Origin of the sequence: Pseudomonas sp. NPDC087803 (assembly GCF_044742995.1) — a bacterium.
GTDB lineage: Bacteria > Pseudomonadota > Gammaproteobacteria > Pseudomonadales > Pseudomonadaceae > Aquipseudomonas.
On the sequence record NZ_JBIUVO010000016.1, the window covers coordinates 1 to 81585 of the forward strand.

Below are 81585 nucleotides of genomic sequence, written 5' to 3' on the forward strand. Positions count from 1 at the left end.
GCCGGTGTTTTTCACCACTTCCAATGTCGGTGCCCACGGGCGGGCCTTGGCCACCGACATTGGAAGTGGTGAAAAACACCGGCTCGATAAGATCGAAATCCTGCTCTTCCAGCATCCGCTGCATGAGCACGGAACCGACCATGCCGCGCCAACCGATCAGACCTACACGTTTCATCGCAACTACACCTTCTTGAAAAGTGGGCCGCTGCTTTGTATTGAATTTCGCAGCGGGCCCGAGAGATTACAGATTCCGCAGCGCGGCGACTACTGCGTCACCCATTTCCTGCGTTCCGACTTTAGTGCAACCGGCCGAATAGATGTCGCCGGTGCGCAAGCCTTGATCGAGAACCACGCTGACCGCTTTCTCGATGGCATCGGCCGCAGCGTGCAGATTGAAGCTGTAACGCAGCATCATCGACACCGACAAAATCGTTGCCAGCGGGTTGGCAATGCCCTTGCCGGCGATGTCCGGCGCCGAACCGTGGCAAGGCTCGTACATGCCCTTGTTGTTCGAATCCAGCGAGGCCGACGGCAGCATGCCGATCGAACCGGTGAGCATCGAGGCTTCGTCGGAAAGGATGTCGCCGAACATGTTGTCGGTGACAATCACGTCGAACTGCTTTGGCGCGCGCACCAGTTGCATGGCGGCGTTGTCGACGTACATGTGGCTCAGTTCGACTTCAGGGTAATCCTTGGCGACCTGCTCGACCACTTCACGCCACAGTTGGCTGGACGCCAGCACGTTGGCCTTGTCCACCGAGCACAGCTTCTTGCCACGGACCATGGCCATGTCGAAACCGACGCGGGCGATGCGGCGGATTTCGCTTTCGCTGTACGGCAGGGTGTCGTAGGACTGACGCTCGCCGTTTTCCAGGGTGCGGGTGCCGCGTGGCGCGCCGAAGTAGATGCCGCCGGTCAGCTCACGCACGATCAGGATGTCCAGACCGGCAACGATTTCCGGCTTCAGGCTCGAAGCGTCGGCCAGTTGCGGGTAGAGGATCGCCGGACGCAAGTTGCCGAACAGGCCCAGTTGCGCACGGATTTTCAGCAGACCACGCTCAGGGCGGATGTCACGCTCGATGGTGTCCCATTTCGGGCCGCCCACTGCGCCCAGCAGGACTGCGTCGGCAGCACGGGCACGGTCGAGGGTTTCGTCGGCCAGTGGCACGCCGTGCTTGTCGATGGCGGCGCCACCGATCACGTCATGGCTCAGCTCGAAGCCCAGGCTGTACTTGTCGTTGGCCAGTTCCAGCACTTTGACCGCTTCGGCCATGATTTCCGGACCAATACCGTCACCTGGGAGAATCAGAATCTGCTTGCTCATGCTTTCCTCGTGTCTTCAATCGGTGCGCCACTCGGGGCGCGCCCGGCAATTTTTTATCGCTCAGCCATCAATACGATTACATCTGTACTGAACGAGCCATCGGCATCAATCTCAAAATATTCGCGCACTTCGTTGCCCATCGACTGCTGCAACTGGCGGATCGCCGCGCGCATCACTTCAGGTGTGCGCATGCGCTCGACCCAACTGCTGTACTCCAGACGCAGGCGCTGACGGCTGGTGCTGCGGGTATGCAGCCCGGCCTCGCTGACCTGCCGCAGCCACTCGCCGGCCGAATAATCGCGCACATGGCTGGTGTCGCGCAGCACTTCAACGCTTTGCAGGTAAGTGTCGAACAACGGGCTGCCCGGTGACAACACGTCGATGAACGCTGCCACACCGCCCGGTTTCAGCACCCGGCGCACTTCGCGCAGGGCCACACCGAGATCGCTCCAATGGTGCGCCGAATAACGGCTGAAGACGCAATCGAATTCGCCATCGGCAAACGGCAGCCGCTCGGCGGCACCGTTGACCGTGGAGATGTTGGCAAAACCGCGATCCACAGCGGCGGCAGCGACCACGTCGAGCATTTGCTGCGACAGGTCGTAAGCCACCACTTCTTTCACCAGTGGCGCCACATGAAAGCTCACATGACCGGCGCCGCAACCCAGGTCCAGCACCCGGGCCGCGCCCTGTCCTGCCAGTTCAGCCTGTAGCAGCGCGAATTCAGTGCCTTGCGCATGAACGGCGCTGCTCAGGTAGGCGGCGGCCTGTTCACCGAATTGCTTTTGTACAACCTGGGTGTGCTGGGCGGTGCTGGTCATAGTCATTTCCTGGCATTTGTGTTGTTTGAGCGGCCGCCTTCGCGAGCAAGCCCGCTCCCACATTTGAAATGCATTCCCCTGTGGGAGCGGGCTTGCTCGCGAAGAGGTCAGCCCTGACTACATCAATCTCGAATCAATCATGCGTCGCGAAACAACCACGGCTGGCTCACACGATGTTTCGCTTCGAACGCCGCAATCGCATCGCCGTCCTGCAAGGTCAGACCAATATCGTCCAGACCATTGAGCAGGCAGTGCTTGCGGAACGCGTCGATTTCGAAGCGGTACACCTTGCCGTTCGGGCTGGTCACGGTCTGCTCGTGCAGATCAATCTGCAATTGATAGCCTGGCTCGGCCTCGACCTGCTTGAACAATTCATCGACTTCAGCGTCGCTCAAGATGATCGGCAGCAAGCCGTTCTTGAAGCTGTTGTTGAAGAAGATGTCGGCGTAGCTCGGCGCGATGATGCTGCGGAAACCGTATTCTTCCAGCGCCCATGGCGCGTGCTCACGGCTGGAGCCGCAACCGAAGTTTTCGCGGGCGAGCAACACGCTGGCGCCTTGATAACGCTCGGCGTTGAGCACGAAGTCTTTGTTCAACGGGCGCTTGGAGTTGTCCTGATACGGCTGGCCGACATCCAGGTAACGCCACTCGTCGAACAGGTTCGGGCCGAAACCGGTGCGCTTGATCGACTTCAAGAATTGCTTGGGAATGATCTGGTCGGTGTCGACGTTGGCACGATCCAGAGGCGCGACAAGACCAGTGTGCTGGGTAAAAGCTTTCATGCTGCGCTCCTTTAAATCAATTCACGAACGTCGATGAAACGACCGTTCACCGCCGCCGCAGCGGCCATGGCCGGGCTCACGAGGTGGGTACGACCACCGGCGCCCTGACGGCCTTCGAAGTTACGGTTGGAAGTCGAGGCGCAATGCTCACCGGACTCCAAGCGGTCGGGGTTCATCGCCAGGCACATCGAGCAACCCGGCTCACGCCATTCGAAACCGGCTTCGAGGAAAATCTTGTCCAGACCCTCGGCTTCCGCCTGCGCTTTCACCAGACCCGAGCCCGGCACGACGATGGCCTGCTTTATGGTCGATGCCACTTTGCGGCCCTTGGCGATCACGGCGGCAGCGCGCAAGTCTTCGATGCGCGAGTTGGTGCAGGAACCAATGAATACGCGATCCAACTGAATGTCGGTGATCGCCTGATTGGCAGTCAAACCCATGTATTTCAAAGCGCGGACAATCGAATCGCGCTTGACCAGATCCATCTCTTTCGCCGGATCCGGCACGTTCTGATCAACGGCCAGGACCATTTCCGGGGAGGTGCCCCAGCTGACTTGCGGCTTGATCTGCGCAGCGTCGAGTTCAACCACGGTGTCGAACTTGGCATCGGCGTCGGAGACCAGATCTTTCCAGGCTTCAACCGCCTGATCCCACTGCGCACCTTTCGGCGCGAACGGACGGCCCTTGACGTACTCGACGGTCTTTTCATCCGCCGCTACCAGACCCACACGGGCGCCGGCTTCGATGGACATGTTGCAGATGGTCATGCGGCCTTCGACGGACAGATCGCGAATCGCGCTGCCGGCGAATTCGATGGCGTGGCCGTTACCGCCGGCGGTGCCGATCTTGCCGATTACCGCGAGGACGATGTCCTTGGCAGTCACGCCGAATGGCAACTGACCTTCGACGCGCACCAGCATGTTCTTCATTTTCTTCGCGACCAGGCACTGGGTGGCGAGCACGTGCTCGACCTCGGAAGTGCCGATCCCGTGCGCCAAGGCACCGAACGCGCCGTGGGTCGAGGTGTGCGAGTCACCGCAGACCACGGTCATGCCCGGCAAGGTTGCGCCCTGCTCCGGGCTGATCACGTGGACGATGCCCTGACGGATGTCGTTCATCTTGAACTCGACGATGCCGTACTCATCACAGTTGTCATCGAGGGTCTGAACCTGCAAACGCGAGACTTGGTCGGCAATGGCTTCGATGCCGCCCTTGCGCTCCGGCGTGGTCGGTACGTTGTGGTCCGGGGTCGCGATGTTGGCATCGATGCGCCACGGCTTGCGCCCGGCCAGACGCAGGCCTTCGAAGGCTTGCGGCGAGGTCACTTCGTGGATGATGTGACGATCGATATAGATCAGCGCCGAGCCATCGTCGCGCTGCTTGACCAAATGCGAATCCCAGAGCTTGTCGTAGAGCGTTTTGCTGGCCATCAGACGGTTCCTCATCAGCTTGTTTCTATGCCCTGGGTTTATCAATAACCCTTTGGCTTGTGAGGCCGATCCTATGGGGTTACATTAAATAACTCAAATTCATATTTTTTATGCTTTGGATAACCAACTGGAATACGAACCATGGATCTGGCCAACCTCAACGCTTTCATCGCCATCGCCGAGACCGGCAGCTTCTCCGGCGCCGGGGAACGCCTGCATCTGACGCAACCGGCGATCAGCAAACGCATCGCCGGACTCGAGCAACAATTGAAGGTGCGGCTGTTCGATCGACTGGGTCGTGAAGTCGGCCTGACCGAGGCTGGCCGCGCCCTGCTGCCCCGGGCATACCAGATTCTCAACGTGCTGGACGATACCCGCCGCGCCCTGACCAACCTGACTGGCGAAGTCAGCGGCCGGCTGACCCTGGCCACCAGTCACCACATCGGCCTGCACCGTTTGCCGCCGCTCTTAAGGGAATTCACCCGCCGCTACCCACAGGTGGCGCTGGATATTCAGTTCCTCGATTCGGAAGTGGCCTACGAAGAAATTCTCCACGGCCGTGCGGAACTGGCAGTCATCACCCTGGCGCCGGAGCCGCACACGCTGGTCAAAGCCACACCAGTGTGGGACGACCCGCTGGATTTCGTGGTGGCGCCGGAACACTCGCTGATCAGCAATGGCGCAGTGAGCCTGGCGGACATTGCCGGTCATCCGGCGGTTTTTCCCGGAGGCAACACCTTTACTCATCATATTGTCCAACGTTTGTTCGAAGCCCAAGGGCTGACGCCGAACATCGCCATGAGCACCAACTACCTGGAAACCATCAAGATGATGGTCTCCATTGGTCTGGCCTGGAGTGTTCTGCCACGCACCATGCTTGATGAACAGGTCGCGCGCATACCTTTGCCGGGCATACAGCTCAGTCGCCAGCTAGGCTATATCGTGCACACCGAACGGACGCTGTCGAATGCGGCAAGGGCTTTCATGGCCTTGCTGGATGCGCAAATCGATCTGCCAGGGACTCCAGGCTAACTTGTGCTACTCCTATAGAGCCGCTGTCCCTGTGCCTAACGCCACCATCAGCTCAAGGCCCGTTAACAATGCCGAAATCTGTTGACCGAATTCCGCCGATGCCGCGTATTCAGGCCATTGATCCGCGACGTTCCGAGCAGAGCTGGGAGAGTGCGCCGCAATTGCTCGCCGCGCTCAACGGCGCCCGGCTCGGCGCCTGGTATTGGGACATCGAGCGCGGGCAGATCAGTTGGTCACGGGGCACCCAGGCGCTGTTTGGCTTTGATCCACGGCAACCGCTGCCGCAGGATCTGGAATACCTCGACCTGCTGCCGCCCGAAGACCGGGCGAAAACCGTCAGAGCATTCCACGCGGTGATTGCCGGCGCGCCGCTGGAACAGGCGATGCATCACCGCATCCGCTGGCCCGACGGCAGCCTGCACTGGCTGGAAATCAGCGGCAGTCTGCTGCCGGACAAACACGGCCGTCCCCGAATGATCGGGGTGATTCGCGAAATCACCCACCAGCGTCAACGCGAACAGGCCCTGAGCAGTTCGGAGAAACGTTTCGCCACACTGTTTCACCTGTGTCCGAACATGGTGCTGCTGACGCGCCAGGAAGACGGCCTGATCACCGAAGCCAACCAGTATTTCGAAAGCCTGTTCGGCTGGCCGGTTCAGGACGCGATCGGTCGCACCACACTGGAACTGGGCCTATGGGTGCACCCGGAACAACGCGCAGAGCTGGTGAAAAAGACCAAGGCCAAGGGCGAATTGATCAGCATGGAAGTGCAGTTCCGCGCCAGCAACGGGCAGATTCATGACGGCATTCTCAGCGCGCAGAAGGTCGAACTCGAAGGTCAGCCGTATCTGCTCAGCACGTTTCTCGACACCACCGAACGCAAAGCCGCCGAACACGCCTTGAAAGACAGCCAGGAACGCCTCGATCTGGCGCTGGACTCGGCGCAACTCGGCACCTGGGATTGGCACATCCCCAGCGGCATGCTCTACGGCTCGGCGCGGGCCGCGCAATTGCACGGGCTGGAGCCGATTCCGTTTCACGAATCGTTCGAAGAATTTTTTGAAGGTGTGCCCGGCGAAGAGCGCGACAGCATGCGCGACGCCTACCGCAGCCTGCGTGAAGGCCCGGCCGGCAACTATCAACTGACTTATCGCGTGCAACTGCCGGATGGCAGCTCACGCTATCTGGAAAGCCGCGCCCGCCTCTATCGCGACGAAAACGGCGCGCCGCTGCGCATGGCCGGGACCTTGCTGGACATCACCGATCAGGTCGAACGCGAACAGCGCCTGGTGGCTTCGGAAGAGAAATTCGCCACACTGTTCCAGGTCAGCCCGGACCCGATCTGCGTCACCCGCCAGGACAGCGGCGAGTTCATCGAAATCAACAACAGCTTCACCCAGACCTTCGGCTGGAGCGCCGCCGACGTCATCGGGCGCACTGCCGAAGACATCGGCCTGTGGGACGCCTCGGCGAAAAGCCTGCAACGCATCGAGCGGGTGATCCGCGAACAGGGCCTGAGCAATGTCGCGATCATCGTCCAGCACAAGGACGGCCAGTCGCTGACCTGTGTGATTTCCAGCCGACAGATCAGCGTCGGCAATCAGCCGTGCATCGTCACCACTTTGCGCGACATCACCCAACAGCAGCGCTCCGAGGCTGCGCTCAAGGCCAGCGAAGAGAAATTCGCCAAAGCATTTCACTCCAGCCCCGATGCGATCACCATCACCGAACGGGATACCGGGCGTTATCTGGAGGTCAACGACGGTTTCTGCCGCCTCACCGGTTATCGTGCCGAAGAAGTGGTGGGCAAGACCGTGTACCAGATCGGCATCTGGGCCGAAGAAAAACAACGCTCGGCGTTGCTCGCCGAACTGCAGATCAAGGGCCGCGTACATCATCAGGAAATGCTCGGGCGCAACAAGCGTGGTGAGTTGCTGACGGTGGAGGTGTCGATCGAACCGATCACCCTCAACGAAACCGCGTGCCTGCTGCTGACGGCGCGAGATGTCAGTCTGCTGAAAAACGCCGAAGCGCAGATCCGCCACCTGGCCTATCACGACCCGCTGACCAACCTGCCTAACCGCGCCTTGCTGATGGATCGCCTGAGCCAGCAGATCGCCCTGCTCAAGCGTCACAATCTGCGCGGCGCGCTGCTGTTCCTCGACCTTGACCACTTCAAGCACATCAACGACTCGCTGGGCCACCCGGTCGGCGACACCGTGCTGAAAATCATCACCGCACGGCTCGAAGCCAGTGTGCGCATGGAAGATACGGTCGCGCGTCTCGGCGGCGATGAATTCGTGGTGCTGCTCAGTGGCCTCGAAGGCACGCGCAACGAGGTCAGCGCCCAAGTGCGGGAACTGGCCGACACCATTCGCGAATTGCTCTCGGAGCCGATGTTCCTCGACGGCCAGCGCCTGCAAGTGACGCCGAGCATCGGTGTGGCGCTGATTCCCGATCACGGCTCGACCCCGACCGACCTGCTCAAGCGCGCCGATATTGCCCTGTACCGGGCCAAGGACTCCGGGCGCAACACCACGCAGATGTACCACAACACCATGCAAAAAGCGGCCAGCGAACGGCTGCGCATGGAGACCGACCTGCGTCTGGCGCTGTCCCGTGGCGAATTCAACGTGCATTACCAGCCGCAGGTCGACGCGCGGGACAACCGCATCATCGGCGCCGAAGCCCTGGTGCGCTGGAATCACCCGGAACTCGGCGCACAATCGCCCACCGAATTCATCAAGGTGCTGGAAGACAGCGGCCTGATTCTGGAAGTCGGCACCTGGATCCTCGACGAGGCCTGCGAAGCGTTCAAACAGTTGATCGCGTTGAAGCTGGTCGACCCGCTCAACTTCAGCCTGTGCGTGAACATCAGCCCACGACAATTCCGCCAGAACGACTTCGTCGAACGCATCGAACACAGCATGATCAGCCACGGCCTGCCCTGCTCGCTGCTGAAACTGGAGATCACCGAAGGCATCGTCATCCAGAACCTGGATGACACCATCATCAAGATGCGTCGCCTGAAAAAACTCGGCGTGAGCTTCGCCATGGACGATTTCGGCACTGGCTATTCATCACTGACCTACCTCAAACGCCTGCCGGTGGACACCCTGAAAATCGACCAGTCGTTCATCCGCGACGCGACCACCGACCCCAACGACGCCGAAATCATCCGCGCCATCGTCGCCATGGCCCGCAGCCTGGAACTGGAGGTGATTGCCGAAGGCGTCGAGACGCCGGAACAACTGGCGTTCCTGCAAGGGCTCGGCTGCCATTTGTATCAGGGTTACCTGCACAGTCGGCCGGTGGCACTGGATGAGTTGAAAAAGATGCTCGAATGACGGGCACAAAAAAAGGGCGCCAGTGGCGCCCTTTTTTCTTGCTCGGTCTTATTGCAGAACCGGCTTTTGCGCCCCGTTGATCGGAATGCGCTTGGCTTTCGCCTCTTCCGGGATCACCCGCAACAGGTCGATGCTCAGCAGACCGTTGCTCAGATCGGCGGCCTTGATCTCAATGTGATCGGCCAGGCGGAAGGACAGCTTGAAAGCACGCTGGGCAATGCCTTGATGCAGGAAGGTCACGCCTTCGTTGGCATCACGCTTGCCGCCACTGATGGTCAGCACACCCTTCTCGACTTGCAGCTCCAGGTCTTCTTCCTGGAAACCGGCTGCCGCTACGACGATGCGGTATTGATCGTCACCGTGTTTTTCCACGTTGTAGGGTGGGTAGGTGCTGCCTGGCTCGTTGCGCAGCGCGGTTTCGAACAGATCGTTGAAACGGTCGAAACCAACCGAGGAACGGAACAGTGGTGCCAGGGAAAATGCAGTACTCATGGTTCAAATCTCCTGAAAACAATCAGCAAGGTTTTTTGACTCCGCGACCCGAATTCGGCATCGCGTAACCCTTAGATAGGGACCGCCAAAATGATTTCAAGAGATTATTTGCAGATTTTTTTCAGGCGGCTTCGGCGACTGGCAAACCCAGCAAACGCGAGACTTGATCCGGTTCGGTCTCGCGACGCAGCACGGTAAAGAGCTCGGTAGCCTCGGGATAATTGCGCGTCAGCATCGCCAGCCATTGCTTCAAGCGACCCGGCGATTGGCGTGCGGTCATCTGCGCCTTGGCTTGCAGCCAGAAGTCCTGAATCAGCGGCAGCAGCTCGGCCCAGCTCATTTCGACCACTTCTTCACCGGCGCGCGCGGCAGCGATCTGCCGAGCCAGATCCGGGCGCGAGACCAGACCGCGACCGAGCATGATGTCTTCGACGCCGCTGATTTCGCGGCAGCGGCGCCAGTCTTCGACGCTCCAGATATCGCCGTTGGCGAACACCGGCACCTTGACCACGTCCTGCACGCGCGGAATCCACTCCCAATGCGCCGGCGGCTTGTAGCCATCGACCTTGGTCCGGGCATGCACCACGATGTGCTCGGCGCCGCCCTCGGCCAGCGCGGTGGCGCAAACCAGCGAGCCGTCCGGGCTGTCGAAGCCCAGGCGCATCTTCGCGGTGACCGGAATATGTGCCGGCACGGCGCGACGCACGTGCTCGACGATGGAGTTGAGCAGTTCCGGCTCCTTGAGCAGCACCGCCCCGCCCCGAGACTTGTTGACGGTCTTGGCCGGGCAGCCAAAGTTCAGGTCGATCACTTGCGAGCCGAGCTCGCAGGCCAGCGCCGCGTTTTCCGCCAGACACACCGGATCGGAACCCAACAATTGCACGCGCAGAGGCACGCCGGAACGGGTGCGGGCGCCATTGAGCAGCTCCGGGCCGAACTTGTGGAAGTAGGCCGGGGTGAGCAACTGATCGTTGATCCGAATGAACTCGGTCACGCACCAGTCGATGCCGCCAACGCGGGTCAGCACGTCGCGCAGGATGTCGTCGACCAACCCCTCCATGGGCGCCAGGGCAATTTGCATGGGGAAAACACTACTCAGGAAGAAAAAACGTGCGGCAGTTTACTGGATTACGAGAAAAACCGCAGATCCCTTGTGGGAGCGGGCTTGCTCGCGAAGGCGTCGTGTCAGTCAGCATTCATTTAACTGATCCGCCGCCTTCGCGAGCAAGCCCGCTCCCACAGGTTAGATTTGGGCTGTTTCTGGACTTTGGATGGCTGGGCCATAACCCTCGATGAATTCCGCCGGCATGCGCTTGGGCTTGCCGGTGGACAGTTCGATGCAGACGAAAGTGGTCTGGGCACGCAGCAAAGTGGCGTTGTCGCTCGGGCGGATCAGCTGGAAGTGTCGGGTCATTTTCAGGCGCTGATCCCAATCGACGATCCAGGTCGCCAGTTGCAACTCGTCGCCTTCGTAAGCGGCTGCCAGATAATCGATTTCATGGCGGACCACGGCCATCGCCCGATCCAGGCGCCGGTACTCGACCAGGTCCAGACCCAGCCGCTGCGAGTGACGCCAGGCGCAGCGTTCGAGCCAGGTCACGTACACCGCGTTGTTCGCGTGGCCCAGCCCGTCGATGTCCTCGGCGCCTACTTGCAGATCAATGGTGAACGGCGTTGCCCGATCCCAGCCCATGCCCCACTCCCGGTCAGATTATTCAACCGGGGCAGTGTAACGGATGTCAGGCCGATTGCCGCGCTTGAAGGCTGCGCCCCGCCAACAGTGATAATACGCCATCAACCACTCGAGGGTCGGCCAGCACGCGCTGGTGACCGCCGCTTTCCAGGCGCAGCAGACGACTGTCGAACCATGATTCGTGGATCAGTTGCGATTCCTTGACCGAGACGAAGGTGTCGTCCTCGGCATGCACGATCAGGCCCGGCATATCCAGTTGATAGTGCGCGACATCAAGGGTCGCGGCGCGCATGCCGACGTCCTGCTCGACCTGACGGATGAACGCCGAGCGCGCCCGCGGTGGCATCCCGACGTAGCGGGCGAAACCGCGCAGCACGCCGAGAATTCGTGCGGGAGCTGCGATGCTGACCAGGGTTTCGGTGCGCAGACCCAGTTGCACCGCGAGCATGGCACTGGCGCCGCCCATGGAGTGGCCGATGACGGCTTGAAGAGGTGGCAGTTCAGCGGCCGCTTCGAGCATGGCGCGGGCGAACAGTACGACGTTGGCTTCACGCCCCGGTGAGCGACCATGAGCCGGACCATCGAGGGCAACGACGGTGTAACCGGCCTCGACCAGTGCGGTGATCAACGCCGCAAACTGCGTGGGTCGCCCTTCCCAGCCGTGCATCAACAACACCGCCGGCCCCTGGCCCCAGCGCAGCGCCGACAAACCGAAGCGCAGGGTGATGCGTTCGGCGCTCGCCAGCAGCGGCAACTCCCAATCGCGCAGTGGCAACATGCGCGGCGTCATGAACGCCCGACGCATTTTGCTCGCTACTCGCTGCGGTGCAATCCAGCCCAAGGTGCCATTAACGCCACGAACCCACTTCAACGTGTTCATCGCTCTTTCCTCAGGCGTGCTGCCTTCAGGTCAACGCACCGCCGACTTGGCGGCGCGCAGCAATCGATCGGATAAATCGCCCGGGCCCAGCGCGCGTGCCAGCGCCAGACCACCCACCATCAACGCCACATCGGCCAGCGCTTTGTCGGTGTCTTCGGGGCTGGACGCCAACTGCGCAATCATCAGCTCCAGGTGTTCGTTCAGCGCAAGGCGGAAGGATTCCGGCAAACGTCCAAGCTCGCCGATCGAGGCTGGAATCGGACATGCGGCATCGCTGGAATCCCGATGCTTGCGCGACAGGTAAAACGCCGCGACCAGGGCGCGACGCTCTTCACCGGTCAGCTCGGAGTCCATGTCGGCGATCAGGTCGCGGCGACGACCGAGCAGTTGCTTGAACGCCTCGAGCATCATGGCGTCCTTGCTTTCGAAGTGCGCGTAGAAACCACCGACGGTCAGGCCGGCAGCGCCCATCACTTCGCCCACGCTGGGATCCGCCGGGCCACGCTGAATCAGTGCGGCGCTGGCAGCCTTGAGGATGCGTTCGCGGGTTTGAGCTTTTTTATCGTTCATCGTTGCCTCCGAATATTACGACTAGAATATTATTCGCATAATAATATTCTGCAAGTCGAGGATATGACCGCTGGTCTGAAGCACAGTGTAAGGAAAAAGGAGAGTTGGCCAAACGCCAGACAAACAAAAGGGCCATTCAATAATTGAATGACCCTTATAAATCCCGCAGAGCGGGTAATCGTGGCGTCCCCTAGGGGACTCGAACCCCTGTTACCGCCGTGAAAGGGCGGTGTCCTAGGCCACTAGACGAAGGGGACACAAACCCTTCTATACAGCTGATCAGTGCTGAGATCTGATCTGATTCAAGGCCGGTGTGGCCAGACCTTGAACTGTAAAATTGGTGGAGCTAAGCGGGATCGAACCGCTGACCTCCTGCATGCCATGCAGGCGCTCTCCCAGCTGAGCTATAGCCCCTCATCGTTGATGTCATCGCTGAGGACGGGGCGAATCTTAAGGGCGTATCGAAAGCCTGTCAAACTTATTTTTGAAAAATTTCAAAATTTTTTGTCGGCATTACAATCACTTACCGCCCTCCCCCCGAAAATCCGGGAGGTTTACGCACACCGCGACCTGTAGGAGCTGGCGCAGCCTGCGATCTTTTGCTCTTGCTTCTTAAGACCAACGGCAAAAGATCGCAGGCTGCGCCAGCTCCTACAGGGAATCACAAGTGCTTAGGCGATAGCGCCCAGCAGCTTTTCCCACTCTTTGTTTTCTTTCTTCGACACGCCGCCCAGCAGGTCGATCGCCTGACGCAGACGGAATCGGGTCAGGTCCGGGCCGAGAATTTCCATCGCATCGAGCACCGATACCGAACTGGCCTGCCCGGTGATCGCGGCAAACATCAGCGGCATCGCGTCACGCAGCTTCAGCTCGAGGGATTCGACCACTGCCTGAATCGTTGCGGTGATGTTGTCCTTCTCCCACTGACGCAGGCTTTCCAGCTTCCACAGGATCAACTGCATCATCTGACGCACCTGATCACCCGAGAGCTTTTTCGATTCGAACAGCTTGGCATCCGGGTTCACGCCACCGGCAAAGAAGAAGCCGCCCAGCGGTGCAACCTGACTGAAGGTTTCCACGCGACCCTGTACCAGCGGTGCGATCTTCATCATGTATTCGGAGTTGAACGCCCACTGCTGCACGCGTGCGGCGAACTCTTCCACCGGCAGGTCACGCAGCCACTGGCCGTTGAGCCACGACAGTTTCTCGATGTCGAAGATCGGCCCGCCGAGGGACACACGCTTGAGGTCGAAGTTGTCGACCATTTCCTGCAGCGAGAACTTCTCGCGCTCGTCCGGCATCGACCAGCCCATGCGACCGAGGTAGTTGAGCATCGCTTCCGGCATGAAGCCCATGCGCTCGTAGAACGTCACCGAAGTCGGGTTCTTGCGCTTGGACAGCTTGCTCTTGTCCGGGTTACGCAGCAGCGGCATGTAGCACAGCTCCGGTTGTTCCCAGCCGAAGTATTCGTACAGCAGAATCAGTTTCGGTGCCGACGGCAGCCATTCTTCACCGCGCAGCACGTGGGTGATGCCCATCAGGTGGTCGTCGACCACGTTGGCGAGGAAGTAGGTCGGCAGGCCGTCGGTCTTCATCAGCACTTGCATGTCCATGCGATCCCACGGGATCTCGACATCGCCACGCAGCATGTCCGGCACCACGCAGACGCCTTCGGTCGGCACTTTCATGCGGATCACGTGCGGTTCGCCGGCGGCCAGACGGGCCGCGACTTCTTCCTTCGACAGCAGCAGCGCGCGGCCGTCGTAACGCGGGGTTTCGCCGCGCGCCATTTGCTCGGCGCGCATCTGGTCCAGCTCTTCGGCGGTGCAGAAGCATGGGAACGCATGGCCCATGTCGACCAGTTGCTGGCAATACTTCTGATAGATATCGCCACGCTCGCTCTGCCGGTACGGGCCGTGCGGGCCGCCAACGTCCGGGCCTTCGCTCCAGTCGATACCCAGCCAGCGCAGGGCGTCGAAGATCTGCTGTTCGGACTCGCGGGTCGAACGCAACTGGTCGGTGTCTTCGATGCGCAGGATGAACTCACCGCCATGCTGCTTGGCAAAGCAGTAGTTGAACAATGCGATGTAAGCGGTACCTACGTGGGGGTCCCCGGTAGGCGATGGCGCGATGCGAGTGCGGACGGTGGTCATGGCATGTCTCGAAAAGAATGAAAAGCAAAACAATCAAGCCGCGAATGGTAACAGGCGACACCCGCCCCGCTCCAGCGGGCAGGGCATTTAAGCCAAGTTTGCGTCTGTAACGCCCATAGACCGTGGTGATGGGCCGAATATCAGCCGTTGGCATTTACCGTTTATCGGCGGTATGCCAGATTCAGCCGCAGAAAACCTTCCTTACAATTACTCGACTACAGTTTGCCTCATGCCTGCCCAACTCAAGCGTCGCCTGTTTATTTTCCTGCTGCTGGTTCTGTTGATTGCCGGGGGCTTCTTCGCCCATTGGTTTTTCAAGGGACGCTTTTATGAAAGCACCGACAACGCCTATGTCCAGGGCGAGATCACCCGCGTCTCCAGCCAGTTGAGCGCACGCATCGACGAAGTGCTGGTACAGGACAACCAGCACGTGGAAAAAGGTCAGTTGCTGGTACGCCTCGAACCCAATGATTTCCGTCTGGCCGTGGATCGCGCCAATGCCGCCCTCGCCACCCGCGAAGCCGAGCGTTTGCAGGCGCAGAGCAAACTGACCCAGCAATCGAGCCTGATCGCCGCTAGCGACGCGCAAGTGGCGACCACCCAGGCCACGCTTGGTCGCTCGCAGATGGACTTGTCGCGTGCTGAAACCTTGCGCAAACCGGGTTACGTTTCCGAAGAGCGGGTGACCACCCTCTCCGCTGATGCCCATATCGCCCGCTCGCAAGTGGCCAAGGCCCAGGCCGACGCGCAGAGCCAGCGCCAGCAAGTCAACGCGCTGAGCGCCGAGATCAAACGCCTTGACGCGCAGATCGCCAACGCCCGCGCCGACCTGGCGCAAGCCGAACTCAACCTGAGCCGCAGCGAAATCCACGCACCCATCAGCGGCATGGTCGGCCAGCGTGCCGCGCGCAATGGTCAGGTGGTGCAGGCCGGCGCCTATCTGCTGTCGATCGTCCCGGACGAAGACATCTGGGTGCAGGCCAATTTCAAGGAAACCCAGATCGGCCACATGCAGCCCGGACAGAAAGCCGAGCTGACCTTCGACGCTTACAGTGACACGCCGATCGAAGCGCGAGTCGACAGCCTGTTCGCCGCCTCCGGTGCGCAGTTCAGCCTGCTGCCGCCGGACAACGCCACCGGCAACTTCACCAAAGTCGTGCAAAGGATTCCGGTAAAACTCACCTTCAAGGCCGACAACCCGCTGCACGGCAAAATCCGCCCGGGCATGTCGGTCACCGCCACCGTGAATATCAAAGACGCCCCAGACAATGGCCGGTGATTCGCTGATCCGCCCGGTCGGCGAACCGACCCGGCGGGACTGGATTGCGGTAATGAGCGTGATGCTCGGCGCCTTTATGGCGGTGCTCGACATCCAGATCACCAACTCTTCGCTCAAGGACATTCAGGGCGCGTTGTCGGCGACGCTGGAAGAAGGCTCGTGGATTTCCACCTCCTACCTGGTCGCGGAAATCATCATGATCCCGCTGACCGCGTGGCTGGTGCAGTTGCTCTCGGCGCGGCGCCTGGCGGTGTGGGTGTCGCTGGGTTTTCTGGTGTCTTCGCTGCTGTGTTCGATGGCCTGGAGCCTCGAAAGCATGATCGTCTTCCGCGCCATGCAGGGCTTCACCGGCGGCGCACTGATCCCGCTCGCGTTCACCCTGACCCTGATCAAACTCCCCGAACACCACCGCGCCAAAGGCATGGCGATGTTCGCCATGACCGCGACCTTCGCCCCCTCCATCGGCCCGACCCTTGGCGGCTGGCTCACGGAAAACTGGGGCTGGGAATACATCTTCTACATCAACATTCCGCCGGGGCTGATCATGATCGCCGGGCTGATGTACGGGCTGGAAAAGAAGGAAGCGCACTGGGAACTGCTGAAAAGCACCGACTACACCGGGATTCTCACCCTCGGTATCGGCCTCGGTTGCCTGCAGGTGTTTCTCGAAGAAGGCCACCGCAAGGACTGGCTGGAATCGAACCTGATCGTGGCGCTGGGCAGCATTGCCCTCCTCAGCCTAATCACCTTCGTCATCGTGCAGATCTCCAAACCCAATCCGCTGATCAACCTCGGCATCCTGCGCAATCGCAACTTCGGCCTGTCGAGCATTTCCAGCCTTGGCATGGGCGTCGGGCTGTATGGCTCGATTTATCTGCTGCCGCTGTACCTGGCGCAGATCCAGAACTACAACGCCCTGCAGATCGGCGAAGTGATCATGTGGATGGGCGTGCCGCAGCTGTTCCTGATTCCGCTGGTGCCGAAGCTGATGAAGTTCGTTTCGCCGAAGTGGCTGTGCACGCTGGGCTTCGGATTGTTCGGGCTGGCGAGTTTTTCGTCGGGGGTGCTCAACCCGGACTTCGCCGGGCCGCAGTTCAATCAGATCCAGATCATCCGCGCCCTCGGCCAGCCGCTGATCATGGTGACCATTTCGCTGATTGCCACCGCGTACATCCTGCCGCAGGACGCGGGGTCGGCATCGAGCCTGTTCAACATCCTGCGCAACCTAGGTGGCGCGATCGGCATTGCCCTGCTCGCCACGCTACTGGATGCACGAACCAAGACCTACTTCGATTATTTGCGTGAAGCGGTGGTGCCGACCAATCCGCAAGTGGCCGAGCGCATGGCCTCGATGACCGACCGTTTTGGCAGCGACACGGCGGCGCTGGGCAAGATGAGCGAGATCGTGCATCAGCAGGCGTTGATCATGGCCTATAACGACGCGTTTCACTTTGTCGGGATTGCGCTGGGGATCAGCATGCTGGCGATCTTGTTGACCAAAAAATTGCCGGCGGGGTTGAAGGCTGGGGAAGCTCACTGATTTTTGTGGTGTCTGGACCGGCCTCTTCGCGAGCAAGCCCGCTCCCACAGGAGATTTGTGTAAGACACAGATCCAATGTGGGAGCGGGCTTGCTCGCGAAGAGGCCCGGTCAGACGATGAAGATCAAACCGCCAACAGCCGCTCGCGCAGTTTGGCAATCTCATCGCGCATCTGCGCCGCCGCTTCAAACTCCAGATCCCGCGCCAGCTGATACATCTTCTCTTCCAGCGCGCGAATGCGTTTGGTGATTTCGCTTGGCGAGCGCAGTTCGGCTTCGTACTTGGCGCTTTCTTCGGCAGCCTTGGCCATGCCCTTGCGCTTCTTGCTGCGCGAGCCGGGCACGGTGGCGCCTTCCATGATGTCGGCGACGTCTTTGAACACGCCTTTCGGGGTGATGCCGTTTTCCAGGTTGAAGGCGATCTGTTTGTCGCGACGACGCTCGGTCTCACCAATCGCGCGCTCCATCGAGCCGGTGATGCGGTCGGCGTAGAGAATCGCGCGGCCATTGAGGTTCCGCGCCGCCCGGCCAATGGTCTGGATCAGCGAGCGCTCGGAACGCAGGAAGCCTTCCTTGTCCGCGTCGAGAATCGCCACCAGCGACACTTCCGGCATGTCCAGACCTTCACGCAAGAGGTTGATCCCCACTAGCACATCGAAGGTGCCCAAACGCAGGTCGCGAATGATCTCGACCCGCTCGACGGTGTCGATGTCCGAGTGCAGGTAACGCACGCGCACGCCGTGGTCGGCGAGGTAATCGGTGAGGTCTTCGGCCATGCGTTTGGTCAGTGTGGTGACCAGCACCCGCTCTTCGACCGCCACACGCTTGGTGATTTCCGAGAGCAAATCGTCGACCTGTGTCAGCGCCGGACGTACTTCAACCTGCGGGTCGACCAGACCGGTCGGACGCACCACTTGCTCGACCACGCGCCCGGCATGCTCGGCCTCGTAGTTGCCCGGGGTCGCCGAGACGAAAATCGTCTGCGGGCTGACCCCTTCCCACTCGTCAAAACGCATTGGTCGGTTGTCCAGCGCCGACGGCAGGCGGAAGCCGTATTCGACCAGGGTTTCTTTACGCGAACGGTCGCCCTTATACATCGCGCCGACTTGCGGCACGCTGACGTGGGATTCGTCGATCACCAGCAAGGCGTCGGCCGGCAGATAGTCATACAGCGTCGGCGGTGCGGCACCGGCCGGACGTCCAGAGAGGTAGCGCGAGTAGTTTTCGATGCCGTTGCAATAACCCAGCTCGAGGATCATTTCCAGGTCGAATCGGGTGCGCTGTTCGAGGCGCTGGGCCTCGACCAGTTTGTTGTTGCTGCGCAGGTATTCGAGGCGCTCCTGCAATTCGACTTTGATGTGTTCGATGGCGTCGAGCAGGGTTTCGCGCGGCGTCACGTAGTGACTCTTCGGGTAGAAAGTGAAGCGCGGCATCTTGCGGATGACTTCGCCGGTCAGCGGGTCGAACGCGGAAATGCTCTCGACCTCGTCATCGAACAGCTCGATACGGATCGCTTCGAGATCGGATTCCGCCGGATAGATGTCGATCACATCGCCGCGCACGCGGAAGGTCGCCCGGGCAAAATCCATGTCGTTGCGGGTGTATTGCAGGTCGGCCAGACGCCGCAGCAAGGCGCGCTGATCGAGTTTGTCGCCGCGATCAACGTGCAGCACCATCTTCAGATAGGTTTCCGGGCTGCCCAGACCGTAGATACACGACACCGTGGTGACGATGATCGCGTCCTTGCGCTCGAGCAACGCCTTGGTCGCGGACAGGCGCATCTGTTCGATGTGGTCGTTGATCGACGCGTCCTTCTCGATGAAGGTGTCGGACGACGGCACATAGGCTTCGGGTTGGTAGTAGTCGTAGTAGGAAACGAAATACTCGACCGCGTTGTTCGGGAAGAACGCCTTGAACTCACCGTACAGTTGCGCGGCAAGAGTCTTGTTCGGCGCCAGCACCAGGGTCGGGCGCTGTACCTGCGAGATGACATTGGCGATGCTGAAGGTCTTGCCCGAGCCGGTCACACCGAGCAGCGTCTGGTGCGCCAGCCCGGCTTCGATGCCCTCCACCAATTGACGGATGGCTTGCGGCTGATCGCCGGCGGGCTCGAAGCGGGTGACTAGCTGGAATTCGGACATACACACCTCTGGGATCGCGGCTCGCGCAGAAAACAGCCGAGCCGCGGGATGACCGCAAACGACCGTTGTCGCCCAAGGAAAAACGAAGATTGTGCTCAATGTGGAGCCGATTGCCTCGCCTTTCAAGGCAAACGTCCTACATCCGGTAAAGTCTCTGACAGAGTCAATCGACTAACGGTCAAGAAATAATCGGAAAAACTTGCCGGAAAAGCTGAATCGCCTGTCGCCATTGCTCAGTGATGGCCTCTATACTAGCTCCCCGTTTGTGCACCGCTCTAGTGCATTCGGCTGGAGCGCGACACGTCCCTCCATTCTCCATTCAGAGCCGCCGTAATAATGAGCCTGTTCTCCGCTGTCGAAATGGCACCCCGCGATCCAATCCTGGGCCTCAACGAAGCATTCAACGCCGATACCCGGACCACCAAGGTCAACCTGGGTGTAGGTGTTTACTGCAACGAAGAGGGGCGAATTCCCCTGCTGCGCGCGGTGATCGAAGCCGAAACCATTCGCGCTGCTCAGCACGCCTCCCGTGGCTACCTGCCGATCGACGGCATCGCGGCCTACGACCAGGCCGTGCAAAAGCTGCTGTTCGGTAACGACTCGCCGCTGATCGCTGCCGGTCGCATCGTCACCACTCAGGCAGTCGGCGGTACCGGCGCACTGAAAATCGGTGCCGACTTCCTCAAGCAACTGCTGCCGAACGCCGTTGTGGCGATCAGCGACCCGAGCTGGGAAAACCATCGCGCGCTGTTCGAAACCGCTGGTTTCCCGGTGCAGAACTACCGTTACTACGACGCTGCCACCCACGACGTGAACCGTGCCGGCATGCTCGACGACCTCAACGCCCTGCCGAACGGCTCGATCGTTGTGCTGCACGCCTGCTGCCACAACCCGACCGGCGTCGACCTGACCCCGGCCGACTGGAAGAACGTGCTGGACGTGGTCAAGGCCAAAGGTCACGTGCCGTTCCTCGACATGGCGTACCAGGGTTTCGGCGACGGCATCGACGAAGACGCCGCGGCTGTGCGTCTGTTCGCTGAATCGGGCCTGACCTTCTTCGTATCGAGTTCGTTCTCCAAGTCGTTCTCGCTGTACGGCGAGCGCGTTGGCGCCCTGTCGATCGTCAGCGAATCGAAAGAAGAAAGCGCGCGCGTGCTGTCGCAGGTCAAGCGTGTGATCCGCACCAACTACTCCAACCCGCCGACCCACGGTGCAAGCATCGTCGCCGCTGTGTTGAACAGCCCGGAACTGCGCGCGCAGTGGGAAGCGGAACTGGCGGAAATGCGTCTGCGCATTCGCGGCATGCGCGAGCAGATGGTTGCCCTGCTGGCCGAGAAAGCCCCGCAGCGTGACTTCAGCTTCGTCGGCCGTCAGCGCGGCATGTTCTCCTACTCCGGCCTGACCACCGAACAGGTGCACCGCCTGCGTAACGAGTTCGGCATCTACGCCCTGGACACCGGCCGCATCTGCGTCGCGGCACTGAACCAGAGCAACATCAAAGCGGTAACGGATGCGATCGTTCAGGTCATCTGATTTCGCTTTGTCATGAAAAACGGGAAGCCTTGGGGCTTCCCGTTTTTTATTTGTCCGAAGGAATGCAACATTCCCTCTAAACTGCACACAAATCTGAACTGTGGGAGCGAGCCTGCTCGCGAATGCGGTGGGTCAGTCGCCATTGTGGGTGGCTGACAGCATTCGCGAGCAGGCTCGCTCCCACAGGTTTTGTATACATCCAGGCATTCTGTGAGAACCCAAATGAAAAACGACAACCTGCACGCCGACCGAGACGATCTGGATGACTTCATCCCCCGCGCCCCGGCCAAACGCGACAAAAGCCTGGTGCTGCAAGTGGCCGCCGGGGTATTCCTCGGCGGCCTGGCCCTGTGGCTGGTGCAACTGGCGCTGACCGCGGCTTACGCCAGATTCATGCTGGGCACGTTCACTTTCGGCGGTTAAGCCAGTTCCGTCGCACGCTGACTGGCCGCATCGTCATAGGCGACGTAGAGCGATTCGGCAATCTGGCTTTTGATCGCCTTGGTGCTTTCCAGGCCCAGTACAAACCCTTCGGCCTTGCCGCCGGCGCGGTTCAGTTCTTCAGGGGTGCTGGCCTGGGTGATCGCGTCAAAGAGTTTTTCGGCGTGCGGGCCGACGCCTTTGGGCAGGCTGATCTGCGTGACGCTCATACGAACACCTCGCGTGAAAGAGAAACAACAACGGTTTGAGTCATGGCGCGTACCTTTTCGGCGAATGGCCGGTAGCGCGTGTGACCACTTCCGGGCAGCCATGGTAGACCTGTGAGGCGGTTCTGGTAACCGCCAATCGCTGACAAAACACCGTCCGTCCCGCTCAAACCGGAAATTTTAACTCTGATGCTTGACTTCTCTTTTTGAATCAGTAACATACGCACCAATTCCGCAATAGCTCAGTTGGTAGAGCAAATGACTGTTAATCATTGGGTCCCTGGTTCGAGTCCAGGTTGTGGAGCCAAATAGCAAAGCCCCTGAATCGAAAGATTCAGGGGCTTTTTTTGTGGGCGCTCGAAAAGTCAAAAGATCGCAGCCTGCGGCAGCTCCTACAGTTTGGAATGCGTTCCCCTGTAGGAGCTGCCGCAGGCTGCGATCTTTTGATCTTCAAATAAAAAAGGCCGATCTGTCTCACAACAGATCGGCCTTTTTCATCCAGTCAGCGATCAGACGTGTTCGCCACTCTTCGCCTGCACCTTCGGCGCACCATGCCCATGATCGTGATCATCAGGCTCGATCACCGGCACTTCCTTGCCATCGCAATCATGCAGCTTGCCGTCGCTGAAGTAATCGCCTTCACGCAGCGCCGCCAGGTCGCGATAACGCAGGGTGCGCTCTTCTGCAGCGGCGAACACCGACTGCTGATCCGAGTTGCCGGCAGTGAAGTGGTTGAAAGTCAAGTTCAGCACAATCGCCATGATCGCCGACGAGCTGATGCCCGAGTGGAAAATGGTCGCGAACCAGCTCGGGAAATGATCGTAGAAGTTCGGTGCGGCAATCGGGATCATGCCGAAGCCGATCGAGGTCGCCACAATAATCAGGTTGACGTTGTTGCGGTAATCGACCTTCGACAGCGTGCGAATCCCGCTCGCCGCTACCGTCCCGAACAGCACGATACCGGCGCCGCCCAGCACCGAAGTCGGCACCGCCGCGATCACCCGGCCCATGAACGGCAGCAGGCCGAGAATCACCAGAAAGATCCCCCCGGTGGCCACCACATAACGGCTCTTGATCCCGGTCACCGCCACCAGCCCGACGTTCTGCGCGAACGCGCTCTGGGTGAAAGAACCGAAGATCGGCGCAAACATGCTCGACAGCATGTCCGCGCGCAGGCCGTTGCCCAGGCGTTTGGAGTCGACTTTGGTGCCGATGATCTCACCGACCGCCAGAATGTCCGCCGAAGTTTCCACCAGCGTCACCATGACCACGATGCACATCGACAGGATCGCGGCGAAGTGGAACGTCGGCATGCCGAAGTGGAACGGCGTCGGGAAGCCGAACATCGGCCCTTGAGCAACACCGGAGAAATCCGCCATGCCGAGGAACACCGCCAGAATCGTGCCGATCACCATGGCCAACAGGATCGACAGACGCGAGATGGTCGAACTGCCAACCTTGCTCAGCAACAACACCAGCACCAGCGTCACGGCCGCCAGCCCGATGTTCTGCATGCTGCCGAAGTCCGGCGCATGGCTGTTGCCACCCATGGCCCAGCGTGCGGCCACCGGCATCAGCGTCAGGCCGATGGTGGTGATCACGATGCCGGTGACCAGCGGTGGGAAAAACTTGGTGATTCGCGAGAACACCGGGGTGATCAGCAAGCCGATCAACGACGCGGCAATCACCGCGCCCAGCACCGACTGGAAGCCGCCCTCTCCGCCACTGCTGACGATCGCGACCATGGTCGCCACACCGGAGAACGACACGCCCTGCACCAGCGGCAACTGACAGCCAAAAAACGGTAGACCCAGGGTTTGCAGCAGTGTTGCCAGCCCCCCCGCAAACAATGAAGCAGCAATCAACAAACCAATGTCCGCCGGCGACAGCCCGGCCGCCTGGCCGATGATCAGCGGCACCGCAACGATACCGCCGTACATGGTCAGAACATGTTGCAGGCCGTAAGCCATATTCGCGCCGACCCCGAGATTTTCGTCCTCGGGCCGTTGGTGTGAAACATGGGGCGTTTTCATGTGGGGGGTTCCCTGGTTTTTGTTATGCGCACACTGTATTCAATACTCGGGACAAATGTCCATAGAGTTGTATACAACTTATCAGTCACATAATGGATAGGTAGCCACCCAAGCTTCTATCTCGCCCTCTCCATCTCCCACAAATCCGGCAACACATCCCCTCCTGCCCCCGGTTTTTATCGCACTAGGCTGAAGTGTTCATGGCGACCAGCGGTGCACCGGCGCTCTTTTTTATACATATAAAGTATGCATAATGAAGTCATTCGAAATTCAGTACGACAAAAGCAAGAACGCAGCCAACAAACTCAAGCACAGAGGCGTCAGCCTTGCCGAGACCGAGCCGGTCTTTCATGACAAGCGCGCGCTGACGATCGAGGACAACGACCATGACGAACAGCGCTGGATCACCCTCGGACTCGACGGCAAGGGGCGTTTGCTGGTGGTTGCGTACAGTTATCGCGAAGCCAACGTCGTACGAATCATTTCTGCACGTGTCGCCACACCGAGCGAGCGTTGCGCTTATTTTCAGGAGGCTTGAACGATGAAAGATGAATACGACTTCTCGCAGGGCAAGCGTGGCGTATTGGCGCCCAGCAAGGGCAAGACCCGCATCACCATCATGCTCGACGACGCCGTGATCGAAGCCGCCCGCAGCGTGGCGGAAAACGAAGGGTTTGGTTATCAGACCGTGATCAACAACACCCTGCGCCATGCCCTGCTGGAGGCTGACGGCAAAGCGCAGCAGGCCGAGCCGGCGCACTCCGGGCAATTCAAGAGAGGCATCACTGCCGCCGACCTCAAGAGCCTGGAAAAAAAGCTGTCGGCGGCGGTCGGGGAAATCCGCCGGGTGCTCGAGCCGGAGGCCAAGCCCTGAGATCAGGCACTGTGATCAGGCGCGTACGAGCAGCCGCGCCAGCGCCTCGCGCACGTGGGGCTGGTCAGGCACGCGCAAGCCGAACTCCTGCTCCAGCACCTCGATCAACTCATCGACATCCGCCACCTCGCGCCGCTCGCTGTCAGCGCCCATGTGATGAATCGCGAAGCTGCCGTTATTCAGTGTCCGCCGCCATCCCGCGCCAGTACGCGCGACCATCAGCCGTTGGGCAAACGGTGACTCGGGATGGGTCGAGACGTACCAGTTGCCGAGGGTGTAGTCGATGTCTTCCTGGCGTTGCAGGTCAAACAGGTACATCGCGCGCCACTCCCCCGCGACATTGGCGCGCAGCATGTAGCCATCGGGCTGTTTCTCGATGCGATAGGACTCGTGCGGTGTCGACTGTTCAGCCTCGGTATCGAGCAGCAGCGGTGCGGTCGGCACCATGCCGCCGAAACCGACATCGGTGATGTAGCGCTCGCCGTCGATGATCACCAGGCTCAAGCGGTGAGTGCGCGCCGTCCACGTGCCTTCGGGTTGCGCCAGCACCACGCGCCCGGAGATGCCACGGGCTTCAAAGCCCAACTCCTGCAGCAGTGCCAGAAACAGATTGTTCAATTCGTAGCAGTAACCACCACGGCCACCGTGCAGGACTTTTTGCTCGACCGATGCCAGATCGATCAGCACCGGGACGCCCGTGATCGTCGCCAGATTCTCGAAGGGGAAGATGCCGGTATGGCGCAACTGCAATTGCCGCAGGGTGTCCAGCGTGGGTGCCGGCGGGACGTCGAACCCCAGGCGTTGCAGGTATAACGTCGGATTCGCCAGACGTGGCTCGCTCATTGCTCAGTCCTTTTGCATGTGGCCGCGGATCGCTGCGCCGATGGCCGACATGTATACGGGATTGCCCCCGGACTCCGACAATTGATTTCGCCAATCAACGGCTACCGCCGCTTGCGCGAACCGATGCGAATCCAGGTCGGCGCATGGTCACTGGCGTGCGGCTCGTTGCGCACCCAGGCGTCTACCCCGGCCTCGTGCAGATAGGGGCTGAGTGCCGGGTTGAGCAACAAATGATCAATGCGCAGGCCGGAGTTGGTTTGCCAATGCTGGCGGAAGTAATCCCAGAACGTGTAGAGGCGATCGTCGGGATACAGATGGCGTAGCGAATCGGTCCAGCCCTGATCAAGCAGCCGTTGATAACACTCGCGGCTTTCGGGTTGCAGCAGCGCGTCCTTGAGCCAGGAGCGGGTGTTGTAGATGTCCATGTCGGTGGGCACCACGTTGTAGTCGCCGGCCAGCACCACAGGATGATCGCTGCTTTGTAGATCCTTGGCGTAGCGGATCAAACGCTCGAACCAGGCCAGTTTGTAGTCGAATTTCGGCCCCGGCTGCGGGTTGCCGTTGGGCAGGTACAGGCAGCCGACCAATATCCCGTGCACCGCCGCTTCCAGATAACGACTGTGCTTGTCCTCGGGATCGCCCGGCAGGCCACGGCGGCTCTCCAGTGGTTGCGCATCGCGGGCGAGGATTGCTACCCCGTTCCATGACGCCTGACCGTGCCAGATCGCGCCGTAACCGGCGGCTTCCAGTTCAGCGACGGGGAACGCGCTGTCGACTGACTTGAGTTCCTGCAGGCACGCGATGTCCGGTTGCTCGCGTTTGAGCCATTCCAGCAGGTTCGGCAAGCGTGCGCGCAGGCCGTTGACGTTGAACGTGGCGATCCGCAGGTTTTTCATCGTCCAGACTCCGGCGAACAAGGGGTTAAAATTGTGACTCTGTAGCGGCGACGGTGGTTGCATCGGATCAGTCCGCTGCGGCGTAATAGGCGCGCGCCACTGCCCCCGACCTGCCGAGACCCGAATTGATGCTCACCACGTTGCAAGGCCCGCGCATCCTCCTGCGCCCGCTTCAGTACACCGACGCCGACGCCCTGCTCCAGGCTGCCGCCGACGGCGAACTGTGGAACCTCACCGTCACCGTGGTGCCTTCGGCGAGTACCATCGACAGCTACCTGAAAAAAGCCTTGGACGGTCGCGATGCCGGCACGGTCATGCCGTTTGTGATCGTGTTGAAGGATAGCGGCGAAGTGATCGGCTCGACCCGTTTCTGGAAGATCGACCCGCTCAATCGCAAACTGGAAATCGGCAGCAGCTGGATTTCGGCGCGCTGGCAGAAATCCTTCGTTAACACCGAAGCCAAATACCTGATGCTGCGCCACGCCTTCGAGGTGCTTGACTGCGTGCGAGTGCAATTCACCACCGACGAGAACAACCAGAAGTCGCGCAACGCGATTCTGCGCCTCGGTGCGCAACAGGAAGGCATTGTGCGCCACGAGCGGATCATGCCGGACGGGCGCAAGCGCAACTCGGTACGTTTCAGCATCATTGATGACGAGTGGCCACAGGTGCGCCAGGGGCTGGAACAGAAGCTGGCTGAGGATCGAGGCTGAGGCTCGACAACCGCTCGTCAGCCAATCGGCACCAACGACTGCTGCCGTCAGACCAACGTCAGGTAATCGCCACTTTCTGGAGACGTACCATGACAACGCGCAAACTGACTTCCCTGTTGCTCGCCGGCCTGCTGGCCAGCGCCTCCGTCGGCGCTTTTGCGGCCAATGACGGCGCCGATGCTTCAGGCACCAAATCCGGCGCCACCAGCGGCACCAACATGCCACCCAACAGCACCCCCGGCGCCCCGAAGAATGGTGACACTACCGATGGCGCCAGCCCGGGCACCGGCACCAATGGCGGCACCATGGGTTCGGGATCGGGAGCCGGTGGCGGCACCGGTTCGGCGGGTGGAGGAACCGGCGGTGCCGGCGGTGGCACCGGCAGCTGAACCAACCGGCGTGACCGTTGGTAATGAGACATCAGCCGGTGGTGAGGGGGCCCGCTCTCGCACCACCGTTGATGTTTCGCGGACTCAGCGATCCGAACGCATGAGTTCGGCGAAACCCGCGTCCAGCGAAAGCACCGCCGCGCGGTTGCGCCCGGCATTTTTTGCCTGATACAACGCCGCGTCGGCACGCTGGATAAACACTTCCAGGCTGTCATTGCCGCTGGGGATAAACGAATAGCAACCCAGACTTACAGTCAGATAACCGGTCGGCGAGCCGCTGTGGATGATGCGTTTATCCATCACGCTGCGGCGGATCTGCCCGGCAATCGCCAGCACGCCGTTGATGTCGGTGTCCGGCAGCAACACCGCGAACTCTTCGCCACCGTAACGCACCGCCAGGTCAGCTTTGCGCTGGCTGCAATTTTTCAACACCTGCGCCACCTGAGTCAGGCAATGATCCCCCGCCACATGACCGTAGGCATCGTTGTAGCGTTTGAAGAAATCGATATCGAGCATGATCAGGCCGACCGGACTCGCCTGGCGTGCGCCCCGGGCAAACTCGATATCCAATGAACGCTCGAACAGCCGCCGGTTCGCCAGCCCCGTCAGGCTGTCGTGGGTAGCGATCTGCTCCAGTGCGCGCTGCGCCTTGCGCAGGTTTTTCTCGATACGTTCGCCGTCACGCACCTGATGAATGAACACCCAACCGAACAGTCCGACGCCAAGAATTACCAGTGCGACAATCACGCTGGACTGAAACGCCCGCTCATACCAGCCCTTGAGAATCGTGTCGCGCGATGACGCTGCCGCGACCACCAGTGGATACGAGCCCAGCTGACGGTAGCCGTACAAGCGCACCACGCCGTCGACCACCGATTTGATCATCGCGGTACCGGCCGGAGCCTCGGGCAGCAACTTCTGATAAATCCTGCCTTGCGCCAGCGACGAACCGATCAGGCTTTCATCGAAAGGCCGCCGCGCCAGCAACGTGCCGTCCTTGAGTCCGAGAAACATGATGCCGTTGTCATCGAGGCTGAAGCTTTTGAAGAACCGGTCGAAGTACGCCATCTTGATCCCGGCCATCAGCACGCCCTGGAAATTGCCGGCGCGGTCGTTGATGCGTTTCGAAATCGGGATGATCCATTCGCCATTCTCGCGGCTGCGAATCGCCGGGCCGATGTGCGCCACGGTAGAAACATTCTGCTGGTGAAACTTGAAGTACTCGCGGTCGGCCACACCGTTGCCACGGGGCAGATCGGTGAACGAGGTGATCACCCACTGGCCGTCGCGGTCGAACAGGAACATGCCGTGCAACTGTTCAAGTTGTTGCACTCGACGCGCGAAGGTTTTTTGCAGACGTGGTCGCTGCGCGGCGCCATAACCATCGTCCTCGATCCAATCCACCAGACTGGTGAGCACCAGATCGGCGGCCAGAAACGTGTCTTCGGCCTGCTGCGCCATGGCTCGGGTCAGGTTGGAAGAAGCGATCTGCGCGCTCGCGAGATCCTGGCGTCGGGTCTGCTCAAGTTGCAGATACAGCAATCCGGACAGGCACAGGCACACCGCAACGATGAACAGCGCTGCCGCCTTGCGCAGCGGCAGGCGTTTAAGCGTGCCGGGAGTCTGGTGCGGATCGTGAATGGGAATTGGCAAAAACGTGTCCTGGGCAGGTACGACAGGGGCCGCAGCCCGAAACCCTTACTTTTCGTGAGCGTAGTCCACCGGGGTGCGCACGGCAAACCCGCAGCGCCATCGCACTCCCGCCCAGTTGTATCGGCGCGCAAGGGATTTGGATGACCTCCGCACGTCGATTTATTTTCAGGTGTGATTTTGCGCGTGATCGCCCTCGCGTAGCTGCGCCGGGCAATCGCGTGGGGCACCGATTACGCCTATCGGGGTTTGTTGATTTCGCGCAGCAGATCCGCGACTGGCAGGTTCATGGTGTTTGAGTAGTAGGGTTTGTAGCCGTACGCGGTGACGACGACTTTGCAGGGGATTTGTTGTTTACCCAACAGAAGGTCATTCAACTCCTGTACGGAGAGATCCTCTTGCGAAGTACCGTTGTTTTGGGTCTGTCGCAAAAAAGCACTCGTCATATAGTTGAATTTACCGCCTGCCTGACTGGCCTCGTCCACCTCAATCAGTCCGTAAGCCGAGTACCTGAATCGGTTAGTGATGGAAAAATTCTGATCATCGCCCAACGGACACTCAAACATCGTCGACGCTGCACCCTCCCCCATACCTCTTCCGAACAAATCCAGAAGATTTACGTCCGAGCCATAATGAATTTTGTAAAGCAGACCAATACTCTCCCTTTCGATTGACAGAAAGTTGAGATTCGCTGGAGGTACTGTGTGATCTTTGGCGCATGACGAGCACAGTATGGCTAGCAGCAGAACAGACAATCTTTTCATCAGCGATTGCCCTCACGAATTGATTCGAACATAAAGTCACTTGCCGATTTTCCTTCAGCGACAGGGCGGGTAAACATCGCTGGCGCATTAGCATGGTTCGTGTCCATGGTTACATTAATGTCAGGCCCACACAGCACTTGCCATTTTTCACCAAAATCCGCCACCGAGTCGGATTGGTCTGGCTTGGAGGGCATAGCCTTTATGTTTATCCAGAAATCAGCTACCGGTGTCGGTTTGTCTCCGTAGATATCGGACCCCAGCCACACCAAAGTACCTTCACCTACTGGGTCGAGTGTGACGAGCATGTTGATCCTGTAGCCCCACTCCGACATCACACTGGTCAAATGCGCGCCGTTCCATCCGCCAAGGCTGTGCCCGACTATGTAGATTGGGCAAGATTTGTAGGGAATTATGTTGAGAACATTTTTCTGGATGTCCTTCTTTCCCCGAACCTCGTTGTATCCAAGCCATTGAGATTTGTACTTGCCCAGTTTGGTCAGGTCCAGATTACGATTGTCGAAACCGGTCATGGCCTGGTTCACGTTCCCAAATGGTCCGGAAAAGTAATAACTTTCTTTATCTCCAGCCCCGCCAATAAAAAACACAATCGCCTTGGTACTCTCCACCGGCACAGGCTTGTCACTGACATCCTTCTTATCCGTCAGCGCATGTTCCTTGTGCAGCTTGTAATTGTTGCCTTTCGCGCACGTTACTGTTTCAGCGGCCATGCCTCACTCCTCCAAAAACAACTTGATGGTTTCAGGCAGGTGCGAGCTGACTTCGTGGGTGAACCCGTTAGCGTCAGACACCCCGTGTTCCAGACGCCCGTCTGCACGCTGGATCACGTAGGGATGATTGATCATGGGCTCACCGGTCACGTCATTGACCAGTTTCAACTTGTCAGTGAAATGCACCGGCATTGGCAGCAGACCACTGAAAGGCGCCGCTGTTACTGAGTCACCGATGATGACCGTGCCTGACCCACCAATGACCACATTGCCGTGCCCCCCGGTGCTGTCCAGGGTCGCGGCATTCAAGCCGTTGATAAACACCGTCGAGGAAACCCCGCCAGTAATGGGGCTACCGCACGCTGATTTATCGGTCATTCGCGCCGCCGCCAATCCGTCGAAATTCACATTCGGCGAGCCACTGGCAATCGGATTGGTGCCATGTCCCGGGAGTGGGCAGGCGGTTGGATCGGTGACGCGGGCGGCGGGTTTTCCGCTCATGAACAGCTCCTTGCAGTATTGCGGGTCATCCTTTGGGGGGCGCAAGCATGCGTGAATTTTCCGGGTGCTTCAAACCTTCAGACGAAAAAAAAGGCGCCCGCTCGGGCGCCCTTTCCTGTTCGTCAAACCGCTCACATCAACGCGATGGCGGCACCCGAATATCCCCCGCCCGGCACTGCGTCTTCACGCCCTTGCCGCACGCGCCGAACTGCAGATCCTTGCCCATGCACACCCGCACTTCCGAGAGTTCCGGGCCGCTGCAGATCACCGCGATGCCATCCGCCGGGATCCCCGGGTTGGCCTTGCGGAACAGGTCGGCGATTTCCTGGGCCTGGAAGTAGTACGAGGAGCTGAACGGTTGCAGCTCTTGCGGGATTTTCACCGCGCCGACGGCTTTGTCCGCTTCATCCAGATAACCCATCGCGCCCAGACCGCTGCAGGTACCGTGCTTGGACCACTCGTGATCGAGCAGTTTCTTGGTCGGGAACAACGTCAAACCTTTGCTCGTTTCCGCCGCCGACAACGTGGTCAGTGGTGGGCAGGACTCCGGCCAGCCGCCATTGGCGTATTGCGGCCACAAGCCGTGCAATACGAAGCCGTAGCCCTTGCCGGAACATTGCACGTCATCCTTGTGCGTCAGGCAAAAGGTCGGCGACCAGGACAACGTCAGCAGGTAGTAATCGAACACCCCCGCCACCGCTTCCGCTTGCACCTTGCTGGCATTCGACTGACGCGCCGAACTCAAGCCGATGCTGCCGGCCGTCAGGGCAATCACTGCCAAAATTGTAAACAGCTTTTTCATGTACCCACTCCTTGGGACGCCTGCGTCCGTGGTTTTCGATGCTGACCAGACTTGGCCAGCGCTGATTTCGCCATGCTTGTGTTGCAGGCGCATGACGCAAGGCAAGGCCGTACGCCGTTGAACGGTCTACGATTAACAGGCAGACATCAAACCAAGGGATCCGAAATGAGTAAAGCAGACGAACTCGCCGCCAAACTCAAGCAAACCCGGCACACCCATGCGGATGCCGCGCTGGAGATCGATTGCTGGCCGGCGCAGGTCTACGATCTGTACCACCGCATCGAGGGCTGGCTGCAGCCAGTCACCGAAGTCGGCTTGAAAATCCGCCGCAATCCGACCCACGTGTGCGAAAGCTCACCCGATGGCGAAAGCCACGATTACGCGATCGACCAACTGGTGATCGAAGCCAACCAGCAAACCCTGACATTTGATCCCATCGCCCGGTTTACCGAGGACGGCGCCGGCCGCGTGCAGATCACCCTGCCGGAGAGGAACACCTATCTGTTGCGCACCGTCGATGAGCATCACGAAAGCCATTGGTGGTTGCAAACCGTGGAAACCGGTCAGGAACTGGATGCGATTGCGCTGACCGAGAACAATCTGTTGCAGGTGGTGCAGGAAGGTCTCGGCCTCTGACCGCGAACTGACCATAGGGATCAGCGCCGAGAACGTGGTTAACTTCTCGCTCCGATCCCTTTGAAGCCCGACAGACATGCCCATCAATAAAAAACTGCTCTTGCTCGGTTCATTGCTGGCGCTGAATTTCAGCGCTCAGGCCACAGAGCTGACGTCGCACCTCGACAGCATCCAGCAACAAGGCCAACTGCGCGTCTGCACCACTGGCGACTACAAGCCCTACACCTTCAAACGCCCCGACGGCGACTTCGAGGGTATCGACATCGCCATGGCGCGCTCACTGGCCGACGGCCTCGGGGTGAAAGTCGAGTGGGTGCAAACCACCTGGAAAACCCTGATGCCGGATATGCAGGCCGGCAAGTGCGACATCGGCATGGGCGGCATTTCGGTGACGCTGGAACGACAGAAAAAAGCCTACTTCAGCAACACCCTCGACAGCGACGGCAAGATCCCGCTGGTGCGTTGTGCCGATCAGTCCAAATACCAGACCATCGAACAGATCAACCAGCCCGACGTACGCCTGGTCGAACCAGCGGGCGGCACCAACGAAGCCTTCGTCCACGCCTTTCTGCCCAAGGCGCAACTGGCGCTGCACGACAACGTGACGATCTTCGGGCAACTGCTCGATAACAAGGCCGACGTGATGATCACCGACGCCTCGGAAGCGCTGTACCAGCAAAAACTCAAACCGGGTTTGTGTGCGGTGAATCCGCACCAGTACATGCAGTACGGCGAGAAGGCGTACCTGCTGCCGCGCGACGACATCAGCTGGAAGTTGTACGTCGACCAGTGGCTGCATCTGAGCAAAGTCACTGGCAGTTATCAGAAGGTCATTGGTGAGTGGCTGGCGCTGCCGCAGTAAGCCTTTTCAGCGCTTCGCTGGCCTCGCTGTCCGGCGCGGCGGTCATGACGATGAGCGCCTGATCCGGACTTTCGGCGCAGGACACGATCTGCCAGTCGAGGCTGAGCTTGCCCACCTGCGGATGCAAAAAGGTTTTGCTGCCGCAAGTCGGGCTGGCGACCAGATGCGTCGCCCACCAGCAGCGGAAATCTTCATCGCGCAACGACAGTTCGCCGATCAGCGAAGCCAGCCTCGGATCATCGGGAAACCGTGCCGTGTCCATGCGCAAAAATGCCACGCAGTTGCGCCCGTTGTTTTCCCAATCGACGTACAGACTGCGAAACCTCGCGTCGAGAAATGACAGCCGAATCAGGTTGCGCTGCTCGATCGGTATCTCGGCGAAGTCGACGTAAAGCGCGGCAGCCAACGGATTCCACGCCAACACATCCATGTAGCGCCCGATGACCAGCGCCGGAATCCCTTGCAGACTGTCGAGCAGGCGCTGCGTCTGCAGACCGACGGTTTGCCGGCGATGCTGATCGACCGGGGTTCGCCCAAGGCGCGCCAGTCGATAGAGGTAATCCAGATCATCCTCGCGCAGACGCAACGTGCGGGCGACCGCCGCCAACGCGGACTTGGACGGCGACAGGCGTCCCTGCTCCAGACGTGTGTAGTAATCAACGCTGATGCCGGCCAGCATCGCCACTTCTTCGCGGCGCAAACCGGCGACGCGGCGCGCCCGACCGGCGTCGGCGGGTAAACCGACTTGCGTCGGCTCGAGTTCGGAACGGCGGGCGCGGAGAAATTCGCCGAGGTCGTTGGGGCTGGTTTGTGTATTCATGGGCCGATCATTGCGCGCGAGCGCGTCCGGGGGAAGGCAATCCTTATCATAGGAAAGTTTTTCCCAGGATCCGCGCTCTCTTTTTACCCCCCTCCCACGGCGGCAATCTGTGCCTCGTCAGCCGCCACCTGCGGCATCGCAGCAACCGTGGAGTGCACCTATGAAAACCAACGTCAGCTTCCTCAGCAACGGTCTCAAACTCGCCGGCCACCTCTACACCCCGGCCAACCTGCAACCCGGCGAACAACGCCCGGCCATCGTCGTCGCCCACCCGTTCGGCGGCGTCAAAGAGCAGACCGCCGGCCTCTACGCCGCCAAACTCGCGGCCAACGGCCTGATCGCCCTCGCCTACGACGCCAGTTACCAGGGTGAAAGCGCAGGTGAACCACGCTACCTCGAAGACCCGTTCGTCCGCGCAGAAGACATCAAGAGCGCGGTCGACTTCCTCGCCAACCACGCCTCGGTCAACCCGCAACGCATCGGCGCCCTCGGCATCTGCGCCTCCGGTGGCTACGTGCCCTTCGCCGCCCAGACTGACCGCCGCATCCGCGCCGTCGCCACCGTCAGCGCCGCCGACATCGGCCTGCTCTACCGCGAAGGGCTCGGCGGCCACGGCACCCCGGAACAACTGAAAGAACTGCTGGAACAAGTCAACGAACAACGCACCCGCGAAGCCCGTGGCGAACCGGTGCGCATCGACCCGATCGTCCCGGAAACCGCCGATATCAGTGAGGACACCCCGACCCTGTTCCGCGAAGGCAGCGACTACTACCGCACCGCGCGTGCGCAGCATCCCAACTCGCCGAACAAGTACGTGTTCACCAGCATCGGCCGGATTGCGGCGTATTCTTCATACGATCACATCGACCTGATCTCGCCGCATCCGCTGTTGATGATTGCCGGCTCGGAAGCCGACACCCGCTACTTCAGCGAAATGGCAATCGAGAAGGCGCTGGAGCCGAAGGAGTTGGTGTTGATTGAGGGCACGAGCCACATCGACCTGTACGACAAGGAACAATTTGTCGGGCCGGCGGTGGAGAAAATGGTGGGGTTCTTCAAGCAGTATCTGTAAAGCGATTGGCACAAAAAAAGGCGCCCGACATGGGCGCCTTTTCTATTGTTTGAACACTGAACCTGAGGAACCAAGTGAATTTGTGGAGCTAACTGCAGCTGTAGGGCCAAGTATACCTGTGGAGGCAATTACATCTGTGGCGAGGGGATTCATCCCCGATGGGTTGCGAAGCAACCCCGCTTTTTAAAGCAGCGGACTGCTACGCAGTCCATCGGGGATGAATCCCCTCGCCACAGGTTCAGGTTCACATTCTGGTTCAGTGTCAGCCTCGATTTTGATCAATCGTCGTGCAACATCCCGGAGCTGTACTGGTTCAAGCTGCTACCAATACTATTGCCACCAAACTTCAGAGTCGTTGCATTCGTGCGCCCCTCAGGCGACTGACAATCCGAAGAAAAACAACTGGTTGTGGTCAAGCCACCGGCGCCCGAACAGGCACTCAACACCGAGACAGCTGCAGCGATCAACAGCACTTTGACGACATTGGTGCGCATGGTACGGCTCCCCTTGGGATGATCTTGTACAAGCATCGTAGGCCCTCGCCGCACCCGGCAAGATGAAACTTTGCTGATCGACAGCGCGGGTTCAGGTTCGCATCAAACCGCCCGCCACGCCCCCTCAGGAATCTGCGCCATCGCCTCAAACGCCGGTTTGGCGAACCAGAAACCCTGCATCAGATAAATCCCGCAATCGGCGAGAAAATCCCGCTCCTCCGGGTGCTCGATGCCCTCGGCAATCACCTCGATTCCCAGTTCGGTACACATGCCCACCACGCCCCGCACAATCGCCTGCCGCACGCGATCACGGTGGATATCGCGAATCAGCGCCATGTCCAGTTTGATCAGATCCGGTTGAAAATCCGCCAGCAGGTTCAGCCCGGAATAACCGGCGCCAAAGTCATCAATAGCCGTCTTGAAACCGAACTCGCGGTACTCGCGCAAGATGTTCATCAAGTGCTTGTTGCTTTCGACGTGCTCGCCTTCGACCGCTTCGAAGATCAGCCGATCGAGCGGGAACGCATGCGCGCGCGCCGCCTCCAGGGTGCTGCGAATGCACATGTCCGGACGATAAACAGCGTTCGGCAGGAAATTGATCGAGAGAAACCCGGTGAGCCCCAACTGCGCGGCTGTGGAGATCGCCCGCACGCGGCACAGTTGATCGAAGCGATAGCGGTTCTGGTCATCGACCTGCTCCAGCACCGACAGCGCCCCCTCGCCCTGCACGCCCCGGACCAACGCCTCATGGGCGAAGGTCGATTGATCACGCACATCGACAATCGGCTGGAAAGCGAAGGAGAACGCCATATCGGCCTCGCCTTTTTGCCGGCATCCTTGGCACCCCCCGCTGGGCTGGGGGAAAACGGGAATATTGGTCATGACGCCCCCTGAGAGCGGGTTGCAACCATCCATGGCCCAGAAAAAAATCACTGCACGGACCGGGTGGCGCCGCTTGGCGGCCCCCGCTTATACAGGCTGACCGGTCAATTCCGGCCAAGTTCATTGCGAAATGCCATCAGGTGCGGAAATGCGCCGTCATGCGTTGCAGGTCCTGCCCCAGCGATGCCAGCTCAATGGTCGCGGCAGCACTTTCTTCGCTGGCGACGGCCGACTGATCGGCCACATCGCGCACACTGACGATGCTGCGATTGATCTCATCGGCCACTGCACTTTGCTGCTCGGCGGCGGCGGAAATCTGCAGGCTCATTTGCTGGATCGTGCCGATCGAATGGTTGATCTCGGTAATCGCCTGCTCGGCCTTCTGCGCCAGCACCACGGTGTCCAGCGTACGCTCACGGCTGGATGTCATCAGTGTCGAAGCCGCTTGCGTGCCCTGTTGCAAAGTGACAATCAGCGCTTCGATTTCCTTGGTCGAATCCTGCGTGCGCTGCGCCAGCGAGCGCACTTCATCGGCAACCACCGCGAAACCACGGCCCTGCTCCCCCGCCCGCGCCGCTTCAATCGCCGCGTTCAGCGCCAGCAAGTTGGTCTGCTCGGCGACGGCCTTGATCACATCGATGACCTTGCCGATCTGCTCACTGTCCTGGGACAGTACGTTCATCGCTCCGCCCAACTCTTCGATCGCCACCGACAATTCGCTGATCTGCACGGTTGCCTGCTTGACCACTGCACTGCCGTGACGCGCCTGCTGATCGGCCAGGGTCGCAGCGGCAGATGCGTCCGTGGTGTTGCGCGCCACCTCCTGCACCGTCGAGGCCATTTCATGCATCGCCGTGGCGACCTGATCCACCTCGACTTTCTGCTGGCGCACACCGGCGCTGGTCTGCTCGCTCATCGCCGAAAGCTTCTCCGCCGACGTCGAAATATGTGTCACACCGTTACCGATCCCCTGCACCAGCGTGTTCAGGCTTTGCGCCATGTCCTGCATCGCGTTTTGCAGATCGCCCAACTCATCCTTGCGGCTGGATTTGGCTTGCACCGTCAGATCGCCCTTGGCAATCCGCCGCGCCAGTTCAACCGTCAGCGCCAGCGGCCCGGTGATCTGCCGCGAGATCAGCACCGAAGCAAACAGACCGACCACCAGCGCCAGCACCGTCAGCACTGCAATCTGGATAAACGCACGCTGTTGATCGTCCCGCGCCAGACGCTGCTGAGTGTCCATCAGGCCGGTCATGATGCTGTCCATCGCCTGGCTCTGCTGATCCACCTGCTGACGCAGGCTCTGCTTCTGCTCGAACAGCCCGGCGACCTGCACCAGCACCTCGCGATAACGGCGCATGCCGGCCTGCGCCTCTTCAAGCTGACTCGACAGGGTTGCCGGCAAACCGCTGCGCGCCTTGCTCATGTCGGCCAGAAACGCATCAGTGGTGTCCAGCAGCACCTTCTTGTTGGCCTCGCTCGGCACGGCGATATAACGCCGCAACATCAGCCGAAACATCGTCATGCCATTGCGCAGATCCGCCACCGTGCGCATATCCGCCACCCGCGCGCTATCAGCAGACGCCAGCGCACTGGCCGTGGTGCTCTCGAACATGCTGTTGAAGGTCTCGGCGTACCTGTCCGACATCGCCCCCAGCGGTTTCAGCGCATCGCTGGTCGCCTTGTCCGCCTCGATCAAGCGCTTGACCCGCTGATCGTAGGCCAACGTGGTGTCCTGCAACTGCTTCAAGGCCTGCTGGTTTTCCGCCCGCGTCAGGGTCTGCAACGCCTTGGCGATCAGCCCCTGCAACTCCGTCAGCTGCGACTGATAAGCCTCGGCATAAGCGACATCCGCCGCCGCTTCGTACTGCTTCTCCGACAGCCGCATGTCCTGCGTCGCATCGTTGAGCGTGCCGATCAGACGCGTGGTGTCCAGGCGATCCACCAGCACATTACTGCTGCTATAGCCAATGAAGGCCACCGCCCCCACCGCCAGCAATAGAACGCCAAACCCGGCCCCCAACTTTCGGGAAACCTTGATGTTGCCCAGGAAATTCGATGCTTCTGCCATGTTCAGCCTCTAACGCCCTGACGCGATTCAGCGTCAGGCACAAAAAGTAGATCTCTGATAACCGGAGTTACCACTCATATTCGGGGTCGTCGTCCTGGGCGAAATACGGGCAGCTTCCACTGACCCGGCTGCAACAACCTGACGCGAAAAGCCGTACCAACGGCCCACGCACCAGCGGACAAATCCAGGACTGACGCTGGATTTATCGTTTCAGCAAAGGTGTTGGAACGGATGCTATAAATTTTGGGAAAAGTTGTACAACTTTATATTTTTGTATAATCGTTGAACTTTTTTGAACGCATGATGACGCATTGCCATCATTTTTTGTGGCACATCGCTATTGCTGCGGAAACAGGCTGAAAACTGCCATTTTGGACGGTTGTTTTGCGCATCGACAGAACGCCCTCCGCGACCACAAGCTCGCCGCTCGCCACGGAGGGCAGCGATCTACCCCTTGAGTTCGACGTTATCCAACGCCTGATTCACCGCCAGTTCACCCAACATCACCACCTGCGCAATGCCGAGCAGCGTCTTGCGGTGCGAGACATCCAGCAACGCGGCGAAATCGTTGAGCATGGTGGTGGCGGAACCCAGGGACTCACTGGCGTTGGCGAGCAGGGATTCGGTGTCGTAGGCCGGGTTGGCGAGGAACATCGGTCTGGATTGATCACCGCTGGCCATGATCTGGCTGGCCGGGGTGAGGTAGTGATCGAGGGCGCGCTCGGCGGCTTCGTGGAGTTTGCGGGAATCGAGGGATTCGTAGGGGGATGCGGGGTCGGATTCGGGTGGGTTGGGCGTTACTTTGAACATAGATGGAACCTCTAGCGCGAATACTAAAAGGAGCCATCACCCTCGCTACCAAACGATAGGTGGCGGCCATACGCGGGTTGGTAGACCGGTCGCACTAGAACCCGGCGCCCACGAATGAGCCCCACGCATGACCACCATGAAATCGAAGTCCCGGGAAGGACTGCACACGGTGATGCCATGAGTCTAGAAACGAAACGGGCTACCAAACCCGGACACTGTTTTCAGTGACATACGGACGATAGAACCTGCGGGCTAGACGCACAAGCCGGCGGATTCTGTCTTAGGTGTAGGGGGAGGCGCAAGGTGGTGTAGGAGTGGGACTGCAACAATGGACTTCATTTAAACAGACTTGGATTCATCGCTTCGAGAGCTCAACGAACACCAATTCCAAACCAAGAGGTGAGTTGGTTGACTAGGTTCACGCTGTTTTCCTAGCTCTATCAGTCGCAACCGTTACGGATAGAATCTACTGTCTCTGATCACTTTGTGAATAAACGTCCCTAAACCTGCACTCGATCTCAAAATACACCTACATAAAAATGACATTTCCTACCATTCTGGCTCCCCCTTCCTCGTTCGCTCTAGCTAAATTTAGACATCCGTTTCCCGCGGCAATATCAAGCACTAATCGCTGCCGCAGACTCAGTACCTTATTGGAAGCCTCCGAAGCTTATAGCGAGTATGTAATTCCCTTTATTTTCAACGACCTATCAGCATCAGTTAGCTACGTGCGAGGCTTGCGAAATGGGAAGCGCTGGAGTGAATTGACGAAAATACGGGGTTCTTAAGCAGGATCGGTTTGCCTGTGAGCAACCTAGATCGATAGAAATGGGAAAGAAGAGTGAGCACTCTCTCCCTTTGAAATGCCAAATGCCCAAACCATTCTCACTGTTGCGCTGCATAGGCTCTGATATGAACCCGAAAGGTTGGCTAATACATGCGAAGGTGAGCAAGCACCGCAAAATTAACGTGAATCTCAGCCATTTTTTGGGAGCGCTACTGCGGACAGTTACGGGACTCTCAGTGAAACGACAATAATGGCTATACAGTGGCCACATCTTGATGCGATTATTGACGTTAGGGGAGATTCGGTTTTTTACGCTTGGGACGGCTGAAGCCCTGTGATGTGCCATTTTGAGGCTTCACGCCAAAAAAATGCCATGACATGACCTGAGAAGGAACACATAATAATTTGCCTGGAGCGAGTCGTGGCTAAAGTAAAAGAGAAGAAAATCGTAAAGTTTTCGGAGTACATAAGTTACATCGAAACTCTACAGGAAACCATGAGTAGCTCTCTTTAGTACCGCGGCTCTAACAATAGTTCGCACCATCTAATACCTGGTCTTTATAGACATAAAAAAAGATCGGGCATGATAGACCTGAGCAATCTTGAAAATGAGCTAATCACCAGATTTCAGCAGCGCAGCATGCCCTTTACGAATCGGTCTTTCACAGATCCATGGGAAGTAATCTTCTACATGCAGCACTATCGGTTGCCCACAAGGCTTCTCGACTGGACAGAAAACCCCTTTATTGCGTTCTATTTTGCAATAGGCAATTCAGCTTATGGCACCGCTCCCGATGGGGAACTTATCTTCACCACCGATGCAACTGTTTGGATATTAGACCCGGTACGCTGGAATCAACACGCTCTAGCTCACCAATCGTACGACCGTGGAATTCTTTTAACTATTGATGAAGAAATGAAGGGGTATGTCCCCAGTACGTCGATTTCTAAAATGAACAACCATCCTGTGGCACTCTACGGCACACATAACAGCCCGAGAATTGTCGCCCAGCGAGGAGTATTTACAGTGTTCGGGCAGAGCCCTTGCGGAATGGACGAACTCTACAATAGTTCTCGATTCCCAAAGGACTGCCTGATCAAGGTAATAATACCAAAGGAAAATATTAAGTCGCTGAGAGCTGCGCTTTTTTCTTATGGTTTTACTGAGTCAGTTGTATATCCAGACCTAGACGGCCTTGCCCTAGAAATCAAACGCTTTTTTGAGTTTGAGGTATAACTATGTCGAATCCAGACACCACGTTTTTCATACGAACAATGGATCCCAAACCACTCACTTGGTGGCGTGCTAGGCAAAATAAGATCGACATGGAGCCGCCATACCAGCGCCGCGGGCGACTCTGGTCCCAAACTGACAAAGCATATTTAATCGACTCCATCCTGAACGGCTTCGATATTCCAAAACTATACATGGCTGACTTTACCGTTGGTGAAGGCTCATCACTTAATAAAAGCAAACTCCCTTACGCTATTATCGATGGTAAGCAGAGGCTTGAGGCAATCTTTGACTTCTTCCAAAACAAGGTTGTTCTGAACCAGGACTTTGTATATTTACCCAACCCTGAGTTAAAACTCGGAGGCTTATCCTATAAGGATCTTTACTCCAATCACTACGACATTGCCGAGATTTTTGAAGTATTCCCTCTTACCATTATGTCAGTCCACGCATCCACTGAAGATCCAATCAATGAATTATTTGTTAGGCTGAATCGAAATAAACCATTGACGGGAGCGGAGATACGCAATGCCATGTCTGGGCCTGCTCCTGCGATTATCAGAACTATACGTGATCACGAGTTTTTCATCGAAAACGTAGCATTTCCATTTACACGCGGCGCAGATCTTAACGCTGCCGCAAAAATTCTACAGTTCGAATTTGAAGGTAAGCCAGTAGACACCAAGAAAAAAGTACTCGATAGCTTTGTCTCAAGTATAAAACTTGCAGAACGTCGAGACCATCTAGAGTTAGCCGCGAGACGAGTTAATGAAAACCTTACCGTCATGTCTGAAATCTTTCTACCTAAAGACAAATTACTGTCAAGCGGGGGCCTTCTACCTGTTTATTATTGGTTTTGCAGAAATCAGATTGAGGAACACTATTACCTGATCAGAGAATTTCTTGTTCATTTTGAGAATGAAAGAAAGAGCATAAGAACCTCAGTCTCTGAAAACACGGAAAAAAACTTTTCAACTTACGTTAAATTTGACATATATAACCGCAGCACCAATGACTTGGTCAGTCATCAAGGACGATATGAAATATTACAGGACCTATTTTATGTTTGGCTAGAGAAGCGAATTCTAGAATCAGAAAGCGCTTCAAAGCCTTCGAAAAATCAAGCGCCAGGCAATATTCCTTCAGACATGCACTTCCAAATTAACTGTATGAAATCTGGAGCAAACCACGAAGGTATCGAACAAGTCACACACTACGGAAACTCTATAGCGAAATGGTGCCTTACAGTAAACTCTCTTATGACTCGAATAGATGCCGGTAAAGAAGCATATTTCGTAATCGACCCAGATACTTCACAACGCGCATATTTGGCCGTCGTAAGAGAGGAAAATAAAAAACCCTACTTGAAAGCCTATTCTAATAGTGCCTGGACGAACAGTTTGGAGAAAATCACCATCTGTGACGAAGATCTCCGCGTGCTAGGATAAGCGTAAACTTCAATTGTCATAATAGCCCTTTTCATTGAGGGCTATTCTCTTATACGACTAAAATATTGAACTAATTTATTACATCCGATCATTTTTGTTCGCGTGCGAATAGTGTTTCTCCCAGATTGGCTATTCGCCCCCTCCAAACACCATTCCTGATAGACTCCCCCCACCTCCCAGCCCCACCCAATCCAGAACCGCCAATGTCCCCTATCTCCGCCACACCCGCCCCACTCTCCCGCCGCTTCTCCGTCGCCCCGATGATGGATTGGACTGACCGCCACTGCCGTTTCTTCCTACGCCTCCTGTCGAAGAACGCCCTGCTCTACACCGAAATGGTCACCACCGGCGCGCTGCTCAACGGCGATCACGAACGCTTCCTCCGTCACAACGAAGCCGAGCATCCGCTGGCGCTGCAGTTGGGCGGCAGTGTTCCGCTGGATCTGGCCGCTTGCGCGCGCATGGCGCAGGCGCATGGTTACGACGAGGTGAATCTGAATGTGGGCTGCCCGAGTGATCGGGTGCAGAACAATATGATCGGTGCGTGCCTGATGGGGCATCCGCAGTTGGTGGCGGATTGTGTGAAGGCGATGCGCGATGCGGTGTCGATTCCGGTGACGGTGAAGCATCGGATCGGGATCAATGGGCGGGACAGTTACGCCGAGCTGTGTGATTTCGTCGGGACGGTGCGCGATGCCGGGTGCACCAGTTTTACCGTGCATGCGCGGATTGCGATTCTGGAGGGGTTGTCGCCGAAGGAGAATCGCGACATTCCGCCGTTGCGGTATGACGTGGCGGCGCAGTTGAAGGCGGATTTTCCGGAGCTGGAGATTGTGCTGAATGGCGGGATCAAGACGATGGAGGCCTGCCATGAACATTTGCAGACCTTTGACGGTGTGATGCTCGGGCGTGAGGCTTATCACAATCCGTATTTGCTGGCGGAGGTCGATCAGCAGTTGTTCGGCAGCAGCGCGCCGGTGATCAGCCGGGCCGAGGCGCTGGCGCAGTTGCGGCCATATATTGCCGAGCATTTGCAGGCGGGCGGTGCGATGCATCACATCACCCGGCATGTGCTGGGGCTGGGTACCGGGTTCCCGGGGGCGCGCAAGTTCCGCCAGTTGTTGTCGGTGGATATTCACAAGGCCAAGGATCCGTTGGCGTTGCTGGATCAGGCTGGCGAGTTGCTTGAAGGCCGTTGATTGATAGTTTGACTGTGCGGGCAACGAATGAGCGTTGCCCGGAGTTTTGCTGTGCTGACAGGATGTCTTTTGTTTATGCCCGCGTTTCGCTGTGTTTCGTTCAAGCGTTTTATCCTCCTCGCTTTAATCTCGACCATCTCTTCCAACGCCGTCGCCTCCTGCGACTTTGTGAAGGGGTGTGGTGAGGGGGACGGCGGTCCTTTTGAGTCGACTCAGCTTTCCGGCTTTCTGGTTTTCACGGCGACGGTGGCCTCGTTCGATGCGACCTCGGATGTGTCCAGACTCAAGAAACGTGTTTACTCGCCAGAGGAAATCGAAGCGGCGCGCTATTACCTCGCCAGCGACGGCATGCTGCAAGCCGCGTATTTCACATCAGCCTTGCAGCGCTACCGCCAAGAATTGCCCGATTCGGCGTTGAGCGACCTCGCGGTTGCTACATTGATCAGCAGTCAGTGATCAGGCCGCCGCTTCCGTCCAGTTCACCCAACCAAACACCCACGTCGCCAGAATCAACAAGCCAAACGCGATCCGATACCAGGCGAACGCAGCGTAGCTGTGGTTGGCGATGAATTTGAGCAGACCGCGCACGGCGATCATGGCGAAGATGAAGGCGATGACGAAACCGAGGGCGAACACTGGCAGGTCGCGGGCCTGGAACAGGTCGCGGTATTTGTAGCCGGAGTACGCCGCGGCGCCGACCATGGTCGGCATGGCGAGGAAAAACGAGAACTCTGTGGCGGCTTTCCGGGACAAGCCGAACAATAAACCGCCGATGATCGTCGAGCCGGAACGCGACGTGCCGGGGATCATTGCCAGGCATTGCACGAAACCGATTTTCAACGCGTCTGACCAGCGCATGTCGTCGACGTGATCGACGCTCACGACATGGTTGCGTTGTTCGGCCCACAACATGACGATGCCGCCCACTACCAACGCCATGGCTACAGTGATCGGGTTAAACAGGTATTGATGGATTTTGTCAGCGAACAGTACGCCTAGAACCACCGCCGGCAGGAAAGCGATCAACAAATTGAGGGTGAAACGCTGCGCGTTGCGTTGAGTGGGCAGGCCTTTGACGATGTCGACGATCTTCGGGCGAAACTCCCAGACCACGGCCAGGATCGCACCCAGCTGAATAATGATGTTGAACGCCATCGCGCGTTCACCGCCGAAGTCCAGCAGGTCGGCGACGATGATCTGGTGGCCGGTACTGGAGATCGGCAAGAACTCGGTCAGGCCTTCTACCGCGCCTAAAATCAACACCTGGATAAAGGTCCAGAAATCCATTAATCCTCCGTCAGAGCGCTCTTGATGAGCGACCGGTCAACTGCATTCAGGAATTGAGTATCTGAAGTTAAACAATCGGTATAACGCGACACCCATTGCCTGATCAGGCGACGGAGAATATGTCTTATCAAAAGACACACTCAAGCCATGTTAATAAACGTCCGCCTACGAACTACCCGAAAAATATTTAGGCCTATAGTAGAAAAAAGTTCGACTCGCCAATAAAGTGTGATCCAGCTCACACTCTCCCAGGATCGTGAACAGTGGCAATTGGACATGAATAAAGCCATGGCCATAGATTCAAAATAGTGGCACAATTCCACATTGCCACCATGTAACGACTAGTTCACAGCCCCGAGAAAATCAACTAAAAGCTTGAAATGCTTAATTATTGTTAGAAAACTCGGGAGCCACGTCTAAAAATCGCGTGAATGTTACCAATTGTCAGTCACAGATGAGAACCGGTGCTTTAACATCCCGATGTCAGCACCTAATTCGAGTCAATGCATGATGCTCTCAGGGAACTTGGCGACTAGAAGTCCGCGCCCGACAAACGACGTACCCGGTGTTCTCACTCTGGGTCGCACCCGTGGCGTGGCTGAACATTTTAGGGCGCTGATCGCAAAGCACGTACGCACTGATATGGCACTTGAGGCCAGTTCGTACACTAGTTCATATAAGCACAATGAACTTTCTGGTTCGTATCGAGCCATCTTCATCGTTATCGACACTCCGCAAGCGCTTGAAGACAATCTTGCGCTGATCGAGAACCTGCGCAGCGATAACTTGAAGCCGATCATTTGCGCGGTCATTACCGGTCGCGGCGCGTTCAACAAGATCAAGTACTTCCTGGCCGGAGCCGATTTCTGTATCAAGCTCAATACCCTTTCCGACGAGGGTGACGAGTTGCTCGGTGAGTTCTTCAACAGCGAAGAATGGACGCGCGATATCAACCTCACGCTCGATCCTACGCGCATCTGCCTGATGGGCGGCACCAGCCAGAAACTCGACATCTCGTTCGCCGAGATGAAGATCCTGGAAGCCTTTGCGCAGACCAGCAATCACATTCTCAGCCATGATGAAATCGCCAACATCATGGGGCTCAACACCAATTTCTACGACCCGAGAGCGCTGGAAAAATCCATCAGCCGCTTGCGTGGAAAAATCAAGGACATGTATGGTACGAACGCGATTCAGAGTATCCGCGGCTACGGCTATCGCCTGATGCGGGGTCTGATATCGACTGCCTGACTCTCGGGCAGCCATCCTCTTTGCATAATTACGAAGGATCGTCATATGCAACCATACCGCTCCAGTTGTACTTCACACCTAATTATAATCAAGCAATTGAATGAGCACGGCTACACCGAACCATAACAATAAACTTAACAACATAGCAGCAGAACGAGTGGAATTTAACGAGGCCATTTTGGGCCCAGACCCTGCCTGTCGGTTACTTCCAAGGAAGTTATTGCTCGCCTGCCGATTTACCTTTTCGCCCATTTTGGTGCACATTTTAGGAGAGAGACATGGAAACTAGTACAACCCTCCCAAGAAAATATTTTGTCGTCGTGACCAACAGTACAACTTCGCAGCGTGAACTTGAGAGTATTCTGTCCAGCGAGCGCTTCAATTCGTTTGGCACGTCTCAGGCCCAAATGTTTATTGAAGGTGCTACTTCGCCCTCTTCCGCTCCCATGCTGATGGAGTTCACTTACCCAAGCGGCACTCGGAAAAACGTCGCCCGCACGATTGAACACGACACCCAGCGCATATTGGCCACCCTCGAATCGGAATGGCTGGCCGCACAATCGGCAAATCCGTTTCACAAAACGCCGATGGTGGACGCGGATGCCAGCCACCAGACTTCAGCCAATGTAGACGGCACTCCGTGCAGCGAGACCTGGCATTTGGACAATGATCAGGGCGCATTGGTCAAGGAAGGCATCGAGATCAGCCTGACCGGACTGGAAACCGCGCTGGTGCGCAAAATGCTCCATCACGAAGAACGCGTGGTCAGTCGTGATGACCTGATCCTCAGTATCGGTCGCGAGCCGGAGCAATATCGTGGCCTGGAAATGTGCCTGAGTCGCCTGCAGGACAAGTTCAAGAGCGCCAGCAATGGTGAGCGTCTGTTTCGTGCCGTAAGAAACCGCGGTTATTGCCTCATCCAGGACATCGTTGCGTAAACAGCGACGCTATCCGCGAACAGAACAAACAGAAAACGGTGCGATTACAAAAACAACAAGAGCACTCTGTTTGATTCACCTCCCTTGATAATAAAAGCTCCCTGCCTCCACCCCTCCTACAGTAACAAACACAACATAATTTATTCACCCCCTGCTCTGCGACCTTTTCTAACAACCTTGTATTTGATTATTAGAAAGTTGGCACTATGCCATCTTGTTAGAACTCGTCAGACACCCTCTCCGACAATAAATTAGTCTATTGATTGACGACAGTTCGGCTTATCGACGTTGTTACCTCAGGACACTCGTCCAATAACAACAACAAGCCTACTAGCAACTCGGACTTCAACTGTCGAAACCTGAATGGACGTATTTCTGGGGATATCTCATGGAACTTTCTCTACGGATCAATCGAAATAACGGCCTCAAGGGACTTACCTTCTGGGGCCAATGGGCGCTGGCGCAGGGTTTCATTGTTGCGTTGTTGTTCATCCTCGCGGAGCGGCATACGGGAACGGTTGAGTTCTATTACCGCATGTGCGCGACATTGGCGGTACTGGCCTCGGTGCCGGCGTATACGTTCAGCGGCGTGTATCGCAAACAGGACAATTACCTGACCGGGCTCGGACGTTTGTTCATGGGCTGGTCGATGACCATGGTGGCGCTGGCCTGTATCGCGTTCGTGTGCAAGGCCGACGAGGTGTTCTCCCGCGAGGTGACGCTGAGCTGGGCGGTCTACGGCTTCCTCGGCCAGGCGTTGCTGTATGCGCCGTTGCATGCCTTTTCCAAGTACTACCAGCGTTCCCGCACTAGTGCGCAGAAGACGTTGATCGTCGGCACCGGCGAGTTGGCACTGGGTCTGGCGAAGAAGATCAGTCAGGTGGAAAACCTGCCATTGGTAGGTCTGGTCAGCAATGGCGCGACGCCGAATCTGGATGCGGATGCGCCGCGTGTGGTCGGTGATCAGGAAGATTTGCTCGAGCTGATCAAAGACCATGACATCCGCCGTTTGTACATCACTCTGCCGCTGGCCGAAGCCGCGAAAATCGAAGCGATGTACGTCGATTTGCTCGGTGCCAACGTCGATGTGGTCTGGGTGCCGGACTTGAACAGCCTGACCCTGCTCAACCACTCGGTGAAGGTCGTGGACGGTCTGCCGGCGATCTGCCTCAACGAAAGCCCGCTGACCAGCCGCCCTACTGCTGCGCTGAGCAAAAGCCTGGTGGAAAAAGGCGTGGCGCTGCTGGCGATCATTCTGTTGAGTCCGGTGCTGCTGTTCATCGCGTTGGCGGTGAAGATCAACTCGCCGGGCCCGGTGTTCTTCAAGCAGGATCGTCACGGCTGGAACGGCAAGGTGATTCAGGTCTGGAAATTCCGCTCGATGCGCGTGCACGATGATCGTGAAGTGGTCCAGGCCAGCCGTAATGACTCGCGCATCACCGCTGTCGGCCGCTTCATCCGCCGTACTTCGCTGGACGAATTGCCGCAGTTGTTCAACGTGCTGCAAGGGCAGATGGCCCTGGTCGGTCCACGTCCGCACGCGGTGGCGCACAACCACTACTACTCGGGAAAAATTCTCGCGTACATGGCTCGTCATCGAATCAAACCGGGTATTACCGGGCTGGCGCAAATCAGCGGCTGCCGTGGCGAGACCGACACCATCGACAAGATGCAGCGGCGTGTGGAGATGGACCTGCATTACATCAACAACTGGTCGTTGTGGCTGGATCTGAAGATCCTGGTGAAGACACCGTTTACGTTGTTGTCGAAAGATATTTATTGATGGACTGGTGATCGGCCAGGCGATACCGCAAGGGGACGAAAGTCCCCTTTTTTGTGGGCGGGATTTGGTGGTGGAGTCAGGTAGTTGCGATGGTGGCAGTGATGGCGCCTTCGCGGGCAAGCCCGCTCCCACAGGGTTCGGCGGCGTTCACTCAAATCGGGAACACCACAAAATCACTGTGGGAGCTTGCCTGCAAGCGATAGCGGTGGGTCAGGCAACTTGGATTTTGAATGGACTGGCGCCTTCGCGAGTAGGGTCGCTCCCACAGGGATCGGGAGGGGGATCGAGATATTCGCTTCAACCCGCTCCCACAGGGGATCTCGGTGTAGATCGAGATATTCGCTTCGCTCCGTTCCACTGTGGGAGCGTGGCTTGCCCGCGAAAGCGGTGGATCAGGAAGCACATATGCTGAATGTGCCGACGCCTTCGCGGGCAAGCCCGCTCCCACAGGGGATCTCGGTGTGGATCGAGATATCCGCGTCACCCCGATCCAATGTGGGAGCGTGGCTTGCCCGCGAAAGCGGTGGGTCAGGCGACAGAGATGTCGAATGTGCCGACGCCTTCGCGAGCAAGCCCGCTCCCACCGGTCTCAAGGGGTTCTCGGGATTACTCGGTAATCTTCGAGAAGTTGCGATAGAACATGTCGCCCTCGCGGCTATCCGTCATCGAGTGCAGCTGGAAGCTGCGGTTGAGCCTGGCGCCGCCGTCACGGGTCAGGGGGGCCCAGACCAGGTTGGCGCGGCGCATGGTCGACATGCTCATCATTTCGTCGAACGGGATCGACAGGTAGATGCCTTTGTCGAAACTACCCTCCCCGTACTCGGCACTGCCAGCGGTGGTGATCGTCGCCCAGGCGCCGAAACGCACGCCGTTGAAGAACTCGCGGGAAATGTCGAGCGTACCGCCCCAGTCGCCGGCCAGGTAGCGACCGACGCTGACCGCTGCCAACGTGTCATACGGCAGGTCGGTATAACCGGTGACGTGCCCGGTCCAGACCGAGTAGTCGCGCAAGCCGAAACCCTGGTCGAACTCGCGCTGACGCACATAGTTCAGGTCCGCCCCCACCGACCAGCGCTCGCCGGTCGGCCGGAACAGCACCTCACCGCCGACGCCGGCGAACATCGACTCCAGATACCCGCCGTAGACCATGCCATACAGGTCCTTGTCCAACTGCTCGGCATGGCTGACCTGGAACAGCGGCATGGTCACTTCCGAGGTGGTCAGGTACTGACGCAAATCGGTACGCACCCGCGGCAGACCGCTCGGCGCATCGTAGGTGAACTTGTCGAAGTTGTTCGCCAGGTTGGCACTGAGCAGACCGCTCCACCAGGTGTTGCGATTGAAGCGGTACTCGGCGTCCGCATCGGCACTGAATTGATAGAGCAAGCCATCCGGGCCGCCGACGTTTTGCTTGAAGCCCAGACCGACGCCATAACTGAAATGCTGCGGTGCTTCGCTGTAGAGGGTTTTCTCGTTGTGCGGCATCGCCGGGTTGATCTCGGTGGTGCGGTGCAGCGACTCCAGCGGCTCCTCGTTGTTGATCACTTCGCGGAAGGTCTGGCGCGGCACGCTGGTCTCTTCCAGCGGCAGGTCGTAGCGTTTGTTGACCACGGTGAACCAGTTGATGTCGTCGTTCACACTGTTGTCGAGAATCCGGCTCGCGCGGCCGACAGCCTTCGACGAATGGAAGTAGCGCTGCTGCTCGCCGTAGACGATCAGCTCGGAATCACGCTGGCTGATGCGCTCGACCTTGTACCCGGCATTCTGCTGCAGACGCTGCGAAACGTCGGCCCAGTTGACCTGTTCCATCGGCGTGGTCGGCATCTTCGCCGGCAGCGGTTCAGGCGTCGGATCGTAAGTCTTGACCGGCGCTTTGCGGCTGACGAAATTGGTGTGGAAAGTGATGCCGAACATCGCCGTGTTGCCGCGCTCCCATGCCGCGCTGACGTCCACCGAATCCGCCACTTTGAACACCGCGCCGAAGTTGATCGGCGAGTCTTGCTTGATCACGTTGTCTTTCGGCTCGTGCTTGTAGTCGTTGCCTTCGTATTCGAGTTTCAGACTGAGTCGATCCCACGGCGTCTGATAGCTCACACCGCCGAAGAACGACGGCTTGCCGCGAAAGTACGAGCCCGAGTTGACGTCACCGGTGCCCTCGAGGGCCGGTCGGGTATCGAAGCGATCACTGACGTAACCCAGCGGGTTGTCGAGGTCGCCGCGATTACCCAGATAACCCCAGGCAATGCCGGCGCTGAAATCAAAATTGTCGAAGCGCTTGTTGGCGACAAAAAACTCACTGGAGAACAGGCCCGTACCGCCGATGTCTCGGAAGCCCAACGCGAAATCCGGCGCCCAGTGGCTCTCCTCCCACAGCCGGACTTTGACGTCGACCGCCTTGTCCTTATAGCTCTGGCTGCCGCTCAGCGCCTCGGAGCCGTACGGCCGGTTGGTGATCGCGGTGTAGCGAAACGAACCTTCGAGCCAGTCCAGTGGCTGCAACGACACGCTGTAACGGCTGTAAGGCTCGGTGCGGTTGGCGTTGACGCTCAGCTCTCCGGCCGGGGCCATGCGCGCGGTCGGGGTCTGCAACAGACCGGTGCCACCGAAATCATTCTGGGTAATACGCGGCTCGGCATGCACCAGACCGCACGGCAATAACAACACAGCTGCAACACGTAACTTCAACGAACCACCTCAGCCAGCTGCGTGGCAATCAATTCGGCCAACTGCTGATTCAGTTCAGGAACAGGCGGATCCAGATCATCGTTTTTCACCGGCACCAGAATCTTGCTGCCGGCCACGGGAAACTGCCCGCTCTCGCGATTCCAGTGCGCAATGCCCACGCGCCGGACCGCGCCATTGGGCTGGATCAGCCACAAGTAATCGGCCTCGGCATCGTCCAGCGGCGTGCAGCTTTCCAGGTACTCGCGCGCCTCCAGCAGAGGCTGATAAGGCAGGTGACAGGTTTCGGCAACCGCGCCCAAGACTTGCACCTCGTCGACCCGTTTCGGGTAGATCAGCCGATCGCCATCGTCGAGACGAATGTTGCGCGCAAAACCGACTTCCACCGCGACCGGATCGAGATCCGCGACCTGGCGGCCGGTGACCGGCATCTGCCGCACCTGTTCGGTCAGGCGCAGCGCCAGCGCCGCGCGACTCGGGCGGTCAAACAACGAAGCCATGCGCTGCAACACATCGAGATCGAACAACACCCCGGCCTTGAGCCGCGCCTGCTGTTCCAGCAACGACTGGCGCAGCAACTCGCCGGCCAGCCAGTAACCTTCAGCATCCGGCACCGCCACGCTGATCACGTCGAGCAAGCGCCCGCCCGGCGGCAATTCCACCGGCCCCGGGTTGGCGACATCGCCGCTGACCGTGACCGCTGCCTGACTGACGCCACTGAGCAACAGCAAACCCGCCGATAACATCCGTAAGCGCTTCACGGCAGGTGCCTGCGATCGGGGGTCAGTTGCACGATGCGCACACGCATTTGCGCGCTCAGTTGCTGCTCGCTCTGCAGGATGAAACCGTCCAGCGGATCGACCCAGTAATGGTTGGTCGCGCGCAGGCCGATGGCCGGGACGTCGATGCGTTCGTCGACACGCAGCACGGTGTATTCCTTGTCGAGAATTTGCAGGGTTTGCGTGGATCGACGGGAGAACCGGCTGTTGACGATCAAACCGACTTCCTGGCCCTTGTACAGGTCGATCCAGCGCTGACTGGTGAAACCATCGGCGACTTGATGCAGGCCGCGTTTGAACGGCGCGTTGTCGGCCAGCCGCGTGCCGTCCAGATCGCCCTCGACGCCGAGGCCGATGGTGCGCACGGCGAGGCCGTCACGCAGCAGCAACACCTGCTTGCCGGAGGCGACCCAGAACTGCAGGTCGTCGCGCTCGCGCACCAGCGCCAGCACCCCGGAGCCGGACGGCGTGGTCAGTTTGATTTGCGGGTACTTGACCTCGGCCACCTGGGCCGCGCTCACGTCCAGTTCATCCGGGCCGATCACCGCCGACTTGAGGTTGCGCACCGAAGCGGTCATCAGCGGGTTACAGCCACACAACATCAAGGCCGCCATCAGGCAGGCGCCAACTTTCAAGGTTTTCACGGTCGGCCTTATTTGCTGTTGTTACTGAATTCGCTCCAGTTCTTCGCAGCGGAAGCCCCGGTCCCGACAATCGATGCAGACGGCACCAGTTGGCTGATGAAGCGGTTCCAGCGCGTGACGTTGGCCGGGCCGACATAGACCACGTCCTGCGGACGCACTTCAAAGTGCGAAGCGAGGGCCATGGCGGTCGGCGACTGGGCTTCCAGTTGATAAATCTTCGCCGGCTCGACATCGAGGTTTTCCACCCCGCGAATCACGTACACCGCGTTACCGTTGGAAGTGGTCTGACTCAGGCCGCCGACCGAACCGAGCACGTCGGAGAGGTTCATCGTCGCGGTCTTGAAGCTCAGCGCACGGGGCTGATTGACTTCGCCCATGACGTAGATGCGCTTGTTGTCGTTGTACGGCAGATACAGCTGATCGCCGCCCTTGAGGAAGACGTGCTGCAACTCGGAATCCTGCTGGTTCAGCGAGTCGAGATTGAGCGGATACACCCGGCCATTGCGGGTCAGCAGCAGGCCCGACAGATCGGCGTTATTGGTGTCGATGCCGGCAGTACCGAGGGCTTCGACCACGCTCAACGGATTGGTGGAAATCGGTTGTGGCCCGGCCTTGGCCACAGCGCCCGAGACCACTACTTTCTGACTGGCGAAACGCAGCACCGCGACATCCACTTGCGGCTCGGCGATGAACGCCGACAGGCGGGATTCGATGTCCGAGCGCAACTGTTGAATAGTCTTGCCGGCCGCCTGCACTTCCTTGATGAATGGGTAGTACAGCGTGCCATCGGAGCGCACCAGTCGACCGTTGGCGTCGATCTGCTGTTGTGCCCCCGATGGCGCCGTCAGCTCCGGGTGATCCCAGACCGTGATGTACAGCACATCGTTGCTGCCGATACGGTATTCCGCCGGCGTCGCCAACAGTTCCGATGGCACCGTCTCACGCTTTTGCGTGGCGCGGGTCATCGAGATCAGCTTGGGCGTAATCGGAATCAGCTCGACCCGACTGCTTTCGCTGGCGCCCTGGCGCGTGATGTCGCCGGTGCTCAGGTATTGGCCGGGGGAAAACATGCAACCTTGCAAAGCGATACTTGCCAACAGCAAAAGAGAAAAACTACGAGTCATAATGGCACTACGCTATTCAAGGGCGGATCTAAAAACAAAGTCACCCGACTTGCGTCGGGCGACCCTGTACTGCACTAACAAATGTTCCTGTTAGTTGTGCGTGCCGGTGGTGCCGGTAGTACCGGTGGTGCCAGTGGTACCGCCGTTGGCACTTCCGCCGCTGTTGGACGCTGCGACTGCACTGGCAACCATTGCCGCACTGGCAGCCGGCGCTGTAGAAGCCGCAACACTGCCAGATACATTGGTCACCGCAGTTAGCGGCGCTTCAGCGGCGGACGCCCAGTTGCTCAACATCGTCAACAGGGCAATCGCCATCACTTTTTTCATATCAACTCCTTTCTAACATTCGGCCTGTTAAAAACCGACCTGTGTTAGCGGTGGTAGCGTTCAAGTCCGCAAAAAGCGCGAACAAGATCCGTCGTTCTTTCACAGTCTTACGCAACTGATAAAAGTCGAACGGCAGGTTTATATCTACGGACTTGCAAAAGGCATTTCCAGCGTATTTTCCCGACGATATCTAACAGCTGACCGAAACTAACATTCAGTATTAGAACGACATCATTCGAGATAACCGCGCGGATGGTTCGATTGCCATCGCCAGGTATCGGTAACCATATCCTGCAAACTGCGCGTGGCTTTCCAGCCGAGTTCTTTTTGCGCTTTCGAGGCATCGGCCCAGCTCTCGGCGATGTCCCCGCTGCGCCGCGGCATGACCCGGTACGGCACCGGTCGTCCGCTGGCCTGTTCGAAGGCATGCAGCACTTGCATCACGCTGTAGCCGTCGCCGGTGCCGAGGTTCCAGGTGTGAATGCCCGGACGGTCGGCAATCGATTGCAAGGCTTTGAGATGGCCATCGGCAAGGTCGACGACGTGGATGTAATCACGCACCCCGGTGCCGTCGATCGTCGGGTAATCGTCACCGAAAATCGACAACTCCTGCAGGCTGCCGACCGCCACCTGGCTGATGTAAGGCAGCAGGTTATTGGGAATGCCGCTGGGGTCTTCGCCCATGTGTCCGCTGTGATGGGCGCCGATCGGGTTGAAGTAACGCAGCAAGGCGATGCTCCAGCGCGGCTCGGCCTGGCTCAGGTCGCGCAGCACATTCTCGACGATCAGCTTGGATTGACCGTAAGGGTTGGTCGGAATGCCGGTGGGGAAGTCCTCGCGGATCGGCATCTGCTCAGGCTCGCCATACACCGTGGCCGAGGAGCTGAACACCAGCCGGAACACCCCGGCCGCTGCCATCGCCTGACACAGCGTGATGCTGCCGCCGACGTTGTTCTCGTAGTAATCCAGCGGCTTGCGCACGCTTTCGCCGACGGCCTTGAGCCCGGCAAAATGCAGCACCGCGTCGATCGCATGCTCGCGGAAAATCCGGTCGAGCAACGCCCGGTCGCAGACATCGCCGCGAATCATCAACGCGCTTTTGCCGCAGATACCTTCTATCGCGTGCAGTGCCGCATCGCTGCTGTTGCAAAGATTATCCAGTACAACAACTTCATAACCTGCTTCAAGCAGCGCAAGTGTGGTGTGCGAGCCGATATAGCCGGCGCCACCCGTTACCAGAATCTTCATAGCGCGGTCCGTCATTGGATAAGTGACAAGTAGCCTGTCAAGTCCCTTTCATTGAATCTGTGGCGCACCACACAAATAAGGACGACAACAGCCTCAAACAAAATTAGTTCAACCACTGGCAATAAATATTTTTGCAGGTCAAACTGTATGCCCGGTACTTATTAGCACCCCAAGTACACTCATCACTATCAACAGATACCGACTAAAAATAACTAATAATGTTATTACCGACATCTCATAACATTGTCATGTTTTACCCTTCACACTAATTGCCATTAACAACCTGACTCAGGTATTAAAGCACTCGTTCAATCATCATTGAAACTTGTGCACTTTCGTAAGTGTGCGCGTCCGTTGCCTGTGTTCCATGACTGTCCAGGATACTTTTATGATTCGTAAATGTTTGTTCCCCGCTGCCGGCTACGGCACGCGTTTCTTGCCGGCGACCAAAGCCATGCCGAAAGAGATGCTGCCGATCGTCAACAAGCCGTTGATCGAATACGCCGTTGAAGAAGCACGGGACGCCGGCCTGCAACACATGGCCATCGTCACCGGTCGGGGCAAGCGTGCGCTGGAAGACCACTTCGATATCAGCTACGAACTCGAACACCAGATCCGCGGCACCGAGAAAGAGAAATTCCTCGCCGGCACCCGCGAACTGATCGACACCTGCACCTTCTCCTACACCCGTCAGGTGGAAATGAAAGGCCTCGGTCACGCGATTCTCAGCGGCCGCCCGTTGATCGGTGATGAACCCTTCGCCGTGGTGCTGGCCGATGACCTGTGCCTGAACCTGGAAGGTGACGGCGTGCTGACGCAGATGATCCAGCTGTACAAGAAATTCCGCTGCTCGATCGTCGCCATCCAGGAAGTCCCGGCCGATCAGACCCACAAGTACGGGGTGATCGCCGGCGAGCTGATTTCCGACGGCATCTACCGGGTCAATAACATGGTGGAGAAACCCGCGCCGCAGGACGCCCCGTCGAACCTGGCGATCATCGGCCGCTACATCCTAACCCCGGACATCTTCGACCTGATCGCCGACACCCAACCAGGCAAGGGCGGCGAGATCCAGATCACCGACGCGCTGATGAAACAGGCGCAGAACGGCTGCGTGCTGGCCTACAAGTTCAAGGGCCTGCGCTTCGACTGCGGCGACGCCGAGGGTTACCTGCAGGCGACCAACTTCTGCTACGACAACGTCTACCTCAAGGGCCGCTGAGACGGTCCCCGCCCACTGCTCTTTTCCGGAGGCAACCCATGAACATGGCACAGCATGCAGCAGAGATTGAACGGGAGGTGGGCAACCTCGGGGCGGTGAGCTGGCTGCCACGCCATCAGCCGCTGCCAAGCGCCAACGAGTCGTGGCTGGGCAGCATTCTGCTGGTGGAGCGCATCGGCATGTTTCCGGCGTCCGGCGACATTCGCCGAGCGCTGGCGGATCCCTATCCCCTGCTCGCCCATCTGAAGCAACGCTACGCCGAGCAGGCGCTGGAAATGGACGACCGTGATGGGTTGAAAGTGATCTTCAGCGACTGGCGCTTCCGCGTACGCCTGTGCTGCAACGAGCCGGCGATCATCATCAATGTCGAGACGCGGTGTGCCACGCAACTGATGCCGCAGAAAATGGCTGAGCTCCTGAGCCAGATAGACCAATTCCAATAAACGCTCCCCTGTAGGAGCTGCGGCACGCTGCGATCTTTTGATCCTGATCTTGAAAAAAACAAGATCAAAAGATCGCAGCGTGCCGCAGCTCCTACAGGGGTTTGGTGGGGTCGCAACTCTCTGTGTTGATGCCACTGACAATCCAGCGGTAGAAGTAATCGGCAATCACCTTCCCGCCCGTCGCCGGCTGCGGATGAATCTTGTCCAGGCCGATCATCGCCGCCGCATAGCGTTTGACGTCAGGACCGAACGCACATTGCAGATTGGCAAAACCCAGCTGCTGCTCATGCGCCCACGGCTGCAAGACCTGCGCATACGCCGACATCGGATAGGCACTGGAACGCGTGGTGTCCTGACGCATGATCAGATTGATGCTCGCCGCCGGTTGAATCTCGCGGATCATCGCCACCAGACCCTGAACATTTTGCAGATACTGCGCGGGCTTGATCCCGAAGCCCTGGTCGTTGCCGCCGAGCATGATCAGATAGACGTCGGCAGGAATCTTCGACACGGCGGCTTTCCACTGCACCTGCCATTGCCGATCCCGGTGGTAAAAGTCCGCCGAGGCCGCGCCCGAGGCCGCCAGTTTCGAGACTCGCACACCGTGCTGATCGTTGCTCAGCCACAGGCCGAACAAGGTCGGCGCGCCCTTCACCACTTCCAGTTTGAATGACCAGTCTGCGGCTGCCGAAAGACCTGCGAGCGGTACGTCCTGCACGCCCGAACCCTTGAGCGTCAATGGCTGCCAGTCTTGCGAGGGCGTCCAGCGATAACGCAGCTCACTCGGCTCGCCGTTGCCCAGGTAGAGCAATTTCGCCTGGGTGACCTGGGTGTCGATGGCGGGTGTCGGGCTGGCGTCGATTTGCAGCCAGGCGCCGGGCTTGCCGGTCACCGTACGGCTGTCGGGGCTGGCCTGGCCGAGACCGGACACTTGCCAGCCACCACCGAAGTATTTTTCGCTGCTGCGGGTGTATTTGAAATGCGTGCCACCGAGCGCCGCACCATGGTTGAAACCGACATAACCGGGACCGGCAAAACCGACCTCGCCGGCCACGCGCTGCACCAGTTTGTTCAGATAGAAATCCTGCCCGGCGCTGTAGCTGTCGCCGATCACCGAGACCGACAAGACCTTCCCGGCCTTGCCCTCGCGCCACTGCGCAAAGCGCTCGCGGGCATCGCCTGCTTCAACCACCGACGCGGCGACGGGCTGAGCGTCATCTACTGCCAACATGCATTGTTTCCTTCAGTCTGGAATGAGGGGACTGGAGTTCGACCCAGATCCATTGTAGGAGTGAGCCTGCTCGCGATGGCGTTGATTCAGACGGTGCAACTCTGATTGACATACCGCTATCGCGAGCAGGCTCACTCCTACAGGAATTCCTGTCATCTGCTGAATTTGTGTCCAGCACCGAACCCTGTGGGAGCGGGCTTGCTCGCGAAGCTTTTCAGCTACTGGCCGGCACCACCGGAGTAACGCTCGCTGCGATTTTTTTCTTCGCCGCACGCTCCCCCAGAAACAGCACCGAAGTCACATTGAAGCGACTGAAAATCATCGACAGCACCACCGGCCCCAACAAGCCGAACAGCAAGCCGCTGACGACCAGAATACTTTCGTCCTTCACCCCCAGCCGCCCCATGACGAACCGCGACGTCGCCGCGAACAGCACGTGGAACAGAAAGATCGCGTAAGAGTAACCGCCCAGCCAGGTCAGCCACTTCGAGCGCATGTCACTCGACAGCAAGGCGATGCACGACACGCAGCCCACGGTCAGACCGATCAGGCTGCGGCGGTCGACGATCAACTCACGGTCAATCGCCGCCACGTACAGCAGCGTCAGCGAGATCAGCACAAACACCAGCGGCCCGATCACCTTGAAGCGTTGCTTCAACGCCTCGACATTTTCCTGGCCGATCATCCCCGCCACAAAAAACGGCAGCAGGTAAATCGCACCATTGATACCGAACGCATCGAGCTTGAATGGTGGCAACAGAAACACCGCAGCGGCGAAGGCGAACAGCAGGTACAAGCGCGTCATCGAGCGCAGCATCCCGCGCCATTCCAGCAGGCCGACGAACATGAAAATGATGAACACCGCCTGCAAGAACCAGAAGTGGTTGACCGGCACCCAGAACGATAACAACGCATCGATCACCCCGACGTCCTTGTTCACCCCCGGCCCCACCGCCTGCAACACCGAGAACGGCACGCCGACGCAAAACAGCGGCACGATCAGCCGCCGCACCTTGCCGCTGAAGAACGCGGAAAAGTCATTGCCGCGAATTTTGTAGATCGAATAGATGTAGCCGGAAATGAAGGTGAACAGCGGCATGCGCACGTACACCATCGAGTCGGCGATCACCCGGAACGGCGATCCCAGATCAATCTTCAGCCCCCCGCCCAACGGGCCGATGACGTGATAGAGCACCAGCAGCAGGCACGCCAGGCCACGCAGGGTTTCAATCTCCAGCGATTTTTTCTTGCTCGACATACAGCACCTGCCTTAATTCAGAACTCTTGATTCAACCCGCACCGGTTTGTTCGCGCGCAACATCAAGCCGAGGCCGACAAACAGCACCGGCACCACCATGGAAAAGTGCCGGGCGAAGGAGCCGAAGTCCGGCTCGAACAAACCCTGCACCAGCAGGAACGCCAGCGGAATCGCGATCAGCTCCTTGGGTTTGGTCTCGATCGGCGCACCTTTGTAGTCGGTGGAAGTGATGACTTTGAACAGCAGCAGCGCGGTCATGATCATCAGCGCGACGAAAATCACCTGCCCCGGCCCCGAGAGCAGAATCAGCTCCACCGGAAACGACAGCCGGAAGAAAATGATCATCGAGTCCAGCGCCTGCGAGACGAAGTCACTGCCGCTGAGCCACGAGACGATCAGCGATTTCGAGCCCTCCTCCCCCGCCGTGCGCAGCTCGTTGTTGCTGGCGCGAATCGACGACACCGGAAAACCCAGCGCCAGCTGAATCGCCATGGCGACGGCCAGATAAAACAGGAACAGCATCAGGAAGAAGGTGAAGCGTGACACGTACTTCTTCATCACGCAGACGCCCACCCACGACAGTGAAAACAGAATCCAGTAAGGGCGGATCAGGACGCCGTAGATCACCGCCGAGAGAAAAAATCCGCCGCGGTATTTACGCGTCAGCGAGCTGAACAAAATGCTCAGCACCGCCACCGAAACGATGATTTCCTTGGTCAGGTTTTCCAGAAAAAACGAACGCACAATCCCCCACAGACACAGGGTGCCGAAGATCGCCAGCGGCATGCGCCGGAACACCACCACCGGAATTGCCGTGAGGAAGAAATTGCAGAACATCCCGTATGCCCAGGCGTTGGTCAGGTTGATCCCGGTGGGCCGCAGCAGGAACGCCGAACACTCGTAGGAGGAACGGTCCGGCGAGAACGGGTTCCAGAAATTGCAGTTGTCGGCCCGTGCATAGGACGACCACAAGGTCATCGCATCCGGGCCTGGATCGCGCGGGATCAGCAGCGGCATCGCCACCGACAGAAACAGCCCGGTGAACAGAATCAGGAACGACAGCGACGAATCGAGTTTGCGTCCACGAAACTCGATGCACGGCAACTTCAACCCCATGCCAGCGCCCCTTTGGCATGGGTCGCCCGGGTCAACACGGCGATTACCCCGAGCTGCACGATGATCGCGAAGACATTGCCCCACGCCGCGCCGTAAATCGAATAGTGCTTGATTAGCAGGTAGCTGACCGGTACCGACACCAGCAGGCAGATCGCCGCACTGGCGAATGACACTCGACTGTTTTTCGAGGCAATCAGACCGCCCCAGACGATGTCGCCAATGGCCCGCAGGGCGAAGGAAAAGATCAGCACACCGAGGATCGCGTTGTCCGGACGCGGCACGCTGCTGGCGACGTAATCGAGCACCACGTTGAAGAACAGATAGATCAGCACCGCCACCGCCGCCGACACCAGCAGCGAGCGCATCACCCATTTGTTGACGAACAAGTGCCTGACCGTGAACGCCTGCTGATCCGCCTGGAAACGCTTGGCCAACACCGGAATGCCGACCACCGCCACCACCGCGTAAGACAGCGCCTGCAAGGTATTCGCCGCCGACCACGCGTACACGTATTTACCGAGGCTAGCGTAAGGTTCGACGTCGGCAATCAGAAAGCGCTCGGCGTACTGACTGAGCGCGATCAACCCCGTACCGAAATAGAACGGCAACCCGGCTTTCCACACGGTCGCCGTCGTCAGCGCCGCACTGACCCGACCCTTGTGCACGTTCACCACGATCAGGTAACCGGCGATGATCACCAGCACGTTGGCGGCCACCCACAGCCACAACACACTGGCGATCCCGGACACCCAGTCGAGCATCATTCCGCCCACCGCCAGCAGCGCCCAGAGGCCGGTCTTGATGAAGAACAGCAGCGCGCCCGCCGTGGCTTTCTGTGCGGAGAACACGAACGAATTGATCTCGAACGACAGGTGTTCGGTGAGCAGCACCAGCGTCACGCAAAGGATCAACGCGGTGCTCGCCTCGACCTGCTGGAACAGCGAGTAAATCCCCACTGTCACCAGCGACAGCAGCAGCCCCACTGCCAGATACAGCAACAGGACTTTGTCGACCACCCGCCGCGAGCTGCCGCCGACGCTGATCAGCCGATTGATCTCGGAACTGAAACCAACGCTGTAGAACTTCGAGGCGATCAGCGACGCTGCGACCACCACCCCGTAAAACCCCAGCGCTTCGTAGCCCAGGTAATGGGTGATGGCCAACACCAGCAAGAACTTCGCGCCTAGCGCTCCGCCGCGCAGCAGCAGGCGAAATATCATCGAACGATCCCTTTGATGATCTCGTCCATGGCCACGGTTTTTGCCTCGATCTCGCGGCAGGTGTCGGTCAGGCGCTTGCCGAAATTCGACAGCGCATTTGGCGCGTAAACAGTGTCGATGATGGTGTCGACATCGATGTCGCCGCCATTGATCACCCAATCTTCCACGCCCATGTCCTGATAGGCGCCAAAGCCTTTGCGCTCATAGCTGATGTGGTACGCCGGGACCCCGGACAACAGCGATTCGATGGCGCCGTGCAGGCGTACCGAGATCACCAGGTCCGGCTGATATTTGGCAATCGTCGCCTTCAACGGCAGCAGGTCTTCGCTGATGCCCAACTCGCGATAGAACGCACCGTCATCGTTGCCGCGAACGGCGCTCTGCACCGCGCAGACCACTTTGCTTTTGTTCTTCAGGCGCTGCAGCAGCAACTTCAGGTTGGCGACGTAGGCGACTTTCTTGTCCTTGCTCCACTCCGGCGGCTTGCGCAGCACCACACACACGGTGGCCGGCGATGCGGCGCAGCGGGTGAACTTGGGTTGCTGAAGGATCTTGCTGGCCAACGATTGCACCGCCAGATCCGGCGCGCGATAGACATTTTCGCAGGCATCGAACATCGCCGAGGAACGGTTATCGCGCACGAACACCGCATCGGCGCTGGCGTAGTGCTCGACGATCTTGCGGCTCTCGCCATGGAACGGGCCGATGCTTTGCGGCAGGTATACCGACGGCACCTTGCTGAGGATCGCCGTTTCCAGTTGCTTGGCGTGACCGAGTTTCAGCTTGATGTGTTCGAAGGCACTTTTCGAACGCATGTAGCCGCCACCGACGCCAACGATCAGATCGGTCTTGCGCAACAGATCCGCCAACCCGGCATACGACTGATTGAGGAACACCGCCTGCTTGACCCGCCCCAGCCCCTTGGCCGCCATCACCGGCGCGTCAAAACGCGGGTGCGGCAGGTAGGCGAAAGACTGCGGATCGGACGCCACGACATTGATCGCGGTGTCTTCGCCAAAGTTGCGCTGCACCAGCGCGATGGCCAGATCGACGAGCAGGCCGTCACCGGAGTTGGACGCACTGTAGCCATGCAAAATCGTTACGTTCATAAGCTTGAGTTCTACTTAATAAGTGGGAGCGCAATACACGTCGTAGGTCTGGCGGATCATCAGGGCGGCGCTGAAACGCTCGCGCACGATGTTCCGGCCTTCGCAGCCGAGGTCGAGCAACCGCGGCTTCTGGATTCGCGCCAGCACATCGGCCAACGCCTGGTGATCACCGGTGGGAAAGACGTAGCCGGACACTTCATGGGTGACCAGTTCGGGCAGCGACGTGCAGTTGCTGGCGATCACCGGCAAACCCATGGCCATGCCTTCCAGCGGCACCATGGCGAAGCCCTCCCAGCGGCTCGGGACGATCAGCGCATCGGCCTGTTGATACAGCGCCTGCACTTCGGCCGGGGTGACCCACGGCAGGTACTCGACCGCGTCCATCTCGGGGCATTCGACCGTGTCCTCGTTGACCGCGCTGCCGACCACCGTCAGTTTCAGATCGCTGCGCTGCACTTTGGCGAAGGCCTTGAGCAACACGTCGAAGCCTTTCTGGTAGTCGAGACGACCGACGAACAGCAGATGGATCGGCGCGGGACTTTCGGCCTTCGGCGCCTCGTCGCGCTGATGGATGCCGTTGTAGATCAGCTTCATGCGCGAGCGCTGAATGCCGAACCGCGCGGCCTTGTCCATTTCGTAACGACTGACGCAGATGATCACGTCGGTGACTCTCTGCAGCACACGCTCGATCCACGCGTAGAGCTTCTGCTTGGTCGGCGAGCTTTCCATCAGGAACGAAAACGCGTGCGGGCAATAGACGATTTTCGGCTTGCGCCACGGTCGCAGAAGCACACAGACCACCCGCCCGATCACCCCGGAAAAAGTGCTGTGCAAATGCACTACATCGGGTTTTTCCTTGAGCATCACTCGGGTCAGTTGCCAGGCAAAACGCAGCAGCGAACGCACATCACGGCCGCTGCGCTCGAACGTGCGAATCTGCTGTTCATTGATACCGTGCAGCTCTTTTTTCTGATCGAGCGGCACCAGATAGACCAGTTCGTAATTCGAGTCCTGGCCTTCGGGAGACGCCGAGATGGTGCGGATCACGGTGGCGACTCCACCTTTTATCGTTTCAGCCACGTGCAGTATTTTTTTCACAACCCACCCACTTCCTTGCATGTAAGGACAATCGCTGACACTCAGGACTTGTCGGACGCGTATTCGTAGTTGTAGTAACCGTAGTTGCCGTTGCCGTAGTAACTGGCAGCGCGCTTCTCGACGCCGTTGAACACTGCGCCCTTGAGCTCGATGCCGTTCTGCGCGAAGCGGCGAATGGTCATTTCAATCTCTTTGGCCGGGTTCACCGCAAACCGCGTGACGATCAGGCTGATCCCGGCTTCGCGCCCGACAATCGCCGCGTCCGTCACCGCCAGCAGTGGCGGCGTATCGATGATCACCACGTCATAAAGCTGACTCAGTTCGGCGAGCAAGTCGCGGAAGTTGGCGTGCATCAGCAGCTCGGAGGGATTCGGCGGAACCTGGCCACGGCTGATGAAATGCAGGTTGTCGATTTCCACCCGGTTGATTGCCTGCTCGATGCTGCAGCGCTTGACCAGCAGGTCCGACAGGCCATTGGCGATCGGCACATTCAGCGTCTTGTGCAGATGGCCCTTACGCATGTCGGCGTCGATCAGCAGCACGCGCTGTCCGCTTTGCGCCATGACCGCCGCGAGGTTCGACGAGACGAAGGTCTTGCCGACCTGCGGGCTCGGGCCGGAGATCATGATCCGGTTGTTGGTCGAATCCAGCGCAGCGAAATGCAGGCAGGTGCGCAGGCTGCGGATCGACTCGATGGACAGGTCGGTCGGGTTGCGCAGCGCCAGCAGATAGGCCGGTGTCTCGGCGGTGTTTTTGGCCCGGACCTTTTTGCCGTCCTCTTCGCGCTGCAGGGTGCTGTAGGGAATCGAGGCGTACACTGGCAGCCCGAGCTGCTCGATGGCTTCCGGGCCTTCGAGACCTTTGCTCAGGGATTTGCGCAGCAGCACCAGGGCCACGCCGAGAAAGGCGCCGAGGAATGATGCGATCAGCACGATCAGGGCTTTTTTCGGTTTGACCGGGCTGGTCAGGTCGACATCCGCCGGGTCGATCAAGCGCACGTTGCCCACCGCGCCGGCGCGGACAATGTCCAGCTCCTGGGACTTGTTCAGCAACTGCGTGTAGATCTGCGAGGCCACTTCCACATCGCGGGTCAGGTTGAGCAGTTCCTGCTGCGTGGCCGGCAGGTCGCCGACCTTGCCTTCCAGTGCTTTCTGCTGCTGGGTCAACTCGCCGATCTGCGACATCAGCGCGCGATACGCCGGATGCTGCTTGGTGAACTTGCGATCCAGTTCCGCCTGCTGCATTTTCAGCTCGGAAATCCGCGTTTCCAGCGCCACCGACTGACCGAGTACCGACTGGGTTTCCAGGGAAATGTTCACGGTCTTGCCGTGGGTCTGATAGGCGTTGAGCGCATCGCTGGCCTTGGCCAGATCACGCTTGACCTGCGGCAATTGGCTTTGCAGAAACGCCAGGCTTTGCGCGGCTTCCGCCGAGGTGCGGCGCACGTTCTGATCAACATACAGCGCAGCGATCTTGTTGAGGATCCTCACCGCCTCGGGCGCGTCGGCACTGGCCAGCGCCAGACGAATGATCCCCGACTCTTTACCTTGCTCGGAAATATCCAGCGCATCCTGATAACCCTGAATGGTCACGATCCGTGGATTGCGCACCACTTCAAAGCGGGTGCCAGGATTGGCTTGCAGGCGCTCGATCTGCCCCTCTACCCCGTCCTGGGCGAAGGCTTCGCCCGCGACGCCCTCGACCAGCAGATTGTCGTTGTCATCGAGCAACTGAAAGTGCTGTTGTTCGCCAGCCACCAGGGTGAGCTTCTTGCCCAACAGCTCCTTGGGCAAATTGAGCCGGGCAAACTCCAGACGCTCGCCGCCCCAGGCGTAGCTGTTAAAGCCAAAACGCGGCGGCGCCACGCTGAACTCGGTTTCGCCGCGATAACGCCGGGCGAGAAAACCGCCGATGACCGGAAAGGTGTTGGGGGTGACGTCGATGTCCAGACGCAGGTCGTCGACGGTTTTGCCGATCACTGCGCGGGACTTGATGATGCCGATTTCGGTCACCGACGGCGATTGCCCACCGAGCATGCTGCTGAGGTCGGAGAAGCCGAGCATGTCGTTCTTTTTCGGTTCGACCTGCACCAGCGCGTTCGCCAGGTACACCGGCGTCGCCAATACCGCATAGGCAACGCCGGCGGCCATGAAGGCACCGGTGAATGCACCGATCAGCCATTTCTGGTCGATCAAACTGCCGAATATGCCGAGAAGATCAATACTGTCTTGATCGTTATCACGGTTGGCGATTACTGACGGTAACTGCATAAGTCTGTTCTTACCATTCACTGATCTGAAGAATATTCATCAATGTCCGAGGCGCTGCGCCCACGAGCTAACAGCATCTTCAATCAATGCATGGGCATGAATAAAAGCGGCCTTACCTTGACGATACGGATCCTGTATTTCTCGTTCGCTCTGCCACTTGCCAAGCAGAAACACTTTGCCGCGGGCGTGCGAGGCAATCTTCAACACCTGATTCACATGTTGCTTTTCCATGACCAGAATCAGGTCTGATTCATTGACGATATCGGCGGTCAATTGCCGGGCCTGGAAACCTTCGGCGCTGTGCCCGTGGTCTTCGAGGACCTGGCGCGCCGAGGCTTCGACGCCCTCGCCGACCCGTGCGCAGAGGCCTGCGGAAGTCACCGAGATGGTTGATGGGGTCAGCGCGTTACGCAGCAGAAGTTCTGCTGTCGGACTTCGGCAAATATTGCCAACGCACACGACAAGGATCTTTTTGAACAAGGTTTACATTCCTGTGTAATATCATTCTGCCAACATCTAGAGCGGATCTTAATGAACCCACTAGATCATTCTGCACTCAGAAATAGATTCGCCCTGTTAGTACCAGCGTATTAAGTACCACAGCGTCAAAAGCCGCCAAAACAGAATTACCGGACTAAAAATAACTGTGATTTTCAGGTCTTCTTTTCCTGACAAAAAATAACATTGGCGCACTTAGCGCCATTGTTAGTTTCGAAACAGTTATCTCGAGATACCTTTTCGCCGTTGTCATTTCTCACCAGGAGAACCGACATGAAGTCAGCTCATCTCAACCGATTGGGCGCACTGACTCTGTTGCTGCTCAGCAGCGCCAGCCACGCCCACGCCAGCGAACTGTTCCCGGCATTACCTACCAACAAGACCATCGGGGTGCAGGTCAAAGTCCAGACCTTCTCCGCTGCCGACGCCGAGCGCGTCAAAGCCACCGGCTTCAGTTTCGTGCGCTTTGGCGTATGGACTGACAGCCTGCCCAGCGCGGCCTATCAGAAGCAGATCAGCGATGCCTTCGCCGTGGCCCGCGCAGCCGGTCTGCCGGTGCTGATGACCCTGCGCGCGACCAAGCCGTTGCCGGCCAACGATCTGGCGAACGCGGGGGTCGCGTATGCCAACGCGCTGACCAGTCTGGCAGCGACCTATGGCTCACAACTGGTGGCGATCGAGCTGTGGAATGAGCCGGACCTCGGCACCTACTGGCCAACCGGCAATTTCGATACGACGTTCGTGCCATTCATGAGTGCGGCGTGCAAGACCCTGCAAGACAAACCCCAGACTGTCCCGGTGATCGGCTTTGGTTTTGCCCGGCCACCGACCGCCGGCTCGGCGTCCACTGTGGCACTTAACCGAATCGTCAGTGAATACCCCAAATGCCTCAGCGCGGTTTCCTACCATCCATACGGCATGAGCGGTACGCAGATCAGCAACGCGCAGGCGTTTATCCAGCAGAACTTCCATCTGCCGGGGGTGATCAGCGAATGGGGCATCTCGGCGCTCGCCTCCAACGGCGGGATTGAGGGTCAGGCCAGCAAAATCAGCGCATTCGTCGCCGATATCAAAACCCGCAACATCGCACTGACCTCGATTTATGAATGGAAGAACAGCGACACCGGCAGCAATGACCGCGAGAAGAATTTCGGCCTGCTGACCTCCGATGGCCAGCCGAAACCGGCGGAAACCGCAGTCAAAACCCAATTGAGCCAGCAATAACCTCCGTCGATGTGCTCAAGGGGCGTTAGCCGTCAGTTGCTTTGAACCTGCGGCCGATTTTGGCATCGTATTCTTCGATACCGCGCCCCACCGTTCAAACAGCCGTTCTCAGGTTGTTGCCCCCGGGGAACCCGTTACGCCTTGATGCCCTTGAGTGGCTGTCAGCGCTCGGGTAATGTCGTCAAACCCACAGGACAGAGCACACCCATGACTTCCAAGCTGGAACAACTCAAACAGATGACCACCGTGGTTGCCGACACTGGCGACTTCGAAGCGATTGCCCGGGTCAAGCCGGTCGACGCCACCACCAACCCTTCCCTGCTGCTCAAGGCCGCCGCCATCCCGGCTTACGCCGAGCTGCTGAACGCTTGCGTCAGCGACTGCAAGGGCGACGTAGGCTTGGCCAGCGACCGTTTTGGCGTCGCCGTGGGCCAGGAAATCCTCAAAGTGATCCCAGGCCGGATTTCCACCGAAGTGGATGCGCGCCTGTCGTTCGACCAGGACGCCGTGCTCAAGCGTGCGCATCGCCTGATCGAGCTGTACGACAAGGCCGGTATCGGCCGTGACCGCGTGCTGATCAAGATCGCTTCGACCTGGGAAGGCATCCGGGCTGCCGAGGTCCTCGAGAAGGAAGGCATCCAGACCAACCTGACCCTGCTGTTCTCCTTCGCTCAGGCCGCCGCTTGCGCTGACGCCGGGGTGTTCCTGATTTCGCCGTTCGTGGGCCGCATCTACGACTGGTACAAGAAGGCCAACGGTAACGACTACACCGGCGCCGATGATCCGGGCGTGCAGTCGGTCACCCGCATCTACAACTACTACAAGGCCAATGACTACAAGACCGTGGTCATGGGCGCCAGCTTCCGTAATCTGAGCCAGATCGAGCAACTGGCCGGTTGCGACCGCCTGACCATCAGCCCGGACCTGATCGACAAGCTCGCGGCAGACACCGGCAAACTGGAGCGCAAACTCGCCCCAGGCCACGCCGGCGAAGCACGCCTGAGCCTCAACGAAGCGCAGTTCCGCTGGTTGTCCAACGAAGACGCGATGGCCACCGAGAAACTGGCCGAGGGCATCCGTCAGTTCGCCCGCGACCAGGAGAAGCTTGAGGCGCTGCTGCAAGCCAAGCTGTGATCTGAGTCGTTGAAATGCAAAAAGGGCGAACCCGGTTGGGTTCGCCCTTTTTTGTTGGTGTTGTCCAGTGCAAATGATGACTTATGGCAGGTGGTGTCCCTGTGGCGAGGGAGCTTGCTCCCGCTGGGCTGCGAAGTGGCCCAATTGGCTATCCGAGTTCTTCAGAAATACCGTGCCGGCAGGTTTTATGACTGCTGCGCAGCCAAGCGGGAGCAAGCTCCCTCGCCACAGAGGTCACTCAATGTCTTTCGAGGGCATTCACCAAGTCATGGAAGGCTTCACGGTTGGAGTCGTTCAGGCCCATGAGGATCTTGTGCGCTTCGAGCACCTTGATCCGCACCACTTCTTCAGACTGATCCTGATCCGGCAGGTCGTCCAGGCACTCGGGGCAAGGCACCGGGTGGTTGACGATGTTGAACACCTGCTCAAAACCCATCGACTGCAACAGCCGGGTGATGTCTTCGTGGGTGGTGACGACGGTCGGCAGCAGGCCGACCTTTTGCCGCGACAGGATCGACAGCTTGGCCAGCAAACCCAGGGTGGTGCTGTCGATGCTGCGGGTTTCGGTCAAATCGATCACGATCGCGTTGAAATTCAACGCGGTGAAGATTTTCTCAATAGTCGCATCCAACGCCGAACACACGGTCAGGCGAACTACACCGACGAACTACAGGACGAAGGTGCCGTCCGGCTCGGCGAACTGGATTCTACCGGTACTCATTGAAGATTCCTGCTCAACACCAACAGGGCGATATCATCCGGCATCTCCCCTAGCGTGGCCAATCCAAAAACTTGCCGCAGACCATCCAGGCTGCCGCCCGCCGACTTCACCCGTTGGGGCAAAGCGGCTTCTTTTTCCTTGAGCGTCGGTTCTGGCAACAGATCCAGAATGCCGTCGGACATCAGCGTCAGGCTGAACGTCGGAGGCAGCTCAAGCACGTGATCTTCGTAGGTGGCCTCATTGAACAGGCCCACCGGCAAACCGCGGCCTTCGAGGTAACGAACACTGTCAGGCGTGTACAACACAGGCAACGGCAGATGGCCGCCGATGCTATAGGTCAACAAACCGGTCTCCTCGTCGATGACTCCACCGACCATTGTGACGTGTTTGCCCAGCTTACAACTGATCAGGCCCCGGTTGATATGACCAAGGACTTCCGACGGTTTGAATTCCGGCAAAGTACCGTTGCGCTTGGATTCGAACAGCAAGCGCGTGGTCATGAACTTCAGCAGCACGGTGACGAACGCTGAAGAGGCGCCATGCCCCGACACGTCGGCCAGGTAGAACGCGACCCGACGCTCGTCGACACGGAAGTAGTCGACGAAATCACCCGACAGGTACAGCGACGGGATGATCTGGTGGGCAAACTGGAACTCGTCAATGCGCCACGGGCTTTCTGGCAGCATGTTCATCTGCACCTGGCGACCGGCGTTCTGGTCTTCCTGGAGCAAGTTGAGGCTGGCTTCGAGCTCGCGGTTGGCCTTCTCCAGCTTCTCGCGATAGCGCTGGTTCTCCAGCAGCAGGCGCGCACGATCAAGCGCGCGACGCACCGAATGCTCGAGCACGGCCAGGTCTTCGAGAGGCTTGATCAGGTAATCCGCCGCACCCAGGCGCAGCGCCTCGACCGCGTCGTTCATCACGCCGGCACCCGAAACGACGATCATCGGCGTTTGCGGTGAGCGCTCAGTGACCTGACGGATGAGTTCGAGACCGCCCATCTGCGGCATGCGCAGATCGCAGATGACCAAGTCGGGCTTGTCTTGCTCGAATACCTGAAGACCCTGTTGGCCGTTGCTGGCCTGCAGGACGCTGAAACCACTGTCTTCCAAATAGGCCGCGAGGCTCGCGCGCACTACTTCGTCATCATCGATTATCAGCAGCGTGGCACTGGTTTTTGGCATGTGGGCAAACGGCGCCAGAATTAGGTTGGCGTAGCAGGCGGGGCGTTGGCCCGGCTCAGACTACTGGATTCGCTTTCTAGCCTCTCTGCTGCACCGCTTTCGAGCATTGGCCGGAAACGCGATTGCACCAGAGGTGCCCTTCTAAGGCGCAGACGGTACTCCCATCCGCGGGGCGTTTCAAGCATGCGCCGATGGTCGCTTGACGACTTTACTTGTCAAATCACCGAGAGTTATAAGAACAGCTCAAACCGTAACCCAATGGAAGGTCAAAGCCATGAGTCAAACCGGTCGGGACTACAGCGAAAAGCGCGATTTCATCCGCATGCGGGTCGATGCCGATGTGGTGTTGATTCATGAAGGGGATCAGGTCTCGGGCGTGTGCATCGACCTCTCCAGCAGTGGCATGCAGGTCGAAGCACCGCGTCAGTTCGCGGTCGGCGACCGCTTGAGCGTGCGCATCGACTCCGAGCATGCGGCGCTGAGCGGGCTGGAGGCCGAGACTGAAGTGGTCTGGGTCAAGCCCCAGGAAGGTGATAGCCAGAAACTCGGTCTGACCATTCTGAAGATGAAATAAGCGCACACAAAAAAGGCGGCCTCAAGAGGCCGCCTTCTGCTCATGGATCGACATTAAAAATCGTCGACGACCTTGCCATCCTTGACCTTGAACTCGCGGTTCTGCAGGTAAGCATTGCGGATGAAGGTGTATTTGTCGCCGCTGATCAGCTTCTCGCTCGACAGCAGGCTGGCGCGGGTATCGACGATGTTCAGACCGAATGTCGAGTTACGCACCGGAATGTCATTGATGTAGCGGTACGGACCGGTGTAGCTGTCGACGTACTTCGACGGCGCGTCACGCAGGGTGCTTGGGCCGAGCAACGGCAGCATCACGTAAGGGCCACTGCCAACGCCCCAGTAACCGAGAGTCTGACCGAAGTCTTCGTCGCTGCGATTCAGGCCCATTTTGGTGCCGACGTCGAAGAAGCCGAGGAGACCGAAGGTGGTGTTGAAAATGATACGAGCCGTGTCGACACCGGCCGCTGCAGGTTTGGCCTGCAGAATGTTGTTCGCCAGGTTGGTGACGTCACCGACGTTGCGGAACATGTTGTGGATGCCGTCCTCGAGGAACTGCGGCGTCACGAACTCATAACCCTGCGCCAGCGGCTTGAGTGCATAGGTGTCGACGAAGTCGTTGAACTGGAAGATCGGGCGGTTGACGCTTTCCCAAGGGTCTTCTTCCGTTGCTGCGTTGGCGGCGAACGGAACCAGCAAGACGCTGGCACATACACATAGCTGAGCGAGAGGATTGCTCCAGCGCATAGAAAAACTCCTTGGATTTTTACTGGCGCGGGCACTCGGGCCCAAGCGTTAAGAGCGCTAGTATAAGCGCAAAAGGCGTTTTGGGCAGTCCACCCATGAACAGTCGTGTAGGACCTTTCCCGCAAGCGCCTTCACACACCTGTCATCCAACTGTCACCGGCGTCCCCTAGCCTCAAGACTATTTCAGGGACGCTGCCATGACACACGCTGAAGCCTTGCCTGTCGCCGCACCCGGTCTGACCGCCGTGCTGTTCGGACTCAGTGGCTGTCTGGTGGACTTCGGTGCCCGTGCCCATCAGCAGGCCGGCGTGCTTCCCGAGCAGGCCGACGCCACACCCGGCGCCCTCGACAGTTTGCTCAGCCTGCAGCGCCAGCAGATTCCCTGTGCATGGATTGACGAGTTGCCCCCTGCCCTCGCGCAACCGCTGGCGGCTTCGCTGCCGGGCTGGATCAAACCGACGCAATATTCAGCAACAATCAATCCATGGCCCGCCCCAAACGCCTGCTGGCAGGCGCTGATGGGGCTGAACGTCAGTCGTCTGGATGGCTGCGTGCTGGTCAGCGGCGAACCACGCCTGCTGCAATCGGGCCTCAACGCCGGATTATGGACCATTGGCCTGGCGTCCTGCGGCTCGTTGTGCGGCCTGGCGCCGAGCGAGTGGCAAGCCTTGAGCCAGCGGGAGCGCGAACAGCGGCGCGGCAAGGCGACCATGCAGTTGTTTGGTCTCGGCGTGCACTCGGTGATCGATCATCTGGGCGAACTCGACACCTGTCTCGCCGACATCCGCCTGCGCCGTCTCAAAGGCGAGAAGCCCTGACCGGGATCATGCAGGTTGCAGCAGAGTGGATTAATCTAAAGGTCAGCCATAGACCTTTGGCGCGCGGCTGCGGTCTATGCCAGTGCCTCTCGATAAAAGGAAACGACCATGCCCGCCCGTGAACTTCAAGAACAGCTCAATACCCTGCGCGAGCAACTGGAGCAGAATCCGCCGCTGTCCGAAGCTGAGCGTGAAGATCTGCATGCGCTGATGGCGCAGATTGAATCGGAAATCAAACTGGAAACTGCCACTCAGGACGCGAGCATCGCCGACGGCGTGAACCTGGCGGTGGAACGCTTCGAAGTCGAACACCCGGCCATCGCCGGCACCCTGCGCAATATCGTCAATGCGTTGGGCAGCATGGGGATCTGATTTCCCTCCCCTGAAATGCAAAAAGCCCTGCCAGCGATGGCAGGGCTTTTTCACAGGCGCGATTTGAAACGCGACCTCTTGTAGGAGTGAGCCTGCTCGCGATAGCGGTGTATCAGTAGACATCCATGTTGAATGTCAGTCCGCAATCGCGAGCAGGCTCACTCCTACAGGGGTTATTTATTGGCGGACCAGGCGGTGGTTCGGCAGTTGTACTGCTTCGGTGCTGCGGTACGGGTTGATGTCCAGCCCGCCACGGCGCACATACCGCGCAAACACCGTCAGTTTCTCCGGCTTCAGCAAACGCTGCAGGTCGAGGAAAATCCGCTCCACGCACTGCTCGTGGAAATCCGAATGCTGACGGAAGCTGACGATGTATTCCAACAAACTGGCGTGATCCAGCGCCGCGCCACGGTATTCCACCACCACACTGCCCCAGTCCGGCTGACTGGTCACCGGGCAGTTGGATTTGAGCAGATGGCTGTGCACGCTCTCTTCGACAATCTTCGATTCATCGCAACGCAGCAGTTCCGGACGCGGGTGCTCATAGTTGCTGACACTGATGTCCAGATCGTCGATGCACACGCCCGGCAGCGCCACGACGCCTTCGGCTTCGACCTCTTTCAAGCCGCGCACCCGCACGCCCACTGGCTTGCCGGCAGCGGCCGACAGGTCCTTCACCAGCGTCGCTTCCAGGCTGGCAATGTCGGCGAACGGCGACTGGTTCAGCGAGTTCAAGTACAGCTTGAACGACTTCGATTCGATGATGTTCGGCGAATCCGCCGGAATGCTGAACTCCCCGATCGCCACCACCGGTTTGCCCGACGGCAACAACCACGACAGTTCGAAGCAGTTCCAGAAATCCACACCTTTATACGGCAGGGTCTCGGCGGTCAGGCCCAGCTCGGCCCATTTCGCGGTGCGCGGAATCGGGAACAGCAGGGACGGCGTGTAAGTGGCGATGTATTCGCTGGATTTGCCCAGCGGCGAATGTTCGGCTGCGGGATGCATGGCGGAAACCTGACTGAAGAATCAGCGGATTCTATCAGCCTTTGCGCCCGCCTTTGAGTGCTTACTGACTGACAGTCAGTTTGCCGACCATGCCCGCCTGGTAGTGACCGGGAATATTGCAGGCAAATTCCAGGCTGGTGGCGTTGCTGAAGGTCCAGGTCAGCTCGGCGGTCTTGCCCGGCTCGACCAGCACGCTGTTGGGGTCGTCGTGCTTCATACCGTGGTCCATGCTGCCGTGATCCATGCCCGCCATGTCGTGGGACATTTCTTTCATACCGGTAGGCGTGAGCATGCCGCTTTGCTGCATCTGCAACATTTCCTGTTGGTGTTGGGCATGCATCGCCGCGTCACCGAGGTTGAATTCGTGCAGCAACTGACCTTTATTCACCAGCACAAAACGAACCGTCTCACCGGCCTTGACCTGAATCGCCTTGGGGTAGAACGACATGTCGTTCAGTACAACTTCAATGCTGCGAGTAGCCTTGGCCGCTGGTGCCGGTTGGCCGAAATCATAAGTGTGCGCGGGAGCGGCGGCCCAGACAGGTGAACTCAGCGCCAGCAAACAGGCGGCTACGGCCAGAGGGTTGCGCAAAAACATAGTCATACTCCAACAAGAGAAGGTTCAGCCTGTGGGAAACTCTAGCCCGCCTGCGCTGGCAGCAACCTGACCGACAGATTACAACTTTGTCAGGTTGGCGCCTGTTGCCGACTCTCACGGTATAACGCTTTCGTTCCTACAACCCGAGCCACCCATGAAACTGCTGATCGTCGAAGACCAACCGAAAACCGGCCACTACCTGCGCCAGGGCCTGACCGAGGCCGGGTTCAACACCGAACTGGTGGCCGATGGCAACAGCGGTCAGCAACTGGCCTTGAGCGGTGATTATGCGCTGCTGATCCTCGATGTGATGCTGCCCGGGCGCAGTGGCTGGCAGATCCTGCACGCGGTGCGAGGCGCCGGCCTCGACACGCCGGTCCTGTTTCTGACCGCCAAGGATGCGGTGGAAGACCGGGTTCACGGCCTCGAACTCGGCGCCGACGATTATCTGGTCAAACCCTTCGCCTTCTCCGAATTGCTGGCGCGGGTGCGCAGCCTGCTGCGCCGTGGCAGCGCCCTGCCCCAGGAAACCAGTCTGCAACTGGCCGACCTGCGTCTGGATCTGATTCGCCGTCGGGTCGAACGCGGCGGTCAGCGCATCGACCTGACCGCCAAGGAATTCGCCTTGCTGGAAATGCTCCTGCGCCGCCAGGGTGAAGTGCTGCCGAAATCGCTGATTGCCTCGCAAGTCTGGGACATGAATTTCGACAGTGACACCAATGTGATCGAGGTGGCGATCCGTCGTCTGCGCCTGAAGATCGACGATGACTTCCCCAACAAACTGATCCATACCGTGCGCGGCATGGGTTACGTGCTTGAAGAGCGTCCGGCCTGATGCGTCGCCTGTCCCTGAGTTCGCGTCTGGCTCTGCTGTTTGCCGCCTGCACCGCCGTGGTTTCGCTGTTCGCCGGGGTGCTGTTCAGCCGCGCCAGCGAGGCGCATTTCATTGAACTCGACCAGCAATTGCTCGACGGCAAGCTGATCGGTTTGCGCCGTGCCTTGCAGGATGTGCAGGCCAGCGAAAGTGCAGCGCGGCTGGCCGATGAACTGAGCCGGCAGGCCGGTCTTTCGCTGCGCATCACCGGGGCCGATGGCCAGCGCTGGTACGACAGCTCGATCAAGGTGCCACAGGAATTGCCGCAACAGCCCGGCCTGTCGACCGTCAGTAATGACGGCATAGACTATCGCGTGCTCAATGCCCCGCTCTACCCTGACAAAACCGGCTCGCCGCAACTGACGCTGCTGCTGGACATCACCCATCACCAGCACTTTCTGCAACGCATGCAGCACCTGATCTGGCTGACCGTCGGCTTGTCGGCCCTGGCCACCGCGCTGCTCGGCGCCTGGGCTGCACGCAGCGGCTTGCGTCCATTGCGGCGCATGAGTGCAGTGGCGCGCGGGATTTCTGCACATTCGCTCAACGCCCGACTACCGGAAACGCAAATGCCGCCAGAGCTTGCGGAAATGGCCCACAGCTTCAACGCCATGCTCGGACGCCTCGACGACTCGTTTCAACGGCTATCGGCGTTCTCTGCCGACATCGCCCATGAACTGCGCACCCCGCTGTCGAACCTGCTGACCCACACCCAGGTCACCCTCACTCGCCCGCGGCCGCTCGAGGATTATCGCGAAGCCCTGCACAGCAACCTCGAAGAACTGCAATGGATGGCGCAACTGGTCAACGACATGCTCTATCTGGCCAAGGCTGACCACGGTTTGCTGATGCCCAAGCGTGAGACGCTGGAGCTGGCGGAAGAGAGCGATGTGTTGCTGGAGTTTTTCGCGCCACTGGCCGAGGACGGCGCAGTGACGCTGCACCGTGAGGGCCATGCACGCATCGAAGGCGATCGCAGCATGCTGCGCCGGGCCTTGTCGAATCTGCTGGATAACGCGCTGCGTTTTACCCCGGCGGCGGGCAATGTGCGCTTGTCGATTGTCGATCAGCCGCACGCCGTGCAGGTGTCGGTGCAGAACAGTGGCGAAGGCATTTCTGCAGACCTGTTGCCACGGCTGTTTGACCGCTTTTATCGGGCCGATCCGGCGCGGCAGGAAGGCAGCAGTGAACATGCGGGGTTGGGGTTGGCGATTACCCAATCAATCGTTCGCGCGCATGGTGGGCAGATTCATTGCGAATCGGCTGCGGGGTGGACGCGGTTTGTGATCGAGTTGCCCAAGAGGGATTGAACCCAGCAGTTCTGGCCCCTTCGCGAGCAAGCCCGCTCCCACAATTGGAATGCATTTCCCTGTGGGAGCGGGCTTGCTCGCGAAGGCGGTATTGGCGCTTACGAATATCTCAGCGCGTGAGCCGGTTCGATCTTCGCCGCCCGCAACGCCGGATACACCGTCGCCAGGAAGCTCAGAACAAACCCCGCCGAGCAGATCAACAGCACATCTCCGCCCTGCAACTCCGAAGGCAGGTTGCTGACGAAATACACGTCGGAACTGAAAATGTGCTGGCCGGTGACGCGCTCGACCCAGCCAACCATTTCACTGACGTTCAACGCCGCGATCACTCCGAGCACGCCGCCAATCAATGTGCCGACAATGCCGATCACCGTGCCCTGCACCATGAAAATCGCCATGATTTGCCGTGGCGTGGCGCCGATGGTGCGCAGGATCGCGATGTCCGCGCCCTTGTCGTTCACCACCATGATCAGCGTGGCGATGATGTTGAACGCCGCCACGGCGACGATCATCAGCAACAGCAGGCCGATCATGGTTTTTTCCATTTTCATCGCGCTGAACAGACTGCCCTGAGTGTGAGTCCAGTCATCCGCCTTGAAGTCGGCACCGAGACCAGCGGCGATGTCCGAGGATACTTTCGGCGCGGCATACAGATCCTTCACCGCCAGGCGCACGCTCTGTACCTGATTCGGCTCCCAGTGCTGCATGGTCGCGGCATCGGCCACGTGGATCAGGCCCATCGAACCGTCCAGCTCGGCACCGACCTTGAACACACCGACCACGTTCAAGCGCTGCATGCGCGGGGTGATGCCCCCCGGTGCGGTGCTGACTTCCGGAACGATCAGGGTGATCTTGTCGCCGACATTGAGACGGAAGCGGCGCGCGGTGATTTCACCGATCACCACGCCGAATTCACCCGGCTTCAGGTCATCGAGACGACCCTGCACGATGTGCTGGGCCACGATCGACACCTTGCCTTCCTGGGCCGGATCGACGCCACTGATCTGTATCGGCTGCATCAGGCCCTTGTAGGACAGCATGCCTTCCATCTCGGTGAACGGCACGGCGGCGGTCACTTCAGGATTTTTCAGCGCGGCGGCGGCCACCGGCTGCCAGTCATCAATCGGCTTGACGCCAACGATGGTCGCATGCGGCACCATGCCGAGGATGCGCGAGCTCATTTCGCGCTGGAAGCCGTTCATCACCGACAGCACCACGATCATCGCCAGCACGCCGAGGGCGAGCCCGATCATCGAAGTCATCGAGATGAACGAAACAAAGCGATTGCGGCGCTTGGCGCGGGTATAGCGCGTGCCGATAAAGATCGATAACGGTCTGAACATTCGCTGGGGCACCGTATAAAAATAAAAGACCCGATGCCTTTACAGGCACCGGGTTTCGGTCGGTCAGATGGTGGTCAGGCAGCCTTCCTGCAATTGCAGGACGCGGTCCATCTGGCGGGCCAGGTTCATGTCGTGAGTCACCACCAAGAACGCCGTGCGCATCGACGTGCTGAGTTCCAGCATCAAGTCCTGGATGCCTTCGGCGGTGTGCGAATCGAGGTTACCGGTCGGTTCGTCGAGCATCACCAGGCCTGGATTGTTCACCAGTGCACGGGCGATGGCCACACGCTGGCGTTCACCACCGGACAGCTCGGCCGGCTTGTGCTCCAGACGATGGCCCAGACCTACGCGCTCGAGCAACGCCGTTGCGCGCTGACGTGCTTCCGGGATCGCAGTCTTGCCGATCAACAGCGGCATGCAGACGTTTTCCAGCGCGGTGAATTCCGGCAGCAAGTGGTGGAACTGGTACACGAACCCGAGGGCGCGGTTACGCAGCAGGCCACGCTTCTTCTCGCTCAGGGCCGACAGTTCTTCACCGTCGAGCCAGACGCTGCCCTCGGTTGGCGTGTCGAGACCGCCCAGCAGGTTGAGCAAGGTACTTTTGCCCGAACCGGATTTGCCGACGATCGCGACACGCTCGCCCGGGTGCAACTCCAGTTGCAGACCGGCCAGCACTTGCACCGACTCCGGGCCTTCCTCGTAGGATTTGCCCAGGTTGCGGCAGCTCAAGATTGCTTTATCACTCATGCCCGACTCACTCATAACGTAGCGCCTCCGCCGGCTGGGTGCGCGCGGCACGCCAGGCGGGATACAGGGTGGCGAGGAAACTCAGGACCAACGCAGCGGCGCAGACCATGACCACGTCCTGGCTCTGCACCTGCGACGGCAGGTAATCAATGAAATACACATCGGCGTTGAGGAACTTGTGGCCGATCAGCCCTTCGAGGGCGGAAATTGCAGCGCTGACGTTGAGCGCAGCGAAGATCCCGACCACGGCGCCAATCGCCGTACCGACCACGCCGATCACGGTGCCCTGCACCATGAACGTGCGCATGATCGTCCCCGGCGTAGCGCCGAGGGTGCGCAGAATGGCGATGTCGCTCTTCTTGTCATTCACCACCATCACCAGCGTGGAAATGATGTTGAACGCAGCCACGGCGACGATCAGCAGCAACAGCAAACCGATCATGGCTTTTTCCATGCGGATCGCCTGATACAGGTTGCCGTGGGTGCGGGTCCAGTCGCGGGCGTAGTAATGGTCTTCGCCCAGTTGCTGGGCGATGGTCCAGGCCACGCGCGGCGCCTGAAACAGATCATCAAACTTCAGCCGGATGCCCTGCACCTGATCAGGCTTCCAGCGGTGCATCTTCGCCAGATCCTGCAGATTGGTAACGCCCAGATAGCCGTCCAGCTCACCGGCGCCGACATGGAAGATGCCGACCACGGTGAAGCGCTTCATGCGCGGGAACATACCGGCCGGGGTCACGCTGACCTCCGGCGCGACAAAGGTGACCTTGTCACCGAGGCCCACGCCGAGCTTGGTCGCGGCCTTGTCGCCGATGACGATGCCGAAGCTGCCCGGCGTCAGGTCGTCGAGTTTGCCCTGCTTCATGAAGTTGTCGATGATCGACACATTGCGCTCGAGCGCGGGGTCGATGGCGTTGAGCAACACCTTGGACACCTGGCCGTTGTTGGTCAGCAAACCCTGCATCTGGGTGAACGGCGCAACGGCCGTCACCTCCGGGTTGCGCTTGACCTTGGCGGCGAGGCTTTGCCAATCGTTGATCGGTTCGCCGGTTTCAAGAGTCGCGTGGGGCACCATGCCCAACACGCGGGTGCGCATCTCATGATCGAAGCCATTCATCACCGATAGCACCACGATCATCACGACCACGCCAAGGGCGAGCCCGATCATCGAAGTCAGGGAAATGAATGACACAAAATGATTGGGCTCGCCCTTAGCGTGGTCGTGATGATCGTGGTGCTA

General features: G+C 58.9%; 75 protein-coding genes, 3 tRNA genes and 5 pseudogenes. 30 read left to right on the forward strand and 53 right to left on the reverse strand.

Annotated features, from left to right (window positions below):
- The 5 genes and pseudogenes from ACIOUG_RS11685 to leuC all read right to left on the reverse strand — a co-directional run.
- Positions 1-175, reverse strand: a pseudogene (locus ACIOUG_RS11685) (hypothetical protein); the annotation flags it as partial.
- 66 nt (positions 176-241) lie between these two features.
- A complete protein-coding gene (gene leuB / locus ACIOUG_RS11690; protein ID WP_401065494.1) occupies positions 242-1324 on the reverse strand; it encodes a 3-isopropylmalate dehydrogenase in 1083 nt (360 codons plus the stop codon).
- A 53-nt stretch (positions 1325-1377) separates the two neighbouring features.
- Entirely contained in the window at positions 1378-2145 is a 768-nt protein-coding gene (locus ACIOUG_RS11695) for a class I SAM-dependent methyltransferase (RefSeq protein ID WP_401065496.1), read from the reverse strand.
- Positions 2146-2282: 137 nt separating this feature from the next.
- Positions 2283-2927: a 3-isopropylmalate dehydratase small subunit gene (gene leuD, locus ACIOUG_RS11700; RefSeq protein WP_098964653.1), complete on the reverse strand. Its 645-nt coding sequence runs from the start codon at positions 2925-2927 to the stop codon at positions 2283-2285.
- 11 nt (positions 2928-2938) lie between these two features.
- Positions 2939-4357, reverse strand: coding sequence for a 3-isopropylmalate dehydratase large subunit (leuC, locus tag ACIOUG_RS11705; protein WP_401065499.1), 1419 nt, complete (start codon positions 4355-4357; stop codon positions 2939-2941).
- Between the two features lie 141 nt (positions 4358-4498).
- Here leuC and ACIOUG_RS11710 point away from each other — a divergent pair, with 141 nt between their 5' ends.
- Positions 4499-5389: a LysR family transcriptional regulator gene (locus ACIOUG_RS11710; RefSeq protein WP_007969232.1), complete on the forward strand. Its 891-nt coding sequence runs from the start codon at positions 4499-4501 to the stop codon at positions 5387-5389.
- A gap of 68 nt (positions 5390-5457) precedes the next feature.
- Positions 5458-8736 (forward strand): PAS domain S-box protein, encoded by a 3279-nt coding sequence (locus tag ACIOUG_RS11715; protein WP_401065500.1) that lies wholly within the window; start codon positions 5458-5460, stop codon positions 8734-8736.
- Positions 8737-8784: 48 nt separating this feature from the next.
- Here the strand turns inward: ACIOUG_RS11715 and ACIOUG_RS11720 are convergent, their stop codons facing one another.
- The 8 genes from ACIOUG_RS11720 to gltX form a co-directional block, all read right to left on the reverse strand.
- On the reverse strand, positions 8785-9228 hold the full coding sequence (locus tag ACIOUG_RS11720; RefSeq protein ID WP_007969230.1) for an Hsp20 family protein: 444 nt from the start codon (positions 9226-9228) through the stop codon (positions 8785-8787).
- A gap of 121 nt (positions 9229-9349) precedes the next feature.
- Positions 9350-10309, reverse strand: a complete 960-nt coding sequence (locus tag ACIOUG_RS11725; protein ID WP_401065502.1) for a tRNA dihydrouridine synthase — start codon at positions 10307-10309, stop codon at positions 9350-9352.
- 162 nt (positions 10310-10471) lie between these two features.
- Positions 10472-10921, reverse strand: a complete 450-nt coding sequence (locus ACIOUG_RS11730) for an acyl-CoA thioesterase (RefSeq protein WP_401065505.1) — start codon at positions 10919-10921, stop codon at positions 10472-10474.
- Positions 10922-10967: 46 nt separating this feature from the next.
- Positions 10968-11801, reverse strand: a complete 834-nt coding sequence (locus tag ACIOUG_RS11735) for an alpha/beta fold hydrolase (RefSeq protein WP_401065507.1) — start codon at positions 11799-11801, stop codon at positions 10968-10970.
- Positions 11802-11831: 30 nt separating this feature from the next.
- Complete coding sequence (locus ACIOUG_RS11740) at positions 11832-12371, reverse strand: TetR/AcrR family transcriptional regulator (protein WP_401065509.1); 540 nt, start codon at positions 12369-12371, stop codon at positions 11832-11834.
- A gap of 181 nt (positions 12372-12552) precedes the next feature.
- Positions 12553-12628, reverse strand: a tRNA-Glu gene (locus ACIOUG_RS11745).
- Between the two features lie 81 nt (positions 12629-12709).
- Positions 12710-12785: transfer RNA gene (locus tag ACIOUG_RS11750), tRNA-Ala, on the reverse strand.
- A gap of 257 nt (positions 12786-13042) precedes the next feature.
- Positions 13043-14524: a glutamate--tRNA ligase gene (gene gltX / locus ACIOUG_RS11755; RefSeq protein ID WP_401065512.1), complete on the reverse strand. Its 1482-nt coding sequence runs from the start codon at positions 14522-14524 to the stop codon at positions 13043-13045.
- 229 nt (positions 14525-14753) lie between these two features.
- Here gltX and ACIOUG_RS11760 point away from each other — a divergent pair, with 229 nt between their 5' ends.
- Positions 14754-15803: an HlyD family secretion protein gene (locus ACIOUG_RS11760; protein ID WP_401065513.1), complete on the forward strand. Its 1050-nt coding sequence runs from the start codon at positions 14754-14756 to the stop codon at positions 15801-15803.
- Entirely contained in the window at positions 15793-17343 is a 1551-nt protein-coding gene (locus ACIOUG_RS11765) for an MDR family MFS transporter (RefSeq protein WP_401065516.1), read from the forward strand. Before ACIOUG_RS11760 ends, ACIOUG_RS11765 begins: the two co-directional genes overlap by 11 nt.
- Positions 17344-17466: 123 nt before the next feature.
- Here the strand turns inward: ACIOUG_RS11765 and uvrB are convergent, their stop codons facing one another.
- Positions 17467-19482: an excinuclease ABC subunit UvrB gene (gene uvrB / locus ACIOUG_RS11770; RefSeq protein ID WP_401065519.1), complete on the reverse strand. Its 2016-nt coding sequence runs from the start codon at positions 19480-19482 to the stop codon at positions 17467-17469.
- A 336-nt stretch (positions 19483-19818) separates the two neighbouring features.
- Here uvrB and ACIOUG_RS11775 point away from each other — a divergent pair, with 336 nt between their 5' ends.
- Both ACIOUG_RS11775 and ACIOUG_RS11780 read left to right on the forward strand, forming a co-directional pair.
- Positions 19819-21015: an amino acid aminotransferase gene (locus ACIOUG_RS11775; RefSeq protein WP_027611521.1), complete on the forward strand. Its 1197-nt coding sequence runs from the start codon at positions 19819-19821 to the stop codon at positions 21013-21015.
- A 222-nt stretch (positions 21016-21237) separates the two neighbouring features.
- Positions 21238-21438: a hypothetical protein gene (locus ACIOUG_RS11780; RefSeq protein ID WP_401065522.1), complete on the forward strand. Its 201-nt coding sequence runs from the start codon at positions 21238-21240 to the stop codon at positions 21436-21438.
- Here the strand turns inward: ACIOUG_RS11780 and ACIOUG_RS11785 are convergent.
- Together ACIOUG_RS11785 and ACIOUG_RS11790 are read right to left on the reverse strand one after the other, a co-directional pair.
- The gene (locus tag ACIOUG_RS11785; RefSeq protein ID WP_401065524.1) at positions 21435-21665 is read right to left on the reverse strand and encodes a hypothetical protein; all 231 of its coding nucleotides are present in this window, start codon (positions 21663-21665) and stop codon (positions 21435-21437) included. The two genes, ACIOUG_RS11780 and ACIOUG_RS11785, sit on opposite strands and share 4 nt — an antisense overlap.
- Entirely contained in the window at positions 21662-21883 is a 222-nt protein-coding gene (locus ACIOUG_RS11790) for a hypothetical protein (RefSeq protein ID WP_401065527.1), read from the reverse strand. The genes ACIOUG_RS11785 and ACIOUG_RS11790 overlap by 4 nt, the downstream gene beginning before the upstream one ends.
- 10 nt (positions 21884-21893) lie before the next feature.
- Here ACIOUG_RS11790 and ACIOUG_RS11795 point away from each other — a divergent pair.
- A tRNA-Asn gene (locus tag ACIOUG_RS11795) sits at positions 21894-21969 on the forward strand.
- A gap of 202 nt (positions 21970-22171) precedes the next feature.
- Here ACIOUG_RS11795 and ACIOUG_RS11800 read toward each other — a convergent pair.
- Positions 22172-23695: a nucleobase:cation symporter-2 family protein gene (locus ACIOUG_RS11800; protein WP_401065530.1), complete on the reverse strand. Its 1524-nt coding sequence runs from the start codon at positions 23693-23695 to the stop codon at positions 22172-22174.
- 253 nt (positions 23696-23948) lie between these two features.
- Between ACIOUG_RS11800 and ACIOUG_RS11805 the strand changes: the two genes are divergently transcribed.
- Together ACIOUG_RS11805 and ACIOUG_RS11810 are read left to right on the forward strand one after the other, a co-directional pair.
- Positions 23949-24233, forward strand: a complete 285-nt coding sequence (locus ACIOUG_RS11805) for a BrnT family toxin (RefSeq protein ID WP_401065533.1) — start codon at positions 23949-23951, stop codon at positions 24231-24233.
- Between the two features lie 3 nt (positions 24234-24236).
- Positions 24237-24569 (forward strand): BrnA antitoxin family protein, encoded by a 333-nt coding sequence (locus tag ACIOUG_RS11810; protein ID WP_401065536.1) that lies wholly within the window; start codon positions 24237-24239, stop codon positions 24567-24569.
- 15 nt (positions 24570-24584) lie between these two features.
- Here ACIOUG_RS11810 and ACIOUG_RS11815 read toward each other — a convergent pair whose 3' ends face one another.
- The gene (locus tag ACIOUG_RS11815; RefSeq protein ID WP_401065538.1) at positions 24585-25412 is read right to left on the reverse strand and encodes an arylamine N-acetyltransferase; all 828 of its coding nucleotides are present in this window, start codon (positions 25410-25412) and stop codon (positions 24585-24587) included.
- Positions 25413-25513: 101 nt separating this feature from the next.
- The gene (gene xth / locus ACIOUG_RS11820) at positions 25514-26308 is read right to left on the reverse strand and encodes an exodeoxyribonuclease III (RefSeq protein ID WP_401065540.1); all 795 of its coding nucleotides are present in this window, start codon (positions 26306-26308) and stop codon (positions 25514-25516) included.
- 128 nt (positions 26309-26436) lie between these two features.
- Between xth and ACIOUG_RS11825 the strand changes: the two genes are divergently transcribed.
- Together ACIOUG_RS11825 and ACIOUG_RS11830 are read left to right on the forward strand one after the other, a co-directional pair.
- Positions 26437-27021 (forward strand): GNAT family N-acetyltransferase, encoded by a 585-nt coding sequence (locus ACIOUG_RS11825; RefSeq protein ID WP_401065543.1) that lies wholly within the window; start codon positions 26437-26439, stop codon positions 27019-27021.
- Between the two features lie 89 nt (positions 27022-27110).
- The gene (locus tag ACIOUG_RS11830; protein ID WP_401065546.1) at positions 27111-27410 is read left to right on the forward strand and encodes a hypothetical protein; all 300 of its coding nucleotides are present in this window, start codon (positions 27111-27113) and stop codon (positions 27408-27410) included.
- 84 nt (positions 27411-27494) lie between these two features.
- Here ACIOUG_RS11830 and ACIOUG_RS11835 read toward each other — a convergent pair whose 3' ends face one another.
- From ACIOUG_RS11835 to ACIOUG_RS11855, 5 genes are all read right to left on the reverse strand, one after another.
- Entirely contained in the window at positions 27495-29063 is a 1569-nt protein-coding gene (locus tag ACIOUG_RS11835; RefSeq protein WP_401065549.1) for a diguanylate cyclase, read from the reverse strand.
- A gap of 236 nt (positions 29064-29299) precedes the next feature.
- A complete protein-coding gene (locus ACIOUG_RS11840; RefSeq protein WP_401065552.1) occupies positions 29300-29824 on the reverse strand; it encodes a hypothetical protein in 525 nt (174 codons plus the stop codon).
- Entirely contained in the window at positions 29824-30552 is a 729-nt protein-coding gene (locus ACIOUG_RS11845; RefSeq protein ID WP_401065554.1) for an alpha/beta hydrolase, read from the reverse strand. The genes ACIOUG_RS11840 and ACIOUG_RS11845 overlap by 1 nt, the downstream gene beginning before the upstream one ends.
- A 3-nt stretch (positions 30553-30555) precedes the next feature.
- Positions 30556-31053 (reverse strand): PAAR domain-containing protein, encoded by a 498-nt coding sequence (locus tag ACIOUG_RS11850; protein WP_401065557.1) that lies wholly within the window; start codon positions 31051-31053, stop codon positions 30556-30558.
- 136 nt (positions 31054-31189) lie between these two features.
- Positions 31190-31855 (reverse strand): ribonuclease T2, encoded by a 666-nt coding sequence (locus ACIOUG_RS11855; RefSeq protein ID WP_401065559.1) that lies wholly within the window; start codon positions 31853-31855, stop codon positions 31190-31192.
- Positions 31856-32020: 165 nt separating this feature from the next.
- Here ACIOUG_RS11855 and ACIOUG_RS11860 point away from each other — a divergent pair, with 165 nt between their 5' ends.
- The gene (locus ACIOUG_RS11860; RefSeq protein ID WP_003226486.1) at positions 32021-32491 is read left to right on the forward strand and encodes a hypothetical protein; all 471 of its coding nucleotides are present in this window, start codon (positions 32021-32023) and stop codon (positions 32489-32491) included.
- A gap of 76 nt (positions 32492-32567) precedes the next feature.
- Positions 32568-33353, forward strand: coding sequence for a transporter substrate-binding domain-containing protein (locus ACIOUG_RS11865; protein WP_401065561.1), 786 nt, complete (start codon positions 32568-32570; stop codon positions 33351-33353).
- Here ACIOUG_RS11865 and ACIOUG_RS11870 read toward each other — a convergent pair.
- Positions 33322-34173 (reverse strand): helix-turn-helix domain-containing protein, encoded by an 852-nt coding sequence (locus ACIOUG_RS11870; RefSeq protein WP_401065563.1) that lies wholly within the window; start codon positions 34171-34173, stop codon positions 33322-33324. The genes ACIOUG_RS11865 and ACIOUG_RS11870 overlap by 32 nt on opposite strands.
- A 160-nt stretch (positions 34174-34333) precedes the next feature.
- Between ACIOUG_RS11870 and ACIOUG_RS11875 the strand changes: the two genes are divergently transcribed.
- A complete protein-coding gene (locus ACIOUG_RS11875) occupies positions 34334-35245 on the forward strand; it encodes an alpha/beta hydrolase (RefSeq protein ID WP_401065566.1) in 912 nt (303 codons plus the stop codon).
- Positions 35246-35523: 278 nt separating this feature from the next.
- Here ACIOUG_RS11875 and ACIOUG_RS11880 read toward each other — a convergent pair whose 3' ends face one another.
- From ACIOUG_RS11880 to ACIOUG_RS11900, 5 genes and pseudogenes are all read right to left on the reverse strand, one after another.
- The gene (locus ACIOUG_RS11880; protein WP_150369173.1) at positions 35524-35739 is read right to left on the reverse strand and encodes a hypothetical protein; all 216 of its coding nucleotides are present in this window, start codon (positions 35737-35739) and stop codon (positions 35524-35526) included.
- 102 nt (positions 35740-35841) lie between these two features.
- Positions 35842-36621 (reverse strand): EAL domain-containing protein, encoded by a 780-nt coding sequence (locus ACIOUG_RS11885; RefSeq protein WP_401065569.1) that lies wholly within the window; start codon positions 36619-36621, stop codon positions 35842-35844.
- Positions 36622-36757: 136 nt separating this feature from the next.
- On the reverse strand, positions 36758-37630 hold the full coding sequence (locus ACIOUG_RS11890; protein WP_401065649.1) for a methyl-accepting chemotaxis protein: 873 nt from the start codon (positions 37628-37630) through the stop codon (positions 36758-36760).
- A pseudogene (locus tag ACIOUG_RS11895) lies at positions 37616-38692 on the reverse strand (methyl-accepting chemotaxis protein); the annotation flags it as partial. The pseudogene ACIOUG_RS11895 and the gene ACIOUG_RS11890, both read right to left, overlap by 15 nt.
- A 447-nt stretch (positions 38693-39139) precedes the next feature.
- Positions 39140-39502 (reverse strand): DUF6124 family protein, encoded by a 363-nt coding sequence (locus tag ACIOUG_RS11900; protein ID WP_401065572.1) that lies wholly within the window; start codon positions 39500-39502, stop codon positions 39140-39142.
- Between the two features lie 1313 nt (positions 39503-40815).
- On the opposite strand from ACIOUG_RS11900, the pseudogene ACIOUG_RS11905 reads away from it, so the two are divergent.
- From ACIOUG_RS11905 to ACIOUG_RS11920, 4 genes and pseudogenes are all read left to right on the forward strand, one after another.
- A pseudogene (locus tag ACIOUG_RS11905) lies at positions 40816-41526 on the forward strand (FRG domain-containing protein); the annotation flags it as partial.
- An 89-nt stretch (positions 41527-41615) separates the two neighbouring features.
- Complete coding sequence (locus ACIOUG_RS11910; RefSeq protein WP_401065575.1) at positions 41616-42971, forward strand: DUF262 domain-containing protein; 1356 nt, start codon at positions 41616-41618, stop codon at positions 42969-42971.
- Positions 42972-43174: 203 nt separating this feature from the next.
- The gene (gene dusA / locus ACIOUG_RS11915) at positions 43175-44170 is read left to right on the forward strand and encodes a tRNA dihydrouridine(20/20a) synthase DusA (RefSeq protein WP_401065578.1); all 996 of its coding nucleotides are present in this window, start codon (positions 43175-43177) and stop codon (positions 44168-44170) included.
- A 75-nt stretch (positions 44171-44245) separates the two neighbouring features.
- Complete coding sequence (locus ACIOUG_RS11920; RefSeq protein ID WP_401065581.1) at positions 44246-44626, forward strand: DUF2388 domain-containing protein; 381 nt, start codon at positions 44246-44248, stop codon at positions 44624-44626.
- Here the strand turns inward: ACIOUG_RS11920 and ACIOUG_RS11925 are convergent, their stop codons facing one another.
- Complete coding sequence (locus ACIOUG_RS11925) at positions 44627-45457, reverse strand: undecaprenyl-diphosphate phosphatase (protein WP_401065583.1); 831 nt, start codon at positions 45455-45457, stop codon at positions 44627-44629.
- Positions 45458-45964: 507 nt separating this feature from the next.
- On the opposite strand from ACIOUG_RS11925, the gene ACIOUG_RS11930 reads away from it, so the two are divergent.
- The 3 genes from ACIOUG_RS11930 (at position 45965) to ACIOUG_RS11940 (ending at position 49429) form a co-directional block, all read left to right on the forward strand.
- Entirely contained in the window at positions 45965-46708 is a 744-nt protein-coding gene (locus ACIOUG_RS11930; RefSeq protein WP_401065586.1) for a winged helix-turn-helix domain-containing protein, read from the forward strand.
- Positions 46709-46986: 278 nt separating this feature from the next.
- Positions 46987-47646, forward strand: coding sequence for a transcriptional regulator (locus ACIOUG_RS11935; RefSeq protein WP_401065588.1), 660 nt, complete (start codon positions 46987-46989; stop codon positions 47644-47646).
- Between the two features lie 388 nt (positions 47647-48034).
- The gene (locus ACIOUG_RS11940) at positions 48035-49429 is read left to right on the forward strand and encodes an undecaprenyl-phosphate glucose phosphotransferase (RefSeq protein WP_401065589.1); all 1395 of its coding nucleotides are present in this window, start codon (positions 48035-48037) and stop codon (positions 49427-49429) included.
- A gap of 606 nt (positions 49430-50035) precedes the next feature.
- Here the strand turns inward: ACIOUG_RS11940 and ACIOUG_RS11945 are convergent.
- The 6 genes from ACIOUG_RS11945 to galE form a co-directional block, all read right to left on the reverse strand.
- Positions 50036-52114: a YjbH domain-containing protein gene (locus ACIOUG_RS11945; RefSeq protein ID WP_401065591.1), complete on the reverse strand. Its 2079-nt coding sequence runs from the start codon at positions 52112-52114 to the stop codon at positions 50036-50038.
- Positions 52111-52872 (reverse strand): capsule biosynthesis GfcC family protein, encoded by a 762-nt coding sequence (locus tag ACIOUG_RS11950; RefSeq protein ID WP_401065594.1) that lies wholly within the window; start codon positions 52870-52872, stop codon positions 52111-52113. The genes ACIOUG_RS11945 and ACIOUG_RS11950 overlap by 4 nt, the downstream gene beginning before the upstream one ends.
- A complete protein-coding gene (locus tag ACIOUG_RS11955) occupies positions 52869-53534 on the reverse strand; it encodes a YjbF family lipoprotein (protein ID WP_401065595.1) in 666 nt (221 codons plus the stop codon). The genes ACIOUG_RS11950 and ACIOUG_RS11955 overlap by 4 nt, the downstream gene beginning before the upstream one ends.
- An 8-nt stretch (positions 53535-53542) precedes the next feature.
- Complete coding sequence (locus tag ACIOUG_RS11960; RefSeq protein WP_401065597.1) at positions 53543-54604, reverse strand: polysaccharide biosynthesis/export family protein; 1062 nt, start codon at positions 54602-54604, stop codon at positions 53543-53545.
- 144 nt (positions 54605-54748) lie between these two features.
- On the reverse strand, positions 54749-54985 hold the full coding sequence (locus tag ACIOUG_RS11965) for a hypothetical protein (RefSeq protein ID WP_401065599.1): 237 nt from the start codon (positions 54983-54985) through the stop codon (positions 54749-54751).
- A 231-nt stretch (positions 54986-55216) separates the two neighbouring features.
- Positions 55217-56233, reverse strand: coding sequence for a UDP-glucose 4-epimerase GalE (gene galE / locus ACIOUG_RS11970; protein WP_103368819.1), 1017 nt, complete (start codon positions 56231-56233; stop codon positions 55217-55219).
- A gap of 388 nt (positions 56234-56621) precedes the next feature.
- Here galE and galU point away from each other — a divergent pair, with 388 nt between their 5' ends.
- Positions 56622-57455 (forward strand): UTP--glucose-1-phosphate uridylyltransferase GalU, encoded by an 834-nt coding sequence (gene galU, locus ACIOUG_RS11975; protein ID WP_401065602.1) that lies wholly within the window; start codon positions 56622-56624, stop codon positions 57453-57455.
- 38 nt (positions 57456-57493) lie between these two features.
- Positions 57494-57898: a mannose-1-phosphate guanylyltransferase gene (locus ACIOUG_RS11980; RefSeq protein WP_401065605.1), complete on the forward strand. Its 405-nt coding sequence runs from the start codon at positions 57494-57496 to the stop codon at positions 57896-57898.
- A 91-nt stretch (positions 57899-57989) separates the two neighbouring features.
- Here the strand turns inward: ACIOUG_RS11980 and ACIOUG_RS11985 are convergent, their stop codons facing one another.
- The 8 genes from ACIOUG_RS11985 to ACIOUG_RS12020 form a co-directional block, all read right to left on the reverse strand.
- The gene (locus tag ACIOUG_RS11985) at positions 57990-59129 is read right to left on the reverse strand and encodes an SGNH/GDSL hydrolase family protein (protein WP_401065607.1); all 1140 of its coding nucleotides are present in this window, start codon (positions 59127-59129) and stop codon (positions 57990-57992) included.
- Between the two features lie 214 nt (positions 59130-59343).
- Entirely contained in the window at positions 59344-60387 is a 1044-nt protein-coding gene (locus tag ACIOUG_RS11990; RefSeq protein ID WP_401065609.1) for an acyltransferase family protein, read from the reverse strand.
- A gap of 12 nt (positions 60388-60399) precedes the next feature.
- On the reverse strand, positions 60400-61503 hold the full coding sequence (locus tag ACIOUG_RS11995) for a hypothetical protein (protein ID WP_134786938.1): 1104 nt from the start codon (positions 61501-61503) through the stop codon (positions 60400-60402).
- Positions 61494-62723 carry a polysaccharide biosynthesis C-terminal domain-containing protein gene (locus tag ACIOUG_RS12000; protein ID WP_401065611.1) on the reverse strand — a complete coding sequence of 410 codons (1230 nt, stop codon included), beginning with the start codon at positions 62721-62723 and terminating at the stop codon, positions 61494-61496. The genes ACIOUG_RS11995 and ACIOUG_RS12000 overlap by 10 nt, the downstream gene beginning before the upstream one ends.
- Positions 62720-63832 carry a polysaccharide pyruvyl transferase family protein gene (locus ACIOUG_RS12005; RefSeq protein ID WP_401065614.1) on the reverse strand — a complete coding sequence of 371 codons (1113 nt, stop codon included), beginning with the start codon at positions 63830-63832 and terminating at the stop codon, positions 62720-62722. The genes ACIOUG_RS12000 and ACIOUG_RS12005 overlap by 4 nt, the downstream gene beginning before the upstream one ends.
- 15 nt (positions 63833-63847) lie before the next feature.
- Entirely contained in the window at positions 63848-64930 is a 1083-nt protein-coding gene (locus ACIOUG_RS12010) for a glycosyltransferase (protein WP_401065617.1), read from the reverse strand.
- Positions 64931-64971: 41 nt separating this feature from the next.
- On the reverse strand, positions 64972-67200 hold the full coding sequence (locus ACIOUG_RS12015; protein WP_401065619.1) for a polysaccharide biosynthesis tyrosine autokinase: 2229 nt from the start codon (positions 67198-67200) through the stop codon (positions 64972-64974).
- A gap of 39 nt (positions 67201-67239) precedes the next feature.
- A complete protein-coding gene (locus ACIOUG_RS12020) occupies positions 67240-67680 on the reverse strand; it encodes a low molecular weight protein-tyrosine-phosphatase (RefSeq protein ID WP_401065622.1) in 441 nt (146 codons plus the stop codon).
- A gap of 291 nt (positions 67681-67971) precedes the next feature.
- On the opposite strand from ACIOUG_RS12020, the gene ACIOUG_RS12025 reads away from it, so the two are divergent.
- Positions 67972-68922, forward strand: a complete 951-nt coding sequence (locus ACIOUG_RS12025; RefSeq protein WP_401065624.1) for a glycosyl hydrolase family 5 — start codon at positions 67972-67974, stop codon at positions 68920-68922.
- Between the two features lie 207 nt (positions 68923-69129).
- A complete protein-coding gene (tal, locus tag ACIOUG_RS12030; protein WP_401065626.1) occupies positions 69130-70056 on the forward strand; it encodes a transaldolase in 927 nt (308 codons plus the stop codon).
- A 238-nt stretch (positions 70057-70294) separates the two neighbouring features.
- On the opposite strand, the pseudogene rssC reads toward tal, so the two are convergent.
- Positions 70295-70777, reverse strand: a pseudogene (gene rssC, locus ACIOUG_RS12035) (anti-sigma factor antagonist RssC).
- A complete protein-coding gene (rssB, locus tag ACIOUG_RS12040) occupies positions 70774-71958 on the reverse strand; it encodes a two-component system response regulator RssB (RefSeq protein WP_041074010.1) in 1185 nt (394 codons plus the stop codon). Before rssB ends, rssC begins: the two are co-directional and overlap by 4 nt.
- Positions 71959-72232: 274 nt before the next feature.
- Here rssB and ACIOUG_RS12045 point away from each other — a divergent pair, with 274 nt between their 5' ends.
- Complete coding sequence (locus tag ACIOUG_RS12045) at positions 72233-72532, forward strand: PilZ domain-containing protein (RefSeq protein ID WP_401065629.1); 300 nt, start codon at positions 72233-72235, stop codon at positions 72530-72532.
- A 53-nt stretch (positions 72533-72585) separates the two neighbouring features.
- On the opposite strand, the gene ACIOUG_RS12050 is transcribed toward ACIOUG_RS12045, so the two are convergent.
- Positions 72586-73275 (reverse strand): VacJ family lipoprotein, encoded by a 690-nt coding sequence (locus ACIOUG_RS12050; RefSeq protein ID WP_401065632.1) that lies wholly within the window; start codon positions 73273-73275, stop codon positions 72586-72588.
- A 197-nt stretch (positions 73276-73472) separates the two neighbouring features.
- Here ACIOUG_RS12050 and ACIOUG_RS12055 point away from each other — a divergent pair, with 197 nt between their 5' ends.
- Both ACIOUG_RS12055 and ACIOUG_RS12060 read left to right on the forward strand, forming a co-directional pair.
- Positions 73473-74093, forward strand: coding sequence for an HAD family phosphatase (locus ACIOUG_RS12055; protein WP_401065633.1), 621 nt, complete (start codon positions 73473-73475; stop codon positions 74091-74093).
- Positions 74094-74201: 108 nt separating this feature from the next.
- Positions 74202-74465, forward strand: coding sequence for a DUF4404 family protein (locus ACIOUG_RS12060; protein ID WP_401065635.1), 264 nt, complete (start codon positions 74202-74204; stop codon positions 74463-74465).
- Positions 74466-74642: 177 nt separating this feature from the next.
- On the opposite strand, the gene queF is transcribed toward ACIOUG_RS12060, so the two are convergent.
- Positions 74643-75473: an NADPH-dependent 7-cyano-7-deazaguanine reductase QueF gene (gene queF / locus ACIOUG_RS12065; protein WP_401065636.1), complete on the reverse strand. Its 831-nt coding sequence runs from the start codon at positions 75471-75473 to the stop codon at positions 74643-74645.
- Positions 75474-75534: 61 nt separating this feature from the next.
- Positions 75535-76071 (reverse strand): plastocyanin/azurin family copper-binding protein, encoded by a 537-nt coding sequence (locus tag ACIOUG_RS12070; RefSeq protein WP_401065639.1) that lies wholly within the window; start codon positions 76069-76071, stop codon positions 75535-75537.
- Between the two features lie 154 nt (positions 76072-76225).
- Between ACIOUG_RS12070 and ACIOUG_RS12075 the strand changes: the two genes are divergently transcribed.
- Both ACIOUG_RS12075 and ACIOUG_RS12080 read left to right on the forward strand, forming a co-directional pair.
- On the forward strand, positions 76226-76906 hold the full coding sequence (locus ACIOUG_RS12075) for a heavy metal response regulator transcription factor (RefSeq protein WP_401065641.1): 681 nt from the start codon (positions 76226-76228) through the stop codon (positions 76904-76906).
- Positions 76906-78255, forward strand: coding sequence for a heavy metal sensor histidine kinase (locus ACIOUG_RS12080; protein ID WP_401065644.1), 1350 nt, complete (start codon positions 76906-76908; stop codon positions 78253-78255). The genes ACIOUG_RS12075 and ACIOUG_RS12080 overlap by 1 nt, the downstream gene beginning before the upstream one ends.
- A 98-nt stretch (positions 78256-78353) precedes the next feature.
- Here ACIOUG_RS12080 and ACIOUG_RS12085 read toward each other — a convergent pair whose 3' ends face one another.
- The 3 genes and pseudogenes from ACIOUG_RS12085 to ACIOUG_RS12095 all read right to left on the reverse strand — a co-directional run.
- Positions 78354-79598: a lipoprotein-releasing ABC transporter permease subunit gene (locus ACIOUG_RS12085; RefSeq protein WP_401065646.1), complete on the reverse strand. Its 1245-nt coding sequence runs from the start codon at positions 79596-79598 to the stop codon at positions 78354-78356.
- Between the two features lie 63 nt (positions 79599-79661).
- Complete coding sequence (lolD, locus tag ACIOUG_RS12090) at positions 79662-80345, reverse strand: lipoprotein-releasing ABC transporter ATP-binding protein LolD (protein ID WP_177327499.1); 684 nt, start codon at positions 80343-80345, stop codon at positions 79662-79664.
- A gap of 7 nt (positions 80346-80352) precedes the next feature.
- A pseudogene (locus ACIOUG_RS12095) lies at positions 80353-81546 on the reverse strand (lipoprotein-releasing ABC transporter permease subunit); the annotation flags it as partial.
- Between the last annotated feature and the right edge of the window lie 39 nt (positions 81547-81585).

Coding starts and splice junctions, on each gene's coding strand:
- ACIOUG_RS12015 (WP_401065619.1), bottom strand. CDS start 67,200: ATGCAGTTACCGTCAGTAATCGCCAACCGTGATAACGATCAAGACAGT.
- ACIOUG_RS12025 (WP_401065624.1), top strand. CDS start 67,972: ATGAAGTCAGCTCATCTCAACCGATTGGGCGCACTGACTCTGTTGCTG.
- ACIOUG_RS11875 (WP_401065566.1), top strand. CDS start 34,334: ATGAAAACCAACGTCAGCTTCCTCAGCAACGGTCTCAAACTCGCCGGC.
- ACIOUG_RS11925 (WP_401065583.1), bottom strand. CDS start 45,457: ATGGATTTCTGGACCTTTATCCAGGTGTTGATTTTAGGCGCGGTAGAA.
- galU (WP_401065602.1), top strand. CDS start 56,622: ATGATTCGTAAATGTTTGTTCCCCGCTGCCGGCTACGGCACGCGTTTC.
- ACIOUG_RS12075 (WP_401065641.1), top strand. CDS start 76,226: ATGAAACTGCTGATCGTCGAAGACCAACCGAAAACCGGCCACTACCTG.
- ACIOUG_RS11720 (WP_007969230.1), bottom strand. CDS start 9,228: ATGAGTACTGCATTTTCCCTGGCACCACTGTTCCGTTCCTCGGTTGGT.
- queF (WP_401065636.1), bottom strand. CDS start 75,473: ATGCATCCCGCAGCCGAACATTCGCCGCTGGGCAAATCCAGCGAATAC.
- ACIOUG_RS11725 (WP_401065502.1), bottom strand. CDS start 10,309: ATGCAAATTGCCCTGGCGCCCATGGAGGGGTTGGTCGACGACATCCTG.
- gltX (WP_401065512.1), bottom strand. CDS start 14,524: ATGACCACCGTCCGCACTCGCATCGCGCCATCGCCTACCGGGGACCCC.
- ACIOUG_RS11695 (WP_401065496.1), bottom strand. CDS start 2,145: ATGACCAGCACCGCCCAGCACACCCAGGTTGTACAAAAGCAATTCGGT.
- ACIOUG_RS11760 (WP_401065513.1), top strand. CDS start 14,754: ATGCCTGCCCAACTCAAGCGTCGCCTGTTTATTTTCCTGCTGCTGGTT.
- ACIOUG_RS11710 (WP_007969232.1), top strand. CDS start 4,499: ATGGATCTGGCCAACCTCAACGCTTTCATCGCCATCGCCGAGACCGGC.
- ACIOUG_RS11995 (WP_134786938.1), bottom strand. CDS start 61,503: ATGGGGTTGAAGTTGCCGTGCATCGAGTTTCGTGGACGCAAACTCGAT.
- ACIOUG_RS11735 (WP_401065507.1), bottom strand. CDS start 11,801: ATGAACACGTTGAAGTGGGTTCGTGGCGTTAATGGCACCTTGGGCTGG.
- uvrB (WP_401065519.1), bottom strand. CDS start 19,482: ATGTCCGAATTCCAGCTAGTCACCCGCTTCGAGCCCGCCGGCGATCAG.
- ACIOUG_RS11920 (WP_401065581.1), top strand. CDS start 44,246: ATGCCCGCGTTTCGCTGTGTTTCGTTCAAGCGTTTTATCCTCCTCGCT.
- ACIOUG_RS12050 (WP_401065632.1), bottom strand. CDS start 73,275: ATGCGCTGGAGCAATCCTCTCGCTCAGCTATGTGTATGTGCCAGCGTC.
- ACIOUG_RS11935 (WP_401065588.1), top strand. CDS start 46,987: ATGGAAACTAGTACAACCCTCCCAAGAAAATATTTTGTCGTCGTGACC.
- ACIOUG_RS11860 (WP_003226486.1), top strand. CDS start 32,021: ATGAGTAAAGCAGACGAACTCGCCGCCAAACTCAAGCAAACCCGGCAC.
- ACIOUG_RS11840 (WP_401065552.1), bottom strand. CDS start 29,824: ATGAAAAGATTGTCTGTTCTGCTGCTAGCCATACTGTGCTCGTCATGC.
- ACIOUG_RS12080 (WP_401065644.1), top strand. CDS start 76,906: ATGCGTCGCCTGTCCCTGAGTTCGCGTCTGGCTCTGCTGTTTGCCGCC.
- ACIOUG_RS11815 (WP_401065538.1), bottom strand. CDS start 25,412: ATGAGCGAGCCACGTCTGGCGAATCCGACGTTATACCTGCAACGCCTG.
- ACIOUG_RS11780 (WP_401065522.1), top strand. CDS start 21,238: ATGAAAAACGACAACCTGCACGCCGACCGAGACGATCTGGATGACTTC.
- ACIOUG_RS12070 (WP_401065639.1), bottom strand. CDS start 76,071: ATGTTTTTGCGCAACCCTCTGGCCGTAGCCGCCTGTTTGCTGGCGCTG.
- ACIOUG_RS11980 (WP_401065605.1), top strand. CDS start 57,494: ATGAACATGGCACAGCATGCAGCAGAGATTGAACGGGAGGTGGGCAAC.
- ACIOUG_RS11715 (WP_401065500.1), top strand. CDS start 5,458: ATGCCGAAATCTGTTGACCGAATTCCGCCGATGCCGCGTATTCAGGCC.
- ACIOUG_RS12060 (WP_401065635.1), top strand. CDS start 74,202: ATGCCCGCCCGTGAACTTCAAGAACAGCTCAATACCCTGCGCGAGCAA.
- ACIOUG_RS12000 (WP_401065611.1), bottom strand. CDS start 62,723: ATGATATTTCGCCTGCTGCTGCGCGGCGGAGCGCTAGGCGCGAAGTTC.
- ACIOUG_RS11865 (WP_401065561.1), top strand. CDS start 32,568: ATGCCCATCAATAAAAAACTGCTCTTGCTCGGTTCATTGCTGGCGCTG.
- dusA (WP_401065578.1), top strand. CDS start 43,175: ATGTCCCCTATCTCCGCCACACCCGCCCCACTCTCCCGCCGCTTCTCC.
- ACIOUG_RS12005 (WP_401065614.1), bottom strand. CDS start 63,832: ATGAACGTAACGATTTTGCATGGCTACAGTGCGTCCAACTCCGGTGAC.
- ACIOUG_RS11855 (WP_401065559.1), bottom strand. CDS start 31,855: ATGAAAAAGCTGTTTACAATTTTGGCAGTGATTGCCCTGACGGCCGGC.
- ACIOUG_RS11805 (WP_401065533.1), top strand. CDS start 23,949: ATGAAGTCATTCGAAATTCAGTACGACAAAAGCAAGAACGCAGCCAAC.
- ACIOUG_RS11775 (WP_027611521.1), top strand. CDS start 19,819: ATGAGCCTGTTCTCCGCTGTCGAAATGGCACCCCGCGATCCAATCCTG.
- leuD (WP_098964653.1), bottom strand. CDS start 2,927: ATGAAAGCTTTTACCCAGCACACTGGTCTTGTCGCGCCTCTGGATCGT.
- leuC (WP_401065499.1), bottom strand. CDS start 4,357: ATGGCCAGCAAAACGCTCTACGACAAGCTCTGGGATTCGCATTTGGTC.
- ACIOUG_RS11825 (WP_401065543.1), top strand. CDS start 26,437: ATGCTCACCACGTTGCAAGGCCCGCGCATCCTCCTGCGCCCGCTTCAG.
- leuB (WP_401065494.1), bottom strand. CDS start 1,324: ATGAGCAAGCAGATTCTGATTCTCCCAGGTGACGGTATTGGTCCGGAA.
- ACIOUG_RS11765 (WP_401065516.1), top strand. CDS start 15,793: ATGGCCGGTGATTCGCTGATCCGCCCGGTCGGCGAACCGACCCGGCGG.
- galE (WP_103368819.1), bottom strand. CDS start 56,233: ATGAAGATTCTGGTAACGGGTGGCGCCGGCTATATCGGCTCGCACACC.
- ACIOUG_RS11800 (WP_401065530.1), bottom strand. CDS start 23,695: ATGAAAACGCCCCATGTTTCACACCAACGGCCCGAGGACGAAAATCTC.
- ACIOUG_RS11990 (WP_401065609.1), bottom strand. CDS start 60,387: ATGTCGAGCAAGAAAAAATCGCTGGAGATTGAAACCCTGCGTGGCCTG.
- xth (WP_401065540.1), bottom strand. CDS start 26,308: ATGAAAAACCTGCGGATCGCCACGTTCAACGTCAACGGCCTGCGCGCA.
- ACIOUG_RS12055 (WP_401065633.1), top strand. CDS start 73,473: ATGACACACGCTGAAGCCTTGCCTGTCGCCGCACCCGGTCTGACCGCC.
- ACIOUG_RS11740 (WP_401065509.1), bottom strand. CDS start 12,371: ATGAACGATAAAAAAGCTCAAACCCGCGAACGCATCCTCAAGGCTGCC.
- ACIOUG_RS11730 (WP_401065505.1), bottom strand. CDS start 10,921: ATGGGCTGGGATCGGGCAACGCCGTTCACCATTGATCTGCAAGTAGGC.
- ACIOUG_RS11880 (WP_150369173.1), bottom strand. CDS start 35,739: ATGCGCACCAATGTCGTCAAAGTGCTGTTGATCGCTGCAGCTGTCTCG.
- rssB (WP_041074010.1), bottom strand. CDS start 71,958: ATGCCAAAAACCAGTGCCACGCTGCTGATAATCGATGATGACGAAGTA.
- lolD (WP_177327499.1), bottom strand. CDS start 80,345: ATGAGTGATAAAGCAATCTTGAGCTGCCGCAACCTGGGCAAATCCTAC.
- ACIOUG_RS11850 (WP_401065557.1), bottom strand. CDS start 31,053: ATGAGCGGAAAACCCGCCGCCCGCGTCACCGATCCAACCGCCTGCCCA.
- ACIOUG_RS11885 (WP_401065569.1), bottom strand. CDS start 36,621: ATGACCAATATTCCCGTTTTCCCCCAGCCCAGCGGGGGGTGCCAAGGA.
- tal (WP_401065626.1), top strand. CDS start 69,130: ATGACTTCCAAGCTGGAACAACTCAAACAGATGACCACCGTGGTTGCC.
- ACIOUG_RS11930 (WP_401065586.1), top strand. CDS start 45,965: ATGATGCTCTCAGGGAACTTGGCGACTAGAAGTCCGCGCCCGACAAAC.
- ACIOUG_RS11785 (WP_401065524.1), bottom strand. CDS start 21,665: ATGAGCGTCACGCAGATCAGCCTGCCCAAAGGCGTCGGCCCGCACGCC.
- ACIOUG_RS12045 (WP_401065629.1), top strand. CDS start 72,233: ATGAGTCAAACCGGTCGGGACTACAGCGAAAAGCGCGATTTCATCCGC.
- ACIOUG_RS11870 (WP_401065563.1), bottom strand. CDS start 34,173: ATGAATACACAAACCAGCCCCAACGACCTCGGCGAATTTCTCCGCGCC.
- ACIOUG_RS11940 (WP_401065589.1), top strand. CDS start 48,035: ATGGAACTTTCTCTACGGATCAATCGAAATAACGGCCTCAAGGGACTT.
- ACIOUG_RS11845 (WP_401065554.1), bottom strand. CDS start 30,552: ATGGCCGCTGAAACAGTAACGTGCGCGAAAGGCAACAATTACAAGCTG.
- ACIOUG_RS11960 (WP_401065597.1), bottom strand. CDS start 54,604: ATGTTTTCCCCCGGCCAATACCTGAGCACCGGCGACATCACGCGCCAG.
- ACIOUG_RS11900 (WP_401065572.1), bottom strand. CDS start 39,502: ATGTTCAAAGTAACGCCCAACCCACCCGAATCCGACCCCGCATCCCCC.
- ACIOUG_RS11810 (WP_401065536.1), top strand. CDS start 24,237: ATGAAAGATGAATACGACTTCTCGCAGGGCAAGCGTGGCGTATTGGCG.
- ACIOUG_RS11790 (WP_401065527.1), bottom strand. CDS start 21,883: ATGTTACTGATTCAAAAAGAGAAGTCAAGCATCAGAGTTAAAATTTCC.
- ACIOUG_RS11890 (WP_401065649.1), bottom strand. CDS start 37,630: ATGCAGGACATGGCGCAAAGCCTGAACACGCTGGTGCAGGGGATCGGT.
- ACIOUG_RS12085 (WP_401065646.1), bottom strand. CDS start 79,598: ATGTTCAGACCGTTATCGATCTTTATCGGCACGCGCTATACCCGCGCC.
- ACIOUG_RS11965 (WP_401065599.1), bottom strand. CDS start 54,985: ATGAAAAAAGTGATGGCGATTGCCCTGTTGACGATGTTGAGCAACTGG.
- ACIOUG_RS11910 (WP_401065575.1), top strand. CDS start 41,616: ATGGAGCCGCCATACCAGCGCCGCGGGCGACTCTGGTCCCAAACTGAC.
- ACIOUG_RS11985 (WP_401065607.1), bottom strand. CDS start 59,129: ATGTTGGCAGTAGATGACGCTCAGCCCGTCGCCGCGTCGGTGGTTGAA.
- ACIOUG_RS11830 (WP_401065546.1), top strand. CDS start 27,111: ATGACAACGCGCAAACTGACTTCCCTGTTGCTCGCCGGCCTGCTGGCC.